Here is a 115,343-nt window from a genome sequence, read left to right as displayed (position 1 = left end):
CTCGGAAGAATACTTCCGTGAAATGGTCACGGAGGCGCTGGCGAACGGCCTGCAGGCACTTGCGCTCACAGAGCACTTTAATACCTCGAATTTCTTCGGGATGTATGAGACGCTGGACCGGATGTACCCGTACAACGGGCATTATTACGAGGCTGACGGCCTGCGGATTTTCCCTGGCATGGAGGTCGATATTGCTGAGACCGGCCATATCCTGCTGATCGGACTAAAAGAGGACATCCTGGAAGCACGCTGCGCCCTTGAGGGCAATACGCTTGAAGACTCCTTTATCGCGTTCCGCCAGCTTCTGGATCTGGCCGACGCACACGGTTTATGGAAAATCGGCGCCCACCCGTTCCGCACCTCAACACCGCTGCATCATCTGGACCCGGCGCTGCTGGCCCGGCTGGACGCTTTTGACTTCAATGCCAAGGATATTTACATGCAGGGCGAGCAGCCGTACCGGGCACTGATTGAACCGTTTGCGGCGCGCTTCGGTATCCCGGTCATTGCCGGCAGCGACAGCCATCAGTGCCTGCAGTACGGCAGCGTCGTGAACCGGCTGGAACAGGAATGCTCAACCGTTGCGGAGCTTAAGGCAGCTATACAGCAGGGCAACTATACCATTGAAGTGTCGCCTTGCCTGAGTACGAAGGTCAAAGGCTCGGTCATGATGAAGAAGCTGCTCAAGCAGATGGCGGGAGAGGCCCCGTCAAGGGATGAAGCGGCGGCTGAGTATACAGCTTAGGCAGGCAGACGGGGCTGCTGATTGAGCAGGAGTATAGAAGGAGACTGCATCGTAATTGTTTGGTTGAACAGTCCCGTGTTTTGAACAACTGATAATTGTACAACTGCTTCATGTGTGTGGCAGAGTCTTTTTTGATAATGCATCGTTTCAGCTTTCAGAAGTCTGTTGCTTATATACTTGCCGTAATGCGGTACGTTAGCTGCACTTATGCAACTATAACTGGCGAAATCCCGCATTTGCAGCGTATTACTGCATTCTATATAACTAAAATGGCCCGATTTGTTCAAAAACAGGAAGAGGCGGCGTTTTAGTTGTACGGAGTGCAGTTATGTTCATACTTCGGGGAAAATACGGCGTTATAGTTGCACGAAGGCAGTTACGTGAATCTTCTCTCCTCGTACTCCGCAATTACTTATAAGCGAGCGTCTCATCAACCATTCAGCATATTCCCGCACGCCCAAACCCCGGCGGACTTTTATTCAACGTAAATAACTCTTCCTCAACATTCAAATAATGGATAAATTGGATTAAATGGATGAGATCTATAATGTTTATTTAACATTGAACACGTTAACAACCATTTTTGCAGTTTTGCTGTCAGTACAGCCCCCTTCCTGATGAAAGCCCCGAATGGCATTAAGCTATTTGCTGTTGAACAACAATCTGGCGCATAACATTCGAATATTTTATTCAATTCGTATATACATCCTCCGATCTGAACCTTTGCCATTCCTAATAATTGTTAACGTGCTCAATCACCTGCTGTGCTTGGCAGAAAAGTGTGAAAACCTGCTGCACACGTTAAAAAAATCATGGAAACCCTTTTTTGAAAGCGCTATAATAAATATTAATGAGCAGATATTAAAGGGGCAGCGCAATGAAAAAAGGGAGAATGTTCTACGGGATTTTCATTCCTATTCTGATCCTCGGGGTGGGACTGGTTGCCAGCTTTGGCAGCTATATTTATATCAGTACGATCCGGTCGGTGGTCGGGCAGTTCTCCAGCAGCAAGCAGAGCTATGTTGAGCAGATCAAGAACAATCTGGAGCACAAAATCCAGAGCATTGAATATGCGTTCAATACGTTCAGCACGACGAGCTCTTTTCAGGAACTGGTCACGAATCCGATTACAATCAAGGACTTTGAGGCTTACCGCAGTGTCAATTCGCAGCTGAATTATATTGCCTCGATGACGGCGGAGGGTACGGAATATTCGCTGATCAGTCTGGAGCAGAACTGGCAGATTATGAATGAGCGGCTGACCAGCCTGAGTGAAGCGGATGTGGAGCAGCTGCGTGAGCAGTATATCGACCACCAGAGTCAGAGTTTATTTTGGGTCAAGACGGATAAGGGCATAAGGTTCGTGAATACACTGCCTGTGTTCTCCAGCAAAAAGCAGGCCATCGCCTTATCCGACATCTCCCGGTACACGCTGGATTCAATCATTAAGACGGACGAGAAGGCCCAGGTGTACATTCTGAATAAATCCGGTGAGCTGTTGTATGATTCCGGACAGAAAGAGACAAGCCTGACACCGGAACAGCTTACGGAGCTAAGCGGCAGCATTACCGCGGGTGATGAGAACGGCAAGACTGAAATGGAGACAGGCGGAAACCAGCCGCTCCAGCTGCTGTATTCCAAGTCCTCCTATAATAATTGGATTTACCTTACGGAGCTGGATCAGGAAGAAATCGCCGGTACGCTCAAAATGACCAAATTCGGCCTGTACGCTCTCGGGCTGCTGAGCATTTTGCTGATACTGGTTGTCGCTTATATTGTCGCTACTTATTTTACAAAACCCATACAGCAGATCAAGCGCAGTTTATCCGTGATCCCGCCGGTGAACACCAAAAATGAGTTCGAATATATTATCCATTCCATTGATACCATCCTGTCGGAGAAGGAATCATTAGCCAGTCTGATCAAAGCGGAAATGCCGCAGCTGGAGACCCAATTGCTCCACAACCTGCTGCGCAACCGCGAAACCCCTGAGGATCTGGAAAGGAATCTGCAGCGCTTCGGATATCCGCCTAACGGCAGCCTGAGATATACGGTGATGCTTATTCAGCTGGACAGCTTCGGCGCGCAGGGGTCGTCCGATAAGGATGTCCTGCTGCTGGCCATCAACAAGATGGTGGAGGAGATCATTCCGAAGTCACAGCGGATGCAGCCGATTATTCTGAATGATGACACTCAGGCAACAGTCCTGGCTATGCCGGAGCCTGACGGTCAAGAGCTCAACAAAGAGCTGCTGGACTATGGAACAGCGCTTCTGAAGGCAGTGCGGAATTATCTGAAGGTCCCGATCAGCATCGGGTTCAGCATGTCCTACCGTGATCTGCTGGAGAGCAAGGAAGCCTGCGAGATGGGCAAGCAGGCGCTGCACCAGCGGCTGAATCTCGGTAAGGAATCGATTATCTTTTATGAGGATATATACAAGGTCGTCTCCGGTCCGGTGCTGCTGCATTATCCTGCGGAGCTGGAGTCACAGCTGTTTAACGGCATCCGGCTGGGGGACAGGGAGCAGGTAACAGAAGCACTTTACCCGTTCCTGGCCCAGCTGATCGGCAAGAACAAGAGCACATTGAATTTTGAGGTTATGCTGGTGCGGCTGGTGAACAATCTGATTCAGCTCGAGCAGCATCTCGGTATTCAGGTTCTGCTGACCCAGGATAACAACAAGCTGTACCACCGGGTGCTGGACATCCGTAATCCCGAAGAGATTGAACACCTGCTGGTGCAGGAGGTCATCTACCCGATGACCACGGCCATGAAGGAGAAGACAAGCAAGCAGTTCCGCTGCCTGTCCGACAAGATTACCGCTATTGTCCATTCCGAGTTCGACCAGGAGCTGACGCTGGAGGGCATCGGCGAACGGCTGCACTACAATCCGAATTATCTCAGCAGCATCTTTAAGAAGGAATACGGCACATCGTTTAGTGAGTATCTGATGAATTACCGGCTGGAGATGGCCAAGAAATGGCTGTCAGAGACAGACATGACGATCCGCGAGATCGCCGAGCGGCTGCAGTACCATAACCCGCAGAACTTTATCCGTTCCTTCCGCAAGAAGGAGCAGGTTACACCGGGCACTTACCGCAAGCTGCAGCAGGGTGCCTAACCCAAAAGCATGATCCTTAGGTCACAGCAATAATCATCACAACCTTTTTAGCATAATCAGGTACAAAAAAACGGTATCGGCCTTTAGTGAAGGCGGTACCGTTTCTTTTTACTACTATACAATTAACCCTTTACAGCCCCCATCAAGGCACCCTTGGTAAAATGCTTCTGCACGAACGGATAAGCGATCAGCATCGGAACTGTAGCAACTACGATTACCGCCATTTTGATCGTCTGGGCCGGCGGGATAATATCGACCGAGGTACCCTCAGCCTGCATCCCGCTGGAGACGATAACGATCTGGCGCAGCAGCACCTGTATCGGCCATTTTACCGAATCATTAATGTAGAGAATGGCGTTCATGTAAGTGTTCCAGTAAGCAACCGCATAGAACAGGGAGATGGTCGCGATGGACGGGAGGGCCAGCGGCAGCATGATTTTCAGGAAAATTCCGAAGTCATTGCTTCCGTCAATCTTGGCAGATTCCTCGAGGCTGTCCGGCAGCGCCTGGAAGAAGTTGCGCATGATGATCATATTAAAGGCGTTGATCGCCACCGGGAACACCAGAGACCAGTAGGAATTGATGAGGCCGACCGATTTTACAACCAGAAAGGTTGGGATCATGCCCCCGCTGAACAGCATGGAGAACACAACAATGAAGTTAATGGTGTTTCTGAGCGGGAGATATTTGCGGGACAGGCCGTAGGCCATCAGCGCCGTCAGAATCATACTAACAATGGTACCTACAATAGTGACACCTACAGATACGGCGAGACCTTTGAAGATTGTAGGTGTGGACAGAATGTAGCGGTATGCATCCAGTGAAAAGGTAGTCGGGAACAGGATGAATTTCTTGGCAATCACTTCCTGGGTGGTCGCGAAGGAGCTGGCGATAATGTTTACAAAAGGCAACAGACAGGCTAGTGCGATCAGAATCAGGATACCGGCATTTACGACCGTGAAGATCTGTCCGCCGAGTGATTCTTTTCTTCGTGAGCTGTGGTTCATTTCATATCCTCCTTGTATTCGGTTACCTTTCAACTGTAACAAGAGGGATAAATTACGTATATAATCCGGGCATGAGGTGTTGGGTTTACCGCCGGAATAGGTGCCTTGGTCAGCCCATAATCATTATCTTACCCTGTAATCATCATAGGAGGTCAAAGAGGCAGAAACACTGCAGCCATAAGGGTTTCGACCACGGTAGTCACATAATGATTATATACGTAACGCCGGAAATTCTTTAGTCTAGGGAGCGTAATCCCCGAATGACCAAAGGAGGCTGACAAGTGAAAGTTTCAAGCGTCACCGCACCATCAAATCTGAATCTGGAAAAGAGGAAAGGCAGCGCGTTCCTGACCGCAGTAAAGAAATACAAGCTCTTATATCTGATGATATTGCCCGGACTGGTGTACTTCATCATATTTAAGTACCTGCCGATGGGCGGACTTGTAATAGCGTTTCAGAACTATCAGCCGTTCCTCGGAATCACGGGCAGCGAATGGGTAGGATTCAAGCATTTTATCCGGTTGTTTACGGAGCCGACCTTTATGATGCTGCTGCGCAACACGCTCATCCTGTTCGCGCTGAATATTGTGATTTTCTTTCCGTTGCCGATTATCGTCGCTTTAATGTTAAATGAACTTAAGAACCGTCATCTCAAAAACTGGATTCAGACCATTGTGTACATCCCCCACTTCATGTCATGGGTTATCATTGTATCCATTACCTATGTATTCCTGACTGTGGACGGCGGGGTCATCAATGAAATGATCGCAAGCATGGGCTTCAAAAAAATCAGCTTCCTGACCTCACCGGAATGGCTGCGCACGATCTATATCGGCCAGATCATCTGGAAAGAGCTCGGCTGGTCTACGATCATCTATCTGGCTGCTATTACTGTAGTAGATCCTCAGCTCTACGAAGCTGCGGAAATGGACGGCGCTGCCCGTCTGCGCAAAACCTGGCATGTGACACTGCCGGCCATCCGTCCAGTTATCATCACCCTGCTGATCCTCAAAATCGGCAGCACGCTGGATCTTGGCTTTGAACATATGTATTTGCTGCTCAACTCGCTCAACCGCGAAGTGGCCGAAATTTTTGACACCTACATTTATACGGCGGGCTTGAAGAACGGCCAGCTCAGCTTTAGTACCACGGTAGGCTTGTTCAAAGGCGTAGTCGGTCTGATTCTCGTAATGGCCTCCAACAAGCTGGCCAAAAAAATGGGCGAAGACGGCGTTTACTAAGGCAGTGCCAATTAATCTACTTTTAAAGGAGAAGAGTTATGAAGAAAAGATGGGTCAGTATGCTTGCCTGCGTTACCGTGCTTTCCACTTTGCTGTCGGCGTGCGGAGGAGATAATGAAGCAGAGAAAAACGCTGCCGTAGCAGACGAGAATGCGCCGCTGGAATTAACCTGGCTGAACATTCTGCACACAGCCTCCCCGCCGACTGATACAATCAAGAAACTGCTGGAGGAGTATACCAATACCAAAATCACCTTCAACTGGGTACCCGATGCTTCCAAGGAAGAACGGATCACAACGGCGCTGGCTTCCGGCGAGCTGGCTGATATTGTAACCTTGACCATGATGACCAACTCCTCGGTGCGCAGCTCGCTGAAATCCGGACTGTTCTGGGATGTGGGCCCTTACCTTGATGACTATGATAATCTGTCCAAAATTTCGCCGGAAGTTCGTGAAGCCGCATCCATTGAAGGCGTTCTGTACGGCGTACCGTTCCAGAAGAACCTGGCCCGCTCCGGTCTGATCATGCGCAAGGACTGGCTGGATAAGCTGGGCCTGCCGGTTCCGACTACACTTGATGAAGTGTATGAGGTGGCAAGAGCATTTACCGAGGATGATCCGGACGGCAACGGTGTAGATGATACAACCGGCTTTGGTGACCGTAACGATCTGAAATACAGCAGCTTCAAAACACTGAGCTCCTACTTTGGCACACCGAACGGCTGGAAAGTGGATGAGAGCGGCAAGTTCACTCCGGAATTCGATACGCAGGAATATATGGACACCTTGAACTTCTCCAAGAAGCTTTATGAAAACGGATACTTGGCGCAGGACTTTGCCGTTACAGCCAAAACCGACCAGCAGCAGCAATTTGCACAGGGTAAAACCGGGATCTACACCGGTATGGTCGATATCTCCAGCCTGAGAACGCTGGCCCAGGATCTGCAGGAAGGCCTTGAGCTTGTGCCGATCAACAAAATCTCGAACGGTGACGGCGAATACCACATCTGGTCCGAAGGCAGCGGCGTCGGCGGTCTGATGGCATTCCCGAAATCCGAGGTTAAAACCGAAGCCGAGCTGAAAAGACTGCTGCAGTTCATCAATGATCTGATCGATGAAGAAGCATTCATGCTCATGACCGGCGGTATTGAAGGCACGCACTATGAATTCGATGAAAACGGCGCTTATAAAGTCCTTAATACCGAGCTTTGGCAGGCAGATGTGCAGCCTTTCTCCTCCAGCAGACCAAGCGAAATCTCTTATACGCTTAAGGATGCCAATCCGGAGAAACAGCTGGCCAACGAACTGATTCGTGAAAATGACCAATATGCCGTGTTTGATCCGACTGTGCCGCTCGATTCCGCAACAAACAACGAGCAGGGTACGGAGCTTGCGAAGATCATCACCGATGCTACATTTAAGTACATCATGGGTCAGGCGACTGAAGCTGATTTCAAAAAAGCGGTACAGACCTGGAAGGATTCCGGCGGCACTAAGATTACTGAAGAGTATGAAGCAGCGTACAAGCTGACTCAGAAGTAAGACTTTAAGACCTGCTTCAAGTTTGGCGAGCCCACCCGCACCGGGTGGGTTCGTTGTGCAGGATATACGGGATTTGAGGTGATAAAGAATGAAGCATATGGTGATCAGCAAGACCGGCGGAGGTGATTACAGCTCTGTACAGGCCGCGGTGGACAGCATACCGGAAGGAACGGGGGACGTGACTGTCCTGCACATTGAAGCCGGAGTTTATTATGAGAAGCTGCGCATCAATAAACCGGATCTGCGGATTATCGGCAAAGGCGAGGTTAGATTCGTTTACGATGATTATGCGCGCAAGCCGGGCATTGAAGGTACGCCGATGGGCACTTTTGCCTCATGCAGCACTTACATTACCGGTGATAATATCACGGTTGAGAATATTATTTTTGAAAATACAGCCGGCAGCAGCGATGAGGTCGGCCAGGCGGTAGCGCTCTATGTCGATGCCGACAAGGTGTCATTCAGGAGCTGCACCTTTCTTGCGGCCCAGGATACGCTGTATCTGGCGAAGCCCAAGGAAGAAAAGGTGAACCGGAGCGGGCGCAATTATTTTGAGCATTGCCGGATTACCGGGGATATCGATTTTATTTTCGGCTCGGCTACGGCCTATTTTCATGAATGCGAAATCACCAGCCTGAATCTTGGCAAGGAGATTAACGGCTACGTTACGGCTGCCGCTACTCCAGAAGATAAGCAGACAGGCTTTGTGTTTCATAAATGCCGGCTGGTCAGCGATGCGGCCGAAGGCACTGTATACCTGGGAAGACCGTGGCGCGACTTCGCTCAGACTGTGTTTCTCGATTGCTGGATGGGCGCACATATCCGCCGTGAGGGCTGGAATGACTGGGACAAGGCCAGTGTGTGGCAAACCGTACATTACGGGGAGGCCGGTTCTGAGGGACCTGGAGCACAAGCGGACAAGCGGGTGGGCTGGTCTAAGCAGCTGCGTGGGAGCGAGCTGGAGCGGTTTACGCCGGAGGCCGTTTTTGGCGGGGATGCCGGCTGGATCCGCTGAAGGCTGGAGGGATTTTTTTACAATAAGAGGAGGGTGCAAAGTGGGAGAGAAATGGGCTGTAAAGACGGCGGATACGCTGATGGAGCGTCTGCCGAGACTGTACGAGGATAAGGGCTACAACGGCAAATGGTCATACGATTACGGTGTGGTGTTAAAGGGCTATGAGCTGCTGTGGAAGCAGACGGGTGAACGCAAATATTTCAATTATATCGCTGACAATATGGACTATTTCATTCAGGAGGACGGCAGTATCCGCGGCTACCGCAAGGATGAATACAACATTGATCATATCAATAACGGCAAGCTGCTGTTTACGCTGTATGCAGAGACCGGACTTGAAAAATATAAGCTGGCCGCCGCTAACCTGCGTGATCAGCTGCAGACTCATCCCCGGACTTCGGAGGGAGCTTTCTGGCATAAACAAATCTATCCGTACCAGATCTGGCTCGACGGGCTGTATATGGGTTCGCCGTTCTATCTGGAGTATTTGATTACTTTTGAGGAAGGGGCAGATTTGGGTGATGTAACGAAGCAGTTTATCCTGTGCGAAAAGCATACCAAAGATCCGGTAACCGGACTGCTGTTCCATGCCTGGGACGAAAAGAAGGTTCAGCCATGGTGCAATCCTGAAACCGGACTGTCCGAAAATTTCTGGGGACGATCGATGGGCTGGTATCTGATGGCGCTTGTGGATGTGCTGGAAATACTGCCGGAAGATCATGCCGACTATGCCGAGCTGGTGCGCATTCTGCGGGATACCCTTGGTGTGTTAAAGAACTATCAGGATGCGGGAGCAGGCGTGTGGTATCAGGTCGTCAATCTTGGGGAGCGCAAGGGCAATTATCTGGAAGCATCGGCTTCCAGCATGATCGTGTATGCAATAGGCAAGGGAATCCGGCTGGGCGCTCTGGATAACAGCTGGACTGAGGCGCTGGACCGCGCTTACACCGGGCTGATTGCCGAATTTGTGCTCGTAACGAAGGAAGGCCGGGTTAACCTGAACAAAAACTGTCAGGTAGCCGGGCTCGGCGGTGCAGACAAACGGGACGGAACGTATGCGTATTACATTAGCGAGCCGATTATTACGAACGACCAGAAGGGGCTGGGGGCATTCCTGCAGGCTTGTGCGGAGTATGAGCAGTTGAGAGCAGGCTCCGGCGATTCCGGGCTTTCCGGACAAGGAGGTTCCCATGCTGCAAATGTATAACATTACTGATTACGGTGCACAGCGGGATAGCGGAGTTCTCGCAACTTCAGCGATTCATGAGGCGATTGCAGCGGCCAGTGAAGCCGGCGGCGGGACAGTGTATGTTCCGGCAGGCCGTTTTTTAAGCGGGGCTATTATTCTGCGGAGCAATATCGAGCTGCATTTAAGCCCGGGGGCCGTGCTGTCCTTCAGTTCAGATCAGAGTGATTACCCGGTGGTAGAGTCCAGATGGGAAGGCGTCCGGCAGCAGGTCTATGCTTCCTGCATCTATGGCAGTGACCTGGTCAACATCTCCATCACAGGCAGCGGAACGCTGGACGGCAACGGCGGACCGTGGTGGGATGTGTTTCGTAACCGCCGGGAGGAGCTGGCATATCCGCGTCCGAAGCTGATCAGCTTTGACCGCTGCAGCCGGGTGACGATCAAGGATGTTACGCTGCTCAATTCACCGAGCTGGACGGTTAATCCGATCGAGTGCAGCAATGTCACTGTGGACAATGTATCAATTATCAATCCGGCCGATTCCCCGAATACAGACGGTATCGATCCCGAGTCGTGCAGCGGTGTGCGGATCAGCAACTGCAGCATTGATGTCGGAGACGACTGCATTGCCATAAAGGCGGGAACCGAGGATACGGCAGAGCGGATTCCGTGTGAAAATATTACGATCACGAACTGCACTATGGCTCACGGCCACGGTGCTGTAGTGCTCGGCAGCGAGATGAGCGGCGACATCCGCAATGTCGTCATCAGTAACTGTATCTTTAAGGAGACTGACCGCGGGATCCGCATGAAGTCGCGGCGCGGCCGGGGCGGAACGGTCGAAGATATCCGCATCTCCAACATTGTCATGGATCATGTGCTCTGTCCGTTCACGATGAACCTCTATTATTTCTGCGGCCCGCGCGGCAAGGAGAAATATGTCTGGGACAAAAATCCGTATCCCATTACGGAAGAGACGCCATGCTTCCGCCGGGTTCACTTTGCCAACATTACCGCCCGCAATGTGCATGCCGCTGCCGGGTTCCTGTACGGGCTGGCTGAGCAGTATGTATCCGAAGTAACCTTCAGCAATGTTGATATTTCCATGGCGGAGAATGCGGTGCCGGGCCATCCGGACATGATGACCGGCATGGAGAATATGAATAACCGCGGATTCTACCTCGGCAATGTACGGGACGTGAAGTTCCATCAGGTGACGGTCGAGAATCATGAGGGACCAGCCTTCTATATTGAGAACGGGGAAGAGGTCGAGCTGGTTAGCTGCCAGTCGCGCAATACACGCAAGCCGGAGCAGCTGGAAGAGCGGGTAACGCTTACTGGAGCTGATCTGAATCTTAAGGGATAGGACGGTGCTTAAGATGAGTAATCAAAAAATTCCTTTGGAGTCGCTGCTCGGCGATCTGCCGGAGCATGGTCCGGGACCGGTTGAAGCGGTGCTGCTGAAGCAGGAAATCCATGACGGCTTCCGCATGGAATCATTGCTGCTGGATTTGAACGGGCTGGAGAAGGTTCCGGCGACGCTTGTGAAGCCGCTGGAAGGTGACGGGCCGTTCCCTCTGGTGCTGTTCAACCATTCGCACGGCGGGAATTACACGAATGGCCGCAAGGAGCTGCTAAGCAGCAGTTCTTATCTGCAGTCGCCTTCCTTTGCCAAGACGCTGACAGATATGGGCTATGCCGTCTGCTGCATTGATATGTGGGGCTTCAATGAACGCGGCGGCAAGGCCGAGAGTGAGCTGGTGAAGGAAATGCTCTGGACGGGCAAAGTCCTGTGGGGCATGATGCTCTATGACAGCCGCCGTGCGCTGGATTACCTGTGCAGCCGTGAAGACATTGACACCGGGCGGATTGGCACCATCGGCATGTCGATGGGCGGGCTGATGGCCTGGTGGCTGGCGGCGCTGGATGAGCGGGTTAAGGTAACGGTTGATATTTGCGGACAGGTAGATGCCCAGACGCTGATCGATAAAAGAGGCCTGGATCATCACGGCTTCTACTCCTATGTTCCGGGGCTGCTCAAGCATTTCACGACGCTTGAGATCCAGCAGCGGATCGTTCCGCGGCCGCGGATGAGCCTCAACGGCCGCAGTGACCGGATGTGTCCGGCTGAGGGTGTAAGGCTGCTGGACGAAGGCTTGTCCGCAGCCTATGAGGCTGCCGGCAAACCGGAGCACTGGCGCAATGTCACGGCAACGGGCGGGCATATGGAGACGCTGGAGATGCGTGTGGCCTGGCAGGCTTTTTTGGCGGAGCATTTGTAGCTTTGGTGCGGGGCTGTTGTAGAGTGATTATTGTCTGCTGATTAAACTACTAGGTTAGGCGCTGCACAGACTGCTGTGGAGATCACTGAATTGGTAGCCTGAGCGGGTACCAAATGGCTACTGGGGTGACTGCTGAGTGACTGCTGAGTGACTGCCAAGTGCTGCTCCGGCAACTAGTTGGATTTTCGCCATTTAATCAGCCGATTAAGCTGGATTTGAGGTATTTAGTTGGAAATTCGCCATCTAATTTGGACTAAATCTCACCCTAGGGGCACCTTCGGCAGAAATAAATAGCTTTTTTACACCTAATTCCCTTTAATCGTTGTTTGATGAAAAAATAGATGGCGAAAATCCACTTAGTCTGGTTAGCGCACTACTTATATATCGTTGTAGAAGATCATTGGAAGGTGGAACAAGCTATGACTGCAATCATCCGTAATCCGGTACTGCCGGGATTTAATCCGGACCCGTGTATTTTGCGTGTAGGGGATACTTATTATATTGCTGTTTCGTCGTTTGAATGGCTGCCGGGGGTGCGGATCTATTCATCTGCTAATCTCGCGGACTGGGAGCACTGCACCGATATTCTTACCTCGCAGGTCGATCTGCGCGGTAATCCCAAGAACTGCAGCATCTGGGCGCCGCAGCTGAGTTATCATGATAATCTGTTCTACCTGCTGTATACGGATGTCAAAAGCACCAAACGCCCGTTCAAGGACTGCCACAATTACCTGATGACGGCGCCATCCATCGAAGGCCCTTGGTCAGAGCCGGTCTATCTGAACAGCAGCGGCTTCGATCCTTCCCTGTTCCATGACAGCGACGGCCGGAAATGGCTGCTCAATGCCTTGTGGGACTACCGCATTCTGGAGGGCAACAAATCCAGCGGTATTGTGATTCAAGAGTATGATGCCGCTGCGCAGCGGCTGATCGGCGAGCCGGCCAAGCTGTTTGACTGTACGCCGCTGAAGAAGACGGAAGCGCCGCATATCTACAAGCAGAACGGCTATTATTACCTGATCACTGCCGAAGGCGGAACAGGCTCGGGCCATGCCGTTACTGTAGCCCGCTCGCGGGAGCTGGCCGGTCCTTATGAGGTAGACCCGCTCAACCCGATGCTCACCTCCCGTAACAATCCGGATCTGCCCTTACAGTGTGCCGGACACGGCAGCCTGGTGCAGACGCCGGGCGGTGAGTGGTATATGGCCCATCTTTGCACCCGTCCGGTGGATGGCAAGTACGCCATACTGGGCCGAGAGACAGCGCTGCAGCAGGTGTACTGGGATGAAGCGGGCTGGCTGCGCCTTAGCGCCGGCGGCAATGAGCCGCAGCTTACGCTTCCTGCTCCAGAGGGCGTGACTGTAAGCGGGACTGGACGCAGTACAGTGTTCGAGGACCGCTTCGACGGCCCGCAGCTGAAGAAGACATGGAACACCTTGCGGATTCTGGCGGACGACAGCTGGTGTTCATTCACAGCAAGACCCGGTTATCTCCGGCTTACTGCCGGTGAATCTGTTCAGAGCCTGTTCAGCCATCATATTCTGGCAGTACGCCAGAGTGATATAAGCTTCCGCGCGGAAACGGCGCTGGAATATCAGCCGCAGAGCTATTTGCAGATGGCCGGCCTGCTGCTGTATCTGAATGAGGACAATTATCTTTATGCGTATATCTCACATGAGCAGGGCCAGGGCAGAGTGCTGCGACTGATGAAATGCGAAGCCGACAGCTTCAGCTATGAGCCTGCGGCTATTGCTTTAGACGGGCAGTCGCCGGTACAGCTGGCTGTGTCCGTTGAAGGGGCTGCGGGACAATTCTATTACCGTATCAGTGGTACGGAGGAATGGACGGCACTGTACGAGCCGCAAGAGCTCGGCTTTCTGTCCGGCGGCTTCACCGGCAACTTTGTCGGCATCGCCGCTCACGACATGAACCAGTTCGCCGGCAGCTATGCGGATTTCTCGTATTTCCGCTATGAGGGCAGGGATTTGTAAGGCCAATCAACCAGCATAGGCTGAAAGAGTAATAGGAGAAGGATGGACGGCCGTGCAGCCGCTCATCCTTTTTTTGCTTTTTACCGGTGAGCGGAGTAATCTGATTATCGGAAAAGCCGTTTGTACAATTATGCTCAGGAGAGGCGGAGAGGATAATGAATATCAGAACACTGGGACGTGAAGGCCTGGAGGTATCGGCGCTTGGACTCGGCTGCATGGGAATGTCTGATTTCTACAGCGGACGGGATGATCAGGAGTCGGTACGGACGATTTACCGTGCTTTTGATTTGGGCATTAATTTTTTGGATACGGCGGATATGTATGGCGTCGGGCGGAATGAGGAGCTGGTAGGACAGGTGGTCAAAGGCCGCCGTAACGATGTCATTATCGCCACCAAGTTCGGCAATGTGCGCAGCAGTGACGGAAGGATGCTTGGCATCAACGGCCGGCCGGAATATGTGAAGTCTGCCTGTGATGCCAGCCTGCGGCGGCTGGGCGTCGATCATATCGACCTGTACTACCAGCACCGGGTAGACCCGAATACGCCTATTGAGGAGACTGTAGGCGCGATGGCTGATCTGGTTCAGGCGGGAAAAGTCCGTTTTCTCGGCTTGTCGGAAGCCGGAGCGGCTACCATTCAGCGTGCACACCAGGTACATCCGATTACAGCGCTCCAGACGGAATATTCACTTTGGAGCCGGGATGTGGAGGATGAGATCCTGCCGGTCTGCCGTGAGCTCGGTATCGGCTTTGTGCCGTACAGCCCGCTTGGCAGAGGCTTTCTTACCGGGCAGATCCGCACGTTTGAGGATTTAGCTGAGGATGATTACCGCCGCAATTCCCCGCGCTTTCAGGGCGGGAACTTCAACAAGAACCTTAAGCTAGTTGAGCGGATTAAGGAAATTGCGGCTGAACAGGAGGTTCAGCCGTCACAGCTGGCTTTGGCCTGGCTGCTCGCCCAGGGCGATGACATCGTGCCGATCCCCGGCACCAAACGGACAAAGTACCTGGAAGAGAACGCCGGTGCATTGTCGATCCGTCTAAGTGACGGCGACCTGGAGCGTATTAATGAGGCAGCACCCAAAGGCAGTGCAGCCGGAACGCGTTATCCGGAGCAGGAGATGAGAAGCGTAAGCCTGTAACGCATCTGAGGAGCAGGAATGGCTCTTTAACGTATAGGAACAACGAAAAAAAGATGATTCCGGTATTGCGGAGTCATCTTTTTTTGCCGAGAGGTCATGTACATGTCTGAATAATGCGAACTATGGCGAAAAGCTACGGCTATCCCGAATACAAGGCCACAATAAACCTCTCTAAGTGTAAAAACGCCATCTAATTCCCCGCTAAACCCCGCTATCGAAAATCTAGTTGGAAAAAGGCCGCTTAATTCCGCCGAAATTGCCTTCAAGCCGGTAAATAGCCCGAAATAGGTGGTGATTTTCCACTAGACATGCGGCAAACCTAACATAAATTTTTTTGAAATAGTTAGCTAATTATGGATAAAAAAGATGAGTTTACTCTGGTGAAAAATGAAAAAAGCCCTAATGTAGAGAGAGTAGGCAGGTTACCCACATCTCTCCACAAAAGGAGCTAATCCATGGGTAACATATCGCAAAATTCAGTTTTACGCAAGTACTTACAGCATTTAATGTTACATTCTTTTCGTTGTCCATTCGCAGATCATTATTCGAAAAAACTTACCGTTGGGGCCGCGATTACCCTTTTTGTAGAAGCTCAGTTGCAGCAGAGGCGGACTCTTTCCGACATTGTGCTCCATTTGGAAACGAATGCAGAGCTTCAGGACATTACCGGACTCACGACCATTCACGAATCGACCTTGAACCGCAAGCTCGGCACCATCCCTCTTGCTTATCTCGAGTGGTTGTTTACCGATCTTGTTCAGGAATTAAAATTGCGAAAAGCGGAAGCCAAGGGCATCAAGCATCTTGGAAAGTTAGCACCCGTCGATTCAACGAGCCTTTCGCTACCCAAAATACTCGGCGATTGGGCGTTTTATCAAAATAAGACCAAGGGTGTCAAAATCCATACGCGGCTGCTTTCGCTGGAAGCAGGGTGTCATTTTCCGGATGAGATTGTCCTTTCCACTATCGGTGTGTCGGATCAACAAGCGGTCAAATATCTGGTTGTGCCTGGAGAATTCACCTACATTTTCGACCGTGGCTATGTGCATTACGGAAACTTCAGAGAATGGTCGGAAGGGACGGTGCTTTTTGTAGCCCGGATCCGTGCAAAAACAAAGTACACCGTGCTGACCGAACATCCCATTTCGGGTAGCAGCAATATTACTCGGGACGCTGACGTTGAGATTCTGGATAAAAAATCGGGCCAAACGTTTTGCGTTCGCCTTGTACAATTCCAAGATAAGCATGGAAAAATCTACGAGGTCATCACAAATCGTCAGGATCTTTCAGCCGAAGACGTTGGTGAAATTTATCGCTGTCGCTGGCAAATTGAGCTGTTTTTTAAATGGATCAAGCAGCATCTGGCCACCGTAACGTTCCATAATCACCACCCCCACGCAGTGTGGGTCCAATGTTACATCGGAATCATTACGGCGCTACTTTGTCAGCTCATCCATTTAGAAGTGCAGTCCACCCTAAGTGTATGGAGCATGCTGCGAAAGATGAGGTATTACGCCATGAAAGACTGGGATGTATTTATTGAAGCGCTGAATCGTGAACCGACTCGTCGTTCTAAAGGTCGGCAAAAGATCCCTAAGCCCGCAGAAACTCCAGAACAAACGAAAGAGAAACGAGCGACGGTAAAGATAATTCTCAGATAACAAACATGATATACCATTAATTGGTAACTAACCCTACGTTTTAAGACGCCACTGTTCTTTTTTCATTGAGTCTATAAAACTAACTGTAAAATTATTACTTTTGGTTTAATTTAGCTCTCATGTAAGTTTGTATGCATGTCTAGTGGTGATTTTCCAACTAATCGTTGTGGAGGACGAGAAATACAGAAACTAAGTGGCGAAAATCCAACTAGATCGTTGGAACTTGAAGTCGGATAAGTCTATTCCATCATTCTGTTTATCGTTGCTGCTATTTCTTCGTGACGGCGGAGCAAATTTTCCAGCTCCCATTTCTGCCCATAGATTTCATTATTGTAATTGAGGAGATGGTTCATCATTTGTGCAGGATCGGTGCCAAGAATGTGCAGCCGCTCATTTTCCATTGTCTGATATAAATTCCTTTGTTCAGCTGTGAAACGGTTCAACAATCCCTCCGTATCGCTCAGCTTTGTCTCCAGCAGGACGGCGGCAGCAGTTTTTGTAATCAAACGATGTTTCCAGAGCATCTCAACAGCCAGCAAGTCAGTATCTTCATAAACGTCCGACGCCTGTGCCAGTTTTTGTATAGATGACGATAAGACTGATACTAATCCGCTGTCCCACTCATTCATTAAATAAGCCAGGATATTGTATATCCAGATGGAATCGTTCCGCAGTAAGAACACTGCCTCAATATGAGGGACAGTATGAACCTTATACTTTTGAAGCAGATCAGCAACAGCAGCTGCTACAGGCCAGTTCATATCCTGCACCCATTCCAAAAGCTCAGGGATCAGCGGTATCACCTGGGATTCCTCCAGGCCGGACAGCCGTTCAATACTCTTGAAATCATGTTTATCTGTTGGCAAATTAGCTATATTCAAGCAGGCTGCCCCGTTCCTGTAACATATATTATTGTTCCGTCTGTCCTTTATCCTTCGGAGCCACCCGTGCCGGGCGGCTGACCCAGTTGCTGCGGTTCATCGGCTTAACAGCGTCAATCCGCGGATTAACCGGCTCCTGGACATTTCCGTCAGGTGTCTCTGATCTTGCCGCGACTGCTTCCGGATGCTGCCGTTTTTGAAGGCCTCCGCCGTTATGCTTGCCCCGGTTCCATACTCTGTTCTTGCTCACTTGCTACACTCCCTTTTTAGCTGATTTATACACCATATCACATCAGGAAAAGGTTAGAAAGCACCGGACGACCGCAAACCGCTATATATTATTGTCACTATTCAGGGTAATAAAGGGAATCATTCCAAAATGTAATGCATAAGCACAAAAGCTCAATTTTGACAAGTTATAAAATGTACTATTGATAATCCGGTCTCCTGTCTATAATGATATAGAATTTGAAAGGAGAGCACCCTGATGGCCATCAAGATAATTACGGACAGCGGTTCCGATCTGCCCCTTGAGTATGTTGAGAAGTATAATGTGACTATTGTTCATCTGCCGGTTCATTTCGGGCATGATCTGATGCCTAAACACACGGAGACCAAAGCCTTTTATGAAATGATGCGTGAGTCCAAGGAGCTGCCGACAACGGCCAGCCCAAGCCCGCAAAGTTTTCTCGAAGCATTCAAGGAGGTGGAGCCGGGCACGGATATCATGGTTCTCTGTATGTCCTCCAACATCAGCAGCACTTATCAGACAGCCACGATTGCCAAGGAGATGTATGAGGAAGAAGGACATCCGAACGCGATCGAAGTTATAGATACCAAAAGATTTTCCGGAGGGCTGTCACTTCTTGTGGCAACGGCGGCGCGTCTGTCACTCACCAGCAGCCTGGCCGAACTGAAGGAAAGCGTACTTAAGCAAGTTGAAGAAACTACAGCCTATTTCACGCTGGATACTTTAGAAAACGTTATAAAAGGCGGACGCTTGAACCGTTTGTCTGGCGCAGTAGCGTCTGTACTCAACATCAAGCTGTTGCTGAAGATCAGCGATGAGGGCAGAGTTGAGGTTGTAGAGAAGACACGCGGTTTACCTAAAGCGCTGAATCTGCTGTTAAGCAAGCTCGACGAGAAGCAGTATGATTACGAGAAAGCGGCGATTGCCATTGTTCACAGTAACTGTGAGAAGCTGGCGCTGGAGATCAAAGCACGTATTCTCGAAAAACACCCCTTCAAAGAGGTGGTATTCTCCAGCATGGGCCCGGTTATGGGGACGTATGCCGGTGAAGGCGGGATTGGAGTGGCTTTTTAAGCTGCGGCTGGGTCTGCTATGCATAGTATTTAAAGCTCGTAAAACCGTACCTGGCCTGCTGCCGATGTGCGGTTTTTTGGCGTGGGCGGAAGCAGTCAATATCCGGATACGGCTGTGCGCTGGACAACGGGACGGATTCTCCAAAGACACCATCATATAGGCATCTGCATAGAATGGAGCAAATCCAATAACGGAGGTAGGATGCTATGTCGACATATAATGCCGGCCAGACGGCTACAGTAATCTATCAGGCAGATCCGGCGGTTGTGCAGCATTTACATGGGGTTCGCGAGTCCCTGCATCATTCCTGTAAACCCTATTTAAATCATAAGGTGAAGGTTCAGACTCTCGACGGAATGACGCATGAAGGCACCATTGCCGGAATGGACAGCAAAAATATGTACCTGATGGTCACAGTCACGATGGACACGCCGCGCGGATTCTATAACCCTTATTACAAGCCGTACCCTGGGCCGGGTTATCCTTATCCGCCTTATCCGGGTCCTGTTAACAACAATGTCATTCTGCCGCTGGTACTGTTCGAGCTGCTTGCTATCTCATTGATCTGAGTGATGGTTTTGGTATGAAAAAAAGGCATGATCCGCGTTGCTGCAGCGTTGCAGGATAACCGGTCATGTCTTTTAATGTTATGAAGAGCTACTCTGGTTGGTGCGGCTCGGCCAGTGTACTCCCCGTAAGCAGAATTATTCTGCTTTTAGGGTGAGGCGGTAAGGTGATAAACTGGAAGGAACCGTAAACATAGGCTTAGTGTACCATTTTCCAGGCCGGTTTACAGATATAGGGCTTGCCAATCAAGGGAGGAATCGGAATGATTACATATCCAATGCTTAAACCGGGAGCGGTTATAGGTGTAACTGCTTCATCGTTTGGCGCGGACGAGCAGCACCGGGAGCTCTTTGACGAGGCTGTGGGGCGGATGAAGGAAAGAGGCTACCAGGTGAGTCTCGGACAGACGGTGTATAAGCATGACAAAGCAAGATCTGCTCCGGGCAGGGAGCGGGGGATGGAGTTCAACGGGATGATGCTGGACGAATCGATCGGTCTGATTATTCCGCCATGGGGCGGCGAGCTGCTGATTGAGATGCTGGAGTTTATTGATTTTGACCAGCTTAGACCCAAATGGGTGCTGGGATTCTCCGACATTAGCCTGCTCCTGCTTGCAATCACCTTGCGCACGGGCATAGCTACCGCACACGGCCCGAGTCTCGGGGATTTGCGCGGAGAGAAAACCGATGAGACGAGCGTCATGTGGCAAAAGGTGCTCTCAACCCCGCCCGGCTGCAGCATTGCACAGCAATCCTCACAAAAGCATCAGGGAGCAGGAGCAGCAGCGGACAGCCCGTCGCCATACCTGTTTAACCTGAACACTCCAACCATATGGAAGAGCGTATCGGGCCAGGATGTTTCACTAAAGGGCCGTCTGCTCGGCGGCTGTATTGACATTATCCGGCATATCATCGGAACGCCGTATGGCAATGTGCAGCACTTCAGCCGGCATTTTATCCAGGGGGAGCCGATTCTGTGGTATCTCGAAAACTGTGAGCTGAATACGGCGGATCTCCGCAGATCTCTTGTACATATGAAATATGCCGGCTGGTTTGACAATTGCTCGGGGATTCTGTTCGGGCGGAGCGAGGGCAATCAGCCGCTGTACGGGTATACCACAGAGGAAGTGTACCGGGATCTGGCAGAGGAGCTGCAGCTGCCGGTTCTTTATGATCTGGATTTCGGTCATGTTCCGCCTCAGATGACGCTGGTTAACGGTGCTTATGCCGAGGTAGAGGTGACAGGGGGACGGGGCACATTGAAACAATATTTCCATGGATAGCCAATCCATTGTATAGGCATCAAAAAAAGAGACAGCTGGTGGGCTGTCTCTTGTATACATTCTGCTTCAGGTATTCACAATTGCGGTAATTTCCTCATCCAGATCCAGCCGTACATCCTCGCGGTAAGCCCGGATACCGTACTCGCTGTGCAGATAGCGGAGAATCGCTTCAATCATGTTGGATTCGACCAGATACTGGCTGCGGCCCTGGATCCAGACCTCTGCGGTATAGCCGGTGTCTTCCTCCCAGCTAAGCTCAACCTGGACCTCCTGAACCCGGACGCCCTTACGCTCAGCCATATGAAGGCAGATGGCGTTAATAATTTCATCCATACTGAGAACAGTTGTTGACATTAGTAGCGGCCGTCTCTTTCTTCAAGTCTGCGTCTTTCTCTTCTGCGGCGGAAGAAGGACATTACAAGCACCACAACAAGATAGATGGCAAGCATATTAACAAGGAAACCTAGGATGTTGCCGAAAGCGCCCATTCCTGCAAACATGCTTCCGAACAGGAATCCGGCCAATCCGCCGATCATCATACCCTTCATCAGTGAGCCGCCGCTGAAAAATCCGCGTTTTGCAGTACCGGCAGTACCCGCAGTTCCGGCTGTAGTACCAGTAGTGCTATCACTTTTTCTAACATTATCAGTAGTTGATTTCTTCGGAGTCGTGGTAAAGCCGCGGCTGCCGGATTTAAAACCTCCTCCGCGTCTCGCATCCGCAAAATCGGGAGCGGTTACAGCAAAGAACAGGGTAAAGGCCATTACAATCATCATTACGCGTTTCATGGATTTCATTTAGTACGAGTACCCTCCTAAGGTTGTCTCAAAATTTTGTGGTTCTGCCCGGTAATACGCAGTATGCCCAAGGAGGTTTCAATTTTAATTAAAAATCTTTTGGATTATTTTTTGGCCGCTATTTGGACAAAAAAAAGTGCGTGGACATCACGTCCACGCCAAAAACATTTTCAGAGAGTTGCCTTGTTCTCCGCATACCCGTCCGAGACAAGCTCAAGCGCTCCGGTAGCCGGATCGATGATCATGCCGTGAATAGGTACGTTTGGGGGGAGTAAGGGATGGCGCTTAATAAGCTCCACAGTCTGAATTACCCCGTCCTTCACATTGTCAAACCCGCGCAGCCATTTGGTCAGCTTGATTCCCGAATTCTCAAGCGTCGACAGGACTTCATCGGATACGCCGCGTTCTTTGATGGAGTTAATCATTTTGTCCGCGTTCAGGGAAGCCATACCGCACTCATAGTGTCCAACTACAATAACCTCTTCAGCATCCAGCTCATACAGAGCGACCATAACGCTTCGCATAACCGAACCGAAGGGCTGGGAGATGACGGCGCCGGCGTTTTTAATGATTTTGACATCACCGTTTTTGAAATTCATCGCTTTCGGCAAAAGCTCTACCAGACGCGTATCCATACAAGTGATGACAAGCATTTTTTTATCCGGAAAGCGGCTGGTCAGATAGGCTTCGTATTCTTTTTCCTCCACAAATTTCTTGTTAAAATTCAAAATCTCCGATACGTGTGTCATGACCATGCTTCCTCCTAATAATAATATTGTGTACTGTAGGCTTTACGTATGTACGTAAGGTCTATTCACGGTTTGGTAATAAATGAACTATTTCAAATTTGAAGCTGAAAGCTCTGAAATGATTATAAGGATAATAAAACACGGACGTCAATAACCTGATGTGATGGCAGCTGCCGGCAGCGCTTCATTTTCGCATGTGACAGGCAAAGTTGCTTATCCCCAGCCAAAAAAGTATCATCAAGAAGAATAAGGAAAACAGAGAAAGCAGGTGGATGGAAATGGAACAGGCAGTTAAAGACAAATGGGAAGCTTTTCAGGAATTATTATCTAAAATCAGCAGCTATAATGAAGCCATCGGACTTCTTCACTGGGATTTGCAGACAGGTGCACCCCGTAAAGGGATAGAGGTCCGCTCCGGAACGATCGGGCTGCTCACGGGTGAGCTGTTCCGGCTGGAGACGTCTGAGGAGATGGGCGAATTTACAGCCTTTTTCGGCACGCCGGAGGTAGCTTCACAGCTGAGCGATGTCCAGAACAAAATCGTCAAGGACTGCCGCAAGGAGTACGAGCGCAGCAAGAGCATTCCGTCCAAAAAATTCGAAGAATATGCCGCGCTGGCTGCCCATTCCCAGAGCATCTGGGAAGAGGCGAAGGCGAATGATAATTTTGCCTCCTTTGAACCGTTTTTAAGCAAAATTGTTGCTTTCAAGCAGGAGTTTATCGACTATTGGGGTGTAAAGGATACCCGGTATGATACGCTCCTCGACATGTATGAGCCGGATCTGACCGTTGCCAAAGTGGACGAGCTGTTCGACCGCCTGCGCAGCCGTCTTGTTCCGCTGGTGGAGGCAATCAGCGCTTCTCCAAATAAGCCGGACACGGAATTTCTGAGCCAAATCTATGCCAAGGAGCAGCAGGAAAAGTTCGGCCTGTTCGTTCTGGAGCAGATGGGCTATGACTTTGATGCAGGACGTCTGGACGAGAGTGTGCATCCGTTCGCTACCGGGCTCAATCCGGGGGATGTGCGCATTACAACCAATTACCTGCTGGATAATGTGACGAGTGCGATTTTCAGCTCACTGCACGAAGGCGGGCATGCCCTCTATGAGCAGAATATCAGCAAGGAACTGGTGGGTACACCGCTGTCCGGCGGAACCTCCATGGGCATCCATGAATCCCAGTCAAGACTGTGGGAGAATATGATCGGCCGCAGCCGAGCCTTCTGGCAGCGTTACTATGGCGATCTGCAGCAGCATTTCCCGGAACAGCTCACAGAGGTTGAAGTGGAGCAGTTCTACCGGGCGATCAACAGTGTAGCTAATTCCTTTATCCGGATTGAAGCGGACGAGCTGACCTATAACCTGCATATTATCATCCGCTATGAGATCGAGAAGCTGATCTTTAATGAAGGGCTGGAAGTCAAGGATCTGCCTAAGACCTGGAATGCCAAATATCAGGAATATCTGGGCATTACTCCGCCTTCAGATGCGCTGGGTGTATTGCAGGATGTTCACTGGTCCGGCGGTGATTTCGGTTATTTTGCCTCCTACTCGCTGGGGAATATGTATGCTGCCCAAATCCTGAATACCCTCCGCAAAGAGCTGCCTGAATTCGACAGTCTGATTGCTGAAGGCAATCTTATTCCGATTAAAGAATGGCTGACGGACAAAATCTACCGCTTCGGCAAGAGCCTGACTCCGGCGCAGATTATTGAACAGGTTACCGGTGAGCCGCTGAATCCCGATTATCTGGCCGATTATCTGGAAGCGAAATATACGGAGCTCTATAAGCTGTAACCGTACTCCGGCCTGTCTGTGCGCAGATAGGCTGGAATGAGCTCCGGGTTAACGGTATAATAGAAGGAAACCGCACACGGAAGGATTTTGTTATGGCTAATACGTATACCTACAGCCGCAGGGAAGAGGTCGCAAATGCCATTACACACGGTATCGGAACGGTACTGAGTGTTGCTGCACTTGTTCTGCTTGTTGTTTTTGCCAGTTTGAAGGGAACGGCCTGGCATGTTGTCAGCTTCTCGATCTACGGGACAACGATGCTGCTGCTGTATCTCAACTCTACACTGGTGCATAGTCTGCGGGAGGGCAAGGCGAAGGACCTGTTTGAATTCTTCGATCATTCCTCCATTTATCTGTTTATCGCCGGCACCTATACGCCGTTCCTGCTCGTCGCGATCCGCGGGCCGCTGGGCTGGAGCCTGTTCGGGATCGTCTGGGGAGTAGCGCTGTTCGGTGTAGCGTTCAAGGCTTTCTTCGTCAAAAAATTCCTGTTCATGTCGACGATCTTCTACATTGCCATGGGCTGGCTGATCGTCATCGCCTGGAACCCGCTGTCTGCGGCTGTTGCCGGCGGCGGTATGGCGCTGCTGATGACTGGCGGTATCCTGTACACGCTGGGCACGATCTTTTATGTATGGAGAGGGTTCCCGTTTCACCATGCAGTCTGGCATGTTTTCGTGCTGGCCGGCAGTGTGACACACTTCTTCGCCGTACTGATTTATCTGCTGCCAATCCGTTAAAGAGCCGGAAAATAACAGGGAGATCCTGCATTTTGCATACAAAAAAAGATGACAAGCAAAAAAGCTTGACATCTTTCTTTGTTTTCGGTATCATAAGGGACGTTGTGAAGCTGTAAAGTGTTTTTCCTTGACGAAGGGAGTGCCCTTAATGAGTCAGGAGAATAGGCTCGAGAAGACGAACCGGATCAACCTGTTATTCGCATTCTATGAACGGCTGCTTACTGATAAACAGCAAACGTTTCTGAAATATTATTTCCACGATGATTTCTCCCTGGGAGAGATTGCTGCGGAATTTGAGATCAGCCGCCAGGCCGTGTATGAGCATATCAAGCGTGCCGAGCAGGTGCTGGAGAATTATGAAGAGAAGCTTGGCCTGCTGGCCAAGCATGACGACCGCAACCGGTATTTAGAAGAACTGCGCAGACTGCCTGATAATGGGATGCTGCCTGAGCAATATAAACAGCGGTTCACGGAGCTTGTGGATCGTTTGCAGAGGTTAGAGTAGCATGAAGGGAGCAAGCCGCATATGGCATTTGAAGGTTTAACCGGAAGATTGCAGAATGTGTTCAGCAAGCTGCGCGGCAAAGGGAAGGTATCCGAAGATGACGTAAACGAAGCCATGCGCGAAGTACGTCTGGCGCTTCTGGAAGCCGATGTTAACTTCAAAGTAGTCAAGGACTTCGTGTCCAAGGTGAAGGAGAAGTCCGTTGGCAAGGAAGTAATGGACAGCTTTACTCCCGGCATGGTAATCATCGACATCGTTAACAAGGAACTGACCGAACTGATGGGCGGAAGCCAGTCTAAGCTGGCCAAGGCTAACAAGCCGCCGACCGTGATTATGATGGCGGGTCTGCAGGGGGCCGGTAAGACGACCACCTCAGGCAAGCTGGCCAAGCTCCTGCAGAAGGGCAATCACCGCCCGCTGCTCGTAGCAGGCGATATTTACCGCCCGGCAGCGATCAAGCAGCTGCAGATTCTGGGTGAGCAGATTAAAGTTCCGGTATTCGCACTCGGTGACCAGGTCAGTCCGGTAGAGATTGCCAGACAGGCTATCCAGCATGCGAAGGATAATAATCTGGATTATGTCATCATCGATACCGCAGGCCGCCTGCATATTGATGAAGCGCTGATGGATGAGCTGAAGCAGATCCACAGTACTGTGAATCCTGATGAAGTACTGCTCGTAGTCGATGCTATGACTGGTCAGGATGCCGTAAACGTAGCTGAGAGCTTCAACAAGCAGCTTGAGCTTACCGGCGTTGTGCTGACCAAGCTTGACGGCGACACCCGTGGTGGTGCCGCGCTGTCCGTCAAGGCTGTAACCGGCTGCCCGATCAAGTTCGCCGCTCTCGGCGAGAAGATCGACGCGCTGGAGCCGTTCCATCCGGAGCGTATGGCGTCACGTATCCTGGGTATGGGCGATATGCTCTCCCTGATCGAGAAGGCTCAGGCCAACATCGACACCGAGAAAGCGAAGGAAATGGAACGTAAGATGCGCAATGCGGAATTTACGTTCGATGACTTCCTGGAACAGATGGACCAGGTCAAGAAGCTTGGCCCGATCGACCAGATTCTCGACATGCTGCCTGGCATGAACAAGGCCAAGGGCATGAAGGACCTGAAGGTAGACGACAAGCAGATGGGCCGCGTCGAGGCGATTGTTCATTCCATGACCAAAGCCGAGAAAGCCCAGCCTGAGATCATCAACCACAACCGCCGCAAGCGGATTGCCGCCGGCAGCGGAACGAACGTGGCCGAGGTCAACCGCCTCATCAAGCAGTTCGATGAAATGCGCAAGATGATGAAGCAGTTCTCCGGCATGATGGGCGGAATGAGCGGCAAGGGCGGCAAGAAAAACGCCATGAAGCAGCTCAAGAGTCTTGGCGGCAAAGCCGGGATGAAGTTCCCTTTCCGTTGATCTGAAGTTTTTGATCTTAATCTTTTGTGCTTGATCTTACCAGATCAGACATAGTACAACATCAGATGATCAAGACGTTTTTCGCTCTTAATCTTTTGATCTTAATCTTTTGACCTTAATCTTTTAAGCAGTAGTTTGTGTTAAACCCGTCGCCCGGTAACGCCGTAGTCAAGCGGGTCCCGTCAGGGACGAAAAGCGATGCCCGCTCCATCATCCCAAGATTCCGCCAGTCTGAACGCCCACGCCAGTTGCACTTAAGCGGGTGTCCAGAGGGCAAGGCCCTTGGGGCCCTCCCTTGGAAGGGAGGGTTTGGGAGGGATCGAAAAAGATGTTTATCACTAAACTCTTCCCATATTTTTGATATTCTTTTAAGGAGGTGAATTTCGTGGCAGTACGTATTCGTTTGAAGAGAATGGGTGCACATAAAGCGCCTTTCTACCGTGTAGTGGTTTCCGATTCCCGGTCCCCTCGTGACGGTCGTTTCATCGAGGAAATCGGTTACTATAACCCGGTTGAACAACCGGCAGTAGTTAAGATCGATGAGGAAAAAGCTCTTAAATGGCTTCAGACAGGTGCACAAGCATCTGATACCGTTCGCAACCTGCTTTCCAAAGCTGGTGTGCTGAAGAAGTTCCATGAGCTGAAGCAACAGAAATAATGACTGATTGCGAGGGTCCTCTATGGAAGAATTAGTTGGAGTAATTGCTAAGGCTTTAGTGGATCATCCGGAAGATGTAACGGTGCGGACTGTGGAGAAGGATCACCTGATTGTATATGAGCTCTCCGTACATCCTGATGATGTCGGCAAGGTCATCGGCAAGCAGGGCAGGATCGCCAAAGCGCTCCGCACAGTCGTTACATCAGCAGCAGTCAAGAGCGATAAACGCGTAACCGTGGATATTTTATCATAACTGATACGCACAAGGAGGGGCTAGGGATAGTATATCCCGGCTCCTTTTTGTTCAAATATAGAGAAGTGACCTTTAAAGGAGTGGATAGAATGGCAGAAGAATTAACCGTAGGCAGGCTGGTTAACACACACGGCATCCGCGGAGAGATCAAAATTTTGTCGCATACCGACTTTCCGGAAGTGCGGTTTGCCCCTGGCTCAAAAATGCTGGTTATTCCGGCGGACGGCAGCCCGAAATTCGAGGTTATTGTGGAATCGGCCAGAGAACACAAGGGCATGTATATTGCCAAGCTCAAGGGCTACACCAACATCAATCAGATCGAGAAGTATAAAGGAAGTCTGCTGAAGGTTCCCGGCGATGATCTGGTCGAGCTTCCGGAGAATGAATATTACTTCCATCAGATCGTCGGCTGCGAGGTCTATACCGATCAGGATGCGGATAAGCTGCTGGGGACGATTACAGATATTCTGCAGCCCGGCGCGAACGATGTCTGGGTAGTGAAGCCTGCCAAGGGGCAGGATATCCTGATTCCGGTTATTAATGATGTGGTGCTGGATGTGGATATTGCCGCCAAGAAGATTACTGTGCATCTGATGGAAGGGCTGCTGCCATGATGCGGATTGATGTGCTGACGCTTTTCCCGGAAATGTGTGAGGGCGTATTCAGCACAAGCATTCTGGGCAAGGCACGCGACAAAGGCATCGTTTCCCTGAATGCGATCAATTTCCGTGACTTCTCGGGCAACAAGCATAATACGGTGGATGATACGCCATACGGCGGAGGCGGAGGGATGGTGCTGAAGCCGGACCCCATCTTTGCAGCGGTTGAGCATGTGGTGGGTATTCCTCCGGTTACAGCAGACTCTGTACGGGCCCAAGAAGCTGGCGCTACATCAGAGGCAATTCAGACTGTCGAAGAACTGGCTGAGGCGGCTGCGGTTACTTCTGCGCCGGTTAAGCCGCGGATTATTCTCATGTGCCCGCAAGGGAAGACGTACAACCAGCAAATCGCCGAGGAGCTGGCCAAGGAGCAGCATCTGATCTTTATCTGCGGCCATTACGAGGGCTATGATGAACGGATCAGAGAACATCTGGTTACTGATGAGCTGTCCATCGGGGATTATGTGCTGACAGGGGGAGAATTACCTGCGCTGACGGTTATTGACTCTGTGGTACGGCTGCAGCCGGGAGCGCTCGGCAATGAGACCTCGGCTATAACGGATTCGTTCAGCACCGGGCTGCTGGAGTATCCGCATTATACACGCCCTGCCGAATTCCGCGGCTGGAAGGTGCCGGATATGCTGCTGAGCGGCCATCATGCCAATATTGAGCTGTGGCGGCGGGAGCAGGCTCTGCAGCGCACGCTGGAGCGCAGACCCGATCTGCTGGAGACGGCTGAGCTTACGGCGAAGGACAAGAAGACGCTGGAGGTACTGAGGCAGCAGCGGCAAGGAAAGGCTTGAGCATATTTTTGTAAAAGTAGTCATTTTTAACGTCTGTTTAACGTATATTACGTTGAGGAGGCGTTTTTTGTTATGTCCAGACGGGTATATAAATCTCAGCGGATCAGATGCAGACCTGCGAGAGCAGACACAGAAGCTTCACAATGAAATGCGAGCAAATGTGCGTTATCATCCTTATTTTAGGGTAATGAATAGAGGTGCCGCAGTACACCACTCTTACAGAAGCAGTTTAACTATCGAAAGGAATGAACACTAGTGACTACGAATACGCATGAACCACTCAAGCCTGACGTGGACACTGTCCACAAGGAAGCGGAGCCGCTCCGCACCGTTAACGATATTATTGAGTTTTACACAAACCGTAAATCGAAATTCTCCATTTGAATAACCTGGTGACAGGTTGAATAAGGCAGGACGGGGTTTATCAAAAAAACTTTAAAGACGTACCCGGCGGGTGCAGCTTTAAAGTTTTTTTGTTCTGATTGTAGGGATTACCACGAAAAACATAAAAAAGACCGTCCGAAGACGGTCTCTCTACCCGAGGCGCTTTGTAAAACTGTGATCCGTATCCCGCGCCACCAAGGCTAAGCTGATCAGCCGTTGGTCCGGGTAAGGGATACGTTCAGCATATCATGATAGATGTGAACGCACCTCCTTTCCTTGTGACAAGAGTATAGCACAGCCCAATCCGAAAATCTATAAAATTTAAACAATAATTTCAAATAATATTTTTGCAGAAAAAGAAAATTTTTCTTAAATGAAAACCCTTTCCGGAGTATACACAGAAAAACCGCTTCTGCAGGGTGCTGAGTCCTGCGAAAGCGGTTTTTGGTGTTGTGAAAATGTCCGGCTACTCTATCGTATGCCGGCTGCGTCTCAGCTGAACAATGCCGGTAACCAGCGAATAGGTCCCTACAGCCAGCAGGGCAACAATTGCCCAGGTGTAATTGCGCACGCTATAAGTGAGGGACGCGAACATGATGAAGATGGCGATCCGGAGGACCCCTTCATTCATAAATTTTCTGCTTGCTGTGCTCATGATTTCTGCCTCCTCAAAGTCGTTATAATAGTAGATGTACAAGTCCGTAAGCGTTTTACTATTTGTAATCATTATAAACCTTTTCTGCAGAAAAGGACACACTTTGTTCACAAGTTCTTTATTTCACAATAAATTCACTTTGTAGTGCGATTTTCAAAAAAAAGATGCCTTCTACCGTATACCTGTACCCCTGCCGTTGCCGCAATATCACGTCCCTCATAAAATACAGCAAACGAAGGAGGAGGGATACTCTGGTGGAAGCTTATTACAACTGTCTGCACTGCAAAAACAAAAGAGTGCGTATCTTGACAACAGACGGAAAGAAGCATGAAGGAATTATCGTCGATGTTGACCAGAACAATGTGTATCTGAAAACAAAGGGTAACGGGCGGATGAAAACATCGGCTTTTTATCCTGGCGGCTTTTACGGCGGATATTACGGCTATGGCAGCGAGATTTTGACCCTGAGCCTGTTCACACTGCTGGCTATTGCACTGATCTGACATCAAAAAAGCGGACTTCCCGGTATATCCGGGATAGTCCGCTTTTTTAATACATAACGGCTGAATGTATAGGTTACCGATTATACTGGCTACTGCTGAACAGAGATGGCTCCGATCTCCGTAGAGAGTGCGAGCAGGGGGCCGCCTCCGTTGTAATCCTGCCTGCCGTCCGTTACTCCGTTAATGGCTCCAAGCTCGCTGTCAGCTTTAACCGTGCAGTTCAAACCGCCGGCGAGACTGGCTTTGATGGCACCGATTGTGCTGCTGGCTTTAAGGCTGCTGCCGCTGTCCATTCCCTCAAGGTCCAGTACAATGCTTCCCGTTTCGGATTGCACTTTGGATTTGCCGGTAATTACCGCATCCTTAAGGGTAATCGTACCGACATCACTGGTGATATCAAAGCCGCCTTCAAGTCCGGTTGCTTCTATGGAACCAACGTTATTGGCAATATCATAGGCGGTGACCGTTTCAGGAACCTCAATTACATAATTGATGCTGAAATCGGAGTGGCCGTACTCTTTTTGTGCCCATGTCCAGAGGCTCTTGTCAGGATTGTCTTTGGAATGAGCGGAGACGGTCAGCCTGCCGCTTTTATTTTCGATTGAAACCTCGGCGTTGTCCAGAATTTTGCGGTCTGTGTCACGGGTAAGCGGATTATGCGCGATGAGGGTTGCAGATACAGTCAGGGTGTCGCCCTTTCCGGGGATCAGCTCAATCCTGCCCACAGCATTGTCCAGCTGAAGTCTGGTAGACCCGCCGACTGTAAGCGAGGTGGTAAGCTCCTGCCTCAGGCTGTTCTCATTAATCTGTTCTGCTGCTTCTGCTGCCGTTTCCTTAACAGCGTCATGCACATCGTCTGCCGCCTCGGCAATCTCCCTGCCAAGATCCTCTGCAGCCACGCCGGCGTCCAGACTCAGTGATTCAAGAAAACCTGCGCTGTTGCTGCCGGATAAGCTCTCTTCGAGCTGCTGGTCAGCAGCTTCCTTGCCCGGAAGCTCACGGCAGCCGGCAAGCAGAACAAGCGAGAATACGGTAACGGCAGCGATAATAGCTGTGTTATGTTTTTTTCTCAATGGTAACCCTCCTAGTGTAATCTCTGATTTGCTTATGTATAGTCATAAGTATATATTATGGTAAATAATTGAAGAACGGGCCGCAGACGGGTTGCTCACTGGACTAAAGTCGGGGGCAGCCAGACCAACTGTAATTCGAACTTTTTTTATGGTAAAATAGCTAAAAGATGAACTGTCAAGTGCAGCGGAGCCAGCCGGCAGGAAGATTGCCAACCACGCAGTCAGTAAAGGTTAAGGGAGCGGATGAGCAAATGGGATATGCAGCGGTTTTTGTGGTATTGCTTGTTATTGTTGCTGTTTCTTTCAGATCCCGGAGCCGCAGCAGCAAGCCGGAGAGCCCGAAGCAGGGCGTTCCCAGCAATGTTATATCCATGGACAGACACCGCAAAGCCAAACAGAGTGCTGCCATACAGCCCTGTTCCTCATGCAGGAAAAAGAACGGAAAGCTGATTTTTTATGCCCAGGATGACGGAAGTGTGGTCGGACTATGCAAAGACTGCAAGGTGAAAGCGAAGAAGCGGGATATGATGCCGCTATAACCTGAAAATTCACTATTGCACAAGCCTATCTTTTATGATAATATTATTTCTGTTGTGTGGAATACGGTGGTCCGCTGCGGATAATGAGGGAGAGCCTGGGTCTCTCCGGAAGAGGCATGAACACCTGTACGGAAGGAGGAAGTCCTAAATGAATATCCTACAAGCTATTACACAAGAGCAACTTCGTAAAGATATCCCTAGTTTTCGTCCAGGTGATACTTTGAAGGTGCACGTAAAAGTTATCGAAGGAACTCGTGAACGGATCCAGTTGTTCGAAGGCGTTGTAATCAAACGTCGCGGCGGTGGAATCAGTGAGACTTTTACAGTTCGTAAAATCTCTTACGGTGTTGGTGTGGAAAGAACTTTCCCAATCAACTCGCCTAAGATCGAGAAAATTGAAGTGGCTCGTCGTGGTAAAGTTCGCCGTGCGAAACTGTACTATCTGCGTGAACTTCGCGGTAAAGCTGCAAGAATTAAAGAAATCCGTCGCTAGAATCAGCGGCAAAGAAAGGGGCTTGATTTCAAGCCCTTTTCTTTATTCTTGCAGGCATCTCCGGCCCTTGTATACAAAGCCAGACTTGAACATAAATGCCTTAGGATCAGCTTCTTCCGAAAAGGCCTCCTGAAGGAGTATTCGTGGAGGCGTTTTTGGCAGAAGTTTTTTTGTTGTATATTGGAGGTATGGTGAGAGTAGCATAAAGAGAGGACGGTGAACTATGCAGCAGGATTTACAGCAGGGACAAGGAGAAACGGTGGACCCGGGCGGGCAGCCACCCCAGAAGCAAAAAAATGAAGTGCTGGAATGGATCAAGGCGATAGCGATTGCACTGGTTCTGGTGGTTCTGATAAGATGGCTGTTGTTCAAGCCGTTTATTGTGGACGGGCCTTCGATGCAGCCGAATTTCCATACAGGTGAGCGGGTCATTGTGAATGAAATTTTATACGACATCCGTTCTCCGCAGCGCGGTGAGGTTATTGTGTTCCATGTGCCTTCCGAAGGCAGAGATTTTATTAAACGCGTTATTGCGGTAGCCGGAGATACGGTAAAGGTTGAAGGGGATGTTGTTACTGTTAACGGCGAACCTGTGGACGAAACGTATATTCAGGAGGCCATTGACGCCAGACATGCCAATAACGCCCTTTATAATAACAAGGACTTCCCGAATGAAGATGTTCCGGACGGTACTGTACCTGAGGGTCATGTGTTTGTAATGGGAGATAACCGTTCAGACAGTACAGACAGCCGGATGATCGGCTACGTGCCGCTTGGCGATATTGTCGGCCGTGCAGATCTGATATTCTGGCCGGTTCAGGATATTTCGATTATTAACCACTAAATGATGCTGACAAAAGTCAGAGGAGGTGACGGCTATGGCCATTCAATGGTTTCCCGGTCATATGACGAAGGCAAGACGGCAAATTGAAGATAAGCTGAAGCTGATTGATGTTGCGATAGAGCTGCTCGATTCCCGTCTGCCGCTTTCCAGCCGCAATCCGATGATTGACGATATTTTGCGGGATAAGCCAAGGCTGATTATTCTTAACAAAAGCGATCTGGCTGATCCTGAAGCGACACGCAAATGGCTGGCGCATTTCCGGGCAGAGGGTCATGTTGCCCATCCGGTGGATGCTTCCACAGGAACCGGCATAAAGGAAATTCCCGAACAGGTCAAGCTGCTGCTCAAGGAGAAGATTGACCGGCAGATTGCCAAGGGCATGAACCCGCGGGCGAACCGTGCGCTTATCGTCGGTATTCCGAATGTCGGCAAATCCACATTGATCAACAAGATGGCTGGGCGCAATATTGCCCTTACCGGTGACCGTCCCGGTGTAACCAAAGGCCAGCAGTGGATCAAGACGGACGGCACACTGGAGCTGCTTGATACACCAGGAATTCTGTGGCCCAAGTTTGAGGACCAGGAAGTGGGTTACCGTCTTGCGATCACCGGAGCGATTAAGGAAGAGGTTCTTAACGTTGAGGACATTGCTTACTACGCGGTAAAATATCTGATCAAGGATTACGGTTCACGCTTCCAGGAACGCTTCGGTATTGAGAAGCTTCCTGAGGATCTGGACAATCCGGATGAAATTGTGGCCGTTATGGAAGCGGTCGGACGCAAGCGCGGCTGTCTGATCAGCGGAGGCCGTGTCGATCTGGAGAAGGCTTCCCGGACACTGCTGCACGAGCTGCGTGCCGGCAAGCTGGGGACGTTCACGCTGGAAACACCATAACAGGCAGGATATTAAAGTGATGAGAGCCATCCAATTCATTGGGTGGCTTTTTTATGTTTGGACGTGTGTTAAGGGGATAAGGGAGTCCTGGATTTTTTTATAAGCAGAAAGATGGATGACCCCGGAAGTCCTCTTGTGATAAGCTGGCATGTAGAGTAGGGTCTTATAAATGGTTATGGCGGTGGGACATGATGAGTAATACAGATATTGATATGCTGAGTTTTGAAAAAGCGGGCTGGGAACAGTCATACCGCAGAATTGCCGGAGTGGACGAAGTAGGCAGAGGCTGTCTGTTTGGGGATGTGGTGGCAGCGGCGGTAATTTTGCCGGAGGGCCTGATTATAGACGGGGTTGACGATTCGAAAAAGCTGACAGCGAAGAAGCGGGATGCGCTGTACGAGATCATAATGGAGCAGGCGCTGGCTGTCTGTGTCGGTCATGTGGAGTCTGCAGTAATTGATGAGATTAACATTAAGCAGGCCTCCCGCCTGGCGATGAAAAAAGCGGTTGAGGGACTTGGTGAAGCTGCCGATTATCTGCTGGTTGATGCGGAAAAGGTGGATTTGCCGCTGCCGCAGCAGGCGATCATTAAAGGAGATGCTAACAGCCAGTCCATCGCTGCAGCCTCGATCGTCGCCAAAGTGACCCGGGACCGGCTGTGTGAAGGCCTGTGGGAGGAATTGTATCCGGACTACGGCATTAAAATACATAAAGGCTATGCGACTAAGCTGCACCGGGAGCAGATTCTGTCACTGGGACCCACCCCGATGCACCGGCGCAGCTTTATCGGAAAAATTCTGGCTGAGCAGCAGACCTTATTTTGAGGCGGCAACCTTTTATAAAATGGACGTTAAATGCCGATAAAGTTAAATATCAGAATATGAAGAGAGGAGGGAGTGCGGCATGAATATCGGGTCATTATTCCGCGGCCTGCTGGGTGACAGCAGGCCCGGAGAGGCCAAGTCACTGGAGCTGAAGGAAGGTCAGGTTGTCCGGGGGGTAGTGCTGAGTGTTTCGGAATCAGGCAAGGAAGCGGTGGTGCAGATTCAGGGAACCCCTGTCCGTGCGGAGCTGGAAACACCGCTGGCACCGGGGCAGTCGATGACCCTTCAGGTCGAACCTCCGGGAGAAGGCGGGCTGCCGGTGCTGAAGCCGCTGTCGCCGGGTGATGCTGCGCTGGTTTCTCCGCAAAGTATGGGGGAAGCGCTGGAATCACTGGGACTCAAAGATGCGAAAGCTGGTAAAGAGATTGTAATAGCAATGCAGTCCGGAGGACTGCCGCTGACCAAAGAGACTGCAGCCAAACTGGATGCGATTATGAACGCCAAGCCTCAGGGAGTACCGGCTTCGGAGTGGCTGGAGGCGGCTGTGCTCTCGGTGAAGCGCGGGCTGCCGGTAACCGCTGAGAGTGTGAAGGGCCTCCAGCAGGCGGTCTTTGGGCCGAAGCTGCATGAGCTGCTGTCCAGGCTTGAGACGGAGCTTGGTGTATGGGCACAGCAGTCAGGGGAAGCGGAGAGCGGAAAAGCTGGCGGTCCGGCTTTGAATAAGGGGGCGGGCGTACCGGCAGCGGATCATACTGCCGCAACTGTGGCAGCTGGCAACGCGGCTGCAGAGCCGGAAGAAGCTGCCGGCACTGCCAGGACCCCAGCTTCGCCAGCCGGTGCTGAGAGCGGCTCCCGCACGGTACCGGCGGGCACGCAGGCGCCGGGTGCCGGAGCTGCTGATCATGCTGCGCGTGCAGCGGCCGGTTCAGCCGGAGAAATGGCAGTGGAGGATAACACCGGGGAAATAGCAGCGGCGAACAAAGCCGGACAAATGGCAGCGGAGAACGAAGCCGGAGAGCCGGCAGCTGCTAAAGGAGTGCCCGGCAAGGAACTGCCGGCTACAGGAACTACAGTGGCCGGGACCCCGGCTGCAGGAACGCAGGGTAGTCCGGCAGCCCGGGCCGGAGCAGAGGCTGCTGGTGCAGCCGTTAACCCGCAGTCTGCGGATGCCGGTGAAGCTGCCGGGGCAACTGGCGTGCCAGTCAAATCCGGGGCGACGGAAACAGCGGGATTTCCGGGCGCCGCTGCCAAGGCCGGGAACATAGCGCCTGCTTTCACCGCGGAGCCGCAGGCAGTTGCCGGTGAGGAGCCGGCGGACGCAGCTGCTAAAGGCGGCACGGCTATGAAGAGTGCCGACGGCCAGCCGGCACCTGCCGGTGCGGCCGGGGGCGCCCTGCTCGCGAAGCTGCAGGGCGTGCTTACCGAGCTGCGCGGCACGCTGCCGCAGCTCACGGACCAGGCTGGCGCTGCCGCCCAGCCTGAAAAGGGCGCCCCGCCTGCTGCGCCGGCGGGGCAAGAACCAGCCCGCGCGGCCGGCACGACGCGCGGGGACAGCCCGGCTGCTGCGCAGCAGCCGGGCCAGGCACCCGCCCCTGCCCAAGACACGGAGTCTTGGGTGGGGCGGGTGCTGAAGCTGCTCGGTGCGGAGCACGAGCAGCAGGCTGTGCGCGGCGGCGCTGCGGCCGCGCAGGCGGCGTCCGGCGGCGGGGCGGAGGCCGCCGATACGCTGAAGGGCGTGCTGCTGCAGGTGATGGGCAGCAGCGATGCCCCGCCCGCGGTCAAGGATGCCGCGGGCCAGATCGTGGCGCAGCTGACCGGACAGCAGCTGCTGCTGAACACCGACCGTACGGCGCCGTTCGCGCAGGTCACATTGTTCCTGCCGCTGCACGGACCTGATGGCGAAGAGACGGCTTCGGTGCATATTCAGTCGCGGCGCGGCCGCAAGGGTGAGCTGGATGCGGCGAACTGCCGCCTCTGGTTTGATCTGGATATGAAGCAGCTGGGCCAGACCCTGGTGGATGTTCAGGTGGTCGACCGGATCGTCAGCCTCAAGCTGCACAATAACGATCCGTGGGTGCTTGAACTGCTGGAGGGGCGGCGGGAGGAAATGGCTCTTGCCGCGGAGTCGATCGGGTACCAGCTGTCGAGCCTGCGGACCGAGCCGATTCCGGAAATGAAGGCGGCGTCCGGATCAGCCGCAGTGGCAGCCAAACTGGCCGAATTTACCCCGGATTCCTATAAAGGAGTCGATTACCGGATATGAGTGAGCAGGAGAAGCAGGAAGTATCGCAGCGGATGAAAAAGGCGGTCGCCCTGAAATATACCCCCGGCCAGAGTGAGGCCCCGGTGGTAGTGGCCAAAGGTCAGGGGGCGGTTGCCGATATGATTCTGCAGAAGGCCAAAGAGAACGGGGTGGCTGTACAGGAGGATGCTGCCCTGGTTGAGGTTCTCTCCAAACTGGATCTGGATCAGCAGATTCCGCCGGAGCTCTACAATCTGGTGGCGGAAATTTTGAGCTTTGTCTATCAGAGTGACAGATTGGCCGGGAAGCAGAAGATGCAATGAGAGAATCTAATGCTGGCGGAGCCTATAACCGGAAGATCAAGGGGGCAGCGGCTGAAGCGGCAGCAGCACTGTATCTGGCTTCGAGAGGTTACATTATAGTGGAAGCCAACTGGCGCTGCCGCAGCGGGGAGCTGGATCTGGTTGCGGAATATCAGGGTATTCTGGTATTCATCGAGGTGCGCAGCCGCAGCGGAAGTCCGCTCCCCGGAACGCCGGAGGAGTCGGTCGATGCCCGCAAAGTCCGGCAGGTGCGCAGCACGGCAGAGGTATATCTGCATATGAAGGGCGAGCAGGAGCGTGCCGTTTCATTTGATGTCATCAGTGTACAGCTGAACCCGGATTTAAGCGTCGCCGCGCTCCGTCATATCCGTGAAGCTTTTTGATGAATGATCTGTTCGGCCTGTCTTTGGTGAGCTGTTATAAACGCTATCCTTGGCAGGACTGCACGCTTTGGGTCATTTCTCCTGGGAAATGGGTAAACATTATTGTGACTTTTAATGCTACCATGAGGAGGCGGTTCCCCGTGAATAACCAACCGGTTAATATACAGGTAAGCTTTGCTTGCCAATATTGTGATCACAAGATTGAAGTGGATATGGGAGCCCGGCCTTCAGCCGTTATCTGCTGCAGTAATTGCAGTAAAAGCTTTACGATTATGCGCCCGGCTATCGCCGAGGAAATATTGATAGACTGGGAGAATGAGGCGCTGATTCAGAAGATCAGGGCTGAAAAAAGTCAGAGCAGCCACAGCAGCCTGATGAATCTGGTTATCCGGGTGATTGAGCTGCTAACCTGGCGCGACAGGGGCAATGGTCAGGTCGAAGCCATCAAGGAAATGCGTAAATGGCTGGTGGAGCATGAGGAAATCCCTTCTTTGGCAGAACTGATTCATCTGGATGTCAATCAGCGCTCCGGTAAACGGGAATGGCCGAAATGACGGCTACTCAAGCTAAAGTGAATGCCGGTTGAACTTAAGGATTGCCGGGAGCCTAGCGGTACCTTTGTAAAAGGGCTGCCGCACAGCCGGCCGGATTCTTAAGTTCTATTTTTATATTACATATCGGGAGGAAATCCATATGCCGGATGTCTTTTTCACATCGGACCATCATTTCGGACATAAGCTGATTATTGATTTTGAGTCCCGGCCTTTCGCAAATGTGCAGGCGATGGATGAGGCCTTGATTGCAAACTGGAATGCCGCAGTCGGACCTGAGGATACCGTTTTTCATCTGGGGGATTTCTCCTTCCTCGGCCTTGAGGCGACCAGTAGCATTATCAGCCGTCTGAACGGGTACAAAATACTCATTCTCGGCAACCATGACCGCGGGCGCGGCCGGAGCTGGTGGCTGGAGGCGGGTTTTGATGAGGTCAGTGAATACCCGCTGGTGTATAAGGACTTTTTCTTCCTTTCCCATGAGCCCATGTATATGAACAAGCATATGCCTTACGTAAATGTGCATGGTCATATCCACGGCCAGAAATATGAAGGGAACAATCATTTCAATATTTGCGTTGAGCATACCGGATATAAGCCTTTGTCGTTCGCTGCAATCAGGGATGCGGTTACGGTCAGTGAGGAAGGATAACAGATTTCAAAAAGCTTGATAAAAGCTCGGCTGTCTCTGTATACTAGGGATAGACAGACTGCGGAAAATGAGGAAGCACCTTTTTTCTTGGATGAATGACGCCCGTTGGGGCGTATTTCAGGGGAAGAGGTGTTTTTTATTATGTACGGAAAAATGCATAGTGCCTGCCTGTACGGTATTGAAGGCGTGATGATTGGAGTGGAAGTAGATCTGGCCAATGGCTTGCCCCAGACCAGCATAATCGGGCTGCCGGATTCAGCGATCCGCGAAGCGGTGGAAAGAGTGCGCGCAGCGGTCAGAAATTGCGGCTACCGCTATCCCCAGCAGCGGGTTACCGTTAATCTGGCTCCGGCGGATCTGCGCAAGGAAGGCTCGGCCTTTGATCTGGCCATTGCGCTGGGCATTCTGACGACCAGCGGTCAGCTGATAATGCCGGCAGCTGAAGAGATGCTGCTGATCGGCGAGCTGGCGCTGGACGGGAGCCTCCGGCCAGTGACCGGTGTACTGCCGATGGTGGAGGCGGCCCGGCGGTCGGGCTTCGGTAAGGTGCTGTTGCCGCGCGGGAATGAGGCAGAGGCAGCGCTGATCAGCGGCATGGCTGTCTATGCAGCCGGTCATCTGCGAGAGCTGCCGCATCCTGCTGATGCCGGAACGGGAGCTGCTGGCCATCCAGTTGCGGTACCAGATAAGCAGCCGCAAATTACTGGAGCTTCTGCAGGACATCCGGACAATGAACCGCTGCTCCCGTTCCCGGTTACTGTAATGGACAGCCAGGGCGATTCCGGCCGTAATCCCCAGCCTGTCATAGCACTTAATCTTGAACATTTGCGGTATCACCCGCAGTATAGTGTTTACAGCTTATCAGGTACAGCTGATGAGATGCTGAGGGAGGATTATGGTGATGTGCTCGGCCAGAGCCATGTAAAGCGGGCATTGACGATAGCTGCTGCCGGGATGCACAATATTATCCTGGCAGGTCCGCCCGGTACAGGCAAGACTATGATGATCAAGCGGCTGCCCGGCATTCTGCCGGAGCTGAATGACAGTGAATCGCTGGAGGTCACCAAAATATTCAGTGCGGCCGGCAAGCTGACGGATACCCGCAGCGGGCTTTTGCGCAGCAGGCCATTCCGTGCCCCGCATCACACCATTTCAGCGGCAGGGCTGATTGGCGGGGGAAGCATACCCAAGCCGGGAGAGGTGAGCCTGGCCCACCGGGGCGTGCTTTTTCTGGATGAGCTGCCTGAGTTCTCGCGGAATGTACTGGAGGTGCTGCGGCAGCCGCTGGAGGATAGCGTGGTTACGATCAGCCGCGCCCGTGCTGCTTTTACCTTTCCGGCCAGGTTTTTGCTCGCCTGTTCCATGAATCCGTGCAGCTGCGGATACTTAGGGAGTACAGGTACGCAGCAGCGGTGTAGCTGCAGTCCGGCAAAAATTGCCCAGTACCGGGCTAAAATCTCCGGCCCGCTGCTAGACCGGATTGATATGCAGGTGGATGTTCCCCGGCCGTCGGACTGGAACGGGCAGGGCCCGGCCTTATCTTCAGCAGAAATGCGCAAAGATGTACTGAGAGCCCAGCAGATTCAGGCAGAGCGTTACAGCAACCTGCCGATTTCCTGGAACAGCGAGCTATCCGGGGCAGCACTGCGCCGCTATGCGGCACTGAATAAAGAGAGCGGCCTGCTGCTGCACGGGATCCTGGAGAGTCTCGGCCTCAGCATGCGGGCGCATGACCGGATTATTAAGCTCGCAAGAACCATCGCCGATCTGGAAGGGGCGGCCGCGATTAGCTCTGCCCATCTGGCAGAAGCTGTACAGTACCGCAATCTGGACAGGCAGTTAAATGTGGAAGACTAAAATCTGTTTGCTTCTAAACAAGAATAAAATGAAAATATTAGTTTTTCAAAAGACGTCCGTCTGTATGAACTGTACGTCTTATTAAACGGTAGTTAAATCCACAACCTACTAATTAAGAGACGGACTATAGTCTCTTAATTAGTAGGTTGCCTGTTAATTCTTTATTATTTACTAACATGAAGCTTAATCTATTAAACTTTAAAATGATTCTATTTAACACATCGCTTTGGGCAACGTTCATAGTCCTTCAATCAGATTTGAATTCGGATTGAATGGCTTTAGAAAGCTCAGTAGCAGCTGTTAGTGTCTACACAAAGACGGCCGTAACTCTCTAGCGTAATAAATTTAGGTATTTCTAAAAATCAAGGTGAGTTTTAAACTCGTTAAGCAGGTACAGAACTACTTAGTACTTTCTTTTTTCAAACGATGGCGGTTATCGAAGTTTACTATAGAGAATAATGTCAGTAAATCGAGACTGATTTTCAAACAAAACATGATTGGAATTTTAGCTGTTTTCCTTGAACTGAGTATAGGTATCCTCTTTGAGATAATTCAGGCTCTCTTCGTTGGAAATTCGCAAATGTGTAATAGTTTTAGCGATGAAAGAGATCTTCAGTATTAGCAATGCACTATTTTTACATGTACTCTTAGCGACATTTGGTGGATTTCAAACCCAATGGCGGGTGTGCAGTGCTCTGCATTACAGATACTTTTTAACCCACTCCACCTGCTGTAGAACATTAGAAGAATTACTTGCAGTATAAATAACCTGAAAATCGTAGTAGCTTGCTGCGGTTTTATACCTTTTATGGGAAGGGGGAGTACACTAAGTGAATTATTAATCGGTTCTAATGGTATTTTATTATATTCTGTTCTGTATTCTTAAAAAATATGTGATATTTAGGGGAATATATGATGGTTTAAAATAAATAAAATGTAAATCTATGGTTGACAAATATTTGTAATATGCTTATTATATTCATGGTCCATGTATATATAATTATTATATGGAAAAAAATTGAATTGGAGTGTATATAATGAAAAAAGGTTTTGGCATGAGAACTACTAAAGTGGGTAAAGGGATTTTGTTGACGGTCGTAGCTTTTGCAATTTCTACTGGGGCTTTTCCTGCTAGAACGGATGCAGCTATAGAGCAAAGATATGATTACTTATTGTCTGGAAGCTTCTATAATAATTATGTGATTTTAGAGAATGGTTCTGCATTCTATTCATCGGGGTCCAATTCAAATGGTTTATTAGGAGCAGGTTTAAGTATGAATAGTTCAAAGGTTCCAGTCGAAGGTGTTGGTACTGATTTTGTAATGGTGCGTGCTGGTTATTCTCATACAGTTCTATTAAATAGTGACGGGACAGTCTGGTCATTCGGGTTTTCAAGCCATGGAGAATTAGGAACTGGAAGTAAAAATGACAAAGAAACTGAACCTTATCTTAATCCTTTTATTAGCGACGTGAAAGAGATCGGTGCAGGAGGTTATTTTACATTAGCACTAAAAAATGATGGTACTGTTTGGGCTTATGGAAAAAATGACTTCGGTCAATTAGGTAATGGCACAACTGTTGATTCTTTGCTGCCTGTTAAAGTTGGTGGTTTGAGTAATATTGTGAGAATTGATGCAGGTGAAGATAGTGGAGGTGCCTTGGATAAAAATGGAAATTTATGGGTTTGGGGACATGGAATCTCTGGACTGTTAGGACAAGGAGATACTACAAATAAGCTTACTCCGGTTCTTTACCCGGTAAACAAAGTGAAAGATTTCTCAATTGGTGAAGATGGAATTAACGTATTATCTGAAGATGGGTTTGTTTACACATCAGGATTAAATACGTATGGGGAGTTAGGAATAGGTAAAACTCCTAAAACGAAACAACTGACACCTGCAATAGTTGAAGTATATGATGTAATTCAAGTTTCAAGAGGAGACTCACATAGTTTGGTTCTGAAGAAGGATGGCACAGTTTGGGGGTGGGGTTCAAACGGCTCTGGGCCAGTAGGAAATGGTACAACTGACAATGTAATGTACCCTGTTCAAGTTAGAGATAACTACGCGCAACCATTAAAAGATATTTTGGCGGTTAATGCAGCTGGGCGTAGTTCTACTGCGTTCGATTCCAATGGAGTAGTTTACTCTTGGGGAAGAAATATTAATGGTCAGTTAGGTATCGATAATAATACTGATCAAAAATTAGCAAATGAATCGTTGTTTCCAAATGTTATAAATTAATATTTTAATTATTTATATGTAGAAAGGAGTTTATATGAATGAAAATTAGAATGTATACTATAATTATAACTATTTTGTCGATTTTTTTGTATAGTGGAAATACAATAAGTGCTACTGAAGTTCCATCAGAAGTTTTTGCTTACAAAAATATTCTTGAAGATGTTAGTGTGGAGAGCCTGAATTATCACGAAGACGTTAAAGAATACTTGATTAGTCGGGGTTACCAACAATTTTTAGATGAAATTTTAAATACCAATTCAATTGATTTAGAACAGCCCGATGTGCAAAAATTGATTGAAAACTTTGAATTAAATAATTCTGAATTAAGTGTAGATGTTTTAGAGGATGATCCTGAGGAATTAGAAGAACCTAGTTTACCTGATGAAGAGATAGATATTACTGACGAGGAACGAGAAAATCTTATCGAGAAGTATCAATTAGATATTCCGGAAATTGAAAATGCAGTTTATGATCAAAGTTTTTTAGTAGAACGAGACTACATGACAAAAGTAGTGAGTAATGTGTGGGTATTATCTTACATACCTTCTAAAACATCATTCGTAGTTAGTGTTGTAAATTTAGGTAATGATCCTATTGATCGGATTACAGGAACTATAAAAAAATATAATAAAAGCAAAGATGCATGGAAAGTGGTGAATCCTTCAAAAAATTTTTCGAAGGTTTCTGTTAATACAGGTATAGTAAATACATGGATGACGAGCAGAACAGCAGTATCGGACTATTTTGAGTATAAGATAACAGTGCAAGAAGACGGATCAACTTGGAATTATAATAATTCTGGCGAATTTAATTTACAAAGGTATTATTTTCACGGAGGGTTTTTTAATAAAATGAGTGCTCTCGGAGGGGAACGACATCATTTTGTTTCCAACGATGCCTTGAAAAGAGCTTCGTTCAATGCTAATGCTGCACCTGCTATTAGAATGTTGTATAGAGATCACCTAAATACACCTTCTTGGGGAACAAAATTGGAATCAAATGCTTATAGAGATAAAGAGTTTGATCTTTTGATGTCCAAAGATTATGTTGAGTTATTACAAATGGAAGTAGATGGGCTCAAGAAAGCAAAGGATTCAGAAGGGAAATATAAAAATTTGCAAATTAAGTATATTAATGAAGTTGTAGAGGTTTTATATTTATCTGAAAAATTTTTCGGTATCTAAATAATACAAATATGAAGGTGATTATGGAATGGATACCTTTGTGATTGAACCTCTTATTGGTATTGGTGATATTAAATTGGGAATGTCTAATCGGGAAGTAGGAAAATGCTTGGAAGCATACAGAAAGAAATATGCTTCTATGCATTTGGATGACGAATATTTTGACTATGCTTTTAGGATTCAATACAATACTTTAGGATTAGTAAACTTGATTGAGGTCCCGTGGCATGTCAAAGATAATTTTAAATGTTTGTTTAGAGGAGTAGATGTTTTTAATACAAAAGCTTTAAATCTTATAGAGATAATAAAAAAAGATTGTCCTTCTCTTGATTATGATACTGATAAAGCTAAAACTGGAATTTATGTGTTTCCAGAAGTATCTTTGACTTTTTGGAGATCTTCAGTATTTGATGAGCAAGATATAAATGAAAATTGGTTTAAAGAACTTTCAAAAGCTGATCAGGAAGAAGAACTGAGATTACTGTATTTTGAATCTGTAAGTGTATGTAATTATTCTATTTAAATGAGAAGTAAAAATCCTAAAGCTTATTGACATCATTGTCAGGGCTTTAGGATTTTTTTGCATCTATAATTGTTAAATCAATTAAATATGATTTAGCACATTGATCTCAACTGCAATGTTGCCGCGTGTAGCGCGGGAATAAGGGCAGGCGCCATGGGCGGCTTCTACCAGCTTCTCCGCTGTTTCGTGGTCAACGCCCTTTACCAGCACATCCAGCTTAACGGCAATCCCGAAGCCCCCGTCTTCGACTTTACCGAAGCTTACGGTTGCAGTAACTTCACTGCTTTCAATTTTCACTTTGCCGAGCCGTGCCACCATGTTCAGCGCACTGTCAAAGCAGGCAGAATATCCGGCTGCAAACAGCTGTTCAGGGTTGGTGCCTTCGCCGCCGGCTCCGCCCATTTCGCGGGGGGTGCTGATGGTCAGGTTCAGCTTGGGACTTTCCGATTCAATATATCCGTTTCTTCCGCCGACTGCTTTTACAGTAGTTTCATACATTTTTTGCTGGATAGTCATCATTATAAATCGCTCCCGTTCATTTTGTTGAATGTATTGTACACAATTTAATTTAACACAAAAAAATAATAGTCAATATATTTTTTGCTATTAACATGATATTGCAGATGAATTGTGATAAAATAACGTCATAAAGGCAGGTGAAGAAGAAATGCAAGAACCAACAACTACCCCTGAACTGATGCTTGATAATCAGCTGTGCTTTACGATCTACGCGTGTTCGCGTGAATTTACGAAGCTGTACCAGCCTCATCTGGACAAAATCGGACTAACATATTCGCAGTACCTGGTTATGATTGTGCTGTGGGAGAAGCAGCAGTGCACGGTCAAGGAGCTTGGCGAGGCCTTGTTCCTGGATTCCGGGACGCTGACTCCGCTGCTGAAGCGGCTGCAGGCCGCGGGCCTGATTCTTCGCGAACGCTCCCTGCAGGATGAACGCAAGGTGCTTATCTCGCTGACCGGGAAGGGCTGGGATCTGAAAAATGAAGCCGTCTGCATACCAGCGAAGATGGCGGAAGGCGCAATGCTCTCGGCAGAGGAATTTGTCCATCTGCTGGGCCAGTTCAAGGACCTGCTCGGCCGGATCCACGAAGCCAATAATAACGCAACTAAATAGAAGAACAAGCCTGTGTCAATGCAACCGTTCGCATTCCGGCATGAAATCAAGCGAAAATATATGTATAAATAGTGAAAGTTTTTGAGGAAAGCGGAATTGAATCATGTTACAATATTCTGGGTTTCACTTTATATACTATAGGTAGGTGCAAATCTGTACCCCGCTGATCAAAACGGAATGCGGCATGGCTGCAGGCTGCCTGCAAAAGCCGCCGCAACACTTTAGGAGGCTTCCGGTATGAATATCCACGAGTATCAGGGAAAAGAAGTACTTAAGAAGTACGGCGTTGCCGTACCGAACGGAAAAGTTGCTTATACAGTGGAGGAAGCAGTAGAGGCTGCAGCATCACTCGGTACGCCGGTGGTGGTAGTGAAGGCTCAGATTCATGCTGGCGGAAGAGGGAAAGCCGGAGGGGTTAAGGTCGCCAAGTCTCTCGATGAGGTCCGCACCTATGCGGGAGAAATCCTCGGAAAGACGCTGGTTACCCATCAGACCGGACCGGAAGGCAAGGAAGTGAAACGGCTGCTCATTGAAGAGGGCTGCCAGATTGCCAAGGAATACTATATTGGAATTGTTGTAGACCGCAGTTCCGGCAGGGTGGTCATGATGGCCTCCGAAGAAGGCGGAACAGAGATTGAAGAGGTAGCAGCAACCCATCCGGAGAAGATTTTCAAGGAAATCATTGACCCGGCTGTAGGACTGCAGACCTTCCAGGCACGCAAGCTCGCGTACAGTATCGCTATTCCGAATGAACTGGTCAATAAAGCGGTCAAGTTCATGCAAGCGCTCTATTTGGCTTTTGTGGATAAAGATTGCTCGATCGCAGAGATTAATCCGCTTGTTGTGACCGCTGACGGAAATGTAATGGCGCTTGATGCCAAGCTGAATTTTGACTCGAATGCATTGTTCCGCCATAAGGATATTCAAGAGCTCCGCGACCTTGATGAAGAGGATGAGAAGGAGATTGAAGCCTCCAAATTTGATCTCAGCTATATTGCCCTCGACGGCAATATCGGCTGTATGGTTAATGGGGCGGGACTGGCAATGGCGACTATGGATATCATTAAATATTACGGCGGCGAGCCGGCCAACTTCCTGGATGTAGGGGGCGGTGCGACAACCGAGAAGGTTACCGAGGCGTTTAAAATTATTTTGTCTGACGACAAGGTGAACGGCATCTTTGTCAATATTTTCGGCGGCATTATGCGCTGTGATGTCATTGCTGAAGGTGTGGTGGAAGCCGCCCGGCAGCTTGGACTTACCAAACCGCTCGTCGTCCGGCTTGAAGGAACCAATGTGGCACTGGGCAAGCAGATTCTCGCCGGTTCCGGACTTAATATTGTGGCAGCAGACTCCATGGCGGACGGTGCCCGTAAAATTGTTTCTCTTGTGTAACCTAAGTCTCGTATTAGACAAACTAAGTAGGGATGTGACCAAACGATGAGCATTCTTGTAGATAAAAATACGAAAGTCATCACACAGGGAATTACGGGCTCGACCGGATTGTTCCATACCAAAGGCGCACTGGATTACGGGACACAGATGGTAGGCGGCGTTACTCCGGGCAAAGGGGGAACCTCTGTCAACATTACGCTCGAAAATGGAAGTGAGGTCAGCCTGCCGGTATTTGATACGGTCGTTCAGGCTAAAGCGGCCACCGGTGCAACGGCCAGTGTCATTTATGTTCCGCCTGCCTTTGCCGCTGACTCCATCATGGAGGCAGTGGATGCCGGACTGGAGCTCGTGATCTGCATTACGGAAGGTATTCCGGTACTCGATATGGTTAAGGTATCGCGTTATATGGAAGGAAAGTCCACTGTCCTTATCGGACCTAACTGCCCTGGCGTTATTACGCCTGGAGAGTGTAAGATCGGCATCATGCCGGGCTACATTCATACTCCTGGATATGTAGGGGTAGTCTCCCGCAGCGGAACTCTTACCTATGAAGCGGTGCATCAGCTGACGGAACGCGGAATCGGGCAGTCCTCGGCTGTCGGAATCGGCGGAGATCCGGTGAAGGGCTCGGAATTTATTGATATACTGAAGCTCTTTAATGAAGATCCTGGTACAAAAGCAGTCATTATGATCGGCGAGATCGGCGGAACGGCGGAAGAAGAGGCTGCACTTTGGATCAAAGAGAACATGACGAAGCCTGTAGTCGGATTTATAGGCGGTGTTACGGCACCTCCGGGCAAACGGATGGGTCATGCCGGGGCAATCATTTCCGGAGGCAAAGGCACTGCCAGCGAAAAAATCGCCGTGCTGGAATCCTGCGGAATCAAAGTAGCGCCTACACCGGCTGAAATGGGCTCCACCCTTGTAAGTGTTCTTGAGGAACGCGGCATTCTGAATGCTTTTACCACCCATTAATTTGGAGGCAATCAGGGTTCGCTCAAAAAATCATTGTGCTCTAATCTGTCAAGTAGTATGATTTGTTAAAGGTAAGCAACCTTTTATTCCTGCGCGCAGGGTAAAGGGTTGCTTTTTTTGCGTTTATATCCCCGGATTTCAGTTCTTTGCAGCGGCAGCTTGCTTTTTTTACAGCATTATCACAAAATAGGGAAGGTTGACCCTTCCATCTAAAGGGAGCGTTCACATGGACACACGTGATTTGTTATTCGGGCTGAATGAAGTGGAGGGGATTGGCTGGAAAAGCATCGACAAAATCCGCAGAGCGGGACTTTTGTCGGATCAGGCCTTTCATTACCGGACTGAGGATTGGCAGGAGGTCGGATTATCCGCGAAAATGTCACAGCGGCTGGCTGAGATGTTCGATGCCGGATGGGTGCAAAAGCGCCGCCTTTTAATGGAAGAAAGCGGTGCGGCGATGATTACTATTCTGGATGAGGAATATCCTGCAATGCTCAAAGAAACAGCCGAGCCACCCTGGGTGCTCTATTACCGCGGTTCCCTGAAGCTTGCTTCGCAGCCTGCTATCGCCATGGTGGGGACTCGGGTACCAACGGCTTACGGCCGAAAGATTGGGGAAATACTCGCTGGGCAGCTCAGCCGGTCCGGTCTTGCTGTAGTGAGCGGTCTGGCCCGCGGAATCGACAGCGTTTGCCATGAAGCTGCACTGGCTTGCGGCGGAAATACCGTAGCGGTTGTGGCTACAGGACTCGACAATGTCTACCCGCCCGAGAACCGGGAGCTGGAAAGGGAAATTTCACGCAAAGGGCTTGTGCTCAGCGAATATCCGCTGGGAACCAAAAGCCATCCGGGACTCTTTCCGCAGCGAAACCGGATTATCGCCGGCCTGACGCTGGGAACGATAGTTGTGGAAGCGGACAGCCGCAGCGGATCACTGATTACCGCCGATGCCGCCCTGGAAGCAGGAAGGGATGTGTTCGCCGTTCCCGGACCTGTAACCTCTCCCAAAAGCAGGGGGGCGCTTGAGCTGATTAAGCAGGGGGCTAAACTAGTAACCGGCGCCGAAGATATTTTGGAAGAATACATATCAATATTGCCTGTAAAAGAGGGGGAAACAGGCGGAAATCCGTCTTTTGACCCCGGGCGCGGAGACGGGCTCACCGAAAAGAAATTGACAAGTGAGGAGTCTCACCTATACCATATACTGCATCAAGGCCCGTTTACACTGGATGAGTTGCTCTCCAGAACAAGCTGGGATTTTGGACATTTGCATTCAGTTCTGTTATCTTTAATCATAAAAAAAGCGGTAACACAATTGCCGGGTGCAATTTATAAGGTAATTTAATATAGAAGGAACAGAGTTGAGCGTATTCCCTCCATCCCTTTTGCCGGAATGAGGGCCAGGCTCACATCACTTTTAGGAGGATTAACCTATGGCGGATACACTGGTCATTGTCGAATCGCCGGCCAAAGCGAAGACAATCGGCAAATATTTAGGCAGTAAATATATAGTAAAGGCATCTATGGGACATATCAGAGATTTGCCTAAGAGTCAGATTGGCGTCGAGGTAGAGAATGATTTCAGTCCCAAGTACATCACCATCCGCGGCAAGGGCTCTATTCTGAAGGAGCTTAAGGACGCCAGCAAAAAAGTGAAAAAAGTATATCTGGCGGCTGACCCGGACCGTGAAGGAGAGGCCATTGCCTGGCATCTGGCGCACGCGCTGGATCTGGATAATACCGAGGAATGCCGGGTTGTTTTTAACGAGATTACGAAGCAGGCGGTCAAGGATGCCTTCAAAACACCGCGCAAAATTAATATGGACCTGGTTAACGCCCAGCAGGCCCGTCGAATTCTTGACCGGCTTGTTGGCTACAAGATCAGCCCTCTATTATGGAAGAAAGTCAAAAAAGGCCTGTCTGCCGGCCGTGTGCAATCGGTAGCTGTTAAGATTATCATGGACCGTGAGAATGAAATTTCGGCATTTGTACCGACAGAATACTGGAGTATCACTGCGAAGCTGGGCATCAAGGGTACTGACTTTGAGGCAAAGTTTCATAAGCTGAACGGTGAGAAAAAAGAGCTTGGCAAGGAAAGCGACGTCCAGGAGGTTCTGGAAGCGATTAAGAATGCTGATTTCCGGGTAGCCGAAGTTAAGGAAAAGGAAAGACAGCGCCATCCTTCCGCGCCGTTTACAACAAGTTCTCTGCAGCAGGAGGCTGCGCGCAAGCTTGGTTTCCGCGCAGCCAAAACCATGTCAGTGGCCCAGCAGCTGTATGAAGGAGTAGAGCTCGGCAAGGAAGGTACGGTCGGTCTGATTACTTACATGCGTACCGACTCCACTCGGATCTCCACAACGGCCCAGGATGAGGCAAAGGAATTGATTCTGGCCAAGTACGGTGAGAAATTTGTTCCGGAAGCTCCGCGCCAGTATTCCAAAAAAGCTGCGGGTGCCCAGGATGCGCATGAAGCGATCCGTCCAACCTCGGCAATGCGTGAGCCCGAGTCCGTCAAGGAGTTCATGAGCCGCGATCAATTCCGCCTGTATAAGCTGATCTGGGAGCGATTCCTGTCCAGCCAGATGTCCTCTGCTCTTCTTGATACCCTCTCTGTGGATATTTCTGCAGGAACAGCGGTTTTCCGGGCTGTAGGCTCCAAAGTGTCCTTCCCCGGGTTTATGAAGGTCTATGTGGAAGGCAATGACGACGGAACGACTGACGAGGAGAAATTCCTGCCGCCGCTCAAGGCGGGCGACGAGCTCGACAAGCAGGGAATTGAGCCCAAGCAGCACTTTACCCAGCCGCCGCCGCGTTACACGGAAGCACGTCTGGTCAAAACGCTGGAAGAGCTGGGCATAGGCCGCCCGAGTACGTATGCCCCTACGCTGGAGACTATTCAGAAGCGCGGCTACGTAGCCATTGAAGAGAAAAAGTTTATGCCGACAGAGCTTGGCGAACTGATCATAGAGCAGATGGAACAGTTCTTCCCGGAAATTCTCGATGTAGAATTTACAGCCCACATGGAGGGTGATCTTGACCATGTGGAGGAAGGTGCGGAGGACTGGGTCAAAGTACTGGCCGGATTTTACGAATCCTTCGAGAAGCGCCTTGAATTTGCTGAAGAAGAAATGAAAGAGATTGAGATTGAAGATGAAGTTTCGGATGAGCTCTGCGAGAAATGCGGCAAGCCGATGGTTTATAAGCTCGGCCGGTTCGGTAAATTTTTGGCTTGCTCCGGATTTCCGGACTGCCGGAATACAAAGCCTATTGTGAAGGATATCGGGGTCACCTGTCCTAAATGCAACGAAGGCAAGGTTGTGGAGCGCCGCAGCAAGAAGGGACGTGTGTTCTACGGCTGTGACCAGTATCCGGGCTGTGACTTTGTATCCTGGGACCGCCCGTCGCTTAAACCATGTCCTGCTTGCGGCTCATGGATGATAGAAAAGCGCAATAAACAAGGCACCAAGCTTCAATGCACCTCCTGTGATCATACAGAAGCTGTGATTGAGAGCGAAGAATTAGCAGAATAATAGATTTTTAGCAGGAGGAAATGAATTTGAAAGACACAGCAAAAGTAACAGTAATTGGCGCGGGGCTCGCCGGCAGTGAAGCTGCCTGGCAGATTGCTTCAAGCGGGGTTCCCGTTAAATTATATGAAATGAGACCGGCGGTTAAAACGCCGGCCCACCATACCGACCAGTTTGCCGAGCTGGTGTGCAGCAATTCACTGCGGGCGAACGGACTGGGTAATGCAGTAGGAGTACTGAAGGAAGAAATGCGCCGTCTGAACTCGCTTGTGCTTGGAGCCGCTGACCGTCATGCAGTGCCTGCCGGCGGTGCACTGGCGGTGGACCGCGACGGATTCTCGGGAGAGATCACCCGCACCCTGCACGATCATCCGCTTGTAGAAGTTGTTAATGAAGAGCTGACCCGGATTCCGGAGGAAGGCATTGTCGTTATTGCCACCGGCCCGCTAACCTCCCCGGCATTGTCTGCCGAGATCAAGGCACTCCTTGGTGAAGAATATTTCTACTTCTACGATGCGGCAGCACCGATTGTCGAGAAGGACAGCATTGATATGAGTAAGGTCTATCTGGCGTCCCGGTATGACAAGGGTGAAGCGGCCTATTTGAACTGTCCGATGAATGAGGAAGAATTTGACCGTTTCTATGATGCCCTGATTACTGCCGAGACTGCAGCGCTCAAGGAATTTGAGAAAGAAATCTATTTCGAAGGCTGTATGCCGATTGAAATTATGATGAAGCGCGGTAAGCAGACAGCGCTATTCGGACCAATGAAGCCGGTGGGACTTTTGAATCCCCACACCGGGAAGCTTCCTTACGCGGTTGTTCAGCTGCGTCAGGACAATGCTGCCGGTACGCTCTACAATCTGGTGGGCTTCCAGACACATTTGAAATGGGGCGAGCAAAAGCGCGTATTCTCCATGATTCCAGGCCTGGAGAATGCCGAATATGTCCGTTATGGCGTAATGCACCGCAATACGTTTATCAATTCGCCTAAGCTGCTGCATCCGACTTACCAGATGAAGGGACATGAAAGACTGTTCTTTGCCGGCCAGATGACAGGCGTTGAAGGTTATGTCGAGTCTGCCGCATCCGGTATGATTGCCGGAATCAACGCAGCCAGAGCGGCGCTTGGTGAGGAAGGGCTGGTATTCCCCGGAGACAGCGTACTGGGCAGTATGCCGGCCTACATTACTTCCGCTGATCCGGAGCATTTCCAGCCAATGAACGCCAACTTTGGGCTGCTGCCTAAACTGGAAAAGAAAATCCGCAACAAAAAAGAAAAGAATGAGTTGCTTGCTCACCGTGCGCTGGACAGCCTGGCAGCATTTGCGAGCCGGACAGGCCTTACCTATAAAGAACCTGAGACTGCGGAGTCAGAGCAGTCATAATTTGAAGTTTGCACAGCATAAGCTTATGATTTATAGAGGATGAACTTAGGAATGCTATGATCTTCATTCTTAAGTTCATTTATTTTAGCGGTAAGTTTATTCTAGGAGGTTGCCAAACTATGTTACCCAGCTTTCATGCAACTACTATTTGCGCCGTAAGACATAACGGTCATGCTGCAATCGCAGGCGACGGACAGGTTACCTTTGGCGAGAGCGTCATTATGAAGACTACCGCCAAGAAAGTACGCCGGCTGTACAGAGGACAAGTCATCGCCGGCTTTGCGGGTTCAGTAGCCGATGCAATCACCCTGTTTGAAAAGTTTGAAGGCAAACTTGAAGAGCATCACGGCAACTTGCAGCGTTCAGCTGTCGAGCTGGCTAAGGATTGGCGTCAGGACCGCATTCTGCGCAAGTTGGAGGCGCTGATGATCGTGATGGATAAGGAGGGCATGCTGCTTATCTCCGGCAACGGGGAGATCATTGAACCTGATGACGATGTGCTTGCTATCGGCTCCGGCGGCAATTTTGCGTTAGCCTCGGGCCGGGCACTGAAACGTCATGCGGCGAATCTGAGTGCGGCAGAGATTGCCAGGGAGGCACTGCAGATTGCATCCGAAATTTGCGTGTATACCAATTCAAATATTATCGTTGAACAATTGTAGGCACGGTGCCACAGAAAGAGGGAGGAAGTCGTAATGGTGAATCAATCGCTCACACCCCGCCAGATCGTCGCTGAACTTGATAAATATATCGTCGGCCAGAAACAGGCCAAAAAGTCGGTGGCAGTTGCCCTTCGCAACCGTTACCGCCGCAGCAAACTTAGCGAAGAGCTGCGTGATGAGATTGTACCCAAGAATATACTGATGATCGGTCCTACCGGCGTCGGAAAAACCGAAATTGCCCGCCGGCTTGCCAAGCTGGTCAATGCCCCCTTTATTAAAGTTGAAGCTACAAAGTTCACTGAAGTAGGTTATGTGGGCCGTGATGTTGAATCGATGGTCCGGGATCTTGTGGAGACCTCTATCCGCATGGTTAAGCTGGAGCGGACGGAAAAGGTGAAGGACCGGGCAGAGGAGCTTGCCAATGAGCGGATCGTCGCAATTCTCGCACCGTCCTCATCCAAGAATAAATCCCAGCGTAACCCGTTTGAGATGATCTTCGGCGGGAACAGCGGTAGTGCCGAAGACAGCAAGGAAGAGCCTGAGGACGGCAGTCTGAGTGAACGACGCCGCGGAATCAAGTTCAAACTGCTGGCAGGACAGCTCGAAGAAGACATCATCGAAATTGACGTGGAGGATACGGCTCCGACGATGCTCGATATGTTTGCCGGCCAGGGCAATGATCAGATGGGGATGAATATGCAGGAGATGTTCGGAAGCCTTCTGCCCAAACGCACCAAAAAACGCAAGCTGCCTATTAAGGAGGCTCGCAAGGTACTGATTCAGGACGAGGCGGCCAAGCTGATTGATATGGACGATGTCATCCAGGAATCGGTGGCCCGTGCGGAGCAATCCGGCATAATTTTTATTGATGAGATTGACAAGGTGGCCAGCCAGGGGAAAGGCTCCGGGCCTGATGTTTCCAGGGAAGGCGTGCAGCGCGATATTCTGCCTATTGTCGAGGGCTCTACGGTAATGACCAAATACGGCCCTGTGAAGACCGACTACGTGCTGTTTATCGCAGCCGGAGCGTTTCATATCGCCAAGCCTTCAGATCTGATTCCCGAGCTTCAGGGGCGCTTCCCGATCCGGGTAGAGCTGAGTAGCCTAACCCTGGAGGATTTTGTGTCCATTCTGACCGAGCCACAGAATGCGCTGACCAAGCAATACGTAAATCTGCTCAAAACAGAGAATATCGAGATTCAGTTCAAGGACGAGGCCATTCAGGAGATCGCCAGAATTGCTGCTTCTGTCAATCAGAACATGGAGAATATCGGAGCCCGGCGTCTGCACACCATTCTGGAGAAGCTGCTGGAAGACCTTTCTTTTGAAGCGCCTGAGCTGACGCTTGAGACTATGGTCATTACACCGGAGTATGTTCGCGAAAAATTGTCAGGAATCGCGCAAGACCGCGATTTAAGTCAATACATCCTGTAAAACAGGCGACAATTAGAAAAAGCTTAAAATTTAGGCATATAGAATTAGTGGCTTGCATGAAAGCCCGGAAAAACGGTCAATTCGTGCAATATAATGCCAAATAATAGAATATTATGGTGAATAAATGTTAAATAATTGAAAAACCATGCTTTAAGCCCTCTCTTTTCTGAAAAGATAGGGCTTATTTCTTATTGTAATAATATACAAATTCTACGAGAATCAAAGTATGTGAGATTGCCAATAGAATCATCCATCGACACCTTTCGACTACTTGCTTAAAAGAACGGCAAGAAAAATAGCTTTTTTTGTCGAAACAAGCAGGAATCCTTAAGATGTTGTGGAATTCTTTTCATTATGATAGCTTTGGAAGGGGGATTTCCATGGGTTTGCTGAACAGTGTCAGTTTTCAGAGATTGCAGGGCGGTCTTGAGGCTGCCACGAAACGACAAAGTGTCCTAGCTAATAACATAGCCAATGCGGATACGCCGGGATTTAAACGCTCTGATGTTTCTTTTGAAAGTGTACTTGCCGCGCAGGAAAACGGAGCGAAACCGACGCTGGGTGCGAAGGTAACGGATTCCCGCCACTTCCAATTCGGTTATGTTTCCGGTGTACCATCTGCAGTCGTTAGTAAGGATGCATCTACTTCGATGAATAATAACGACAATAATGTGGATATGGACCGGGAGATGGCGCTCAGTGCTGAGAATCAGCTCAGATATAATTCGTATATCGAGCAGCTGAACAGCCAGATTACTATGATGCGTACAGTTGTGCAGGGAGGGTAATATATAGTGAACTTTGGTAGCAGTTTTGGAATCAGCGCTTCAGCCTTAACCGCCCAGCGGCTCAGAATGGATGTCATTTCCTCCAATATTGCTAATGCCGAGACAACCAGGGCTTCCGTAGTAGACGGTAAGGCTGTACCCTACAAGCGTAAGCTTGTCGTTCTCGGAACAGAGCAAAATAACAGCTTTTCGAATATTTTAAATTCAAAAATGAATAGCGGTAACGGGACTGAGGGCGTCAAGGTGCAGTCAATCATCGAGGATTCCTCACCTTTGAAGCCGGTCTACAATCCGTCCCATCCGGATGCAGACACTGAGGGCTATGTGTACATGCCTAACGTCGACCTGACCAAAGAGATGGTGGATATGCTGTCTGCTTCCCGTTCTTATGAAGCTAACGTGACGATGCTGAATGCATCCAAGGCAATGGTAAGCAAGGCGCTCGAAATCGGAAAATAAGCTTAACTGACATTTAGGAGGGTAATCATTGATACAGAATTTTATGATTGGAACACAAGCCGTTCAGCCGCTTGCCATGAAGTCCGTAACTGCACAGGCGGGAACAGTGACCGGTTCCGGTCAGAGCTTTGGCTCTTATCTGGAGGATGCATTGAATCAGGTGGCTGCCCAGGAGCAGCAGGCCAAGGATATGAGCAACAAATTCGTTTTGGGGGAAGTCAATATCGATGAGGCGATGATTTCTTCACAACAGGCATTGCTGAGTTTGCAGCTGACTACACAAGTCCGGAACAAAGTGATTGAAGCCTATCAGGAAATTATGAGAACTCAGATCTAAATAATCTAGCTTAGTTTCGGATGGGGTGACACTGTGAATGAAAGATTGGCCCAATACAGGGAGAAGGCAGTCCAGTATTGGAACAGATTCAGCGGTAAACAAAAAATACTATTTTTCTCTACTCTTTTTATCATCATCATCATAGTCGTAGTTTTGACAATGCAGCTATCGAAAACGGAATACGAAGTGGCTTTTCGGGATTTGGATAATACGGACTCTGCAGGAGTCATGACCTACCTGGATTCCGCAGGGATTCCTTACCGGCTGAGTCCGGATGGCAGAAGTATTTCAGTGCCAAGCACCCAGGCAAACCGCATTAAGGTGGATATCGGTTCTCAGGGGATTGTGCAGGAGGGCTCGATCGGATACAAAGTCTTTGATGAGTCTTCATCCATGATCGGAACGACAGACAGCGAGTTTAATGTTAAGTACAACAATGCGCTGAATGGGGAAGTTGAGCAGCTGATGAGGCGGATGCAGGGGATCAAGGATGTCAAAGTACTGATTACACTCCCCAAAGAGACTGTTTTCGTCGCACAGGAGGGTCAGGAGCAGGCTTATGCATCTATCGTGCTTACATTCGATCCGGGATTCAGGCCGTCACAAGATAATATTGACGGATACTTTAACCTTGTGAAGACAGCCGTACCCAATTTGCCGGTTGACAACATTACGATCGCTAATAATGAAATCGAATTGATGCCGACAGCCAAAGGCGGCCAAGCGGGTGTATCTAACCAGGTTGAAGAAAACTTTACCCTTCAGAAAAAATTTGAAGAGGAAGTCAAAAAGAATGTCAAGCAGTTTCTCAGTACACTAACAGGTCCTGATAAAGTAGATGTTCTGGTCTTTTCTAAGTTGAATTTTGATAAGGAAAGCAGGAAGGAAGACCTCGTTACACCTGTGGATACGGAGAATATGCGAGGGATTGAGATAAGCTCACAGATTATCAGTAATACCTATTCGGGTCAGGGTAACACGACCGGGGGAGTTGCCGGTACAGGATCGCAAGATGTCTCGGGTTATCCTTCGGGGACGGACACAGGCACCTCTACTTCTGAAGAATCTTCGGAGACAAGAAACTATGAGGTTAACCGGATTACAAGGGATATCATCGCAAGCCCATATACTGTTAAAGATTTAACCATTAATGTCGCAGTTGAACCACCTGCCGGTCAAACAACTTTGGATGAGGCGACTTCAGGTGCAATCCAGAATATTCTGGTCAACATTGTGCGGGCTTCACTGGCGGATTCAGGAGTCACTTATACAGACGCTGATTTGACCAAAAAAGTTTCGGTGTACTCGCAACAGTTCGGTGGCACCACCGCTGAAACTGCGACTGGCGGGCTGGCAACGTGGATGATCTGGGCAATTGCAGCAGCAGCGCTGCTTGTTGGTGCAGGCGGCGGGTTCCTGATTTACCGGAGCCGCAAGAACAAGCAAGAGGAAGAAGTGGAAGAAGACATTCCGCTGCAGGTTCCTACCGAATTCCCGTCCATTAACTTGGAGAGCGTGACTAACGAAAGTCAGGTTCGCAAGCAACTGGAAAGCCTCGCTAAGAAGAAGCCGGATGAATTCGTAAACCTGCTGCGTACATGGCTTGCAGACGAACAGAGGTGAACTAATGGCAAAAGCTAGCCAGCAGGGTCTCAGCGGCCGCCAAAAGGCTGCAATCCTGCTTATCACACTAGGGCCCGAGGTATCGGCGCAAATATTCAAACATCTACGAGACGAAGAAATTGAACAGCTCACTCTGGAGATAGCCAATGTCCGCAAGGTGGACAGTGTGGAAAAAGAGTCGATCATGTCCGAGTTTCATCAGATCTGTCTCGCACAGGAATATATTTCACAAGGCGGTATTAACTACGCCAAAGAAATTCTGGAGAAAGCACTGGGCTCAACCAAGGCACTTGAAGTCATCAACCGTTTGACAGCAACGCTGCAGGTCAGACCTTTCGATTTTGCCCGCAAGGCTGACCCTAACCAGATTCTGAATTTCATTCAGAATGAGAATGTCCAGACAATCGCCCTGGTTCTGTCCTATCTGCAGTTTGAACAGGCTGCCAGCATTCTGTCCTCCCTTCCGCAAGAGAAGCAGGCTGAGGTAGCAAGAAGAATTGCGATAATGGACAGCACCTCGCCTGAGGTTGTTACTCAGATTGAACGGGTGCTGGAACAGAAGCTTTCGGCTACCGTGACCCAGGATTATACAAATGCCGGCGGTATCGAGTCTATCGTCCAGATTCTGAACGGGGTTGACCGCGGAACTGAACGTACCATTCTCGATTCGCTTGAAATCCAGGATCCGGAGCTGGCTGAAGAGATTAAAAAGCGGATGTTCGTGTTCGAGGATATTGTCAATGTGGACAACCGTTCAATCCAGCGCATCATCAAGGATATCGAAAATGCCGACCTTCAGCTGGCACTCAAGGTTGCAAGCGAAGAGGTGCGGGATGTTATTTTCCGCAATATGTCCAAACGGATGGCCGAAACCTTCCGCGAGGAAATGGAGTACATGGGACCTGTGCGGCTGCGTGATGTCGAGGAAGCTCAGACCCGTATTGTAGGAACGATCCGCAGACTTGAAGAATCTGGTGAAATTATCATCGCCCGTGGCGGAGGAGATGACATAATTGTCTAAGCTGATTAAACACTCCCAATATGTTCCGGTAGATGTGCTAAAGCGGCTGGAACAGGCCAGACAGAATGCCGGAATTGCCGAGGAATCCGTTTCGGAGGAAACGGCAGGTGAGGTGCATTATCATGACCCGGCTCGAGAAGAAGCAGAGCAGAGCCGTAGGCAGATGCTGAAGGATGCTCAGCAATTTGCTGAAGAACAGGTGCGCAGTGCATCTCTGGAAGCTGAAAATATTGTGGAATCGGCACGGACGGAAGCAGAAGAATGGTGGCGGCAGCGCCGGGAACAGGACGAGCATCTTATAGAGGCAGTTAAATCAGAAGCTTTTGAGCAAGGATATCAGGAGGGTCTCACACAGGCCGGGCATGAAATGGCTAAACGTATGGCTGAAATGATGGAAGAGGCACGTGCGGTATTACAGGAAGCCTACAGGGCGCGTGACGTGATTATTCAGGAAGCCGAGCCTTTCCTGGTAGAGCTGAGCTGCTCCATCGCCGAGAAAATTGTGGACAAGCAGCTTACCGTTGAACCGCAGTTTGCCATGGATCTGATCCGCAAAAATCTGGCGCGCAAACGTGAGCAGGGTCTTATCTCCCTGTGTGTCTCACCTTCACAGTTTGCCTTTGTCAATGCTGCTAGGGAAGAGCTCGCACTTGCTGTAGATTCTCAGGCTGAGCTTCAGATTTTGCCGGATTCGACTGTGAAGGATATGGGATGCGTTATCCGGTCCTCCTTCGGCAGCATCGATGCCCGGATTGATACGCAGCTTGCCGAAATTAAAAAATCGCTGGTAAGAATCGCGCTGGACTCCGACGAGCAAAGAAATGGGGAAGCCGATGCTTGACAGTGGACGTTATAAAGAATATCTAAGGAACTTCGATCCGGTAAGAATTAACGGAAAAGTTACCCAGGTTATTGGGCTGATGGTAGAGTCTGAAGGGCCGGATGCCAGCATCGGGGATGTATGCTACATCTATCCTGCGAAAGGCAACAAACCCCTGCAGGCTGAGGTAGTGGGATTCAGAGACAACAAGGTGCTGCTGATGCCGCTTGGTGAATTGCAGGCTATTGGTCCAGGCTGTGACGTGGTTGGTACAGGCAAACCGCTAAGCGTGCAGGTGGGTTCGGAGCTGCTGGGCAAAGTGCTTGACGGGCTTGGACAGCCGCTGGACGGCTCGCTGATTCCGGCACGGATGCCGCATAGCTCGACCTTCAATATTCCGTCCAATCCGTTAACCCGTCCAAGGGTGCATGAGCCGATCAGCATTGGAGTCAGAGCCATAGATGGCCTGCTTACGATTGGTAAAGGACAGCGCGTCGGCATCTTTGCCGGTTCAGGGGTCGGCAAGAGTACACTTATGGGGATGATTGCCCGTAATACCTCGGCTGATGTCAACGTGATTGCGCTGATCGGCGAACGGGGAAGAGAAGTGCTTGACTTTATAGAGCGGGATTTGGGACCTGAGGGCCTGCAGCGGTCGGTTGTCATTGTAGCCACATCGGACCAGCCGGCGCTGATCCGGATCAAGGGGGCGCTTATCGCCACTACCATTGCCGAATATTTCCGTGACCGCGGGCTTAACGTTATGCTGATGATGGACTCGGTAACACGCTACGCAATGGCCCAGCGCGAGGTGGGGCTTGCCGTCGGTGAACCGCCCGCTATGAGAGGCTACACGCCTTCTGTCTTTGCCAGTCTTCCCAAGCTGCTGGAACGTGCGGGGACAGGTCCTACGGGCTCTATAACTGCTTTCTACACGGTCCTCGTTGATGGTGATGATATGAATGAGCCGATTGCCGATGCTGTGCGCGGAATTCTCGACGGCCATATTGTCCTTAACAGAAACATTGCAAATAAAGGCCATTTCCCGGCTATCGATGTGCTGGCCAGCATCAGCCGTGTAATGAAGGACATTGCTCCCGAGGAGCAGATTGCAGCAGCAGAGAATGTGAAGCGGCTAATGGCTGTATATAAGGATACCGAAGACCTGATCAATATCGGGGCCTACCAGCGCGGTTCTAACGCGCAGATAGACGAGTCAATGCACTACATTGATAGTATATGGGAATTCACCAGACAAAAAGTGAACGAGAAGGTTACTCTGTCAGAAGTTCAGCAATCTTTAATTTCACAGTTCTCAAGGAGTTGATAGGCAATGAGGTTCCATTATACTTTTCAAAAAGTTGTGGACTTGAAGGGCAACGAGAAAACACAGGCGGAGTGGATGCTCTCGACTGCACTTGGAGAACTGCAGGCACAGGAAAAAAGCCTTGATGAATTACTGATTCAGCGCAGTTCGCTGCTGCTGTCGCTTCAGAGCGCAGCCGAGCAAAGAACACCTATGGCCAAAATTATTGAAATGCAGAATTATGTGCAGTATCTGGACACCTGTATTGCCCGTAAGCATACGGACATCAACAGGGCTCATCAGGAGGTTCAGCATAAGCAGGACCACCTTAGCACGAAAGTGCTGGATGAGAAGGTCTGGCTGAAAGCCAGAGACAAGGCGAAGACGATTTTTCAGCAAAATATGATTCTACGGGAACAAAACGAACTGGATGAGATGGCTACCGTCCGCTTCGCGATGAAATCCCTCTAACCCGGGAGGTTTCCGCTAGTGGCTAATAATGATTTGGAACTAGAAAACGAAGAGTCAGCAAGCAAATTCGAGCGGTTTTTATTTTTGATGATCCCTATTATTTTTACCCTCGTGCTGCTTGGTGTGCTGCTGACTCTTTTTAATATGGATATCCGCAACAAAGCGCTGGAAGTGGCCAACAAGATTCCCGTAGTGAATCAATGGATTCCTGATCCGGCTGTCCAGCCCGGAAGTGAAGCGGCAGAGGAAGAGGCGACTTCCCCGAATGAGGAGCAGGCAGAAAGCTCGGAATCCACGATCAAAGAGCTGAAGGCCCAGCTTGCCGAAAAGGATTCACAGCTGAAGCAAATCAATGAAGAAAAGACGGCACAGACTACCCAGGTCGAAGCATTGCAAAAGCAGATTGATACCATGACAGCAGAAGCCGCCGCCGCAGAGGCAGCCACGGAGGAAGAGGATCCCTACCAGGATAAAGTAACTGAACTGGCCAAGCTTTATTCGGGGATGAAGGCTTCCAAGGCAGCACCGATTATGGAAAATTTGACTACTGAGGAGCAGGTGCAGATCCTTAGTGCAATGAATACAGCGAGCAAAACGGCCATTCTGGAAAAAATGGATCCGCAAAAAGCTGCAGAAGTATCAATTAAGCTAAAAGAAACAACAAATTCAACCGATATGGCTATTGCAGCCCTTCAATCAAGACTCAAACAGGACCAGGCAGGTACGGCTGCAACGCCTGCAGCTACCGCTAATCTGGACCAGGAAAAGCTTAGCCAGACGTTCACTTCAATGCCTGCTGCGGAAGCAGCAACGTTGCTGAGCTCAATGTACAGTGTCAGTCCCGACAAGGTTATCACGGTGCTGAATACAGTGGGTGACTCTGTTAGATCCTCGATCCTGGGTGAGATGACCAAAAAGGACAGCGCACTTACTGCAAAAATTCTAAACCGTCTAATGGGCGGTAAATAATAGTCCTGAGAGGAGGTGAAAAACAAAGATGAGTTTAGTTATACCATCATTTTCAGGCGGCAATATGCTGCAGGCTAACGGGACTGCCGGAGCAGGCGGAACAGCCGTTACATCCGGAACAACAGCTTCCGCGGGGGGCGCTTCAACAGCCCAGCCGTTTGCTCAGACCCTGATTCAGACGATGACCGGAGCAACCGGCAATGCTGAAACGACTGTTCAGACCGGAACAATGGCTTCACTGCTTCAAGGTCTGCTGGCTGCAGTGCAGTCCGGTGATGAAGAGACCAGCGGTACGGTTGAAGTCAAGCATATAGAATTGTTGAAGAGTCTTACAGAGGACATGGATAAGCTTGATGAGAGTCTGAGCGCTGATCCTGCTCTGCTGGCGGCTCTCCAGGGCTGGCTGACGCAGGTTGCCCAGTTGCTGTCTGGAACTGCCACACAAGGCAAAGGAGAATCCGGTGAAGCCACAGTAACGGCTGCATTGCCGGCGCTTGACCAGATGCTTACGGTTACTGGTACATCTGGACAGGGAGAAAAAGCTGCTGAAGGCACTGTGACGGCTGCATTGTCGCCGCTTGCCCAGAACGCTGAGACTATCCGTTTTGTTGTGCAGGATGAGCTTAACAGCCTGGTCACTATGCTGCAGCAGGCAGCAGTGAATGGAGACGAAGCATTGGCCACCCAAGGCGCCGAGCTTCTCAAGCAGTTTTCGGCAATCCTGGATGAAGCGATTGTTCCTGACAATAAAACCAAAGGCAAAAACTTGAATAATGTGGAGGCTCCTGTACAAGGCAAGCATTCGGAGATTGGGGCTAAAACGCAGTCTGCTGATAAAACAGTCCCGGTACTGGTTGATCCTTCCGTAAGCGCCAAGACTGGTGAAGAGACACCTGACACACTGGTGACCAAAGCGGCTATAGGCGGAAGCAGCCAGCAATCTGCAACAGCAGAGGAACCCCTGACTGAGGCGGGGGCAGCCGAAGACAACAATGATGTATTGACTGCCGGACAATTGTCAATCAGAGAAGGCCTTACAGCACCACTAAAGGCTGAAACAGCCCGGGTACCGGTCACCCAATTTGCTCAGCAGATGGATACATTCATTAGCGGCAAGCTGGAAATCGTCCGCAAGGGCGGAGTTGCAGAGGCCGTTATAACCTTGTTCCCCGAAAATCTGGGACAGGTCGATGTTAAGCTCACTATGCAGAACGGCAATCTGATTGCCCAGTTCGCAACTACACATTCCGGCGCAAAGGAAATGCTGGAGCAGCAGATGAGCCAGCTGCGGGCAGCCCTCCAGTCGCAGGGAATTCAAGTGGAGAAGCTCGAGGTGACACAGAATAATACACCGCTTTTCTCACAATTCAATGGACAGCAGGGACGCCAGCCGAATTCAGGAGGGCAACAAAACGGTCACTCCAGAGACCGCCGCGAGGATATTGCTGATGCAGTGCTTGCAGCTGAGCTGAACGGTGAATTTAAGGAATGGGCCGCTAATAGTGGACAGGACGTCCGTAACCCGGATGGAAGGTTCTCGGCCGAAGCATAGTTTAATGAAGAGCGAGGTGAAGAAAGATGGCATCAACCAATCTGGTCTCCAACAGTGACCAGTGGAATTATGTGGCGAATACTTCCGGAACCGCCAAAACAACCGGAAACTCCACACTTGGTAAAGACCAGTTCCTGAAGATTCTGATCACACAGCTGCAAAATCAGGATCCTATGCAGCCGATGGAGGACAAGGAATTTATAGCCCAAATGGCGCAGTTCTCATCTGTTGAACAGCTAATGAATATTTCAACCCAGCTTACGGCAATGAATCAGTCATTGGGTTCTGTCTCCGGCCTGATCGGCAAGGAGATTACATGGACTGATGCTTCGACAGAACTGCCGAAGACAGGTAATGTTGAATCAATTGTTGTCAGCAGCGGGGTACAGTATGCTGTTGTAGGCAGTGAGCGTATTGCTCTGACGGACGTCACCCAAATTAAGAACGCAGCTCCAAAAGTGGATACTGTCAGCAGCACCGAGTCATCAGGGAGCAGTGAGGAGAGCGGGGCGAGCATATGAGTGAACGGCTGACTATAGGCCAGCTGTATCCCGGTACAGTCCACCCCCAGGTGCTTCAGAGATCACAAACGGTTAAAAATGCTGCCGGCACTGAAGCCAGCTTTGAGAGCGTATTGCAAAAGAATATGCTTAAGTTCAGCAATCATGCCGCCAAACGGCTTGAGCAGCGGGGAATTGAGCTTGGCAGCCGCCAGCTGGATCAAATATCGAATGCAGTAGAGAAGGCAGCCGCCAAAGGCAGCAAGGAATCTTTGATCCTGATGAAGGACATGGCACTGATTGTCAGTGTACCGAACCGAACAGTGGTTACAGCGATGGATGGCAGTTCTATGAGAGACAATGTCTTTACGCAAATTGACAGTGCAGTGATTATATCCTGACCGGCCGGTCCTAACCGGAGAGCCGGAATGGCCGCCGACCGACTGACGCGGCCATCACAGAATGAATTTGTATCATTACTAATCGAAGAGTCAGGCTGACTCTTAATCCAGGAGGACAATAACAATGTTAAGATCTATGTATTCAGGCGTTTCAGGTATGCGCGGATTCCAGACAAAGCTTGATGTTATCGGTAACAACATTGCCAATGTGAATACAATCGGCTTCAAATCCGGGCGCGTAATGTTCAAGGATGTTATGAGCCAGACCACCTCTGGCGCATCTGCACCAGTTGATGGCGGACAGGGCGGAGTGAATGCCAAGCAAATCGGTCTTGGTGTCAGTGTTGCCTCTGTGGACACGCTTCATCTCTCTGGGAGTGCAATGACCACTAACAATCCAACGGACCTGCGGATTGATGGGGACGGTTTTTTTCTGGTAAGTTTATCTGGAGATCAGGAAACACCTTTTCTGACGCGAGCCGGAGATTTCAAGGTTGATGCGAACCGAAACCTGGTGAATTCTGATGGTCTGCATGTACTAGATTCCGATGGTGCCGCGATTGTCTTGGATGAGGGTGCTACGGCATTCTCGATCTCCAGCGACGGCACAATTGTGCAGACATTAGCTGATGGTACGACAAATTCGGATTTGGTGATTGGAGTAGCTAAGGTCAGTAACCCGCAGGGTCTGGAAAAAATAGGCGGAAACCTGTTCCGGATGACGCTCAATGCCAATGCTGAAGGTGAGCTTGCTCCGACAACTGCGAACAATACCGAGGTGGGCACGGGCTCGATCGTATCAGGCCAGCTGGAGATGTCCAATGTCGATCTGACCGGCGAGTTTACGGAAATGATTGTAACACAGCGCGGTTTCCAGGCGAATTCCCGGATCATCACCACTTCCGATGAAGTTCTTCAGGAAGTTGTAAACCTGAAACGCTAATTTATTTAAACCAGCATCATAAACTTGTTGTGTAACAATAACGTTTCGCCCTGCGGCGTTACCGTTATTGCACTGTCTGTGGGGGAGAACTCCTCCCCCTATTTTTTGTTAGGAGGCCTGTTATGATTTCGGTAACAAGATTGAACGGGGCGCCTATGTGGCTTAACGCGCTGCTCGTTGAGATGGTAGAAGAAAGTCCGGATACGTATATCACGCTTGTTACAGGCAAAAGATTGATCGTGCTTGAAAAGGCCGAAGAGGTAATTACAAAGATTCGGGATTATAACAGGGACATAGGCACATATGCTGCCACCATTAAAGTCCAGTCAATGGAGGAGCTTTCATGAAAAAAATGCTGCCGTGGCTCATAACGATTTTGCTGGCGATTACACTTATTGTAGTTGCCGCCTTTTTACTGATGGATAGAATTTTTCCGAGCGATGCAAGTGATGTGAACACGGCTGTCCAGAATGTGGAAGCCAAAAAACTGAGCGCAGATGAAATCGTTGAGCTGAGTTCAGAAATCACGGACATCAAAACTAATCTTGCCGACCCCGATTATATCGTTTTAATAAATTTCGCATTCCAGCTGGATAGCGTTAGTGCCAAGGAAGATTTCGAGAAGATTAAAGACCTCAAGATCAAGCCGCTGTTGATCAAGACGCTTGCCGATACGAAGCCCGAGGAGCTTAACGGGGCGAACGGCAAGGATCAGCTGAGCAGCAAGCTGGTAAATCTGATAAACAAGACCTTAACTGAAGGCAAGCTGACCCAGGTTGAAGTAACGAACTTCATCATGACTTCGATTTAGCTGCTGACAGGATAATTCCTTGATGGGGGGGTGAATAAATTGGTTGATGTACTATCACAAAATGAAATTGATGCTCTGCTTGCCGCACTTTCTTCCGGTGAAATGGATGCCGACGAGCTGAAAAAAGAAGAAACCCAGAAAAGAATCCGCTCCTATGATTTTAAACGGGCTGTACGCTTTTCAAAGGATCATATCCGAAGTCTTACACGCATCCATGATAACTTTGCCCGCTACCTTACAACGTACTTCTCGGCCCAATTACGCACCTTTGTACAGATCAATGTCGTTCAAGTAGAGCAGCTCCCTTATGATGAGTTTATCCGCTCCATTCCCAAAATGACGATTTTGAATATTTTTGAGGCAGAACCGCTTGAGGGGCGCATGGTCATGGAAGTACATCCGAACATTGCCTTTGCAATGCTGGACAGAATGCTCGGAGGTTTCGGTACTGCCCCTACCAAGATCACCGCATTGACCGAGATCGAAACAACCATTATGGAAAGGATCTTCAGCAGGTGCTTTGAGAGCCTGCAGGAGGCCTGGAGAACCGTGCTGGATATTAGCCCGAGGATGGAAGGACTGGAGACGAATCCGCAGTTTATGCAGATTGTGTCGCCGAACGAAACGATTGCCCTGATCTCCTTGAGCACCAAAATCGGCGATACCACAGGAATGATCAATCTTTGTATCCCTCACGTCGTTCTGGAGCCGATCATGTCAAGGCTCTCTGTCCATCAATGGTTTGTCTCGGAGAAGAAGGTCCGTGATGAAGTGGAGTTAGAAGCCATAAGATCTAGAGTTAACCAGGCGCAGCTGCCTATTGTGGCAGAGCTAGGTGAATCAAGGTTATCCATTGCTGAATTTCTCGGGCTTAGTGTCGGCGACGTTATCTCTCTTAATAAGACAGTGGACGCAGGCTTGTCCATTAAAGTAGGGGATAGGCTGAAATTCATCGGAAGTCCAGGGATGATAAAAGATCGTGTGGCTGTACAAATAGACGAGATTGTCAGTGAAGGAGTTGAGGAGTTTGACGAGTAAAGATTATTTATCCCAGGAAGAAATCGATGCTCTTCTCAGACAATCTGCGGAAGGCTCTATGGCACCCCAGACCAAAACGGTAGATGATTTTCTAACACCGTTTGAGCAGGATGCGCTGGGCGAAATCGGAAATATAACATTCGGCAGTGCAGCGACTGCACTTTCCACCTTGCTGGGTAAAAAGGTTGACATTACTACCCCGAAGGTATCCATTATTACACGAAGTGAGTTTGAAGAAGCATTTCCAAAACCGCATGTAGCTGTACACGTTCAGTATGTGGACGGCTTCCAGGGAATCAATTCTCTGGTCATTAAGATCAGGGATGCCCAGGTCATCGCCGACCTTATGCTCGGCGGTGAAGGCGAGCCCAAGGACGAAGAGCTGAATGAAATCCATATCAGCGCCGTACAGGAAGCAATGAACCAGATGATGGGTTCCTCTGCGACATCCATGTCTACGATCTTCAACAGGTTTGTTAACATTTCTCCTCCGGGGATCGATATCCTCAATATGTCGAGCGGTGAAGGCGTCGGCAGTCTGCCGGATGATGAAACGCTGATTCAAATCTCGTTCCGCCTGAAAATCGGGGAATTGATTGATTCGACGATTATGCAGCTTCTGCCGGTACAGTTTGCCAAGGATATGGTGACTATGCTGCTGGGTGATGTGAGCCAGCCTGAGCAGGAAACGGCTGCTGCACGCACAGAGGCGCCTCCAGCCCCTGCAGCATCTGCTCCGCCGGCTAATGAGCCTGCACCGTCATCGCCGCCAATGCAGCAAATTCCGCCTCAGCAGGGAGGCGTTCCTCCGCAGTATCCGCCGCAGGGGATGCCGCCTATGCCCCCGTATCCGGGAATGGAAGGTGGCTATTATTATCCTCCAGCCGGAATGCCGGCCTACGGAATGCCAGGAATGCCGCCTTACGGCATGCCTCAATACGGAATGCCGCAGCAGGGGATGCAATATGAACAGGCTCCGCCGCAGACACCGCCGCCTAACCGCAATGTAAATGTGCAGCCGGTACAGTTTGCTAACCTGAGCTCAGGAGCTTTTGGCAATGTCGATGAAAATAATTTAAATTTATTGATGGACATACCACTGAAAGTAACCGTAGAATTAGGAAGGACCCAAAAGCAGATCAAAGATATTTTAGAAATGTCACAAGGCTCAATTATCGAGCTGGACAAGCTGGCTGGTGAGCCGGTTGACATTCTGGTTAACAACAAACTTATCGCCAAAGGGGAAGTCGTGGTAATCGACGAAAACTTTGGAGTTCGCGTTACGGATATCGTCAGCCAGTGGGACCGAATTCAAAAACTACAATAAACATACTTAGGGAGGATTTTTTTAAAATGGCTAACCGAATTCTAATCGTGGACGATGCAGCATTTATGAGAATGATGATCCGTGACATTTTGTCGAAAAACGGATTTGAGGTAGTGGGGGAAGCCCAGGACGGTGCACAGGCGATCGAAAAGTTTAAGGAGCTGCGCCCGGATCTGATTACAATGGATATCACCATGCCTGAAATGGACGGTATTGCCGCCCTGAAAGAAATCAAAAAAGTTGACGCTGGCGCCAAGGTCATCATGTGCTCAGCCATGGGTCAGCAGGCTATGGTTATTGATGCAATCCAGGCCGGTGCCAAAGATTTCATCGTGAAGCCGTTTCAGGCAGACCGTGTTATCGAAGCAATCAACAAAACACTGGGCGTATAGGAATCATAAGGCATGTTAGCCACTTCCGAAACGCTCGGAGACAGCAATCCCCTGCTGAGTTTACTGAAAGTTATATTTGTTCTTGTCATTATTGTGGTTCTTATAGTGCTGCTGATCCGCTTTCTCGGTCGACGCAATCAGACTTTAATGAGCGGACAATCCATCCGGACACTTGGTGCGGTCGGTATGGGTCCGAACAAGTCGGTCCAGATTCTGGAGATCGGCGGCAGCCTCTACCTGATCGGGGTTGGTGAAAATATATCCATATTGGACAAAATCACTGATCCCGCTGAGGTAGCGCTTATCATATCCAGATTTGAGGATCAGGCGGCAGGGCAGAAAAATTTTCTGGAGCCGTTTTTATCCAAAATCAAAACCAGGGTGCGCGGAGAGATCCCTTCTCAGGAAATCGAACTTAATGAAACATCCTCTTTTTATGAGACCTTGCAATCCAAGCTTGCGCAGTCGCCTGAGCGTAAAGAGAAAATGGAAGAGCTTCTCCGGGATGACAGTCTTAAGGATGAGTCGAGGAATTTATGAATAAAAAGCTGATTCTTTCTTTTCTTTTGCTCGGTATGTTCAGTATGTTGCTTATGCATCCGATTCACGCAGATCCTATTCCGAATATTAATATTCAGGTCGGAGACAGTGACGGCACAGCCGGCGGGGGAACCAGCTCCATCTCAATTCTGCTCCTTGTGACAGTTTTGAGCGTGGCCCCGGCTTTTTTAGTCCTTATGACCAGCTTTACGCGGATCGTAATCGTACTGGGTTTTGTAAGAACCTCCCTTGGTACGCAGCAAATGCCTCCTAACCAGGTACTGGTGGGACTTGCCTTGTTCTTAACGCTATTTATAATGTCACCTACGCTTTCACAGGTGAACGAACAGGCACTGCAGCCGTACATGAAGGGCACGCTTACCCAGTCCGAGGCGCTCGCCAAAGCAGCCGACCCAATGAAGGAGTTTATGTTCAAGCAGACTAACACCAAGGATCTGCTGCTGTTTATGAATTACACCGGCAGCAATGCTTCGGTCAAGCCTGCCACCTACAGCGATATTCCGCTTACGGTAATGGTACCTGCATTTGCCATTGGTGAGATGAAAAAGGCCTTTATGATGGGTTTTATGATATTTATTCCTTTTTTGATCATCGATATTGTTGTTTCCAGTACACTAATGGCTATGGGGATGATGATGCTGCCCCCGGTTATGATCTCATTACCTTTTAAAATAATGCTTTTCGTGCTGGTGGACGGCTGGTACCTGGTCGTAAAATCACTGCTGTTAAGTTTTAACACCTGACATTAAGAGGAGGCGTATGGGGTGAATGCGGAATTTATCATCGGTCTAGCCGGCCAAGCCGTATATTTGGTACTGCAAACCAGTGCCCCCATGCTGGTTCTTGGTCTGGTGGTAGGACTGATTGTCAGTATCTTTCAGGCTACAACACAAATTCAGGAGCAAACCCTAGCCTTTGTTCCGAAAATTGTCGCCGTGCTGCTTGCTTTGCTGCTGTTCGGACCATGGATTATTACGAAATTGGTGGACTTCACCAGCCAAATTTTGGGCAATCTCTATATGTATATCGGTTAAGCTTATGAACATAGAGACATTGCTGCAAAGTTTTCCTGTCTTTCTGCTGATTTTTTGTCGAATTACCTCCTTTTTTGTTGTTGTTCCTGTCTTTTCTTCGCAAAGCGTGCCTTTGCAGATTAAGATCGGATTGTCTTTTTTTGTTGCCATGATTGTTTTTAGTGCAGAGGGAACGGGATTATCCGTTGCGATGGATCTCAGCTATGTATTAATGATTTTTAGAGAAGTGCTGATTGGCCTTATGCTGGGTTTTATTGCTTACCTGATGTTCATGACTATCCAGACAGCCGGTTCCTTTATCGACATACAGATCGGTTTTGGGATTGCGAATGTGATTGATCCGATGACCGGAGCATCAGCACCTATTATCGGCAATTTTAAATACATGATCGCCCTGCTGCTGCTTTTGATCATGAACGGACATCACTATCTGCTTAATGCAATCGTATACAGCTATAATTGGGTGCCGCTTGACAATGAGATTTTTGTCAAAATGCTGGATGGCAGTCTCTCGGATTTTCTGATCCGTACGTTCGCCCAGTCGTTTGTCATTGCTTTTCAGATGTCTGCACCACTGGTGGTCGCCTTGTTCCTGACGGATGTGGGTCTGGCTTTTCTGGCACGGACTGCTCCACAGTATAATGTGTTTGTCATCGGGGTTCCGCTCAAAATTATTATCGGTCTTGCCCTGCTTGCCCTGCTGATGCCCGGTATGGCCGTTTTGTTTCAGAATCTGTTTGAAATTATGTTTGAATCCATGCAAAATCTTCTAAAACTTCTGGGCAAGAGTCCTTAGCTGATTGTTAGGAGTGAAAGGCATATGCCAAGCACCAAGCGCTATAAACTGGATCTTCAGCTGTTTGGGGGAGACAAGACTGAAAAAGCAACCCCCAAAAAACGGCAGGACGCCCGCAAAAAGGGCCAGATCGCCAAAAGTCCTGAAGTATCCGGTGCGGTTGTGCTCTTATCGGCACTGCTCAGCCTGAGTGTATTCGGCGGTTTCATGAAAGAACGCTTTGTGACTCTTTTCCTGGATGTTTTCCAGAACCGGATGGAGATGGCTGTAACAGCCGAAAATGTTATCAGGATGTTCAGCGAGTACGGACTGCAGATTCTGATTCTGCTTGCTCCGCTGCTCGGTGTCACGTTTGTGCTGGCTCTGATTGCGAACTATGCCCAGGTCGGCTTTATGGCATCCGGAGAAGGACTGACTCCTAAGTTCAGCAAAATCAACCCAATCAAAGGCTTCAAAAATATTTTCTCTATGCGTTCTTTTGTAGAGTTCCTTAAATCGGTTTTCAAATTGCTGGTTATCGCTTACCTGGTTTATAGCACTCTATGGGGCGAAAAAGAGAGCTTTGCTTCACTGGCGCGAGTCAATGCGGAAGGAACTTTTAATTTTGCCGCAAAGCTGACTATGAATCTGGGGATTAAAATCGGAGCTGTCCTCTTCATTATGGCTATCTTTGATTATATGTACCAGAGGTATGAACATGAGAAAAGCTTGAGAATGTCCAAGCAGGACATCAAGGATGAATATAAAAAAATGGAAGGCGACCCCATTATCAAAGGTAAGATACGGGAGCGCCAGCGCCGGATGGCCATGCAGCGGATGATGCAGGAGGTTCCGAAGGCGGATGTAATCATTACGAATCCTACGCATTTTGCAGTTGCATTGAAATATGACGGTTCCAAAATGGAGGCGCCAGAGATTGTTGCGAAGGGCCAGGATTATGTTGCTCTCCGGATCAGGGAGCTGGCCAAGGAGCACGGCGTTATGACTATTGAGAATAAGCCGCTGGCACGGGCATTATTTCAAAGAGCAGAAATCGGAGATGTGGTTCCCCACGATCTGTTTCAGGCGGTTGCCGAAGTGCTGGCCTATGTATATAAGCTTAAAGGCAAGAGGAGATAAGCCGGGGGAGGAAAAGGGCAGTGAAAGGTAAAGATCTAACAGTTCTTCTGGGCGTTATCGGCATAGTACTTATGATGATTCTGCCCATCCCGGAATGGCTTTTGGATGTATTGCTTATTGTCAATATATCGATAGCACTAACTATTATCCTAGTAGCAATGAACACAAGGGATCCGCTGCAATTTTCCATTTTCCCTTCATTGCTCTTGATAACAACCTTGTTCCGGCTCGCATTGAATATCTCGACCACCAAACTGATTCTTTCCGAAGGCCATGCGGGTGAGGTTGTAGCGACATTTGGCAGCTGGATTGCCAGAGGCCAGATAGCGATCGGGTTTATCGTGTTCCTGATCCTGGTTGTGGTCCAGTTCATCGTTATTACCAAAGGCTCCGAACGCGTTGCCGAGGTAGGCGCCCGGTTTACTCTCGATGCAATGCCGGGGAAACAGATGAGTATTGACGCCGATTTAAATGCCGGAATGATTAATGAACAGCAGGCCCGGGAACGCCGCCGCAACGTAGAGCGGGAAGCCGATTTCTTCGGGGCAATGGATGGTGCAAGTAAATTTGTCAAAGGCGATGCGATTGCCAGTATCATCATCCTGTTCATCAATCTGATCGGTGGCTTCATTATCGGGATGACGGTTCACGGGGATTCGTTTCAGGATGCCCTTTCAACCTATTCAGTACTGACAATCGGGGACGGTCTGGTAAGCCAGATTCCGGCCTTGCTTATCTCTACTGCTTCCGGTCTGATTGTTACCAGGGCTGCATCGGAAGGTAACCTTGCAGAAGATTTGACAGGCCAACTCCTGTCCTATCCGAAGCTTCTCTATATCGTAGCTGTAACAATTGCGTTCCTTGGCTTTTTCACACCTATTACCGTAATGTCCACATTGCCGTTAGCAGGGCTTATGGCATATGCAGCTTACAGTATGGGACAAAAGGCCAACAAGCAGCAGATTGCCGAAGAACAGCTGGTTGAAGAGAAACAGATTGAAGAAGTACGAAGTCCTGAAAGTGTCATTAACCTGCTTACGGTCGACCCGATCGAATTCGAGTTCGGCTACGGGCTGATTCCGCTGGCGGATACCGGGCAGGGGGGAGATTTGCTTGACCGGATAATCATGATCAGGCGGCAGTGTGCCCTGGAGATGGGGCTTGTTGTTCCGGTAATCCGGATTCGCGACAATATTCAACTAAAACCGAATGAATATGTCATAAAAATTAAAGGAAATACCGTCGGCGGCGGTGAATTATTACTTAATCACTATCTTGCCATGAGTCCCGGGTATGATGATGAGTCGATTAACGGTATTGAAACTGTCGAACCTTCGTTTGGTCTTCCGGCATTGTGGATTGACGAAACGGTCAAGGAGCGGGCTGAGCTGTCCGGATATACCGTCGTAGATCCGCCTTCAGTTGTGGCTACACATTTGACAGAGCTGATCAAACGCCACGGGCATGAACTGCTGGGACGTCAGGAGACGAAGCAGCTGGTGGACAACCTACGGGAGAACTATCCTGTGCTGGTTGATGAACTGATGCCTTCGGTACTTGCAATTGGTGACATTCAGAAGGTGCTGGGCAAGCTCCTCCGCGAAAAAATCTCTATCCGGGATTTAGTCACGATATTCGAGACACTGGCTGACTACGGTACTTATACCAAAGACCCGGATATTCTCACGGAGTATGTGCGCCAGTCGCTTTCAAGACAGATTACCCAGCAGTTCTCCCAGACGGGAGAAACTCTGCGGGTCATTACAGTCGGACCCAACCTGGAAAAGAAAATTTCAGAAAGCGTCCAGCAGACCGAGCAGGGCAGTTATCTGGCTCTTGATCCGGTGTCTACACAAACGGTCTATCAAAGACTTACTGAACAGATTAACCGTCTTCTTCAATCCGGCCAGCAGCCAATTGTGCTGACATCCCCGACCATCCGGATGTATCTGCGCCAGGTGATTGAGCGGACGATGCAGGACATTCCAGTGTTATCCTACAGCGAACTGGAGCCTAATATTGAAATTCAAAGCGTTGGGGTGGTGAACTTATGAGAGTAAAGCGTTATGTGGTCGACACGATGCCTGACGCGATGCATTCCATCCGCAGCGAACTGGGAAGTGATGCTGTAATCCTCAGTACCAAAGAGATTAAAATTGGCGGGTTTTTGGGAATGTTCCAAAAAAAGAAAATAGAAGTAGTAGCCGCGGTTGAAGAGGCTCGCAAGCCAGCTGCTGCCGCAAGCAGCGCCCCGTCAGCACCTCCAAGCATTCCGCGAAGCGCTGTGCCGCAGGCTTACCAGAAGGCAGCCAGCACCTCACAGGCGCCGGTCAAGGAAAGGCCAGCTGCCAATTCTTACGCCGAAGTTGCGGCTGCACTGTCCGAGGCCCAGCAGGCAAGGGGAGCGGTAGCCGTGATGCCGCCGGTTGAAGAGGAGCAGAGCGTAATTAAGCCTGACGAGTCTAAGCCTTCTGCACCATCCAAGGAATCCAAAGGTGCATTGTCGACATTGTACGAAAGCCTTGACGCAGGGCTCGATCCGGCTGTTTCCTCAGCCCTAGAAAGCGATGTACTACGCGAGATTAGAGACATGAAACAATGGATGGAACGGATAGCCCGTTATTCATCAAGCGGTGTTGAGCTGCCTCAGATGCTGGAAGAGTTTAAGCGTCAGCTGATCGACCAGGATACCGATGCTGTGCTTATAGAGGAGTGGATCGGCAATATTTATGACCGCTGGAATGAAGATGGGCGGACCTGGACGGCTGACCAGTTTGGGAATAAGCTGCGCGAGCAGATAAATGAGTTCCTGGCTGGAAGAATTGCCGGCGGGATTGCTCCGGATACCAGGATCGTCTATATTGCCGGACCGACCGGCGTAGGCAAAACTACCTCGATTGCCAAGCTGGCAGCCGAGCAGCTGTTTAAGCATGGCCGTAAAGTTGGACTTATTACCTCCGACACCTACCGGATATCTGCAGTGGAGCAGCTGCGTACATACGCTGCCATTTTGAATATTCCGCTGGAGGTAGTGCAGTCGCCGGGAGATCTGCAAAGGGCGATGTTCCGTCTGGAGAGCTGTGATCTGGTCCTAATGGATACGGCTGGACGCAATTACCGCAATGAAATGTTTGTAGCTGAGCTCCAGAGCCTGCTTGCTAAGGAAATCAAGAGTGAAACCTTCCTGGTGCTGAGTATGACTTCCAAAAGCCGGGATATGAAACTGATTGCAGAACATTTCGGCCGCTACCAGCTGGATAAGGTCATTTTCACCAAGCTGGATGAGACTGGAAGCTACGGGCCGCTGTTTAACGTATTAAATGACTTTCCGCTTAAGCTGTCGTATCTGACCAATGGTCAAAATGTTCCGGATGATCTGCTGATGGCTTCCAAAGAACAGCTCAGTGAAATGCTGCTGGGGACAGGAGGCTCCTGATGGATCAGGCTCAATCTTTGCGGCAGCTGGTATCCAGCCGTGATTCCAAGCCCGAGCCCGGAGACGGTCCTTCAGCCCGGATCATTACCGTATGCAGCGGAAAGGGCGGGGTCGGCAAATCAAATTTTACGCTGAATTTCGCTTTGGCGCTTAAAGCGATGGGCAGACGGGTGCTTTTGTTCGATGCGGATATCGGGATGGCCAACATTGATGTGCTCATGGGAGTTACGGCTAAATATAATTTGTACCACCTGTTAAAGAGAGAGGCGGATATCGCTCAGATTATCCAGAACGGACCCGGTGATCTGCCGTTTATTGCAGGCGGCTCAGGGATGGATGAGCTTTTCTCCCTTTCCGAGTCTGACCTCAACTATTTCACATCACAGATTGCCCGGATCGCCGACACCATGGACTTCATCCTGTTTGATACTGGCGCGGGGCTGTCCAAGGAAACGCTGAAATTTATAACCTCCGCCGATGATTGTCTGGTGGTTACAACACCGGAGCCAACCGCAATTACGGATGCTTACGCACTGATGAAAGTTGTACACAACTCTCATCCGGACGTATCCTTCAAGCTGATTGTGAACCAGGCAGGGGATGAAAAGGAAGCCAGAGGCACCGGCGACAAGATACGTATGGCGGCAAGCCGCTTTCTGCAGCTGGATATCCCTTTTCTAGGGTTTATCAGCAGTGATGTTCATGTAGTTCAGGCTGTCAAAAAACAAGTTCCATTCTCAGTGGCTTTTCCGAACAGTGCAGCAGCCAAAGACGTGCAACGGCTTGCCCTCAATTACCTGTCCGCCGAACCGGTGGAAGCAGTCAAGGTACAGGGCATCAGGGGATTTATCAACAAGTGGTTGAAGCGAAAACAGTAATTGTTCAGAATTAGATGAACAGAGGTGGAAGTGCTATGAGGCCTTATAAAGTTTTGGTTGTAGATGATTCCGCATTTATGCGTAAGATCATATCTGATTTAATTGAAAATAATCCTGACTTCAAGGTCACTGCTACGGCAGCGAACGGCCGTGAAGCAGTAGACAAGGTGAATGAGCTCCAGCCTGATCTGGTAACGATGGATGTGGAAATGCCGGAGATGAACGGCCTTGAAGCGCTGAAAATCATTATGGCCAATCATCCGCTGCCGGTAATTATGCTGTCAGGGATTAACGAGGAGGGAATGCGGGAAACGATCATGGCGCTCGAATCAGGGGCTTTCGATTTTATCCGCAAGCCTTCGATTACGAATTCCCAGGATATTATAGCGGTTGGCGTTTCACTCATAGAACAGATGAAGGGAGCAATGCTGGCCCGTGAGCAGCGTGAGGCGAGAAATGCTTCCCTGAAGACACCTGACATGATCCTGCCGGATCCGGCCCGGCCGGTGAATACCGGCAAGCCCGCTGTGCCGGAGCTTCCCGTACGCAAGCCCGGGCTTCCTAAGAAAACGGCGGAAGCCCCCGTTAAGCCTGCAGTGGACAAGCCTAAGCAGCCTGTCCAGGATGCCGGCACGAAGCTGCCGGATACAAGTAAATCCGGGGTAAGCACCACACGGAGTCTGCCCAAGACTCCGGCAGCTCCGCTTAAACCTGCTGCATCCGAGCGGCTGAAGAACCGCAAGAAGCCTGATACGGGACAGCCCTTGCAGGAGATCAAGGCAGTGCCCGAACTGCCTTCCGTTCCGCGACCGGAGCCGCCTGCTTCCACGGGTGAGCGCAAACCCGGAACGAAGGGATTGCGCAAGCTGGTTGCTGTCGGCTGCTCAACGGGCGGTCCGCGGGCACTCAAAACGTTCCTTGAGAATATCCCGGCTGATTTCCCGGCGCCGATTGTGATTGTGCAGCACATGCCGCCTAACTTCACTAAATCACTGGCCCAGCGTCTGAATACGTTTAGTCCGCTGGAAGTGACGGAAGCCGAACACGGTATGATTCTGCGCCAGGGAGCAGCATACATTGCTCCCGGAGGATATCATCTCAAGGTTGTCCCTGCAGCCGGCGGGCAATATGCGATTGAGCTTACAACAGAAGAAGCTCGTAACGGACACCGGCCTTCTGTGGATACCTTGTACGAATCCCTGCTTCCGCTTACGGACCTGGAGAGGCATGCCGTCATAATGACCGGGATGGGCAGCGATGGTGCGAGAATGATGAAGGCCCTTCACGACTCAGGTGTAACCTCGACGTTTGCCGAGAATGAAGAAACCTGCGTCGTCTATGGAATGCCGCGTTCTGCGGTTGAATTGCAATGTGTGAAATACGTGCTGCCGCTGCAGGAAATTGCACCGCGGCTGGTACAGGCAGTTAAATAAGGAAAAGCGAACTCGAAGGGGAGGTGCTCGTTAGTGGACATGAATCAATATTTATCCATGTTTATTGATGAGTCAAATGATCATCTGCAGTCATTGAATGAGAGCATGATGGGGCTGGAAGCAAATCCTGAAGACATTAGTATTGTACAGGTGATTTTCCGCTCTGCGCACACCCTAAAGGGTATGGCGGCTACAATGGGGTTTGAGGATTTGGCTTCCCTTACCCACCAGATGGAAAATGTGCTTGACCTGGTGCGCAACAATAAACTGCGGATGCAGGATTTTATTTTTGACACTTTGTTCAAAAGCCTGGATGCCCTTGAATCTATGGTGCAGGATATAACAGCAGGCGGGGAAGGCAAGGCCGATGTAACGGCGATTGTCTCTGCCCTGCAGGCTATCGTCCGCGGTGAAATTCCTGCCGCGGGCGGTGCTGCAGCCGCTCCGGCGGCGGCTCAAAGCCCGGCCGAACTCAAGATCACACTTGATGAATTCCAGTATTCGGTTTTGGATCAGTCGCTGCAGGAAGGGCATCAGGTACTGTATATTGACGTGGCAATCCGCAAGGACTGTCAGCTCAAAGCAGTACGGGCATATATGGTTTTTGATCTCCTGGAGCGTTCAGGAGAAGTGGTCAAATCCTTCCCTTCGGTTCAGGATATAGAGCAGGAGAAATTCGATCACAGCTTCTCTCTCTATTACATAACCCAAAAGGGTGCCGACGAGATGAAGTCGATGATTATGAATGTATCTGAAATCGACACGGTAACAGCGGTAGCCCTTGATCAGGAATCGCTTGCCCAGATGGCTCTGGAGGCTGCGGCAACCGCCGAGGCCCCTGCCCCTGTGCAAGAGGCTCAGGCTGCCCCAGCCGCTGCCATTCCGGCAGCACCTGCCGGCAGGGAAGAGAACGCCGCCAAGGCAGCACCTTCTCGTACAGGCGGGGCACCTTCCCGGACGATCCGCGTCGATATTGAGCGCCTGGATGTGCTGATGAACCTGTTCAGCGAGCTGCTGATTGACCGGGTGCGCCTGGAGCAGCTTGCATCAGAGGTACAGAACAGCGATCTTACCGAAACGGTTGAGCATATGGGCCGGGTCAGCGGCGATCTGCAGAACATTGTGATGAAGCTGCGGATGGTTCCGGTAGATACCGTCTTTAACCGTTTCCCGCGGATGGTGCGGGATCTGGCGAAATCGCTGGACAAAAAAATCGATCTGATTATTACCGGCGCTGAAACCGAGCTTGACCGTACAGTAATCGATGAAATCGGCGATCCGCTGGTGCATCTGCTGCGCAATGCGGTGGACCATGGTGTTGAATCGGTCCAGGACCGGACTGCGACAGGCAAGCCGGAGACTGGAACCGTTAATTTGCGGGCGTTCCACAGCGGAAATCATGTCTTTATTGAAATCGAGGATGACGGTGCGGGCATCAAGCCGCAGAAAATTTTGCAGTCTGCTATCAAGAAAGGCATTATTACACAGGAGCAGGCTGCCGGCTATTCCGATGATGAGGCGATTCAGCTGCTGTTTGCACCAGGCTTCAGTACAGCAGAGGTTATCTCCGATGTTTCGGGCCGCGGAGTTGGACTGGATGTTGTGAAATCCAAGATCACTTCATTAGGCGGCAACGTGGTTGTCTATTCGACGCCAGGCAAAGGAACGAACTTCTCGGTACAGCTTCCGCTGACCCTGTCCATCATTGCAGCGATGCTTGTGAAGATCGGATCAGAGAAGTATGCTATTCCGCTCTCGTCGATTGTAGAGACTGGTATTGTGAAAAAGACCCAGATCCGTACGATTCACGGAAACAGGATGATTGAGTTCCGTAACAGTCATATTCCGCTGCTCTCGCTCAGCAAGTTCTTTGCCATACCGGATTTTGATGAAAGCACGGAAGAGGAGACAGAAATTGTTGTTGTCCGCAAGGGCGAACGTATGGCTGCTCTTGCTGTTCAGGACTTTATCGGACAAAATGAAATTGTTATCAAGAATCTCGGCAAATATCTGCCGGAGGTTCAAGGCATCTCGGGCGCGACCATACTCGGTGACGGACAAGTTGCCCTTATTATTGATCCGAACGCATTTATAAAATAATCAGGATAGAACAGGGAGGTTCATTCCATGGCTGAAGATATTAAAGTAATTGTGTTTAAGCTTGGATCTGAAGAATACGGCATTGAAGTGGATAAGGTCCAGACGATCGAACGTATGATGCCGATTACCCGGGTGCCCAAAACGTATGCCTTCATTAAAGGGGTAATTAATCTGCGCGGCGTAGTTATTCCGGTAATTGACCTGCGCGGCCGCTTTGGAATTCAGGAGGCGGAGCACACGGATCAGACCCGCGTAATCATCGTCAATGTTAACGAGATGGAAGTCGGATTTATCGTAGATTCCGCTAATGATGTCATTGATTTAAATCGTGAGTCCATCGACACTCCTCCTGAGGTTGTGGGCGGGATCAAGGCGAAATATCTGGACGGGGTGGCCAAAATCGGAGAAGACCGTCTCCTGATTATGCTAAACTTGTCTGAGGTGCTGAATAAGAATGAAATCGTGCAACTGGAAAGCCTAGAGGGATAGTCGATGGAGCTGTTTAAGAACTTCAAAGATTTCAAGATGGATGTACTAAAAGAAGTCGGTAATATTGGAGCCGGCAACGCAGCCACCGCATTATCCCAGCTCCTGAATAAGCCGATTGATATGGCAGTACCCAAGGTTCAGCTATTAAACTTTGAAGAAATTACCGATAAGGTGGGCGGAGCGGAAGAGCTGGTCTATGCGGTGTTCCTGCGTGTTGAAGGGGAAGCGCCGGGCAATCTCTTTTTCATTCTAACTCCGGATGCGGCGATCAGTCTCCTCAACCGCGTTGCAGGAATTGAGATTCATCCGGATCAGGAGCTCGGGGAGATGGAATTCTCCGCGCTGAGCGAAATCGGCAACATACTTGCAGGCTCTTATCTCTCTTCACTTGCAGATTTCACTTCACTGTCGATGTATCCGACTGTTCCGGCACTGGCTATGGATATGGCGGGGGCCATTCTCGGTTACGGACTGCTGCAGTTCGGCCAGATGGGTGATGATGCGCTGCTCATTGATACAACCTTCCTGGAAGGGCAAAATGAAATCGAAGGCCAATTTTTCCTTATCCCGGATCCAGAATCATTCCCGAAAATATTCAAAGCATTAGGAGTACCGTTTGATAATGATTGAGGAACAAAGCATTATTAAAGTAGGAATGGCAGATCTTAATGTAGGCAGCCAGGATAGTCTGATCCGCACGACGGGTCTTGGCTCCTGTGTGGGGCTTACGTTGTTCGATCCCGGCAAAAAACTGGCGGGGATGGCACACGTAATGCTTCCTTCGTCAGAGATTGCCCGGGAGGGGCAGCTTAACATAGCCAAGTTTGCAGATACTGCCGTTCCTGAGCTGCTGTCCCGCCTGCTGGCACTGGGGGCGGTCCGCAGCCGGATCGTAGCTAAAATGGCTGGCGGCTCACAGATGTTTGCGTTTGCCGGGGGGAATGACACCATGAGGATCGGGCCTCGTAACGTGGAATCCTGCAAGCTGGCCCTGGAGGCGCTCCAAATTCCGCTTATCGCTGAGGATACGGGCGGGAATTTCGGCCGTACGATTGAAATTGCCTGCAGCACCGGGGTGCTTCATATCCGAAGTGTCCAAAAAGGCACCAAGGAAATATAGCGATGGGGAAAATTCTAATTAGCCTTTTGGCCGGACTGATTGGTTTTGTGTTTACCTTTCTAACAAATTACGGGCACAATTTGCTTGGGACGAGTCTGATTCGCGGAATTTTCGGATTTATTCTTTGGTTTGTGCTTGCTTTCTTCCTGAGATGGGTATTGGGTTTTATTGTTAAACAATCTGCGTCGGGTGATAACAGCGGCGAGCAGGCCGGCGGTAATGAAGCACTGGGTGCCAAGTTCGATCTGAGTACACCTGATGAAGATGAGGAATTAATAAATCTGCTGAAACAGAAGCCGCCAGAGGAAAGCGGAAGCAGTGAAGGTTTTACCCCGCTGCAGCCGCCCAAACTGGTCTCCATGAAGGATCCTGAAGAATTGGCCAAGGCCGTTCGTCACCTGAAAGAAGAATAAGCGAGCGCCTGCGGCGAAACGGTTTTCATGCCCGCAGGGTGTCCGCTGACTAAACTTTGGGAAGGGTGAAAGCCATTGAACGAGCAAAAAGCTTCTCAATCAGTAACAGACGGGCTGTGGGAGCAGTGGAAAGAGCACGGTGATCCTGAAGCCAAAAAAAAGCTGATTGAGAGTTACCTCCATATTGTTGACTATGTATCCAGCCGTCTGGCTGTCGGACTGCCCAAAAATGTATCCAAAGATGATTTGGCCAGCAATGGTGTAATGGGGCTTATAGATGCTATTGAGAAGTTCGATTACAAACGCGGCTTGCAGTTCCAGACGTATGCATCCTGGCGTGTCCGCGGAGCCATTCTTGACTCGCTGCGCCAAAGTGACTGGGTTCCAAGATCCGTTCGTGAAAAAGCAAAAAAAATCGAGGATGCTTATCAGCAGCTGGAGCAGAAATACTTAAGATCAGTCAGTGATGAGGAAATGAGCCAGCATCTGAACATTTCGGAGACGGAGTTTCAAAATATGCTGCAGGATGTGGCTGTCATGTCACTCTGCTCTCTGGAAGACCCGATCCGCGAAGAAGAGTCGGAAACACGGATGTCCATACTGGTGGACGATAAAGCCAAAAATCCGGACCGTAAAGTAAATGAATTCTATTTGCGCGAAACACTCACCAAAGGCATCGAAAAACTAACGGTGAAAGAACGGACCGTAGTGTCCCTTTTATATTATGAAGATCTTTCTTTGAGCGAAATTGCCGAGGTGATGTCATTATCGCCTTCACGGATTTCGCAGCTTCATTCAAAAGCTATTTTGCGTCTGCGGGGGACACTTGAGAAAAACCGCGACCTGCTCATGCAAAATGATTAACCGGACGACGGTGACAAGGGGGAGCAATAATTGATAGGTCATTATGCTTTGAATCAATGCGTAAGTATTTCGTTTTCGGAGGATAAAGGGATTGCCTACTTGGAGTTCTCTAAGAAAGATGAGAATTTTTCCTGCTCCGCCGAAGATCTGGAAGGCTTCCTTCACAGTCATGAGATTCGTTACGGTATTCAGCATGACATTGTAGGGCGGATCAGCAGCAACCCGGAAGAATATTTTTTCAGCAGAGTGCCAATCGCTATCGGGGAAGAACCGGTTCATGGCATTGACGGGCTGGTCGTTATGGCCATTGATCTTGACGAAGACCGCAAGCCGCTGGAAATGGAAGACGGCAAGGTGGATTACAAGGATCTGGTGCGGCTGAATAATGTTTTGAAGGGCCAGCTTATTTGTAAATCGATACCCCCTGTACCCGGCCAGAAGGGCCGAACCGTTACTGGAGAAGAGATTCCCTTTAAACCAGGCAAAGAAGCCCGGTTCAAAGTCGGTAAAAATGTGCTGCTAGATCAGAGTGAAACAGCATTGTATGCGGCTATAGATGGCCTGGTTACACTTACCGATAAGGGAAAGATTAATGTATTTCCGGTATATGAGGTTAACGGCGATGTGGATTACAGCACCGGCAATATTGATTTTGTTGGCACAGTGGTTATCCGCGGCAATGTGCTGACAGGATTCACTGTAAAATCCGCAGGCGATATCCGGGTAGTCGGCGGAGTTGAAGGCGCGGAGCTGACTGCAGGCGGATCCATAGAAATAACAGGCGGTATAATCGGGTACAACAAGGGTCTTGTCAGCGCCGGCAAAAATGTCAAAGTATCTTTTATTCAGGACGGCAACGTGGTTGCCGCTGAGGATGTCATTGTATCCCAAAGTATTATGCATTCCAATATCCGTGCAGGCCGGGATGTATTATGCAATGGCACCAAGGGTCTGATTGTTGGCGGAATTGTACAGGCCGGGGAAAAGGTGGTAGCCCGGACCATCGGGAATACGATGTCAACCGCAACAGCGGTTGAGGTCGGAGTCGTTCCGGAGCTGCGCAACGAGATCAATGAACTCCGCCAGGAGCTGCGGCAGCTGCTGGAGAACGAGGACAAGACGGATAAAGCGCTCTACCTGCTGAATCAGCTGGCTAACAACGGGCAGCTTTCTTCGGACAAGGTGGCGCTCCGTGTGAAGCTGAACGCTACCAAGCAGGCTCATATACGTGATGAGAGACGTATCAAAGAGCGTGTGCTGGAAATTGAAAAAATGCTCGAGGATACAACCAAAGCGAGGGTAGTGGTTGTAAAAACGGTTTACGGCGGTGCCAAAATCGTAATCGGCAGATATACGAGATTTGTGAAGGATCCGACGGAGCGGGTTGTTTTTTACTATAGTGATGGCGATATTACCTTGGCGCCGTATAATTAAACAGGCGGGCAGCTGAGGCGGCCGGCCATTGCTTTATGCTGAAAATCAACATTTTGTTTGTGAAAAGGGGATTGCCATGAGCCTGAAACCGGTTGAATTGCAAATTGCCCTGCCCCGGACAACGGATGCAGGGAAAGTGCAGAATGAGCTGCTTCACCGCCCTGTGCTCGATCAGCAGATGCTGGCCGGACAGAATGTGAAACATGCAGCAGAGCAGGCGCAGCGTACGAGCGGTGTTGATGAATCTTCAGAAACGAAGCTGCGGGGCGACGGGGAACGGGAAAACGATCAGGGCAATCGTTCATCGGGTCAGGGCCAGAAGAACAAGGATAACCCGCATGATGCAGAGCATCCGTATAAAGGGCGCAGAATTGATCTCAGTCTCTGAGCTTTTCAAAGATAATCGCAAAGGAGAACAAGCATTTGCAACCATGGGTATACATTGTGCTGGTAGGCGCTGTAGCTATTGTCTATGGCATGATCCTGCCGGCACGCCGGAAAGAAGAAGGGGCCGAGAAGCAAAGCCTTAAAGATACCGAGGCCGCCCTTGGGCTCTATATGGCAGACTTGGAACGCGAAAACGAAGAAATGCTGCAGCTCGTCAGCAGCATTAAGCAACAGTCCCAGAGCTCCAAAGCAGCTTTGCAGGAGGAGATAGCCGTACTCCGTGAGCAGGTTGCGGGTCTGGAGAAGACCACGATGCTGCTAGATGCACGTCTGACGGCAGAGGAAAAGGGGCTGCTTCAGCTGACTGCCTTCACTAAAGACAATGCATCAATGCAGCCGGCAGGCGATGCTTCCGGAGGTGCGGAGTCTGCTCCAGCACCCAAGCCGAAGCCGGTCAGCTCGATTAAGCTGCGCTATCCGCGGCTGTTTGAGCTGCATGAGCAGGGCAAATCCATCGACTCCATCGCCAAAACGGCCGGCCTGCAGCGTGGAGAAGTCCAGCTTATTCTTCAGCTGGCCAAGCAGGAGGAATCGGTATGATCAAGAACCGTTCGTTCATGTTCGGTCTCGGGACCGGTCTGATCGCAGGCGCGCTGCTTCTGCAGCTGATGCTCTCGGGAGGCGCAGCGCCGCTGACCCGGGAAGAGCTTGTCAGGCAGGCTGCGCTGCTGAACCTGACCGTTACGGATCCGGCTGCCGAGCCGCAGGCCACTGTTGAGCCGGACGCCACTGATCCTGCGGCTGAGGGGCAGACCGGCGCCGCAGCGACGCCAGGCGCTGCTACACCAGCGCCTACAGCTACTCCCGCAGCTACACCGGCCGCTGCGGTCCAGCCCAGTGCGGCTGCCGAGCCCAGCACGCCGGCCGCACCGTCCCAGCCGGCCCCGAGCAGCGGGACGGCTAAAGCACCGGCGGCTCCGGCCAGCCCGCAGGCTGCCGCAGCAGGTGTTATTGCCGTGCGGATTCCTGCCGGCAGCACGCTTACACAAACCGCACAACTGCTCGCTAACGCCGGAGTTATTACCGATCAGGCCGGATTTCTGGAGACAGCTATCGGCCGGAAGATTAATACCAAAATTCAATCCGGCAGCTACAATTTCATTAAAGGTGAGAGTGTAAACTCCATTATTGAAAAGCTGATAACCGTGAAATGACGCAGGATGTGCCATCAAATCACAAAACTTTCTGCGAATCGTTGCATCCCGTATTTTAATATGGTATAGTAATTGACGGTGTTAAAACACACGCCGGTTGATTTCGACAAGGGGTGCTTTCTTCTGAAGAAAGTCTTGTAGGAAAATGACACACGGCGGAGGAGACACACAATAAACCAAATCTAGGAGGTGTGTGAAGATGGCAGTAATCTCCATGAAACAGCTTCTCGAAGCTGGGGTACACTTCGGTCACCAGACTCGTCGCTGGAACCCTAAGATGGATCGTTATATCTTCACTGAAAGAAACGGAATTTACATTATTGATCTGCAAAAAACGGTTAAAAAAGTAGAGGAAGCTTACAACTTTGTTAAAAGTGTAGCTGCCGACAACGGCACAATCCTCTTCGTAGGAACCAAGAAACAAGCTCAAGATTCCGTTAAGGAAGAAGCTGAGCGTTCCGGTATGTTCTTCATCAACCAGCGTTGGCTGGGTGGTACCCTGACTAACTTCCAGACTATCCAGAAGCGTATTGACCGCCTGAAGAAGCTGGAAGCTTGGGAAGAAGACGGTACCTTCCAAGTTCTGCCTAAGAAAGAAGTTATCCTTCTCCGCAAAGAGAAAGATCGTCTTGAAAAATTCCTGGGCGGTATCAAGAACATGAAGGGCCTGCCAAGCGCGCTGTTCATCATCGATCCTCGTAAAGAGCGTATCGCTGTTGCAGAAGCCCGCAAGCTGGGTATTCCTATCGTAGCTATCGTAGATACTAACTGCGATCCGGACGAAATCGATTATGTAATTCCAGGTAACGATGACGCTATCCGCGCCGTTAAATTGTTGACTGGTAAAATGGCAGACGCTGTTGTAGAAGCTCACCAGGGCGAAGACACAACAACTGCTTAATAGTCAGCCGGAACATAAACAAGAACTTAAATGAAAAGGGTGGTTGGCAGGTGGATAACCTCTCACTGCCCTTTTTTTAGGATAAAGGCCTTGAATGGAATAAAACGACAATTACCTGGAGGGAATAACAATGGCAGTAGATGCAAAATCCGTAAAAGAACTTCGTGAAAGAACAGGCGCAGGTATGCTTGATTGCAAAAAGGCGCTTGAAGAAGCAAACGGCGACATCACCAAAGCCGCTGAACTGCTCCGCGAAAAAGGTCTTTCCGCAGCAGCTAACAAAGCTGGACGTATCGCTACTGAAGGTACTGTAGAATCCTACATCCACGCTGGCGGACGTATCGGCGTACTGGTAGAAATCAACTGTGAAACTGACTTCGTCGGCAAAACAGATTCCTTCAAAGAATTCGCACGCGATATTGCAATGCAGATTGCTGCAGCTAGCCCGCAGTACGTACGCCGTGAAGAAGTTCCGGCTGAAGCTGTTGAGAAGGAAAAAGAAATCCTGAAAGCTCAGGCACTGAACGAAGGCAAACCAGAGAAAATCGTTGAAAAAATGGTTGAAGGCCGCATCAGCAAGTTCTACGAAGAGTACTGCCTGCTTGAGCAGCCATTCGTTAAAGACCCAGACAAAACAATCGCTCAGCTGCTGAATGAAAAAATCAGCACAATTGGCGAAAACATCTCCATCCGCCGCTTCGTTCGTTACGAGCTGGGTGAAGGTCTTGAGAAAAAAGTCGACAACTTTGTTGACGAAGTAATGGCACAAGTTAAACAATAATAAGCTGCATTACAGCATCCTTGAATTGAATAAAGGCAAGCATCAAAAGAACGGAACACGTACAGCTAGTGTTCCGTCTTTTGTAAGAAAGTGAGGGTATACAATTGGGACAGCCGGTATTTAAGAGAGTCGTTCTTAAGGTTAGTGGAGAGTCATTGGCAGGACAAAACGGATATGGCATTGATGCAGAGACAATTAATTCCATTGCTGAGCAGGTTAAGGAAGTGGTTGAACTTGGTGTTCAAGTAGCCATTGTCTGCGGAGGCGGCAACATCTGGCGCGGCATCGCCGGCAGTGCAAGCGGCATCGACCGTGCAACAGCTGATTACATGGGAATGCTCGCTACAGTTATGAACTCGCTTGCCCTGCAGGATGCACTGGAGCAGATTGACGTTCCGACACGGGTGCAGACCTCTATTTCCATGCAGCAGATTGCCGAGCCGTATATCCGCCGCCGGGCCATCCGCCATCTGGAGAAGGGCCGTGTGGTTATTTTTGCGGCCGGAACGGGTAACCCGTTCTTCTCGACCGATACAACCGCGGCGCTTAGAGCAGCTGAGATTGAAGCAGAAGTTATTCTAATGGCGAAGAATAAAGTAGACGGTGTCTACTCTGCGGATCCGTTCAAAGATCCGACAGCCGAGAAATTTGAGCAGCTTACCTATATGGATGTGCTGAACAAAAACCTTGGCGTTATGGATTCCACCGCTTCCTCTCTGTGCATGGATAATAATATACCGCTCATTGTGTTTGCTATTACAGAGCAAGGCAATATCAAACGTGTCGTTCTTGGTGAAAGAATCGGAACGATTGTTAAAGGGAGTGTAGATTAATGCCACAGACGGTTAAGAAAAATGCCGAAGAACGTATGGAAAAAGCGATTGCTTCCCTGAAACGTGACCTGGCAACCCTGCGTGCGGGACGCGCATCTACAGCGCTCCTGGACCGGATCCAGGTTGAATATTACGGTGCACCAACACCGGTTAACCAGCTGGCCAACATCAGCACCCCGGATTCCCGGACTTTGCTGATCCAGCCATGGGACAGATCATCGGTAGCGGATATTGAACGGGCGATTATGAAGTCGGATCTGGGCCTTACGCCTGCTAATGACGGTACAATCATCCGTCTCAGCATTCCGCCCCTTACGGAAGAGCGCCGTACAGAGCTGGTGAAATTCACCAAGAAATTTGGTGAAGAAGCAAAGGTGGCAATCCGCAACATCCGCCGCGATGCCAACGATGACATCAAAAAGATGGAGAAAAACGGCATTTCGGAAGATGAGTCACGCGGGCACCAGGAAGATATTCAGAAATCAACGGATAAGTTCATAGCTGAAGTCGATAAGGTGCTCTTGTCCAAAGAAAAAGAGATTATGGAAGTATAATGATAATCAAGAGACCTCAAGGCCCCTCCGCATATGGTGGGGTTTGTCTCTTTCTGATAAGAGCTTGGAGGAAACGGAAATGATCAAACGGATTCAAGCATGGCTTAGCCGTAATGACAGGCAGGAAGAACAGCCCGCTGAGATCTCACCTGACAATATTCCCCGGCATATAGCGATTATTATGGACGGCAACGGACGCTGGGCGAAACGGCGCGGCTTGCCGCGCATTGTCGGTCACCAGAACGGGATGAAGGCCGTAAAACGTGCTACCATTGCTGCTAATGATCTGGGAGTAGAGTTCCTGACAATGTACGCTTTTTCTACGGAAAACTGGAAGCGGCCCAAGGATGAAGTCGACTTTCTGATGAAGCTGCCTGTGGAATTCCTTGCCCTTGAACTGGATGAACTGATTGAAAAAAACGTACAGGTTCGTGTGATGGGAGACAGTGAAGCCCTGCCTTCCCATACCCGCAAAGCGATGGAAGAGGCTGTTGAGCGGACCAAGCACAATACCGGACTTATCTTGAATTTCGCGCTGAATTACGGCGGACGCAAAGAGCTGGAAGACTGTATGCGGGACCTCGGCAAGGACATCAAGGCCGGCCGGCTGTCTCCCGAGGAGATCACTTCCGAGCTGATTGACAGCAGACTGCTGTCTGGCGGCTTACCTGATCCGGATCTGCTGATCCGTACGAGCGGAGAGATGCGGCTGAGCAATTTTATGCTTTGGCAAGTTGCGTACAGTGAGTTTTGGTTTACGGATGCCTACTGGCCTGAGTTTGACAAGACGCATTTGATGCAGGCTGTGGCAGAATATCAGCGCCGTACACGCCGTTATGGCGGATTGAAGTAGCCTGTGATGGGAGATGGGAACCTTTGAAGCAACGACTCATTACCGGAATTGTGGCCGGAGCGCTTTTTCTGGGGCTTTGTGCTATCGGGGGCTGGTCCTATCAGCTCCTGCTGACTGCCATGGCACTCGTCGGATTATATGAATTTGTCAAAATGACACGGCTCTCTCCGTTAAGCGGCACTGCCCTGCTTGGCTACGCTTCGATTGTCTGCTTCATGATCCCCTGGGGATTGCTGGATGTTTCCGCATGGTTGACCTGGGAACAGGGAGTATGGCTATTATTGCTGGTATTCCTGCTGGTTACGGTATTCAGCAAAAATAAACATGACATTCGGCTCACCGCACTTTTGTTTACCGGAATTGTATACATAGGGATGGGCTTTTCCTATATGGGCACCACCCGGGCGGCCGGCGACGGCCATGGCCTGTTCTGGACGCTGCTGCTGCTGTGCTGCATTTGGGGCAGTGATGCCGGAGCCTACTTTGTCGGAAGAAGCTTTGGCAAAAACAAGCTCTGGCCGGCGATCAGCCCCAACAAAACAGTGGAGGGTGCGCTTGGCGGTGTAGCTATTTCTGTAATCATTTCGGCATTATTCGCATTATTTGCTCCTGATCTGCTGACTATCGGACGGGCCCTCCTGATTGGTCTGTCTGCTGCTGTTCTCGGTCAGCTTGGAGATCTGGTACAGTCTGCCTATAAACGGGTGTACGGTATTAAGGATTCAGGCTCGCTGCTGCCTGGTCATGGAGGGATTCTTGACCGCTGCGACAGCTGGATTATCGTATTTCCTTTCGTACATATCGTAATGCTTATGCCTTACTAACAAACGACAGGGAGAAGATCCAACAGTGAAAAGAATAAGTATACTCGGCTCTACCGGTTCAATCGGCACACAGACACTGGATGTGGTTGCCATGCATCCCGATCAGTTTATTGTGGACGGCTTGGCTGCAGGGAGCAATACGGGTCTTCTGCTCGAGCAGGTCCGCCGCTTTAAGCCGCGCCGTGTATCGGTCTCTTCGAAGCAGCATGCTGAGGAGATCCGCTCCAGCCTGCCTGACGGAGTTGAACTTTTTTACGGTAATGAGGGTCTCGTGGAAATTGCTGCGGGCGGGGAGGCGGAGACGGTTGTAACCGCTCTGGTTGGCAGTGTGGGCCTTCAGTCTACACTTGCAGCTATTGAAGCCGGCCGCCATATCGGACTGGCTAACAAAGAAACGCTCGTCACAGCCGGCCATCTGGTGACAGAACTCGCTGACCGCAAGGGAGTGAAGATCCTGCCGGTGGACAGTGAGCACTCTGCCATTTTTCAGTGCCTGAACGGGGAAAACCGTGCGGACATTGCCAGTATCACTGTCACAGCATCCGGTGGTTCATTCCGGGATTACACGCGTGATCAGCTTGTAAATGTTACTGTAGAAGATGCGCTTCGTCATCCGAACTGGAGCATGGGAGCTAAAATTACCATTGACTCGGCCACGATGGTCAACAAGGGCCTTGAGGTTATTGAAGCACACTGGCTATTCAACCTGCCTTATGAAAAAATTAATGTACTACTGCATCCGGAGAGCATTATTCACTCCTATGTAGAGTTTTGTGACAGCAGCATCATTGCACAGTTGGGCAGCCCGGATATGCGCGTCCCGATCCAGTATGCCCTGACTTATCCAAACCGCTGGCCTTCACCGGCCTCCAGGCTGTCGCTGGCTGAAATCGGCCGCCTGACCTTCCGGGAGATGGATTTTGTCCGGTACCCGCTGCTGAAGCTGGCAATCGAATGCGGCAAAGCAGGAGGAACTGCGACAACTGCCTATAATGCAGCCAATGAGGTTGCAGTTGCCCGGTTCCTGCGCCGTGAAATTCCATTTTTACGCATAGAGGAAATTATTGAAGAAGTGCTGCAGCGGCATGAAAATGCCGGCAATCCGAATCTGCAGCAGATTGAGCAATGTGATGCTGTAACCCGGGAAATTGCCGCTAAGCTATAACCGTGTTGAAACGGTTTAAAGGCTGATGCGGGCGGGGAATTTACGTTACCCTGTAAAAATAGGCTGAGACTGTTGATTCTCTTGTGCCGGGCCTTGGAATAATGATAAATTAAGAGGACATACTTCGGTCTTACACCTAAAGGGGGAATGTTACGGATGGAAATGGTAAGGGTCGTTTTTTTGACGGTGCTTATGTTTTTTGTTCTGGTGACTGTCCATGAATGGGGACATTATTTTTTCGCCAAACGCGCCGGTATTCTTGTACGCGAATTTGCTATCGGTTTCGGCCCGAAACTGTTTTCTTATAGACGCGGTGAAACCCAGTTCACGCTCCGTCTGCTGCCTTTCGGCGGTTACGCGCGGATGGCCGGGGAGGATCCCGAAATTGTTGAGATCGGCCAGGGGCAGATGATCGCGGTCAGGCTCGGGCAGGACAACAAGGTTAAGAACATCTACCTAGACTCGCTGGATACCCGCAGAAATGTAATCCGCGGGGAAGCGCAGTTTACAGACCTGGAGGATGAGCTGAAGATCCGCCTTGATGTAGACGGTGAGGTCACTACCTATGATGTGCATCCGCAGGCCATGATGATCAAAGGCGGCCAGCAGACCCAAATCGCGCCTAAAGACCGCCAATTCGGCAGCAAAACCGTCGGGCAGCGCGCTTTGGCTATCGTAGCCGGACCAGTAATGAACTTTATTCTGGCTTTTGTCCTGTTTGCGCTGCATCTGCAGCTCGCAGGCATACCAATCGAAAATCCTACTGTGGTCAGAATCGGTGATATCAGTGCAGGGATGCCTGCGGAAGAAGCCGGATTAAAGGTAGGGGATATCGTAGTCTCAGTCAACGGCGAGCAAATCGGCGGGGACTATATGAAGATGATCGAGCTGACCTCGGCATCCAAAGGCAAAGAGATGGATTGGGTGCTGCAGCGCGGCAGTGAAACCTACGAAGTTACGATGATTCCCCGGACTATGGAAGGGGAAGAAGGCGGCAAAGTAGGGATAACCCGGGATGTGGAGACACGCAAGGCCGGATTCGGTGAGACGATCAGCAAATCGGGTACAGCGATAGTAAGCACAACCGAACTGATATTCACCGGATTTAAGCGGCTGATCAACAACTTCAATATGGATGAGGTCTCAGGGCCTGTAGGCACCTTCCAGATGACCGGACAGATTGCTATGCAGGGCATAGATTATCTCACCTACTGGGCGGCAATTCTCAGCCTGTACCTTGGGATCTTTAACCTGCTGCCGATTCCGGCACTTGACGGAAGCCGTCTGGTATTCCTCGGGGTTGAAGCGCTTCGCGGCAAGCCGGTCGATCCGAACCGTGAGGGTATGGTCCATTTTGTAGGCTTCGCCCTGCTGTTCCTGGTCATGATTGCTGTAACCTATAATGATATTTTGCGCCTGATTACAGGCTGATTTTCGATCTAACCCAAGCTGATTTATGGCGGACCCGCAAATGGCGGCCGGATGGCTCCGCAGCCAAGCTCTATTTTGCCGGGCAATTTAGGAGGATTTCAAGACATGGCTAAAGATAAGCAGTTCGTTACGGAAATAACGCCGCAGAGCGAGGATTTCTCGCGCTGGTATATCGATGTAATCAAAAAAGCGGATCTGATGGATTATTCGCCGGTCCGCGGCTGTATCGTGTTCAAACCGGAGGGCTATGAAATCTGGGAGCATATCCAGGAGGAGATGAACCGCCGCCTGAAGGCTACCGGTCACCGCAACGCCTATTTCCCGGTGTTCATTCCGGAGAGCTTTTTCCAGAAGGAAAAGGATCATATCGAGGGCTTCAATCCCGAGCTGCCTTGGGTAACAGAGGCCGGGGGTGATGTGCTGGAGGAACGTCTGGCGGTCCGCCCGACCTCAGAAACCATGTTCGGACACATGTATTCCAAATGGATACAGTCGTACCGCGACCTGCCAGTGCTGATTAACCAGTGGGCGAACGTGGTACGCTGGGAAAAACGCACCCTGCCGTTTATCCGGACCACAGAGTTCCTGTGGCAGGAAGGCCATACAGCGCATGAGAACGAAGCCGAAGCTCGGGAAGAAACGATGCGGATGCTGGATAACTACCGTGATTTTGCGGAGAGCTTTCTGGCGATTCCGGTTGTTACCGGCCAGAAGACGCCTTCGGAGCGTTTTGCCGGTGCAGTGGATACTTACTCCATTGAAGCGATGATGAAGGATGGACGGGCTGTTCAGGCTGCCACCTCCCATTATCTCGGAACCAAGTTTGCAGAAGCGTTTGAAATTCAATATCTGAGCCGCGAGAACTCGCTGGAGTATGTACACACTACCTCCTGGGGATCGACAACCCGCCTGATCGGCTCGCTGATCATGGTTCACGGGGATGACCGCGGACTGGCGCTGCCGCCTAAGGTTGCTCCGACGCAGGTTATTATGATTCCAATCGGACCGCCTAAGACCCGTGAAGCGGTAATTGGCCGGACGGACGAGCTGTTCAAGCAGCTGAAGGATGCGGGAGTGCGTGTGCGTGTAGACGACCGGGCCGATCTGACTCCGGGCTGGAAGTTCAACGAATACGAAATGCGCGGTGTACCTGTTCGTCTTGAGCTGGGCCCGCGTGATATGGAAAACGGCGTTTGCGTGCTTGTGTCCCGGATTACTGGCGAAAAGAAAGTCATCCAGCAGGATAATCTGGTGGAAGAAGTGCAAGCCATGCTGGAGCAGGTGCACAACGAGATGTTTGAGCGTGCGCTGAAATTCCGTGAAGACCACTTCTATTCCGTGGATAGCCTGGAAGAGATGAAAGCCTCGATGGAGGAGAAGCGCGGCTTTGCCCTGGCAGGCTGGTGCGGAACTGAAGAGTGCGAAGATAAAGTCAAAGAAGAAACGGGAGCGGGCAGCCGCAATATTCCGTTTAATCCGGCAGAGCAGAAGACTACCTGCATCTGCTGCGGCAAGCCTGCCAAGCATACGGTTGTTTTTGCCAAAGCTTATTAAACAACAATCGATTATAATAGACAGTATCTGAATGCAGCTTCTGGCGAGAGGAGTCGGCGGGCCGAAAGAACCCAACACTTTGTCGACCCGGAAGCTTTTTACAATTTATCCTTGTGTAAGTGGGTGGGGGAAGCGTGGAACAGAACGCGGAGAGAAGAAAAAGGTTCGAGCTTCTGATGAAGCAGGGGGAAATTCCGCCTGCGCTGATTGATTCCTATTTTATGGACGGACAGATTGAGCGGGTAGAGATCAGCCGGGGCAATAAGGACTGGCATATTGTCATCGCCAAGGATAGTCTCGTCCCGGCACAGGCGTACCGGACCTTTTGTTTGAGAATGCGTGAGAAGCTGCAGCATATCGCCAAAGTCAGCTTCCTGTTTTTATATGATGAAGAAAAGGTTGGCAGACAGGAGCTTGTACAGGAGTACTGGGGGCTGTTCATTGAGTGGGTGCAGCGGGAGATCCCGTCGGTTAACGGCTGGCTGACCCGGTCTGCACAGGAGCTGCAGGACAGTACGCTTGTCCTTAGCCTGAATGACAAGATGTCACTGGAGCTTGCCCGCAAAAAGGGAATCGAAGCCGCCATTATTAAATTTTATGATAAATATTTCGGATTTCCGCTGAAAGTAAAGCTGCAGATTGCCGAGAATGAAACCAGTAAAGCGGATGCTTATGAGGAATTCCAGCAGAAGCTGCAGCAGGAGCAGCGTGAACTCGTGGAAATGATGATGATGACCAGCAGCGAACCGGAGGAGCCTGAGGAAGAAGTTGATCCGAATGAAGTGATCAAGCTCCAGGTTGGCTATGAAATCAAGGAGCAGGCAACACCGATTCTGCAAATCCAGGATGAAGAGAAGAAGATTACAATTCAAGGGACGATTTTTGGACTGGAGAGCAAGGAGCTGCGCAACGGTAATACGCTGTTTACCTTCTTCATAACAGATTTTACGGATTCCCTGCAAATGAAAATGTTTGCCAAGACCAAAGAAGATCTGAAAATTATGAGCCAGCTGGCCAACGGCAAGTGGGTTAGAGCGCGCGGTAAGGTCGAGTACGACCGGTTCATGCAGATCCCTGAGCTGGTAATGATCCCGTCGGACCTGTCCGAGGTAAACGCACCGCCGGCCCGCAAAGATAATGCCAAGCAAAAACGGGTTGAATTCCACCTGCACACGACCATGAGCACAATGGATGCCGTTACGCCGATCGGCGAGTACATCAAAACTGCCGCCAAATGGGGCCATCCGGCCATTGCAGTTTCCGATCACGGTAACGTGCAGAGTTTTCCGGAAGCCAACCATGCTGTCCATAAGCATAAAATTAAAATGCTATACGGTGTGGAAGCCAATGTTGTCAACGATGCGGTTAATATAGTGGAAAATGCACAGCCGATGGATCTCAAAACAGCTACCTATGTCGTATTCGATATCGAGACCACCGGTTTATCCATCACACGCAATAATATTACCGAGCTTGCTGCCATCAAAATGTGTGAAGGCAAGGAGATCGGCCGTTATACAACATTCGTTAATCCGCACGAAAAAATCCCTTACCATATCCAGCAGCTGACTAACATTACTGACGAAATGGTTAAGGATGCCCCGGATTTGGAACCGGTACTGAAGGAATTTGTCGAGTTCATAGGCGATGCTGTTCTGGTTGCCCATAATGCGCGGTTTGATATGGGCTTCATTCAGGCCTCACTGCTGAAGCTGGGCCAGCCGCAGCTGCCAAATCCGTCACTGGATACGCTGGAGCTGGCGCGGCTGCTGTTTCCGAGCATGAAGAACCATCGTTTGAACACACTTGCAGATAAATATAAAGTGCTGCTGGAAAGCCATCACCGGGCGGTTGATGATACCATAGCGCTCGGCGGCATTCTGACCGGCCTTCTGAATGATGCCGAGAAGCTGAAGAATCTGACCCGGCTGGAGCGGCTGAACGACTATGTAGGTAATGATCTGTCGAATGTCCGTCCATTCCACTGCGGAATCTATGCTCTTAATCCTACCGGCAAAAAGAACCTGTATAAGCTGATCTCCATGAGCCATACAGAGTACTTCAAGCGTGTGCCGTGTATCCCGAAATCGAAGCTTGAGCAGCACCGCGACGGGCTGATCGTGATTTCCGGCTGTGAGCGCGGGGAATTTTTTGAGACCGTGCTTAACAAAACGGTTGAGGAAGCGATGGAGGTTGCCCAGTTCTATGATGTTTTGGAGATTCAGCCGCTGACGATGTATATGCATCTCGTGGATAAAGGATTTGTGGCAACGGCTGAGGATTTAAGGGATGTTGTACGCAAAATCTGTGAAATCGGCGAACAGATGAACAAGCCGGTCATTGCCACGGGCAATGTTCATTATCTGGAGCCGCGTCAAAAGCTGTTCCGTGACATCACGATCCACGGAATTACCGGATTCAGTCCTCTGAAGGATCAGGTCAAGCCGGATGCCCATTTCCGGACAACGGATGAAATGCTGGCGGAGTTCGAATTCCTGGGTGCGGAAAAAGCGATGGAGGTGGTTGTCACCAACACCGTAGCGCTTGCCGACCGGTTTGAGGAATATGATCTGTTCCCCAGTGAGCTCTTTACGCCGAATATTGAAGGGGCGGACGATGAAATCCGCAGTACCTGCTATAACACAGCCAAGTCCATTTACGGTGAGGATCTCCCGGAAGTGGTGGTGGCCCGTCTGGAAAAAGAGCTGGCGCCGATTATCAAATACGGCTTCTCGGCCAACTATCTGATCTCGGAGCGGCTTGTTAAAAAGTCGAACCAGGACGGCTATCTGGTCGGCTCCCGTGGATCGGTCGGCTCATCGGTAGTGGCGACTTTCCTGGGAATTTCGGAGGTTAATCCTCTACCGGCCCATTATATTTGCCTGAATCCGGAATGCAAGCACAATGAATGGTTCCTGGACGGCAGCATACCAAGCGGCTTTGACCTTCCGGATAAAGCCTGCCCGGACTGCGGCGGCAGGCTAAAGGGAGAGGGGCAGGATATTCCGTTTGAGACCTTCCTTGGCTTCAAAGGGGACAAGGTTCCCGATATCGACCTTAACTTCTCCGGAGAGTACCAGCCCAATGCCCATAACTTTACCAAAACGATGTTCGGCCCGGATAACGTATTTCGTGCCGGAACGATTGGTACGGTAGCGGAGAAGACAGCCTTCGGCTTTACCAAGAAATATGAGGAGCATCACCAGAAGCGCTGGCGGGGGGCCGAGCTTAACCGTCTGGCTGCCGGCTGCACAGGCGTTAAACGCAGCACCGGACAACATCCCGGCGGTATCGTCGTTCTGCCGGATTATATGGAGATCGAGGATATTACACCAGTCCAGTTCCCAGCGGATGATGTGACAGCCGAGTGGAAAACGACCCATTTCGATTATCATGCCTTTGACGCCAACCTGCTGAAGCTTGATATTCTGGGCCATGATGATCCGACCATGATGCGTATGCTTCAGGATCTGACCGGCGTCGATCCGACGACCATTCCGATGAACGACCCGAAGGTTATGAGCATGTTTAACTCTACCGAGGCGTTAGGTGTGCGGCCCGAACAGATCCGCACCCCTGTGGCCACCTACGGTGTACCGGAAATGGGAACCAAATTCGTGCGCCAGATGCTGATCGAATCGAAGCCGTCCAGCTTTGCCGACTTGCTGCAGATATCAGGACTGTCCCATGGTACCGGCGTATGGCTGGGCAACGCGCAGGAACTGATCAAAAACAACACCTGCAACATTAAGACTGTAATCGGCTGTCGTGACGATATCATGCTCTATCTGATCTATAAGGCGGGTATGGATGCCAGCCTGGCCTTTAAAATTACGGAAAGCGTGCGTAAAGGGAAAGGGCTGCCTCCCGAATGGATTGAAGAGATGAAGAAATGCAAAGTGCCGCAATGGTACATTGATTCCTGTCTGAAGATCCAGTACATGTTCCCTAAGGCGCATGCCGCTGCGTATGTAATCTCTGCAGTGCGGACCGCCTACTTCAAGCTGTATCATCCGATTGAATATTATGCGACCTACTTCTCCGTACGTGCGGCTGACTTTGATATCGAGCTCTGCTGCCAGGGCTATGAAGCGATCAACCGCCAGATCGGCGAGATCGAAGGCAAGGGCTTCCAGGCCCTGCCTAAGGAAAAAGCGATGCTGCCGGTGCTCGAGATGGCACTGGAGATGACGGCGCGCGGGTTCACCTTCAAGAACATCGATCTGTACCGTTCCGATGCGAACCGCTTTACTGTTGACGGCACCAGCCTGATTCCGCCGTTCTCCGCGCTTGCGGGAATCGGTGAGAATGCGGCCATCAATATTGCTGCCGCCAAGGATGCCGGTGAGTTCCTGTCAATTGAGGATTTCCAGCAGAAATCCAAAGCAAGTAAGACGGTTATCGAGCTGCTGACCGGTATGGGCTGCTTCCGCGGACTTCCGGAGAGCAACCAGCTTTCACTGTTCTAAAATACCCCGCAAAGTGAAGCGACGGCTCCGAAGAATCACCTGGTACTATGCGGGGAACCCCGGAATATCAGCCGGGTAAAGCCTTGCCGTACAGGCAGTCAAGGGCTGGTACTTGTCAGTGCAGATGCACTATGGTATAATTTTTCTTGGTAATAATGAGATAAGTCCGTTGTGTAAAGAGTGGGGAAACCCACTCTTTATCTTTGGTATATAGCAAAAGACAAGTTCGTGGAGGTAATTTTCTTTTGAGCACATCCAAATCCAAAATCAAACAAACGGTAGAGCAGATGCTCGGGTCCTATCTTGAGGACAATGGTTTCGAACTGGTGGACGTTGAATACGTGAAGGAAGGTTCCAACTGGTTTTTGCGCATATTCGTGGATAAAGAAGGCGGCATCGACATCGATGACTGCGGCATGATCAGCGAATATTTCAGCTCAAAGCTGGATGAGAATGATCCGATCCCCGAGGCCTATTTCCTGGAGGTTTCCTCTCCGGGAGCTGAACGCCCGCTCAAAAAAGCAGCGGATGTAGCCAAAGCGGTAGGCAAGGACGTATATGTAACGGTTTATGAGCCGATTCAGGGCCTTAAGGAATTCGAGGGCCGTTTGGTCTCGTTCGAGAATGAGGAACTGCTCATCTCCGCGGGCAAAAAAGAACATGTTGTGCCGTATGCCAAAGTCGCCAGCGCGAGATTGGCCATTATTTTTTAACGTTTTGAAAGGGGGACCGGAATTTCATGAGTATGGATTTTATTGAAGCTATGAATGAACTGGAAAGGGAGAAAGGCATCAGCAAGGATGTGCTGTTTGAAGCCATCGAAGCTGCGCTGATCTCCAGCTATAAACGCAACTTCAATGCGGCGCAGAACGTGCGTGTGGATATGAACCGTAACACAGGCGTTATTAAAGTGTTTGCGCGCAAGATGGTAGTCGAGGAGGTTCTCGACGCCAGAACTGAAATTTCCTTGCCTGCCGCAAGAGAAATCAACCCGCATTTCCAGCTGGAAGATGTCGCCGAGCTTGAAGTAACACCGCGCGATTTCGGACGCATTGCCGCGCAGACTGCGAAGCAGGTCGTAACCCAGCGTATCCGCGAAGCGGAGCGCGGACTTATCTATAATGCTTTTATTGATAAGGAAGATGATATTGTTACCGGTCTTGTCCAGCGCCAGGATATGCGCAACATCTACGTCGATCTCGGCAAAATCGAAGCTGTGCTTCCGCTCAGCGAGCTGATGCCTGGTGAGAAGTTCAAGCAGAGCGAGCGGATCAAAGCATATATCACTAAGGTGGAGAACACGACCAAGGGGCCGCAGATTATGCTGTCACGCAGCCACCCCGGCTTGCTTAAGCGTCTGTTCGAGCTGGAAGTGCCTGAGATTTTTGACGGAGTCGTTGAGATTCGTTCCGTTGCCCGCGAAGCAGGCTTCCGCTCCAAGATTGCCGTCTATTCGCGCAATGAAGAGGTTGATCCGGTCGGTTCCTGCGTAGGCCCTAGAGGTACGCGTGTCCAGACTATCGTGACAGAGCTGCGCGGTGAGAAGATCGACATCGTGCGTTATTCTGACGCGGTACAGGAATATGTGGCCAATGCGCTTAGCCCGTCCAAGGTGCTTGAAGTTCAAGTCTTTGAAGCTGAGAAAATGGCCCGCGTTATCGTGCCTGACTATCAGCTGTCGCTGGCTATCGGCATCAAGGGCCAGAACGCCCGTCTTGCCGCCAAGCTAACCGGCTGGAAGATTGATATCAAGAGCGAGACGCAAGCGGAGCAGGAGTATGGCAGACCGAAAACGTTTAGCGATGAAATGCATCAGGATTCCGTCTCCATCGATTAATTTGGCTGTTGACTGACGGGGGGCGATTAGAATGAAGCAAAAGAAGGTTCCGCTGCGCAAATGTGTTGCCAGCCAGGAAATGATGCCCAAGAAAGAGCTGATCCGCGTAGTCCGCACACCGGACGGCGAAGTGATGATCGATCTGACCGGGAAGAAATCAGGGCGCGGGGCTTACATCTGCGGTAAACTGGAATGCTTTAAACTGGCACAAAAAAACAAAGCGCTTGACCGTGCACTAAAGTGTCAGGTGAGTCCTGAAATCTATGCCCAGCTGGCCAGGGATTTTGCATCCGTAGAGGAAGAATTTCTAGCAGCAAAGGATAGTGAGGACAATGAGTAAAACCCTTTCTTATTTAGGGCTTGCGATGAGAGCAGGCAAGATTGTCACCGGAGACGAGGCTGTACTCAAGGCAGTGCGGTCTTCAGAGGCGAAGCTGGTCGTCCTGGCAGGTGACGCTTCAGATAATACCCAAAAAAAGTTTCGCGATAAGTGCGGAACCTACGATATTCCACTAGTAATCGCATTTCACCGGGATGAACTCGGTGCAAGTATTGGTAAGGACCAGCGAGTTGTGCTGGCCGTTACGGATAAAGGATTCGCGGAAATGATCTCCAGAACGCTTGGAGATACTGTCGGAGGTGGAGTTATTGACTAAAGAAGACAATAAGGATAAACTGCGCGTGTATGAATACGCGAAATCTCTGAATATGAGCAGTAAAGAAATTATTACAATTCTGAAGCGTTTGAATGTTCCTGTGAATAATCATATGAGTGTGATGGAGGACGGCTCCGTAAACAAAGTGGAGCAGTTCTTTAAGGATATCAAGTCAAACGCTGCAGCCAAGCGGGACACCGGCACCAGCAGCCGTCCGGCAGGAGCCGGTACGGTAACAGCCGAACCCCAAAGTGCTCAGAATGCCAACAAAAATCAACCGGAAAAGCAGGTAGGTATGAACAGTAACCAAAACAACAACCAATCGACAACGTCGTCCAGGCCCCAAAGCGGACAAGATTCCCGCAGAACCAACTCAGGCTCCACTCAAAACTCCCGCCCGCAAGGCAACCGTCCGCAAGGCAGCTCCACTGGCGGTAACCGTCCGCAGGGCAGCTCCACTGGCGGTAACCGTCCACAGGGCGGCTCGACTGGCGGTAATCGTCCGCAAGGCAGCACCGCTGGCGGTAACCGTCCGCAGGGCAGCAACGGCGGTGGCAACCGTCCACAAGGCGGCAGCGCAGGCAGCCGTCCGCAAGGACAAGGCGGCGGTGCTCCGCGTACCGGCGACCGTCCGCAGAGCAGTGCTCCGCGCACAGACAGCCGTCCGCAAGGACAAGGCGGCGGTGATTTCTCCCGCGGCGGAGACAGAGGTCCGAAGAAGAATACTTCCGGCGGCAGACCGAACAACAACGGCGGCCAGAAGCGTTTTGAAGACGGTAAAGGCGGCGGTAATTTCCGTAACAACCGCGGCGGTAAGAATGGCCGCGGCGGCAGAAACCAGCCGGTCGTACACCGTGAAAAGATTGACAACACACCGAAGAAGATTATCGTCCGCGGTAATATGACTGTCGGTGAAACAGCCAAGCTGCTCCATAAGGATGCTTCCGAAGTCATCAAGAAGCTGATCCTGATGGGTGTTATGGCAACTATTAACCAGGAGCTTGATATCGACACTATCCTGCTCTTGTCCGGAGAATTCGGCGTAGAAGTAGAAGTGAAGATTCCTGTCGATGAAGACAGCTTCGAAACAGTGGAAGAGAACGATTCCGATGAGGATCTGCAGAGCCGTCCGCCGGTTGTTACGATCATGGGTCACGTTGACCACGGTAAAACAACATTGCTGGATGCGATCCGTTCGACTAACGTAACCGGCGGCGAAGCCGGCGGAATTACCCAGCACATCGGTGCGTATCAGGTCGAAATCAACCACAAGAAAATCACGTTCCTGGATACTCCGGGTCACGAAGCGTTTACCGCCATGCGTGCCCGTGGTGCTCAAGTAACAGATATGACCATTATCGTTGTAGCTGCCGATGACGGTGTAATGCCGCAGACGGTAGAAGCAATCAACCACGCGAAGGCTGCAGGACTTCCGATCATTGTTGCAGTTAACAAGATCGATAAGCCGGGTGCAGACCCAGACCGTGTTAAGCAGGAGCTTACCAACTATGAGCTGGTACCGGAAGAGTGGGGCGGAGACACCATCTTCGTTAACCTGTCCGCCAAACAGCGCATTAACCTGGAAGAGCTGCTGGAAATGATCCTGCTCGTGGCTGAAGTCAACGAGTACAAAGCGAACCCTGACAAGCGGGCACGCGGTACCGTTATAGAAGCTGAGCTTGACAAAAACCGCGGACCGGTTGCCCGTATTCTCGTGCAAAACGGTACGCTGAAGGTCGGAGACGCTTTTGTAGCAGGTAACTGCTTCGGACGTGTCCGTGCCATGGTGAATGACAAGGGACGCAAAATCAAGGAAGCGGGACCTTCCACTCCAGTGGAAATTACCGGTCTGACCGAAGTGCCGCAGGCGGGCGATCCGTTCATGGCCTTCGAAGATGAGCGCAAAGCCCGTGCAATTGCCGACAGACGTTCCATAACCCAGCGCCAGTCCGAGCTGAACACGAATACCCGTGTAACACTGGATGACCTGTTCAAGCACATCAAGGACGGCGAGATCAAAGACCTGAACGTAATCATCAAGGCTGACGTGCAGGGTTCGGTAGAGGCGCTCAAGGGCTCCCTGGCGAAGATCGAGGTTGAAGGCGTGCGCGTGAAGATTATTCACAGCGGTGCCGGCGCCATTACAGAATCCGACATTACACTGGCGGCAGCATCCAATGCCATCGTAATCGGCTTCAACGTCCGTCCGGACGCACAGACCAAAGCTGCTGCAGAGCAGGAGAAGGTTGATGTGCGCCTGCATAACATCATTTATAACGTAATTGAAGAAATCGAAAGTGCCATGAAGGGCATGCTCGATCCGGTCTTCAAAGAAAATATCATCGGTCATGCCGAAGTGCGCAACGTCTTCAAAATCAGCAAAGTGGGCAGTGTTGCAGGCTGTATGGTTACAGACGGCAAAATCACCCGCAATGCCGAAATGCGCCTGATCCGCGGCGGAATTGTCGTGTTCGAAGGCAAGATCGATACCTTGAAGCGCTTCAAGGATGATGCAAAAGAAGTGGCGCAGGGTTATGAATGCGGCATAACTTTGGAACGCTATAATGACCTCCAAGAGGGGGACATTATCGAAGCGTTCATCATGGAAAAGGTAGAGCGCTAAGCGAAGAGGTGAATACAAATGTCTAAAATCAGAGCAGGACGGGTTGGCGAGCAGATCAAGAAAGAGCTGAGCCAGCTCATCCAGAGCGGATTGAAAGATCCGCGGGTAGGCTTTGTTACCGTAACCGGCGTGGACGTGACGAACGATCTGTCGCAGGCCAAAGTATACCTGAGCGTATTCGGTGACGCGGAGCAGCAGAATGCCTCGCTCAAAGCGATTGAGAAGGCCAATGGCTTTCTCCGCTCTGAGCTTGGCAAGGCGATCCGCCTGCGCCACACGCCGGAGCTGATCTTCAAGATTGATGAATCCGTTGCTTATGGAAGTCATATCGAGAAGCTGCTCGGCGAGATCAAGCACGAAGAAAGCTAGGAAACATAAAGGAGACGGCGAATGCAGAGCTATGAACAAAGTCTCCAGCAGACCCGTGAGTTTCTGCTGGAACACGACGATTATCTTGTAGTGTCGCATGTTCAGCCGGACGGAGATGCAGTCAGCTCCACCCTTGCGGTGGGCTGGCTTCTCTCATGTCTGGGCAAAAAATACACTATGCTGAATGAAGGTCCGATTCCTAAGCGGATGGAATATTTATGGCATGCCGGTGAAATCGTGAACCTGGCGGATGGTGAGCTGCCCCGCCAATACAGCAATATCATTTGCGTCGATTGTGCAGATTTTCAGCGTGTGGGCCTGACCCAGCGCTACTTTGCAAGCGATGCGCGCATCGTGAATATTGATCATCATCCTACCAATAACGGTTACGGCCTCGTTACGCTGATTAAGCCGGATGCTGCTGCGACTGCAGAAATTTTGTTCGACCTGCTGAAGACGTTTCAGGTGGAATGGGACCTTGATATCGCTACAGCCATTTATACCGGACTGCTTACCGATACCGGCGGTTTCCGCTACACGAATACATCACCAAAGGTTATGACTGCCGTTTCGGAGCTGCTGGCAATGGGTGTGAACGGACCTGAGCTGGCGGAGAACCTGCTGGAGGAAATGACTCTGGCACAGGTAAAGGTGCTGAACCGGGCGCTTAATACCCTGCAGCTGTCGCCGGAAGGGGATATTGCCTGGCTGTATGTTACCCCGCAGGACATGACCGATTGCGGTGCAGCTAATGAAGATCTGGAAGGTATCGTCAATTATCCGCGTAACATCCGCGGGGTAGAGGTTGGCATCCTGTTCAAGGTGATTAACGAGCATGCTGTCAAAGCAAGCCTGCGTTCAGCCGGCAAGGTGGACGTTGCTGCATTGGCCCAGGTATTCGGCGGAGGCGGACATACCCGGGCAGCAGGAGCGCGTATCGACGGGACTTTGGACGAAGCGGTTGCGCTGGTGCTTCAGGAGGTCAGACGCCATCTATGAGTGATCTTACAGGTGTACTCGCAGTCTTTAAGCCTGCAGGTTTTACCTCACATGATGTGGTCGCCAAAGCCCGGCGTATTCTTGGCATGAAGCGGATCGGCCACACCGGGACACTTGATCCTCAAGTGACCGGAGTGCTGCCGTTGTGTCTAGGACGGGCTACCCGGGTAGTGGAGTACATACAAGAGCTTCCCAAGGAATATGTAGCCACGCTGCGTCTGGGCCTGTCGAGCGATACCGAGGATATTACGGGAACGATTACGGAATCGGTGGATGAGGTCCGGGTAACCGAGGCTGAAGTGCTGGCTGTGCTGGAATCGTTCAGAGGGGTTATTTCACAGGTGCCGCCGATGTACTCGGCGGTCAAGGTTGACGGCAAACGGCTTTATGAGCTGGCCCGGGAAGGCAAGACCGTGGAGCGTAAGAGCCGTGAAGTGGAAATCTATGAGATTGAAATGACGGATATGGTCTGGAACGGCAAATATCCCGATATAACCTTCCGTGTGCTTTGCTCGAAGGGGACCTATATCCGTACGCTTTGTGTGGATATCGGCCGTGCGCTGGGGATACCCGGTGTCATGGCGCAGCTTACACGTACGATGTCTGCCGGAATCTCTGCCAGCCACTGCCTGACGCTGGAACAGATTGCGGAATATAAGGAAGCCGGTACTCTGCAGCAGCATCTGATTGCTGCGGATGAAGCCATCTCCCATTTGCCCCGGCATACGGTGACTGATGAGAAGAAAATGGCCGCCCTGCAGGGGCAGCGTCTCTCCATCCGTTATGTAGCGCCTGAGGTGAAGGACAGCGGCGATTTCCGGCTGTACGACGGTGCAGGTGAGTTCCTGGGCATTTACAAGCTCGACGAGACGGGAGCCATAGCTCCGGTCAAGGTATTCGCACAGCGCTAATTATTAATTTATTTGTGAATTGTAGGTGAGAAACAGCGTGAGAACCGTAACCTTAAGCTATCCAATACCGCCGGAGACCGCAGCTTCATGGGCTCAGCCGCAAGTAGCTGCCCTGGGACAGTTCGACGGGCTGCACCGCGGACATGCCAGCGTCATTACATCCGCTGTTGCCCTGGCCCGCAGGCAAGGCGTTCCGGCTGCAGTGATGACCTTTCATCCCCATCCCAAGGATGTTATGGGCAAAGGCGATTATGATGGATATTTGACCCCGCCAAAGGACAAGCAGGAAATCCTGGCCGGTATGGGCGTCGATATTTTGTATATAATAGAATTTAATGAGCAGCTTTCCCGGGTCAGCCCGCAGGATTTTGTATCCGTAATGCTGCTGCCGCTGCAGATTGTAACCGCCGTGGTCGGATTTGATTTCCGCTTTGGTTATCTGGGCGAAGGGGATGCGGATATGCTTCGCGAACTCGGGCAGGGAGCAATGAGCGTCGAGACGGTTCCGCCATTCCTGCTTGAAGGGGAGAAGGTAAGCAGCTCGGGAATCCGGAGAAGCCTGCACAGCGGTGATCTGGCCCTGGCGAACAGCTGGTTCGGCCGCTGCTATCATCTGCACGGAACGGTTGGACATGGTGAGAAGCGGGGCCGCACGATCGGTTTCCCGACAGCGAACCTTCAGCTTGAGGACCGTTATGTCATTCCGGCCAAAGGCGTTTATGCCGTTAAGGTTTTCTATAAGAATGAAATCCTGTATGGTGTCATGAATGTCGGTGTCAAGCCTACCTTTCATGACGGAATGACAGCGCCGAGCTTTGAAGTGCATCTGTTCGATTTTGCTGATGATATTTACGGACAGGAGCTTAAGGTTGAGCTTCATGCGTTCATCCGGCCAGAACGGAAGTTCGAGTCGATTGATGCGCTGATCTCGCAGATTGCACAGGATGCCGGTACGGCAAAAGAGCTGCTGGGTTATTCTTCATAATCTTCTGCGGACATGCGTTTACTTTTGTCTCCGAAGATGCTATACTGATTAACGTTGCTGGAATGACAGCATCATAACCTTAGCTTGGTTGCACGTTCTCACCGACGGCGACGAGGCTACTGGCGATTATAATGAAGGAGGTGAACAGGATGGCATTGACTCAAGAACGTAAACACCAATTGATCGACGAGCACAAAACTCACGAATCCGATACAGGATCCCCTGAGGTGCAAGTTGCTATCCTTACGGAGAATATCGTTAATTTGACTGACCACTTGCGTACGCACAAGAAGGATCACCATTCCCGCCGCGGACTGCTGAAGATGGTTGGACAACGTCGTAAACTGTTGGCTTATTTGAAGAATAAGGATATCCAACGTTACAGCGCCCTGATCGAAAAACTGGGATTGCGTCGCTAATTTCCATAAGAGTAACCTTAAAGCAGCCTGGTTGTATACCGTATGTCCTTCTTACGATCGACAACGGGACAGCCGGGTTGCTTTTTGAAAATTTACGGAGATTTTTCCAGTTTTCAAAAGGATATGATTCGCAGAAACGGCTATTTTACCTTTATGGAGGACAAGCCGTTTTTGCTTGTAGAATGAATCGCAGAAAAATTACCCATCAAGGAGGGATTTTATGGAACAACGTGTTGAGATGCAGCTTGGCGGAAGACGCCTTGTGCTGGAAACCGGGCGTCTTGCCAAACAGGCAAATGCCGCTGTTATGGTCCGCTACGGAGATACTGCCGTATTGTGTACGGTTACTGCCTCCAGTGAGCCTAAAGATCTGGATTTTTTCCCGCTTACAGTGAACTATGAAGAAAGACTATACGCAGTAGGTAAAATTCCGGGCGGATTCATCAAGCGCGAAGGCAGACCAAGCGAAAAAGCGATTCTGTCCAGCCGTTTGACGGACCGTCCGATTCGTCCTTTGTTCCCGGAAGGGTTCCGCAACGATGTTCAGGTATTGAACATGGTAATGAGTGTGGATCAGGACTGTGCGCCGGATATCGCGGCAATGATCGGTACTTCTGCTGCACTGAGCATTTCCGATGTGCCGTTTGACGGTCCGATCGGAGGAGTAGCTGTCGGCCGGATCAATGGTGAATTCATTATTAATCCTGACGTTGCCCAGCAGGTAGCCAGCGATATTTATGTCGTGGTTGCCGGAACAAAGGATGCCATTATGATGGTTGAAGCAGAAGCAAACGAAGTGCCGGAGGATGTGATGCTGGAAGCCATCATGTTCGGGCATGAAGAAATCCGCAAGATCGTAGCCGCTATTGAAGAGCTGGTAGCTGTTGCCGGTAAAGAAAAGATGGCCGTGAAGCTGCATGCGGTAAATGCTGACGTGAATACTGAGGTTCGTGCTTACGCCGGAGACCGTCTGGTGGAAGCCGTTAAAATCGCCGAGAAGCACGCACGCCAGGACGCAATTGATCTGATCAACAGCGAAACAGTGGAGTATTTCGTTGAGAAATACATAGAAACACCTGAGCTGCTGAAGGATGTCAAGGAAGTGCTGCATGATATCGTTAAGGATGAAGTACGCCGCCTGATTACGCATGATAAGGTGCGTCCGGATGGCCGCAAGCTGGATGAGATCCGTCCGATCGAATGTGATACGGCACTGCTGCCGCGTACGCACGGTTCCGGTCTATTTACACGCGGACAGACACAAATCCTCAGCGTATGTACACTTGGTGCGCTTGGTGACGTGCAGATTCTGGATGGAATCGATCCGGCTGAAACCAAACGCTTCATGCATCATTACAACTTCCCGCCGTTCAGCGTGGGGGAAGCCCGTCCGCTGAGAGCACCGGGCCGCCGCGAGATCGGTCACGGAGCACTGGGTGAACGCGCCTTGTCCAAGGTTATCCCTAGTGAAACAGAATTCCCGTACACCATTCGTCTGGTATCGGAAGCTATTGAATCCAATGGTTCAACTTCCCAGGCAAGCATCTGCGCCAGTATCCTGGCAATGATGGATGCAGGCGTACCGATCAAGGCTCCTGTAGCCGGTGTAGCGATGGGTCTGATCAAAGACGGAGAGCATGTCTCCATCCTGACAGATATCCAGGGTATGGAAGATCACCTGGGTGATATGGACTTCAAGGTAGCAGGAACTGCTGAAGGCGTAACTGCAATTCAGATGGATATCAAAATTGCCGGTATTGACCGCAAAATCCTGAAGGAAGCTTTGGAGCAAGCCAGAGAAGGACGTCTGTTCATCCTGGACAAAATGAATGAAGCGATCTCTGAGCCAAGACCTAACCTGTCCCAATATGCGCCTAAGATCATCATCATCAATATCAATCCGGACAAGATCCGTGATGTTATCGGTGCCGGCGGCAAGATCATCAACAAGATTATTGAAGAAACCGGCGTGAAGATCGATATTGAGCAGGATGGACGCGTATTTATCGGTTCTTCCGATGAAGCGATGATTCAGAAAGCCCGCGGTATCATCGAAGGTATCGTGAAGGAAGTTCAGGTTGGCGAAATTTATGTGGGTACAGTCCGCCGTATTGAGAAGTTCGGTGCGTTTGTGGAGCTGATTCCCGGCAAAGACGGCCTGGTTCACATTTCCCAGCTGTCCACAGAGCGCGTAGCCAAGGTTGAAGACGTTGTTGCCATCGGTGATACCATCACCGTTAAAGTAACCGAAATCGACCAGCAGGGCCGTGTTAACCTGTCACGCAAGGCGGTATTGACTGCTGAGAGCGGCGCGAAGGCCTAAGCCTTCCCATATCGGTCTATAAGGAATATGTATGAAGAAGAGACAGAAGCTTATGCATTCTGGCTCTTTTTTAACGTTCCTGCAGGTTAGCTTCTGAAGCCGGTTACTTTAAAGTTGAAGTGTCATATTTCATTTCTGTCATTCATAGGCTGGGACAAAGCGTCCTGTGCGTGCTGTGCGGGGCGATGTAGACCGTATCTAGCCGGGGAGGACAGTTGCATGAAAACGGACAAGGCGGCGCTTGTGCTGGCCTGTATAGCTGTTGTAATCGGAATAGGCAGTACCGACGGTCCGGTAAAAGAGATGCTGGCGCAGCTTAAGCCGCAGGATGCTCTTGCGGTAACGGCTGTACTGCCGGGAGAGAAGGGCCGTAAAGATCTGCGGGTACAGGTGGAGCAAAAAGCAGCTGAACTGAATGCACCGCCGGTGGATGCCACTGTAGACCGTGTCTGGAAGGCTATTCCAGGTTATAACGGCCTTGAGGTGGATGTGGAAGCGAGTTACCGGAATACCCTGCTGCAGGGGCCGGGAGAAGGACTGAAGCTGGTCTACCGCCAGATGCAGCCCAAGGTTTCTTTAAACGACCTGGGGGCTCATCCGATCTACCGCGGCAATCCGGCCAAGCCGATGGTAGCCTTCATGATCAATGTGGCCTGGGGCAATGAGTATATCAAGCCGATGCTTGATATTCTGGATGAGGAACAGGTGAAGGTGACCTTTTTTCTGGACGGGACCTGGCTGAGCAAGAACAAGGAGCTTGCGGCTGAAATGCTGAAGCGCGGGCATGAGATGGAGAATCATGCGTACACCCATCCGAATATGAGCACTTTGAGCAGGGCAAGGGCAACCGCCGAGATCCAGAAGACGCAGGTTTTGTTAAAAGAGAGCCTGGGCGTAACCAATCAGTGGTTTGCTCCGCCTTCGGGTGATTTTGACCAGGAGACCGTGGAGCTCGCTGCAGCGCTCGGTCTGAAGACGGTGCTCTGGACCCTGGATACGGTAGACTGGCGCAACCCGGCCCCTGAAGCCGTTGTAGCCAAAATCAGTGCGAAGGCGGAGCCTGGGACACTGGTGCTGATGCATCCGACAGCCTCGTCATCCAGGGCGCTTAAAGGGATGATCCGGGCGGTTAAGGCAAAAGGACTAAAGCTCGGAACCGTCAGCGAGACCTTGTCCGCAGAGCGGCTTTTACCCTCTGATGTTGAGTGAGCCGTTATTTTCTGGTAGGATTAAATTCGCTTAAGATTTTGGGCAGAACAGAAACAGGGCTATGCCAGGAGGACGTACAATTGGAAAAAATAGTGTTATCGAACGGCCTGCGGGTGGTGACGGAGAAAATTCCTACCGGCCGGTCCGTTTCCTTTGGAATCTGGGTCAGAACCGGTTCCCGCAATGAAAATCCCTTGAACAACGGTATTTCCCATTTCATTGAACATATGCTCTTCAAAGGCACCGACCGCTTTAGCGCCAAGGATATAGCCGAGCAGTTTGATGCGATTGGCGGCAACGTCAATGCATTTACGTCGAAGGAATATACCTGCTATTATGCAAAAGTGCTGGATGAGCATCTGCCGATAGCAGTGGATGTGCTCTCAGATATGTTTTTCCGCTCAAAGATGGATGCCGAAGAGCTGGCTAAGGAAAAAAACGTTATTCTCGAAGAAATCGCCATGTGCGAGGACACACCGGATGATCTGGTGCATGACCTGATGTGTGCTGCCGCTTACGGGGAGCATCCGCTTGCATACTCAATCCTCGGGCTGAAGGAACGCCTGCTTGAGATGACACCGGATGACCTGCGCGCTTACATGAAGGAGCAGTATACGATCGAAAATACAGTAATCAGCGTAGCCGGGAACATCGATGACGGCCTGACTGAGCTGCTGGAGCGCCATTTCGGCGCATTTGACAATCATGGCCAGGCCCCGGAGCTTACAGCGCCTGATTATCAGGGCGGCCTGCTGTTCCACCGCAAAAAAACCGAGCAGAACCATATCTGTATTTCCCTGCCGGGTGTACAGAGCGGCGGACCGCTGCAGTACCCGATGGTGCTGCTTAATAATACGGTCGGCGGCGGAATGAGCTCACGCCTGTTCCAGGAGATTCGTGAGAAACGAGGACTTGCCTATTCCGTGTATTCGTACCACAGCTCCCAGGCGGACAGCGGCCTGTTTACCGTATATGCGGGGACCGCGCCCAAGCAGACGAAGGAAGTAACCGAGCTGATCAAGGAAATGATGCAGGAGCTGGCTGTGAAGGGTATCAGCGAAGATGAGCTGAGAAAAGGCAAAGAGCAGCTTAAGGGCAGCCTGATTCTCAGCCTTGAAAGCACCAGCAGCCGGATGAACCGGATCGGTAAAAATGAGCTGATGCTGGGAAGACATGACACACTTGACGATATGATTGATAAAATCAGCCGGGTAACGATGGACGATGTTAACCGGCTGCTGGACCACATGTTTGCTGAACCTCTCGCACTGGCGATGGTCGGCTCAACAGATAAAGCGATTGCCAATGTTAGGAGAGATGATCTTGTCTTATCACGTTCAAATTAACAAGCTTCCGGGAAATGAGGATGTACAGCTCCCGCGCAAAATGTCGGAGCAGGCCTCAGGCTTTGACCTGCACGCCTCAGTAGCAGAGCCTGTAGTACTTGCTCCCGGCGAGCGTGCCCTGATCCCTACCGGTATTGCCCTGGCCATGCCTGACGGGCTGGAGGCACAGATCCGGCCGCGCAGCGGGCTGGCCTTCAAGCACGGCATAACCTGCCTGAACAC

General features: G+C 50.4%; 116 protein-coding genes (2 of these 116 only partly in view). 107 read left to right on the top strand and 9 right to left on the bottom strand.

The features are described 5' to 3' along the window. On the top strand, positions 1 to 745 hold the 3' portion of the coding sequence (locus AC4G46_RS19835) for a PHP domain-containing protein (RefSeq protein WP_491124217.1). Its footprint begins 50 nt before the window's first position; the window shows 745 of its 795 coding nt (coding positions 51–795); its start codon lies off the left edge, out of view; the stop codon is at positions 743 to 745. Between the two features lie 877 nt (positions 746 to 1,622). Next, the gene (locus AC4G46_RS19830; protein ID WP_491124216.1) at positions 1,623 to 3,866 is read left to right on the top strand and encodes a helix-turn-helix domain-containing protein; all 2,244 of its coding nucleotides are present in this window, start codon (positions 1,623 to 1,625) and stop codon (positions 3,864 to 3,866) included. Between the two features lie 122 nt (positions 3,867 to 3,988). On the opposite strand, the gene AC4G46_RS19825 is transcribed toward AC4G46_RS19830, so the two are convergent. Next, complete coding sequence (locus AC4G46_RS19825; protein WP_090716449.1) at positions 3,989 to 4,873, bottom strand: carbohydrate ABC transporter permease; 885 nt, start codon at positions 4,871 to 4,873, stop codon at positions 3,989 to 3,991. 281 nt (positions 4,874 to 5,154) lie between these two features. Here AC4G46_RS19825 and AC4G46_RS19820 point away from each other — a divergent pair, with 281 nt between their 5' ends. The 9 genes from AC4G46_RS19820 (at position 5,155) to AC4G46_RS19780 (ending at position 16,935) form a co-directional block, all read left to right on the top strand. Then, a complete protein-coding gene (locus AC4G46_RS19820) occupies positions 5,155 to 6,114 on the top strand; it encodes an ABC transporter permease (protein WP_491124215.1) in 960 nt (319 codons plus the stop codon). 38 nt (positions 6,115 to 6,152) lie between these two features. Then, on the top strand, positions 6,153 to 7,655 hold the full coding sequence (locus AC4G46_RS19815; RefSeq protein ID WP_491124214.1) for an extracellular solute-binding protein: 1,503 nt from the start codon (positions 6,153 to 6,155) through the stop codon (positions 7,653 to 7,655). Positions 7,656 to 7,743: 88 nt separating this feature from the next. After that, on the top strand, positions 7,744 to 8,670 hold the full coding sequence (locus tag AC4G46_RS19810; RefSeq protein WP_491124213.1) for a pectinesterase family protein: 927 nt from the start codon (positions 7,744 to 7,746) through the stop codon (positions 8,668 to 8,670). A 40-nt stretch (positions 8,671 to 8,710) separates the two neighbouring features. Further along, on the top strand, positions 8,711 to 9,877 hold the full coding sequence (locus AC4G46_RS19805; protein ID WP_491124212.1) for a glycoside hydrolase family 88/105 protein: 1,167 nt from the start codon (positions 8,711 to 8,713) through the stop codon (positions 9,875 to 9,877). After that, the gene (locus AC4G46_RS19800; RefSeq protein ID WP_491128936.1) at positions 9,864 to 11,225 is read left to right on the top strand and encodes a glycoside hydrolase family 28 protein; all 1,362 of its coding nucleotides are present in this window, start codon (positions 9,864 to 9,866) and stop codon (positions 11,223 to 11,225) included. The genes AC4G46_RS19805 and AC4G46_RS19800 overlap by 14 nt, the downstream gene beginning before the upstream one ends. A 13-nt stretch (positions 11,226 to 11,238) precedes the next feature. Then, on the top strand, positions 11,239 to 12,141 hold the full coding sequence (locus AC4G46_RS19795) for a dienelactone hydrolase family protein (protein WP_491124211.1): 903 nt from the start codon (positions 11,239 to 11,241) through the stop codon (positions 12,139 to 12,141). Positions 12,142 to 12,560: 419 nt separating this feature from the next. After that, entirely contained in the window at positions 12,561 to 14,132 is a 1,572-nt protein-coding gene (locus AC4G46_RS19790) for a glycoside hydrolase family 43 protein (protein WP_491124210.1), read from the top strand. A 155-nt stretch (positions 14,133 to 14,287) separates the two neighbouring features. After that, positions 14,288 to 15,274, top strand: a complete 987-nt coding sequence (locus tag AC4G46_RS19785) for an aldo/keto reductase (RefSeq protein ID WP_491124209.1) — start codon at positions 14,288 to 14,290, stop codon at positions 15,272 to 15,274. A gap of 455 nt (positions 15,275 to 15,729) precedes the next feature. Beyond that, a complete protein-coding gene (locus AC4G46_RS19780) occupies positions 15,730 to 16,935 on the top strand; it encodes an IS4 family transposase (protein ID WP_491124208.1) in 1,206 nt (401 codons plus the stop codon). 239 nt (positions 16,936 to 17,174) lie between these two features. Here the strand turns inward: AC4G46_RS19780 and AC4G46_RS19775 are convergent, their stop codons facing one another. Then, complete coding sequence (locus AC4G46_RS19775; protein ID WP_491124207.1) at positions 17,175 to 17,816, bottom strand: DUF5071 domain-containing protein; 642 nt, start codon at positions 17,814 to 17,816, stop codon at positions 17,175 to 17,177. A gap of 28 nt (positions 17,817 to 17,844) precedes the next feature. Continuing rightward, positions 17,845 to 18,066, bottom strand: a complete 222-nt coding sequence (locus AC4G46_RS19770; RefSeq protein ID WP_491124206.1) for a hypothetical protein — start codon at positions 18,064 to 18,066, stop codon at positions 17,845 to 17,847. 237 nt (positions 18,067 to 18,303) lie between these two features. Between AC4G46_RS19770 and AC4G46_RS19765 the strand changes: the two genes are divergently transcribed. From AC4G46_RS19765 to AC4G46_RS19755, 3 genes are all read left to right on the top strand, one after another. Further along, positions 18,304 to 19,140, top strand: coding sequence for a DegV family protein (locus AC4G46_RS19765; protein WP_491124205.1), 837 nt, complete (start codon positions 18,304 to 18,306; stop codon positions 19,138 to 19,140). 206 nt (positions 19,141 to 19,346) lie between these two features. Then, positions 19,347 to 19,709 (top strand): hypothetical protein, encoded by a 363-nt coding sequence (locus tag AC4G46_RS19760; RefSeq protein ID WP_491124204.1) that lies wholly within the window; start codon positions 19,347 to 19,349, stop codon positions 19,707 to 19,709. Between the two features lie 260 nt (positions 19,710 to 19,969). Continuing rightward, a complete protein-coding gene (locus tag AC4G46_RS19755) occupies positions 19,970 to 20,989 on the top strand; it encodes a S66 family peptidase (protein ID WP_491124203.1) in 1,020 nt (339 codons plus the stop codon). A 66-nt stretch (positions 20,990 to 21,055) separates the two neighbouring features. Here AC4G46_RS19755 and AC4G46_RS19750 read toward each other — a convergent pair whose 3' ends face one another. The 3 genes from AC4G46_RS19750 to AC4G46_RS19740 form a co-directional block, all read right to left on the bottom strand. Next, a complete protein-coding gene (locus AC4G46_RS19750; protein ID WP_068725581.1) occupies positions 21,056 to 21,343 on the bottom strand; it encodes a YxcD family protein in 288 nt (95 codons plus the stop codon). Continuing rightward, positions 21,343 to 21,786 (bottom strand): hypothetical protein, encoded by a 444-nt coding sequence (locus AC4G46_RS19745; RefSeq protein WP_446676289.1) that lies wholly within the window; start codon positions 21,784 to 21,786, stop codon positions 21,343 to 21,345. Before AC4G46_RS19745 ends, AC4G46_RS19750 begins: the two co-directional genes overlap by 1 nt. A 170-nt stretch (positions 21,787 to 21,956) precedes the next feature. Continuing rightward, a complete protein-coding gene (locus AC4G46_RS19740) occupies positions 21,957 to 22,535 on the bottom strand; it encodes a beta-class carbonic anhydrase (RefSeq protein WP_221797882.1) in 579 nt (192 codons plus the stop codon). A gap of 278 nt (positions 22,536 to 22,813) precedes the next feature. Between AC4G46_RS19740 and AC4G46_RS19735 the strand changes: the two genes are divergently transcribed. From AC4G46_RS19735 to AC4G46_RS19695, 9 genes are all read left to right on the top strand, one after another. Next, entirely contained in the window at positions 22,814 to 24,331 is a 1,518-nt protein-coding gene (locus tag AC4G46_RS19735; RefSeq protein ID WP_491124202.1) for a carboxypeptidase M32, read from the top strand. Positions 24,332 to 24,423: 92 nt separating this feature from the next. Beyond that, positions 24,424 to 25,071, top strand: coding sequence for a PAQR family membrane homeostasis protein TrhA (trhA, locus tag AC4G46_RS19730; protein WP_068725587.1), 648 nt, complete (start codon positions 24,424 to 24,426; stop codon positions 25,069 to 25,071). 148 nt (positions 25,072 to 25,219) lie between these two features. Continuing rightward, entirely contained in the window at positions 25,220 to 25,576 is a 357-nt protein-coding gene (locus AC4G46_RS19725) for a putative DNA-binding protein (RefSeq protein WP_039874354.1), read from the top strand. A 21-nt stretch (positions 25,577 to 25,597) separates the two neighbouring features. Next, positions 25,598 to 26,989, top strand: a complete 1,392-nt coding sequence (gene ffh / locus AC4G46_RS19720) for a signal recognition particle protein (protein ID WP_491124201.1) — start codon at positions 25,598 to 25,600, stop codon at positions 26,987 to 26,989. Between the two features lie 385 nt (positions 26,990 to 27,374). Then, complete coding sequence (gene rpsP / locus AC4G46_RS19715) at positions 27,375 to 27,647, top strand: 30S ribosomal protein S16 (protein WP_068725592.1); 273 nt, start codon at positions 27,375 to 27,377, stop codon at positions 27,645 to 27,647. Between the two features lie 22 nt (positions 27,648 to 27,669). Continuing rightward, on the top strand, positions 27,670 to 27,900 hold the full coding sequence (locus AC4G46_RS19710; RefSeq protein ID WP_019910364.1) for a KH domain-containing protein: 231 nt from the start codon (positions 27,670 to 27,672) through the stop codon (positions 27,898 to 27,900). An 89-nt stretch (positions 27,901 to 27,989) separates the two neighbouring features. After that, complete coding sequence (gene rimM, locus AC4G46_RS19705; protein ID WP_491124200.1) at positions 27,990 to 28,514, top strand: ribosome maturation factor RimM; 525 nt, start codon at positions 27,990 to 27,992, stop codon at positions 28,512 to 28,514. After that, positions 28,514 to 29,362, top strand: coding sequence for a tRNA (guanosine(37)-N1)-methyltransferase TrmD (gene trmD / locus AC4G46_RS19700; protein WP_491128935.1), 849 nt, complete (start codon positions 28,514 to 28,516; stop codon positions 29,360 to 29,362). Before rimM ends, trmD begins: the two co-directional genes overlap by 1 nt. Before the next feature lie 255 nt (positions 29,363 to 29,617). Beyond that, positions 29,618 to 29,746: a hypothetical protein gene (locus AC4G46_RS19695; RefSeq protein WP_260509852.1), complete on the top strand. Its 129-nt coding sequence runs from the start codon at positions 29,618 to 29,620 to the stop codon at positions 29,744 to 29,746. Between the two features lie 466 nt (positions 29,747 to 30,212). On the opposite strand, the gene AC4G46_RS19690 is transcribed toward AC4G46_RS19695, so the two are convergent. Further along, positions 30,213 to 30,401, bottom strand: coding sequence for a hypothetical protein (locus AC4G46_RS19690; RefSeq protein WP_068725595.1), 189 nt, complete (start codon positions 30,399 to 30,401; stop codon positions 30,213 to 30,215). A 254-nt stretch (positions 30,402 to 30,655) separates the two neighbouring features. On the opposite strand from AC4G46_RS19690, the gene AC4G46_RS19685 reads away from it, so the two are divergent. Continuing rightward, positions 30,656 to 30,904 carry a hypothetical protein gene (locus AC4G46_RS19685; protein WP_491124199.1) on the top strand — a complete coding sequence of 83 codons (249 nt, stop codon included), beginning with the start codon at positions 30,656 to 30,658 and terminating at the stop codon, positions 30,902 to 30,904. Positions 30,905 to 30,993: 89 nt separating this feature from the next. Here AC4G46_RS19685 and AC4G46_RS19680 read toward each other — a convergent pair whose 3' ends face one another. Continuing rightward, entirely contained in the window at positions 30,994 to 31,977 is a 984-nt protein-coding gene (locus tag AC4G46_RS19680) for a DUF4097 family beta strand repeat-containing protein (RefSeq protein WP_491124198.1), read from the bottom strand. Positions 31,978 to 32,144: 167 nt separating this feature from the next. Here AC4G46_RS19680 and AC4G46_RS19675 point away from each other — a divergent pair, with 167 nt between their 5' ends. From AC4G46_RS19675 to AC4G46_RS19610, 14 genes are all read left to right on the top strand, one after another. Continuing rightward, on the top strand, positions 32,145 to 32,516 hold the full coding sequence (locus AC4G46_RS19675) for a hypothetical protein (RefSeq protein WP_491124197.1): 372 nt from the start codon (positions 32,145 to 32,147) through the stop codon (positions 32,514 to 32,516). Positions 32,517 to 32,664: 148 nt separating this feature from the next. Continuing rightward, positions 32,665 to 33,009: a 50S ribosomal protein L19 gene (gene rplS, locus AC4G46_RS19670; RefSeq protein WP_042128973.1), complete on the top strand. Its 345-nt coding sequence runs from the start codon at positions 32,665 to 32,667 to the stop codon at positions 33,007 to 33,009. 223 nt (positions 33,010 to 33,232) lie between these two features. Further along, positions 33,233 to 33,853 (top strand): signal peptidase I, encoded by a 621-nt coding sequence (lepB, locus tag AC4G46_RS19665; protein WP_491124196.1) that lies wholly within the window; start codon positions 33,233 to 33,235, stop codon positions 33,851 to 33,853. A gap of 34 nt (positions 33,854 to 33,887) precedes the next feature. After that, on the top strand, positions 33,888 to 34,748 hold the full coding sequence (gene ylqF / locus AC4G46_RS19660) for a ribosome biogenesis GTPase YlqF (protein WP_491124195.1): 861 nt from the start codon (positions 33,888 to 33,890) through the stop codon (positions 34,746 to 34,748). Between the two features lie 191 nt (positions 34,749 to 34,939). Continuing rightward, complete coding sequence (gene rnhB / locus AC4G46_RS19655) at positions 34,940 to 35,572, top strand: ribonuclease HII (protein WP_491128934.1); 633 nt, start codon at positions 34,940 to 34,942, stop codon at positions 35,570 to 35,572. A 79-nt stretch (positions 35,573 to 35,651) separates the two neighbouring features. After that, positions 35,652 to 37,835, top strand: coding sequence for a TP0910 N-terminal domain-containing protein (locus AC4G46_RS19650; protein ID WP_491124194.1), 2,184 nt, complete (start codon positions 35,652 to 35,654; stop codon positions 37,833 to 37,835). Further along, the gene (locus tag AC4G46_RS19645) at positions 37,832 to 38,137 is read left to right on the top strand and encodes an EscU/YscU/HrcU family type III secretion system export apparatus switch protein (protein WP_491124193.1); all 306 of its coding nucleotides are present in this window, start codon (positions 37,832 to 37,834) and stop codon (positions 38,135 to 38,137) included. The genes AC4G46_RS19650 and AC4G46_RS19645 overlap by 4 nt, the downstream gene beginning before the upstream one ends. Further along, positions 38,134 to 38,520 (top strand): YraN family protein, encoded by a 387-nt coding sequence (locus AC4G46_RS19640; RefSeq protein WP_491124192.1) that lies wholly within the window; start codon positions 38,134 to 38,136, stop codon positions 38,518 to 38,520. Before AC4G46_RS19645 ends, AC4G46_RS19640 begins: the two co-directional genes overlap by 4 nt. A gap of 140 nt (positions 38,521 to 38,660) precedes the next feature. Then, positions 38,661 to 39,074, top strand: coding sequence for a hypothetical protein (locus tag AC4G46_RS19635; protein ID WP_491124191.1), 414 nt, complete (start codon positions 38,661 to 38,663; stop codon positions 39,072 to 39,074). Between the two features lie 139 nt (positions 39,075 to 39,213). Beyond that, positions 39,214 to 39,723 (top strand): phosphoesterase, encoded by a 510-nt coding sequence (locus tag AC4G46_RS19630; RefSeq protein ID WP_491124190.1) that lies wholly within the window; start codon positions 39,214 to 39,216, stop codon positions 39,721 to 39,723. A 141-nt stretch (positions 39,724 to 39,864) separates the two neighbouring features. After that, positions 39,865 to 41,580 (top strand): YifB family Mg chelatase-like AAA ATPase, encoded by a 1,716-nt coding sequence (locus tag AC4G46_RS19625; RefSeq protein WP_491124189.1) that lies wholly within the window; start codon positions 39,865 to 39,867, stop codon positions 41,578 to 41,580. A 1,037-nt stretch (positions 41,581 to 42,617) separates the two neighbouring features. Further along, positions 42,618 to 43,823, top strand: a complete 1,206-nt coding sequence (locus AC4G46_RS19620) for an RCC1 domain-containing protein (protein WP_491124188.1) — start codon at positions 42,618 to 42,620, stop codon at positions 43,821 to 43,823. A gap of 38 nt (positions 43,824 to 43,861) precedes the next feature. Further along, positions 43,862 to 45,007, top strand: a complete 1,146-nt coding sequence (locus AC4G46_RS19615; RefSeq protein ID WP_491124187.1) for a hypothetical protein — start codon at positions 43,862 to 43,864, stop codon at positions 45,005 to 45,007. Between the two features lie 28 nt (positions 45,008 to 45,035). Further along, entirely contained in the window at positions 45,036 to 45,530 is a 495-nt protein-coding gene (locus AC4G46_RS19610) for a hypothetical protein (protein ID WP_491124186.1), read from the top strand. A gap of 81 nt (positions 45,531 to 45,611) precedes the next feature. Here the strand turns inward: AC4G46_RS19610 and AC4G46_RS19605 are convergent, their stop codons facing one another. Beyond that, on the bottom strand, positions 45,612 to 46,049 hold the full coding sequence (locus tag AC4G46_RS19605; protein WP_491124185.1) for an organic hydroperoxide resistance protein: 438 nt from the start codon (positions 46,047 to 46,049) through the stop codon (positions 45,612 to 45,614). A gap of 148 nt (positions 46,050 to 46,197) precedes the next feature. Between AC4G46_RS19605 and AC4G46_RS19600 the strand changes: the two genes are divergently transcribed. The 69 genes from AC4G46_RS19600 to dut form a co-directional block, all read left to right on the top strand. Further along, on the top strand, positions 46,198 to 46,662 hold the full coding sequence (locus AC4G46_RS19600; protein WP_491124184.1) for a MarR family winged helix-turn-helix transcriptional regulator: 465 nt from the start codon (positions 46,198 to 46,200) through the stop codon (positions 46,660 to 46,662). Between the two features lie 237 nt (positions 46,663 to 46,899). After that, the gene (gene sucC / locus AC4G46_RS19595; protein ID WP_068724042.1) at positions 46,900 to 48,057 is read left to right on the top strand and encodes an ADP-forming succinate--CoA ligase subunit beta; all 1,158 of its coding nucleotides are present in this window, start codon (positions 46,900 to 46,902) and stop codon (positions 48,055 to 48,057) included. A 45-nt stretch (positions 48,058 to 48,102) separates the two neighbouring features. Next, the gene (sucD, locus tag AC4G46_RS19590; protein ID WP_491124183.1) at positions 48,103 to 49,032 is read left to right on the top strand and encodes a succinate--CoA ligase subunit alpha; all 930 of its coding nucleotides are present in this window, start codon (positions 48,103 to 48,105) and stop codon (positions 49,030 to 49,032) included. A gap of 226 nt (positions 49,033 to 49,258) precedes the next feature. Continuing rightward, positions 49,259 to 50,377: a DNA-processing protein DprA gene (gene dprA, locus AC4G46_RS19585; RefSeq protein ID WP_491124182.1), complete on the top strand. Its 1,119-nt coding sequence runs from the start codon at positions 49,259 to 49,261 to the stop codon at positions 50,375 to 50,377. A gap of 88 nt (positions 50,378 to 50,465) precedes the next feature. Beyond that, complete coding sequence (topA, locus tag AC4G46_RS19580; protein WP_491124181.1) at positions 50,466 to 52,562, top strand: type I DNA topoisomerase; 2,097 nt, start codon at positions 50,466 to 50,468, stop codon at positions 52,560 to 52,562. A 26-nt stretch (positions 52,563 to 52,588) separates the two neighbouring features. Further along, positions 52,589 to 53,947, top strand: a complete 1,359-nt coding sequence (gene trmFO, locus AC4G46_RS19575; RefSeq protein WP_491124180.1) for an FADH(2)-oxidizing methylenetetrahydrofolate--tRNA-(uracil(54)-C(5))-methyltransferase TrmFO — start codon at positions 52,589 to 52,591, stop codon at positions 53,945 to 53,947. 119 nt (positions 53,948 to 54,066) lie between these two features. Further along, a complete protein-coding gene (gene hslV, locus AC4G46_RS19570) occupies positions 54,067 to 54,609 on the top strand; it encodes an ATP-dependent protease subunit HslV (RefSeq protein WP_221797844.1) in 543 nt (180 codons plus the stop codon). 33 nt (positions 54,610 to 54,642) lie between these two features. After that, a complete protein-coding gene (gene hslU / locus AC4G46_RS19565) occupies positions 54,643 to 56,043 on the top strand; it encodes an ATP-dependent protease ATPase subunit HslU (RefSeq protein WP_491124179.1) in 1,401 nt (466 codons plus the stop codon). Between the two features lie 380 nt (positions 56,044 to 56,423). Continuing rightward, positions 56,424 to 56,831: a flagellar basal body rod protein FlgB gene (gene flgB, locus AC4G46_RS19560; protein WP_491124178.1), complete on the top strand. Its 408-nt coding sequence runs from the start codon at positions 56,424 to 56,426 to the stop codon at positions 56,829 to 56,831. A gap of 6 nt (positions 56,832 to 56,837) precedes the next feature. After that, entirely contained in the window at positions 56,838 to 57,290 is a 453-nt protein-coding gene (flgC, locus tag AC4G46_RS19555) for a flagellar basal body rod protein FlgC (RefSeq protein ID WP_491124177.1), read from the top strand. Between the two features lie 28 nt (positions 57,291 to 57,318). Then, positions 57,319 to 57,627 carry a flagellar hook-basal body complex protein FliE gene (gene fliE, locus AC4G46_RS19550; RefSeq protein ID WP_491124176.1) on the top strand — a complete coding sequence of 103 codons (309 nt, stop codon included), beginning with the start codon at positions 57,319 to 57,321 and terminating at the stop codon, positions 57,625 to 57,627. 33 nt (positions 57,628 to 57,660) lie between these two features. After that, positions 57,661 to 59,250 carry a flagellar basal-body MS-ring/collar protein FliF gene (fliF, locus tag AC4G46_RS19545; protein ID WP_491124175.1) on the top strand — a complete coding sequence of 530 codons (1,590 nt, stop codon included), beginning with the start codon at positions 57,661 to 57,663 and terminating at the stop codon, positions 59,248 to 59,250. A 4-nt stretch (positions 59,251 to 59,254) separates the two neighbouring features. Then, positions 59,255 to 60,271 carry a flagellar motor switch protein FliG gene (gene fliG, locus AC4G46_RS19540; protein ID WP_068724022.1) on the top strand — a complete coding sequence of 339 codons (1,017 nt, stop codon included), beginning with the start codon at positions 59,255 to 59,257 and terminating at the stop codon, positions 60,269 to 60,271. Next, on the top strand, positions 60,264 to 61,112 hold the full coding sequence (locus AC4G46_RS19535) for a FliH/SctL family protein (protein WP_491124174.1): 849 nt from the start codon (positions 60,264 to 60,266) through the stop codon (positions 61,110 to 61,112). The genes fliG and AC4G46_RS19535 overlap by 8 nt, the downstream gene beginning before the upstream one ends. After that, positions 61,105 to 62,418: a flagellar protein export ATPase FliI gene (fliI, locus tag AC4G46_RS19530; protein WP_491124173.1), complete on the top strand. Its 1,314-nt coding sequence runs from the start codon at positions 61,105 to 61,107 to the stop codon at positions 62,416 to 62,418. Before AC4G46_RS19535 ends, fliI begins: the two co-directional genes overlap by 8 nt. 6 nt (positions 62,419 to 62,424) lie before the next feature. Further along, positions 62,425 to 62,868, top strand: a complete 444-nt coding sequence (fliJ, locus tag AC4G46_RS19525) for a flagellar export protein FliJ (protein WP_491124172.1) — start codon at positions 62,425 to 62,427, stop codon at positions 62,866 to 62,868. A gap of 18 nt (positions 62,869 to 62,886) precedes the next feature. Next, positions 62,887 to 63,837 carry a MotE family protein gene (locus AC4G46_RS19520; protein ID WP_491124171.1) on the top strand — a complete coding sequence of 317 codons (951 nt, stop codon included), beginning with the start codon at positions 62,887 to 62,889 and terminating at the stop codon, positions 63,835 to 63,837. Positions 63,838 to 63,865: 28 nt separating this feature from the next. Continuing rightward, positions 63,866 to 65,389 (top strand): flagellar hook-length control protein FliK, encoded by a 1,524-nt coding sequence (locus tag AC4G46_RS19515; protein WP_491124170.1) that lies wholly within the window; start codon positions 63,866 to 63,868, stop codon positions 65,387 to 65,389. Between the two features lie 26 nt (positions 65,390 to 65,415). After that, on the top strand, positions 65,416 to 65,910 hold the full coding sequence (gene flgD, locus AC4G46_RS19510) for a flagellar hook assembly protein FlgD (protein WP_491124169.1): 495 nt from the start codon (positions 65,416 to 65,418) through the stop codon (positions 65,908 to 65,910). Beyond that, a complete protein-coding gene (locus AC4G46_RS19505; protein ID WP_491124168.1) occupies positions 65,907 to 66,290 on the top strand; it encodes a TIGR02530 family flagellar biosynthesis protein in 384 nt (127 codons plus the stop codon). The genes flgD and AC4G46_RS19505 overlap by 4 nt, the downstream gene beginning before the upstream one ends. A 124-nt stretch (positions 66,291 to 66,414) precedes the next feature. Then, positions 66,415 to 67,233 (top strand): flagellar basal body rod protein FlgG, encoded by an 819-nt coding sequence (gene flgG / locus AC4G46_RS19500; RefSeq protein WP_491124167.1) that lies wholly within the window; start codon positions 66,415 to 66,417, stop codon positions 67,231 to 67,233. 122 nt (positions 67,234 to 67,355) lie between these two features. Continuing rightward, complete coding sequence (locus AC4G46_RS19495) at positions 67,356 to 67,580, top strand: flagellar FlbD family protein (RefSeq protein ID WP_039874275.1); 225 nt, start codon at positions 67,356 to 67,358, stop codon at positions 67,578 to 67,580. Further along, a complete protein-coding gene (locus AC4G46_RS19490) occupies positions 67,577 to 68,044 on the top strand; it encodes a flagellar basal body-associated FliL family protein (RefSeq protein WP_491124166.1) in 468 nt (155 codons plus the stop codon). Before AC4G46_RS19495 ends, AC4G46_RS19490 begins: the two co-directional genes overlap by 4 nt. A gap of 39 nt (positions 68,045 to 68,083) precedes the next feature. Beyond that, the gene (gene fliM, locus AC4G46_RS19485; RefSeq protein ID WP_491124165.1) at positions 68,084 to 69,082 is read left to right on the top strand and encodes a flagellar motor switch protein FliM; all 999 of its coding nucleotides are present in this window, start codon (positions 68,084 to 68,086) and stop codon (positions 69,080 to 69,082) included. After that, the gene (fliY, locus tag AC4G46_RS19480) at positions 69,072 to 70,409 is read left to right on the top strand and encodes a flagellar motor switch phosphatase FliY (protein ID WP_491124164.1); all 1,338 of its coding nucleotides are present in this window, start codon (positions 69,072 to 69,074) and stop codon (positions 70,407 to 70,409) included. The genes fliM and fliY overlap by 11 nt, the downstream gene beginning before the upstream one ends. 26 nt (positions 70,410 to 70,435) lie before the next feature. After that, positions 70,436 to 70,801 (top strand): response regulator, encoded by a 366-nt coding sequence (locus AC4G46_RS19475; RefSeq protein WP_491124163.1) that lies wholly within the window; start codon positions 70,436 to 70,438, stop codon positions 70,799 to 70,801. Positions 70,802 to 70,813: 12 nt separating this feature from the next. Further along, positions 70,814 to 71,341 carry a flagellar biosynthetic protein FliO gene (locus tag AC4G46_RS19470; protein WP_491124162.1) on the top strand — a complete coding sequence of 176 codons (528 nt, stop codon included), beginning with the start codon at positions 70,814 to 70,816 and terminating at the stop codon, positions 71,339 to 71,341. Then, the gene (fliP, locus tag AC4G46_RS19465) at positions 71,338 to 72,105 is read left to right on the top strand and encodes a flagellar type III secretion system pore protein FliP (RefSeq protein ID WP_491124161.1); all 768 of its coding nucleotides are present in this window, start codon (positions 71,338 to 71,340) and stop codon (positions 72,103 to 72,105) included. Before AC4G46_RS19470 ends, fliP begins: the two co-directional genes overlap by 4 nt. A 21-nt stretch (positions 72,106 to 72,126) precedes the next feature. Further along, a complete protein-coding gene (gene fliQ, locus AC4G46_RS19460; protein WP_090713486.1) occupies positions 72,127 to 72,396 on the top strand; it encodes a flagellar biosynthesis protein FliQ in 270 nt (89 codons plus the stop codon). A gap of 4 nt (positions 72,397 to 72,400) precedes the next feature. Then, entirely contained in the window at positions 72,401 to 73,192 is a 792-nt protein-coding gene (gene fliR / locus AC4G46_RS19455) for a flagellar biosynthetic protein FliR (RefSeq protein ID WP_491124160.1), read from the top strand. 24 nt (positions 73,193 to 73,216) lie between these two features. Next, on the top strand, positions 73,217 to 74,311 hold the full coding sequence (flhB, locus tag AC4G46_RS19450) for a flagellar biosynthesis protein FlhB (protein WP_491124159.1): 1,095 nt from the start codon (positions 73,217 to 73,219) through the stop codon (positions 74,309 to 74,311). A 20-nt stretch (positions 74,312 to 74,331) separates the two neighbouring features. Then, a complete protein-coding gene (gene flhA, locus AC4G46_RS19445; RefSeq protein ID WP_491124158.1) occupies positions 74,332 to 76,365 on the top strand; it encodes a flagellar biosynthesis protein FlhA in 2,034 nt (677 codons plus the stop codon). Next, positions 76,362 to 77,747, top strand: coding sequence for a flagellar biosynthesis GTPase FlhF (gene flhF, locus AC4G46_RS19440; RefSeq protein WP_491124157.1), 1,386 nt, complete (start codon positions 76,362 to 76,364; stop codon positions 77,745 to 77,747). Before flhA ends, flhF begins: the two co-directional genes overlap by 4 nt. Next, positions 77,744 to 78,625 carry a MinD/ParA family protein gene (locus AC4G46_RS19435; RefSeq protein WP_277469509.1) on the top strand — a complete coding sequence of 294 codons (882 nt, stop codon included), beginning with the start codon at positions 77,744 to 77,746 and terminating at the stop codon, positions 78,623 to 78,625. Before flhF ends, AC4G46_RS19435 begins: the two co-directional genes overlap by 4 nt. A 35-nt stretch (positions 78,626 to 78,660) precedes the next feature. Then, positions 78,661 to 80,058, top strand: coding sequence for a protein-glutamate methylesterase/protein-glutamine glutaminase (locus tag AC4G46_RS19430; RefSeq protein ID WP_491124156.1), 1,398 nt, complete (start codon positions 78,661 to 78,663; stop codon positions 80,056 to 80,058). 33 nt (positions 80,059 to 80,091) lie between these two features. Further along, positions 80,092 to 82,158, top strand: coding sequence for a chemotaxis protein CheW (locus tag AC4G46_RS19425; protein WP_491124155.1), 2,067 nt, complete (start codon positions 80,092 to 80,094; stop codon positions 82,156 to 82,158). 27 nt (positions 82,159 to 82,185) lie between these two features. Next, complete coding sequence (locus AC4G46_RS19420; RefSeq protein WP_068723987.1) at positions 82,186 to 82,647, top strand: chemotaxis protein CheW; 462 nt, start codon at positions 82,186 to 82,188, stop codon at positions 82,645 to 82,647. Between the two features lie 3 nt (positions 82,648 to 82,650). Next, positions 82,651 to 83,277 (top strand): chemotaxis protein CheC, encoded by a 627-nt coding sequence (locus AC4G46_RS19415; RefSeq protein ID WP_491124154.1) that lies wholly within the window; start codon positions 82,651 to 82,653, stop codon positions 83,275 to 83,277. Further along, positions 83,270 to 83,767: a chemotaxis protein CheD gene (locus AC4G46_RS19410; protein WP_068723985.1), complete on the top strand. Its 498-nt coding sequence runs from the start codon at positions 83,270 to 83,272 to the stop codon at positions 83,765 to 83,767. The genes AC4G46_RS19415 and AC4G46_RS19410 overlap by 8 nt, the downstream gene beginning before the upstream one ends. A gap of 2 nt (positions 83,768 to 83,769) precedes the next feature. Beyond that, positions 83,770 to 84,180 carry a YhdT family protein gene (locus AC4G46_RS19405; protein WP_491124153.1) on the top strand — a complete coding sequence of 137 codons (411 nt, stop codon included), beginning with the start codon at positions 83,770 to 83,772 and terminating at the stop codon, positions 84,178 to 84,180. Positions 84,181 to 84,255: 75 nt separating this feature from the next. Next, entirely contained in the window at positions 84,256 to 85,044 is a 789-nt protein-coding gene (locus AC4G46_RS19400) for a FliA/WhiG family RNA polymerase sigma factor (protein WP_491124152.1), read from the top strand. A 30-nt stretch (positions 85,045 to 85,074) separates the two neighbouring features. Continuing rightward, the gene (locus AC4G46_RS19395) at positions 85,075 to 86,478 is read left to right on the top strand and encodes a flagellar assembly protein A (RefSeq protein ID WP_491124151.1); all 1,404 of its coding nucleotides are present in this window, start codon (positions 85,075 to 85,077) and stop codon (positions 86,476 to 86,478) included. 76 nt (positions 86,479 to 86,554) lie between these two features. Next, entirely contained in the window at positions 86,555 to 86,866 is a 312-nt protein-coding gene (locus tag AC4G46_RS19390) for a hypothetical protein (protein WP_491124150.1), read from the top strand. A 35-nt stretch (positions 86,867 to 86,901) separates the two neighbouring features. After that, a complete protein-coding gene (locus AC4G46_RS19385; protein WP_491124149.1) occupies positions 86,902 to 87,465 on the top strand; it encodes a hypothetical protein in 564 nt (187 codons plus the stop codon). After that, entirely contained in the window at positions 87,462 to 88,079 is a 618-nt protein-coding gene (locus tag AC4G46_RS19380) for an endolytic transglycosylase MltG (protein ID WP_491124148.1), read from the top strand. Before AC4G46_RS19385 ends, AC4G46_RS19380 begins: the two co-directional genes overlap by 4 nt. 199 nt (positions 88,080 to 88,278) lie before the next feature. Further along, on the top strand, positions 88,279 to 88,980 hold the full coding sequence (rpsB, locus tag AC4G46_RS19375; RefSeq protein WP_039874217.1) for a 30S ribosomal protein S2: 702 nt from the start codon (positions 88,279 to 88,281) through the stop codon (positions 88,978 to 88,980). Positions 88,981 to 89,110: 130 nt separating this feature from the next. Continuing rightward, the gene (gene tsf / locus AC4G46_RS19370; protein ID WP_068723975.1) at positions 89,111 to 89,761 is read left to right on the top strand and encodes a translation elongation factor Ts; all 651 of its coding nucleotides are present in this window, start codon (positions 89,111 to 89,113) and stop codon (positions 89,759 to 89,761) included. A gap of 104 nt (positions 89,762 to 89,865) precedes the next feature. After that, a complete protein-coding gene (gene pyrH / locus AC4G46_RS19365; protein WP_090713502.1) occupies positions 89,866 to 90,594 on the top strand; it encodes a UMP kinase in 729 nt (242 codons plus the stop codon). After that, entirely contained in the window at positions 90,594 to 91,148 is a 555-nt protein-coding gene (frr, locus tag AC4G46_RS19360) for a ribosome recycling factor (protein ID WP_039874210.1), read from the top strand. Before pyrH ends, frr begins: the two co-directional genes overlap by 1 nt. A gap of 79 nt (positions 91,149 to 91,227) precedes the next feature. Further along, on the top strand, positions 91,228 to 92,001 hold the full coding sequence (uppS, locus tag AC4G46_RS19355; RefSeq protein WP_491124147.1) for an undecaprenyl pyrophosphate synthase: 774 nt from the start codon (positions 91,228 to 91,230) through the stop codon (positions 91,999 to 92,001). Positions 92,002 to 92,024: 23 nt separating this feature from the next. After that, positions 92,025 to 92,825 carry a phosphatidate cytidylyltransferase gene (locus AC4G46_RS19350; protein WP_491124146.1) on the top strand — a complete coding sequence of 267 codons (801 nt, stop codon included), beginning with the start codon at positions 92,025 to 92,027 and terminating at the stop codon, positions 92,823 to 92,825. A 25-nt stretch (positions 92,826 to 92,850) separates the two neighbouring features. Beyond that, a complete protein-coding gene (locus tag AC4G46_RS19345) occupies positions 92,851 to 93,990 on the top strand; it encodes a 1-deoxy-D-xylulose-5-phosphate reductoisomerase (protein ID WP_491124145.1) in 1,140 nt (379 codons plus the stop codon). Positions 93,991 to 94,146: 156 nt separating this feature from the next. Then, positions 94,147 to 95,421 (top strand): RIP metalloprotease RseP, encoded by a 1,275-nt coding sequence (gene rseP, locus AC4G46_RS19340; RefSeq protein WP_491124144.1) that lies wholly within the window; start codon positions 94,147 to 94,149, stop codon positions 95,419 to 95,421. A 105-nt stretch (positions 95,422 to 95,526) separates the two neighbouring features. After that, a complete protein-coding gene (proS, locus tag AC4G46_RS19335) occupies positions 95,527 to 96,975 on the top strand; it encodes a proline--tRNA ligase (protein WP_491124143.1) in 1,449 nt (482 codons plus the stop codon). Between the two features lie 134 nt (positions 96,976 to 97,109). Continuing rightward, entirely contained in the window at positions 97,110 to 101,444 is a 4,335-nt protein-coding gene (locus tag AC4G46_RS19330) for a PolC-type DNA polymerase III (protein WP_491124142.1), read from the top strand. A 245-nt stretch (positions 101,445 to 101,689) separates the two neighbouring features. After that, positions 101,690 to 102,157: a ribosome maturation factor RimP gene (rimP, locus tag AC4G46_RS19325; protein WP_082707846.1), complete on the top strand. Its 468-nt coding sequence runs from the start codon at positions 101,690 to 101,692 to the stop codon at positions 102,155 to 102,157. A 26-nt stretch (positions 102,158 to 102,183) separates the two neighbouring features. Then, entirely contained in the window at positions 102,184 to 103,281 is a 1,098-nt protein-coding gene (nusA, locus tag AC4G46_RS19320) for a transcription termination factor NusA (RefSeq protein ID WP_090713509.1), read from the top strand. Positions 103,282 to 103,312: 31 nt separating this feature from the next. After that, positions 103,313 to 103,621: an RNase P modulator RnpM gene (rnpM, locus tag AC4G46_RS19315; protein ID WP_042177492.1), complete on the top strand. Its 309-nt coding sequence runs from the start codon at positions 103,313 to 103,315 to the stop codon at positions 103,619 to 103,621. Beyond that, positions 103,614 to 103,937, top strand: a complete 324-nt coding sequence (locus AC4G46_RS19310) for a YlxQ family RNA-binding protein (protein WP_036724725.1) — start codon at positions 103,614 to 103,616, stop codon at positions 103,935 to 103,937. Before rnpM ends, AC4G46_RS19310 begins: the two co-directional genes overlap by 8 nt. Further along, positions 103,930 to 106,560, top strand: coding sequence for a translation initiation factor IF-2 (gene infB, locus AC4G46_RS19305; RefSeq protein ID WP_491124141.1), 2,631 nt, complete (start codon positions 103,930 to 103,932; stop codon positions 106,558 to 106,560). The genes AC4G46_RS19310 and infB overlap by 8 nt, the downstream gene beginning before the upstream one ends. Positions 106,561 to 106,578: 18 nt before the next feature. Then, positions 106,579 to 106,929 (top strand): 30S ribosome-binding factor RbfA, encoded by a 351-nt coding sequence (gene rbfA, locus AC4G46_RS19300; RefSeq protein ID WP_090713510.1) that lies wholly within the window; start codon positions 106,579 to 106,581, stop codon positions 106,927 to 106,929. 21 nt (positions 106,930 to 106,950) lie between these two features. Further along, positions 106,951 to 107,928, top strand: coding sequence for a DHH family phosphoesterase (locus tag AC4G46_RS19295; RefSeq protein WP_491124140.1), 978 nt, complete (start codon positions 106,951 to 106,953; stop codon positions 107,926 to 107,928). Next, entirely contained in the window at positions 107,925 to 108,839 is a 915-nt protein-coding gene (gene truB / locus AC4G46_RS19290) for a tRNA pseudouridine(55) synthase TruB (RefSeq protein WP_491124139.1), read from the top strand. The genes AC4G46_RS19295 and truB overlap by 4 nt, the downstream gene beginning before the upstream one ends. A gap of 37 nt (positions 108,840 to 108,876) precedes the next feature. Then, positions 108,877 to 109,824, top strand: a complete 948-nt coding sequence (locus AC4G46_RS19285) for a bifunctional riboflavin kinase/FAD synthetase (RefSeq protein ID WP_491124138.1) — start codon at positions 108,877 to 108,879, stop codon at positions 109,822 to 109,824. Between the two features lie 149 nt (positions 109,825 to 109,973). Next, positions 109,974 to 110,243, top strand: a complete 270-nt coding sequence (rpsO, locus tag AC4G46_RS19280) for a 30S ribosomal protein S15 (RefSeq protein WP_068723950.1) — start codon at positions 109,974 to 109,976, stop codon at positions 110,241 to 110,243. Between the two features lie 220 nt (positions 110,244 to 110,463). After that, the gene (pnp, locus tag AC4G46_RS19275) at positions 110,464 to 112,566 is read left to right on the top strand and encodes a polyribonucleotide nucleotidyltransferase (RefSeq protein ID WP_491124137.1); all 2,103 of its coding nucleotides are present in this window, start codon (positions 110,464 to 110,466) and stop codon (positions 112,564 to 112,566) included. A 219-nt stretch (positions 112,567 to 112,785) separates the two neighbouring features. Next, complete coding sequence (locus tag AC4G46_RS19270) at positions 112,786 to 113,775, top strand: polysaccharide deacetylase family protein (RefSeq protein WP_491124136.1); 990 nt, start codon at positions 112,786 to 112,788, stop codon at positions 113,773 to 113,775. Between the two features lie 80 nt (positions 113,776 to 113,855). Then, a complete protein-coding gene (locus AC4G46_RS19265) occupies positions 113,856 to 115,121 on the top strand; it encodes a M16 family metallopeptidase (RefSeq protein WP_491124135.1) in 1,266 nt (421 codons plus the stop codon). Beyond that, positions 115,093 to 115,343 carry the 5' portion of a dUTP diphosphatase gene (dut, locus tag AC4G46_RS19260; protein WP_491124134.1) on the top strand. It continues 202 nt past the right edge of the window, so 251 of the gene's 453 nt are visible here — the first part of the coding sequence; it begins with the start codon at positions 115,093 to 115,095; the stop codon falls past the right edge of the window. The genes AC4G46_RS19265 and dut overlap by 29 nt, the downstream gene beginning before the upstream one ends.

It is taken from the genome of Paenibacillus sp. fava2 (assembly GCF_058313675.1).
Note: the sequence above shows the minus strand (reverse complement) of the source record. Positions and strands in the feature narration are given on the sequence as shown.

Excerpts from the sequence above, each read along its gene's own strand:
- frr (WP_039874210.1), top strand. The coding sequence starts at position 90,594 with ATGCCACAGACGGTTAAGAAAAATGCCGAAGAACGTATGGAAAAAGCG.
- flgG (WP_491124167.1), top strand. The coding sequence starts at position 66,415 with ATGTTAAGATCTATGTATTCAGGCGTTTCAGGTATGCGCGGATTCCAG.
- AC4G46_RS19620 (WP_491124188.1), top strand. The coding sequence starts at position 42,618 with ATGAAAAAAGGTTTTGGCATGAGAACTACTAAAGTGGGTAAAGGGATT.
- AC4G46_RS19505 (WP_491124168.1), top strand. The coding sequence starts at position 65,907 with ATGAGTGAACGGCTGACTATAGGCCAGCTGTATCCCGGTACAGTCCAC.
- AC4G46_RS19625 (WP_491124189.1), top strand. The coding sequence starts at position 39,865 with ATGTACGGAAAAATGCATAGTGCCTGCCTGTACGGTATTGAAGGCGTG.
- AC4G46_RS19475 (WP_491124163.1), top strand. The coding sequence starts at position 70,436 with ATGGCTAACCGAATTCTAATCGTGGACGATGCAGCATTTATGAGAATG.
- AC4G46_RS19815 (WP_491124214.1), top strand. The coding sequence starts at position 6,153 with ATGAAGAAAAGATGGGTCAGTATGCTTGCCTGCGTTACCGTGCTTTCC.
- AC4G46_RS19295 (WP_491124140.1), top strand. The coding sequence starts at position 106,951 with ATGCAGAGCTATGAACAAAGTCTCCAGCAGACCCGTGAGTTTCTGCTG.
- trhA (WP_068725587.1), top strand. The coding sequence starts at position 24,424 with ATGGCTAATACGTATACCTACAGCCGCAGGGAAGAGGTCGCAAATGCC.
- AC4G46_RS19600 (WP_491124184.1), top strand. The coding sequence starts at position 46,198 with ATGCAAGAACCAACAACTACCCCTGAACTGATGCTTGATAATCAGCTG.
- AC4G46_RS19515 (WP_491124170.1), top strand. The coding sequence starts at position 63,866 with ATGAGTTTAGTTATACCATCATTTTCAGGCGGCAATATGCTGCAGGCT.
- sucD (WP_491124183.1), top strand. The coding sequence starts at position 48,103 with ATGAGCATTCTTGTAGATAAAAATACGAAAGTCATCACACAGGGAATT.
- AC4G46_RS19270 (WP_491124136.1), top strand. The coding sequence starts at position 112,786 with ATGAAAACGGACAAGGCGGCGCTTGTGCTGGCCTGTATAGCTGTTGTA.
- truB (WP_491124139.1), top strand. The coding sequence starts at position 107,925 with ATGAGTGATCTTACAGGTGTACTCGCAGTCTTTAAGCCTGCAGGTTTT.
- AC4G46_RS19615 (WP_491124187.1), top strand. The coding sequence starts at position 43,862 with ATGAAAATTAGAATGTATACTATAATTATAACTATTTTGTCGATTTTT.
- AC4G46_RS19420 (WP_068723987.1), top strand. The coding sequence starts at position 82,186 with ATGGCTGAAGATATTAAAGTAATTGTGTTTAAGCTTGGATCTGAAGAA.
- AC4G46_RS19310 (WP_036724725.1), top strand. The coding sequence starts at position 103,614 with ATGAGTAAAACCCTTTCTTATTTAGGGCTTGCGATGAGAGCAGGCAAG.
- rplS (WP_042128973.1), top strand. The coding sequence starts at position 32,665 with ATGAATATCCTACAAGCTATTACACAAGAGCAACTTCGTAAAGATATC.
- uppS (WP_491124147.1), top strand. The coding sequence starts at position 91,228 with ATGATCAAACGGATTCAAGCATGGCTTAGCCGTAATGACAGGCAGGAA.
- rnpM (WP_042177492.1), top strand. The coding sequence starts at position 103,313 with ATGAAGCAAAAGAAGGTTCCGCTGCGCAAATGTGTTGCCAGCCAGGAA.
- fliJ (WP_491124172.1), top strand. The coding sequence starts at position 62,425 with ATGAGGTTCCATTATACTTTTCAAAAAGTTGTGGACTTGAAGGGCAAC.
- sucC (WP_068724042.1), top strand. The coding sequence starts at position 46,900 with ATGAATATCCACGAGTATCAGGGAAAAGAAGTACTTAAGAAGTACGGC.
- flgB (WP_491124178.1), top strand. The coding sequence starts at position 56,424 with ATGGGTTTGCTGAACAGTGTCAGTTTTCAGAGATTGCAGGGCGGTCTT.
- pnp (WP_491124137.1), top strand. The coding sequence starts at position 110,464 with ATGGAACAACGTGTTGAGATGCAGCTTGGCGGAAGACGCCTTGTGCTG.
- AC4G46_RS19415 (WP_491124154.1), top strand. The coding sequence starts at position 82,651 with ATGGAGCTGTTTAAGAACTTCAAAGATTTCAAGATGGATGTACTAAAA.
- fliI (WP_491124173.1), top strand. The coding sequence starts at position 61,105 with ATGCTTGACAGTGGACGTTATAAAGAATATCTAAGGAACTTCGATCCG.
- AC4G46_RS19405 (WP_491124153.1), top strand. The coding sequence starts at position 83,770 with ATGGGGAAAATTCTAATTAGCCTTTTGGCCGGACTGATTGGTTTTGTG.
- AC4G46_RS19785 (WP_491124209.1), top strand. The coding sequence starts at position 14,288 with ATGAATATCAGAACACTGGGACGTGAAGGCCTGGAGGTATCGGCGCTT.
- AC4G46_RS19780 (WP_491124208.1), top strand. The coding sequence starts at position 15,730 with ATGGGTAACATATCGCAAAATTCAGTTTTACGCAAGTACTTACAGCAT.
- AC4G46_RS19810 (WP_491124213.1), top strand. The coding sequence starts at position 7,744 with ATGAAGCATATGGTGATCAGCAAGACCGGCGGAGGTGATTACAGCTCT.
- AC4G46_RS19640 (WP_491124192.1), top strand. The coding sequence starts at position 38,134 with ATGAGAGAATCTAATGCTGGCGGAGCCTATAACCGGAAGATCAAGGGG.
- AC4G46_RS19380 (WP_491124148.1), top strand. The coding sequence starts at position 87,462 with ATGATCAAGAACCGTTCGTTCATGTTCGGTCTCGGGACCGGTCTGATC.
- flhF (WP_491124157.1), top strand. The coding sequence starts at position 76,362 with ATGAGAGTAAAGCGTTATGTGGTCGACACGATGCCTGACGCGATGCAT.
- hslV (WP_221797844.1), top strand. The coding sequence starts at position 54,067 with ATGTTACCCAGCTTTCATGCAACTACTATTTGCGCCGTAAGACATAAC.
- AC4G46_RS19675 (WP_491124197.1), top strand. The coding sequence starts at position 32,145 with ATGAACTGTCAAGTGCAGCGGAGCCAGCCGGCAGGAAGATTGCCAACC.
- AC4G46_RS19630 (WP_491124190.1), top strand. The coding sequence starts at position 39,214 with ATGCCGGATGTCTTTTTCACATCGGACCATCATTTCGGACATAAGCTG.
- AC4G46_RS19735 (WP_491124202.1), top strand. The coding sequence starts at position 22,814 with ATGGAACAGGCAGTTAAAGACAAATGGGAAGCTTTTCAGGAATTATTA.
- flhB (WP_491124159.1), top strand. The coding sequence starts at position 73,217 with ATGCCAAGCACCAAGCGCTATAAACTGGATCTTCAGCTGTTTGGGGGA.
- AC4G46_RS19710 (WP_019910364.1), top strand. The coding sequence starts at position 27,670 with ATGGAAGAATTAGTTGGAGTAATTGCTAAGGCTTTAGTGGATCATCCG.
- proS (WP_491124143.1), top strand. The coding sequence starts at position 95,527 with ATGGCTAAAGATAAGCAGTTCGTTACGGAAATAACGCCGCAGAGCGAG.
- dprA (WP_491124182.1), top strand. The coding sequence starts at position 49,259 with ATGGACACACGTGATTTGTTATTCGGGCTGAATGAAGTGGAGGGGATT.
- rpsB (WP_039874217.1), top strand. The coding sequence starts at position 88,279 with ATGGCAGTAATCTCCATGAAACAGCTTCTCGAAGCTGGGGTACACTTC.
- rnhB (WP_491128934.1), top strand. The coding sequence starts at position 34,940 with ATGAGTAATACAGATATTGATATGCTGAGTTTTGAAAAAGCGGGCTGG.
- trmD (WP_491128935.1), top strand. The coding sequence starts at position 28,514 with ATGCGGATTGATGTGCTGACGCTTTTCCCGGAAATGTGTGAGGGCGTA.
- ylqF (WP_491124195.1), top strand. The coding sequence starts at position 33,888 with ATGGCCATTCAATGGTTTCCCGGTCATATGACGAAGGCAAGACGGCAA.
- flgD (WP_491124169.1), top strand. The coding sequence starts at position 65,416 with ATGGCATCAACCAATCTGGTCTCCAACAGTGACCAGTGGAATTATGTG.
- fliR (WP_491124160.1), top strand. The coding sequence starts at position 72,401 with ATGAACATAGAGACATTGCTGCAAAGTTTTCCTGTCTTTCTGCTGATT.
- rimM (WP_491124200.1), top strand. The coding sequence starts at position 27,990 with ATGGCAGAAGAATTAACCGTAGGCAGGCTGGTTAACACACACGGCATC.
- lepB (WP_491124196.1), top strand. The coding sequence starts at position 33,233 with ATGCAGCAGGATTTACAGCAGGGACAAGGAGAAACGGTGGACCCGGGC.
- AC4G46_RS19645 (WP_491124193.1), top strand. The coding sequence starts at position 37,832 with ATGAGTGAGCAGGAGAAGCAGGAAGTATCGCAGCGGATGAAAAAGGCG.
- AC4G46_RS19825 (WP_090716449.1), bottom strand. The coding sequence starts at position 4,873 with ATGAACCACAGCTCACGAAGAAAAGAATCACTCGGCGGACAGATCTTC.
- AC4G46_RS19430 (WP_491124156.1), top strand. The coding sequence starts at position 78,661 with ATGAGGCCTTATAAAGTTTTGGTTGTAGATGATTCCGCATTTATGCGT.
- hslU (WP_491124179.1), top strand. The coding sequence starts at position 54,643 with ATGGTGAATCAATCGCTCACACCCCGCCAGATCGTCGCTGAACTTGAT.
- AC4G46_RS19495 (WP_039874275.1), top strand. The coding sequence starts at position 67,356 with ATGATTTCGGTAACAAGATTGAACGGGGCGCCTATGTGGCTTAACGCG.
- AC4G46_RS19750 (WP_068725581.1), bottom strand. The coding sequence starts at position 21,343 with ATGTCAACAACTGTTCTCAGTATGGATGAAATTATTAACGCCATCTGC.
- ffh (WP_491124201.1), top strand. The coding sequence starts at position 25,598 with ATGGCATTTGAAGGTTTAACCGGAAGATTGCAGAATGTGTTCAGCAAG.
- AC4G46_RS19740 (WP_221797882.1), bottom strand. The coding sequence starts at position 22,535 with ATGACACACGTATCGGAGATTTTGAATTTTAACAAGAAATTTGTGGAG.
- AC4G46_RS19755 (WP_491124203.1), top strand. The coding sequence starts at position 19,970 with ATGATTACATATCCAATGCTTAAACCGGGAGCGGTTATAGGTGTAACT.
- rseP (WP_491124144.1), top strand. The coding sequence starts at position 94,147 with ATGGAAATGGTAAGGGTCGTTTTTTTGACGGTGCTTATGTTTTTTGTT.
- rpsO (WP_068723950.1), top strand. The coding sequence starts at position 109,974 with ATGGCATTGACTCAAGAACGTAAACACCAATTGATCGACGAGCACAAA.
- AC4G46_RS19765 (WP_491124205.1), top strand. The coding sequence starts at position 18,304 with ATGGCCATCAAGATAATTACGGACAGCGGTTCCGATCTGCCCCTTGAG.
- tsf (WP_068723975.1), top strand. The coding sequence starts at position 89,111 with ATGGCAGTAGATGCAAAATCCGTAAAAGAACTTCGTGAAAGAACAGGC.
- fliP (WP_491124161.1), top strand. The coding sequence starts at position 71,338 with ATGAATAAAAAGCTGATTCTTTCTTTTCTTTTGCTCGGTATGTTCAGT.
- AC4G46_RS19490 (WP_491124166.1), top strand. The coding sequence starts at position 67,577 with ATGAAAAAAATGCTGCCGTGGCTCATAACGATTTTGCTGGCGATTACA.
- AC4G46_RS19690 (WP_068725595.1), bottom strand. The coding sequence starts at position 30,401 with ATGAGCACAGCAAGCAGAAAATTTATGAATGAAGGGGTCCTCCGGATC.
- AC4G46_RS19725 (WP_039874354.1), top strand. The coding sequence starts at position 25,220 with ATGAGTCAGGAGAATAGGCTCGAGAAGACGAACCGGATCAACCTGTTA.
- topA (WP_491124181.1), top strand. The coding sequence starts at position 50,466 with ATGGCGGATACACTGGTCATTGTCGAATCGCCGGCCAAAGCGAAGACA.
- nusA (WP_090713509.1), top strand. The coding sequence starts at position 102,184 with ATGAGTATGGATTTTATTGAAGCTATGAATGAACTGGAAAGGGAGAAA.
- AC4G46_RS19650 (WP_491124194.1), top strand. The coding sequence starts at position 35,652 with ATGAATATCGGGTCATTATTCCGCGGCCTGCTGGGTGACAGCAGGCCC.
- fliG (WP_068724022.1), top strand. The coding sequence starts at position 59,255 with ATGGCAAAAGCTAGCCAGCAGGGTCTCAGCGGCCGCCAAAAGGCTGCA.
- AC4G46_RS19470 (WP_491124162.1), top strand. The coding sequence starts at position 70,814 with ATGTTAGCCACTTCCGAAACGCTCGGAGACAGCAATCCCCTGCTGAGT.
- AC4G46_RS19410 (WP_068723985.1), top strand. The coding sequence starts at position 83,270 with ATGATTGAGGAACAAAGCATTATTAAAGTAGGAATGGCAGATCTTAAT.
- AC4G46_RS19830 (WP_491124216.1), top strand. The coding sequence starts at position 1,623 with ATGAAAAAAGGGAGAATGTTCTACGGGATTTTCATTCCTATTCTGATC.
- AC4G46_RS19790 (WP_491124210.1), top strand. The coding sequence starts at position 12,561 with ATGACTGCAATCATCCGTAATCCGGTACTGCCGGGATTTAATCCGGAC.
- AC4G46_RS19745 (WP_446676289.1), bottom strand. The coding sequence starts at position 21,786 with ATGAAATCCATGAAACGCGTAATGATGATTGTAATGGCCTTTACCCTG.
- AC4G46_RS19760 (WP_491124204.1), top strand. The coding sequence starts at position 19,347 with ATGTCGACATATAATGCCGGCCAGACGGCTACAGTAATCTATCAGGCA.
- AC4G46_RS19795 (WP_491124211.1), top strand. The coding sequence starts at position 11,239 with ATGAGTAATCAAAAAATTCCTTTGGAGTCGCTGCTCGGCGATCTGCCG.
- AC4G46_RS19610 (WP_491124186.1), top strand. The coding sequence starts at position 45,036 with ATGGATACCTTTGTGATTGAACCTCTTATTGGTATTGGTGATATTAAA.
- rbfA (WP_090713510.1), top strand. The coding sequence starts at position 106,579 with ATGTCTAAAATCAGAGCAGGACGGGTTGGCGAGCAGATCAAGAAAGAG.
- AC4G46_RS19605 (WP_491124185.1), bottom strand. The coding sequence starts at position 46,049 with ATGATGACTATCCAGCAAAAAATGTATGAAACTACTGTAAAAGCAGTC.
- AC4G46_RS19390 (WP_491124150.1), top strand. The coding sequence starts at position 86,555 with ATGAGCCTGAAACCGGTTGAATTGCAAATTGCCCTGCCCCGGACAACG.